The sequence below is a fragment of the Thalassospira sp. genome, from assembly GCF_048059015.1.
GTDB lineage: Bacteria > Pseudomonadota > Alphaproteobacteria > Rhodospirillales > Thalassospiraceae > Thalassospira.
On sequence record NZ_JBLLNT010000006.1, the window covers coordinates 57,672 to 173,014 of the forward strand.

Consider the following 115,343-nt stretch of genomic DNA (forward strand, 5'->3'; position numbering starts at 1 on the left):
ATGGATAGCTATCAGCGGCTTTGTAATTTAATTGACAAATACTGTGATCCCGACGGTGCAGTGCGTACTGCGATTGAACCAGTCGGGATATATCGCGCGACCGGTCCCAGCCTTAAGGTGCCGACGATTTACAAGCCGTGCCTGTGCCTGATCATATCAGGGGCAAAGGAAGTCACGCTGGGTCAGGAAGTCTATCGCTATGAGCCGGGGCAGCTTCTGGCGGCATCGGTTGATCTGCCGCTGGTCGGGCATGTCACGAATGCCAGTATAGAGGTACCTTATCGTAGCCTGTCACTGGATCTGGATGCCAAGATATTAAGCGAGCTTGTCACCAACATGGATCTCAATATCGGGTTGGAGGGGGACAGCACGCGCGGGCTTTTTGTCGAACAAACCACCCAGTCACTGGTCGATGCGGTTTTGCGTGTGGTGGATTTGCTGGATCATCCCGATGAAATCCCCGTCATGTTGCCGCTTTTGATGCGCGAAGTGCATTATCGGCTGCTGCGCACCGGGCAGGGCATCTTTATTGCCCGCCTTGCCATGGGCGGCAGCAACATGCAGCGCATTTCATCAGTATTGCGTTTGATGAAGGATAATTTTGACAAGCCGCTTCGTGTCGATGAGCTGGCCGATCACGCAAATATGAGCCCGTCATCCTTCCATCACCATTTCAAGCAGGTCACCGCCATGAGCCCGCTTCAATATCAAAAGCGGCTGCGCCTTACGACAGCACGTCAGATCATGCTGGCCGAAATGAAGGATGCGGCAAGTGCAGCCTATGCGGTGGGCTATGAAAGCACATCACAGTTCAGCCGTGAATATGCCCGCATGTTTGGCGCACCGCCGATGCGTGATGTCATGGCCATCCTGAGCCAGTCACCAGACGGTGCCGCCAATAGTGGTATCAGTGGCTAACGACGTTTGATCTAATCGTTAGCCCTGCTGCTGATTGCCAAGGGCTGGCAGATGCTGGAACAGCCAAGTTTCACTAAGCGGTGCATCACCACGTTTCAGATACATCCGCAGATCAACCGGGTCTGTGCCCGTTGCCTTAAGATCAAAAGCCGCGCGCCAGATGCGGGTATCCATGATCGGTTCGACCTTGGTGCGGGTAATTTCCCCGCGTGAGGTCGAAACAACAATTTCCGGGAACTCGCCATAGGCAAGGGTGCCCAGAATGTCGCCTTCGAACTCGACAGAAAACTTGATCTCGTCCTTCGGGCGATTGGTGCCGGGCTCACCACCACGGCCCATGCGGGTTGAGGTGGCGGTTGCCAGTTCCTTGACCGGAAACGGGTTATGGGCCTGCCAATGCAGGCGGTATTTGAACTGATAGCTATTCCCTGCCTTGGCCGCTCCATTGGGCACCCAGAAAGCGGCGATATTATCGTGGATTTCATCGTCGGTCGGGATTTCGATCAGCTGAACCGCACCATCATTCCAATCCCCCTGCGGTTCGACCCACAGGCTGGGGCGACGGTGATAGCGCACACCATCAAGATAGTTTTTCACATCGCGGTCACGCTGCATTAATCCAAAGCCGCGCGGGTTGTGATCGCCAAAGGCAGACGCGCGAATGGTTTCCGGGTTATTAAGCTGTCGCCAGATGCGCTCGCCCCCGCCGGTCCAAAGTTCCAGCCCGTCGCTGTCATGCACTTCCGGGCGCCAGTCAAACCGGAATGATTTGTTCTGCTCGGAATACCAGAACATGCTGGTCAGTGGCGCGATGCCAAGGCGTTCGATGTCTTTGCGCAAGAACAGATGTTTTTCAACATCCATCGTCACCCCTTCGCCGCGATAAAGCAGGAATTTATAGGCGCCCGTGATGCTCGGTCCGTCCAGCAGGGCATAGATCGTCACCGGGTCTTCCGGGTTTTTCGCCGGTTCGATAAAGAACTGGCGGAAATCGGGGAATTCTTCGGGAACGGACGTCGCGGTATTCACCGCAATGCCACGTGCAGACAGGCCATATTGGCCTTCATCGCCAATCGCACGGAAATAGGATGCACCAAGGAAAGCTGCCCAATCTTGGGTTTTCCAGTCATCACGCGCGTGATTTTCATGCAGGCGGAACCCGGCAAAGCCACTATTTTCCTGAAGCTTCCGGGCAATGCTGTCTTCGGGCATGTCGAAATAGCTTGGTTTATAGATCACCTCGCGCGCCTGCCCGTTATCAAGCAGATACATATGCACGGGCTTGGCGAAATACATGCCAAGATGGAAAAAGGTCGCAGGATAGGTCCCCGACCCATCGGAAAACGGCGAATGGTCGCGCTTGTAATGAAGCTTTCCATGGGTGTCGTAATCGATCTTGCCGACGATTTCCGGGTTCGGCGCGACAGGTGGCTCGTATGCCTCGGATGCCATCGACTTGACGCGTTCGATCAGACCGGCAAAGTCAAAGGACTGCGGGCTGCCCAGATCAAGACCGGGAACCTCGGCCAATGCCGCCTGATAGATCGACATGCCAGGCAGGATCAAACCGGCAGCAGCGATCGATTTCAAAAAGCGTCTACGTTCCACGGAAGTCGTCATGTGCATCCTGTTCCGAAATTTTTGTCGTCCGGCCAAGCATACCGGGCAGTGTGGAGGTAATCGGGATGAAACATGGCAAATTCAAGGTGCAAACAATTGCGGATTTTGCATGGGCCAATGTCGGAATATCGCTGGTGATGTGGCAATTCCCTTGACCGGTATTTTTGTTTAATCTAACCGTCAGGTGTCGGTATCCAGATTTGGATAAAGGGAATTCGATGTGGGTCGATTGATCGGCCCGTTAACCGAAGCTGCCCCCGCAACTGTAGGCGGTGAGCGTCTTTCTGACCAATGCCACTGGGAGCCAACCCGGGAAGGCCAGAAAACGCAGTGACCCGCGAGCCAGGAGACCTGCCGACATAAGCGACGGACCGGGCGGGGTGCCCCGGAGAATGTTGGCTTGTGTCCGGTTTTTGGCAGAAAAGTGCGCTTTTCACATTAAAACGCCCGGATGCTACCCGCCATTTTCAGACACCTTTGCCAGTCCCTTGACGGTAGTAAAATTAATGTTATGTTATAACATAACATTTGATTGGCTCGCCAGGTCATCCCTTTATGCTGACAGGCGTGCCCGCGAAAGGAAGTCAAAGTGATCTTTACGATCCAATCTTACAAACATGCACTGGCGGTCGGGGTGTTTGCCGCTGGCATGGTTTCAATGTCATCTGCAGTTCTTGCAACCGACTATCCCCTGACGATCAAAAATTGCGGCAATGTGCTGGAATTTGATGCGGCCCCTGAACGGGTTGTGTCGCTTGGTCAAAGCACGACGGAAATTCTGTATTCGCTGGGACTGGGCGACAAGGTCAAGGGGACCGGCGTGTGGTTTGGTCCGGTGCTTGATCAGTTCAAGGATGTGAATGCGACTGTCCCGCGTCTGGCCGATAATGATCCGGGTTTTGAAACCGTTGTTGCCCAGAAACCGCAACTGGTGACCACGCAATATCAGTGGCATGTCGGTCCCAAGGGTATTGTCGGCACGACCGAACAGTTCAACGAACTTTCCATCCCGGTTTACACAGCAGTTGCCGATTGCGTTGGCAAAGATAATACCGGCGGTGGTGATGGTGTGCGCAATCAGGGTTTCTCGATGGATCTGATCTATCAGGAAATCACCGAACTTGCGCAGATCTTTGACATCGAAGATCGCGGCACGGCGCTGATCGCTGATCTCAAAGCGCGCGAAAAGCAATCACTTGATCAGGTTGTTGCGACCGGAAATGACGATGTGTCGGTGGTTTTCTGGTTCTCAAGCTCCGAGATCAAAGCCGATCCTTATGTCGCGGGCAAAAATGGCGCAGCGGGTTATGTCGCGGCCAAGCTTGGTGTCAAAAACATCATTGATAGCGATGAAGAATGGCCGACCGTTGGATGGGAAACCATCGCACGCGCCAATCCTGACATCATTGTCATTGGCAAAATGGGCCGCCGTCGTTTCCCGGCCGATGATTGGGAAGTCAAAATGGACTTCCTGAAAACCGATCCGGTCACAAGCCAGATGAAAGCTGTTCAGAACGGCAATATCGTCGTCATGGATGCGCAATCGATGGACCCGACCATCCGCACGATCGAGGGGATCGAAACCCTTGCCAAGGCGGTCGAAAAGCTTGGTGCGACCCACTAGGCCGATTTGATCATGAATGCGGATATGCCCGGAGAGTTCCATGTTTGAAAAGACGTCCAGTCCCCATAATGCCAATCCCCAACAGGATGGTAGTGGTCTGGTCCGTGCGACTGGCTTTGCCAGCCGGGCATATCTGATGCGTTTGGGTTATGTGATGGGGGCGATTGCACTTTTGATCGCCGTCATCGCCTTTGCTGCGGCCAATGGTGAAACCGCCATTCCGTTTGCCACGGTTCTTCATACCATCGCAAACCACGTCTGGCAGGCGGGCTATGACGTTGATCCGATTGATGCCGGGATCATCTGGAATTACCGGATATCGCGCGCGCTTGTTGCGGCCTGTTGCGGGGCGGCCCTAGCGCTTTCGGGGGCCGTGCTTCAGGCACTTTTGCGCAACAGCTTGGCCGATCCTTATTTGCTGGGCATTTCGGCCGGGGCTTCGACCGGTGCGGTCAGTGTCGCCATTCTGGGCTTTGGTGCTGGCATGGTGTCGTTGTCACTTGGTGCCTTTGTGGGGGCGCTTGTTGCCTTTGGCTTTGTCGCATTGCTTGCCATTCCGGCTGGACGCGGCGCCAGTGCCATCATTCTGGCGGGCATTGCCGGATCGCAGCTTTTTAACGCCCTGACATCCTTTATCGTGACCAAGGCCGCAACGGCGGACGAAGCACGCGGGATCATGTTCTGGTTACTTGGTAACCTTAGTGGGGTGCGCTGGCCCGATGTTTATCTTGCCCTTCCGATTGCGATCATTGGTTTGCTGGTATGCCTTTGGCATGCTCGGGCACTTGATGCCTTTACCTTTGGCGTGGAATCGGCAGCATCCTTTGGTGTGCCGGTCAAACGCGTTTATGTGGTGTTGATTGCAACGGCGGCTTCAATGACGGCGGTGATGGTCAGCCTCGTCGGCTCTATCGGATTTGTCGGACTTGTCATCCCGCATGCGGCACGGTTCTTTGTCGGCACACGTCATGGATTGCTGTTGCCGGTTTCAGCCCTGATTGGTGCGGTGTTCCTTGTTTTGGCTGATGTCGTGTCGCGCATCATTCTTGATGGGCAGGTGCTGCCGATTGGCGTGATCACAGCCCTTGTTGGTGCGCCGATCTTTGCACTTATCTTGTGCCATGGAAGGGTTCTTCGATGAGTTTGGAACTGCGTGACATCAGTTGGTCTGCCGGATTTAAAAAGATCGTCCGTGACATCAGTCTGGCCGTTACGCCGGGTGAATTCCTTGGTCTGATCGGTCCGAACGGATCGGGCAAAACCAGTTTGATGTCGGTGCTGGCCGGTATTCGCGCGCCATCACGCGGGCAGGCAATGCTTGATGGCGCTTTGATGAAAAAGATTGGCCGTCGTGATCTGGCACGCCGGATTGGCTTTGTCGAACAGCAGGCCGATACGATGGAACGGATTTCGGTCCGCGAGGCCGTGTCACTGGGCAGAACACCCTATCTAAGCTTGCTGTCGCCATGGTCAGAGGCTGATGACGCCATCATTGATCAGGCGCTGTCATCTGTTGCCATGGATCACATGAAAGACCGGATGTGGCAGACGCTTTCAGGCGGGGAAAAGCAACGCGTCCATATCGCGCGTGCCTTGGCGCAGCAGCCCGATTACCTTTTGCTTGATGAACCCACCAACCATCTTGATATCCATCATCAGCTTGGTTTGCTCGAACTCGTGCATGACCTGCCGGTAACCGTGGTTGCCGCGTTGCATGACCTGAACCATGCCGCGATGTTCTGTGACCGGATCGCGATGATGGATGGCGGCAAACTGATCGCGATTGGCACCCCGACCGAAATCCTGACCAGCGAAAACCTGCGCACGGTATTTGGTGTTGAAGCCGACATCGAAACCGAAAGTGATGGACGTTGTCATATCCGCTATCGGGTTGGGCAGAAGGTGGAAGCAGAAACAAAAAAAGACCGGGTCGCGTGACCCGGTCTTTCTTATTCTGTTCGAAACGCCTTGGATTACTTCTGTTCGCGGGCAACCGCGCGCCAGCCGATATCGCGGCGGCAGAAGCCACCCTGCCAATCAATCGCATCAACAGCTTCATAGGCGCGCTTCTGCGTTTCGGTGACAGTTGCACCGCGCGCGGTCACACCCAAAACACGGCCGCCGGTTGCGACCAGTTTGTCGTCGTCCATTTTGGTGCCGGCATGCAGGACTTTGACCTTGTCCATGGCATCAGCTGCCGGGACGTTTTTGATCTCGGTGCCTTTTTCGTACGATCCCGGATAGCCCTTGGCAGCCATGACAACAACCATCGCGGTTTCGTCATGCCATTCCGGTTTGACGGTGTTGAGGGTGCCAGTGGCAGCGCCATCAAGAATATCAAGCACGTCTGATTTCAGGCGGGTCATCAGGACCTGACATTCCGGGTCGCCAAAGCGGATGTTGTATTCGATCAGCTTTGGGTTGCCTGCATCGTCAATCATCAGACCGGCAAACAGAACACCCTTGAACGGGTGGCCTTCGTTGGCCATGCCTTTGACGGTCGGAACAATGATCTGTTCCATGACCTTGGCTTCGACCGCATCGGTAAAGACTGGCGCTGGGGAATAGGCACCCATGCCGCCCGTATTCGGGCCGGTATCGCCTTCGCCAACCGCCTTGTGATCTTGGGCAGCAACCAGCGGAATGACATTTTCGCCATCGCAAACAGCGAAAAATGAGGCTTCCTCACCTTTAAGGAATTCTTCAATGACGATTTCAGCACCGGCATCGCCGAACTTCCCGCCCACCATGCATTCTTCGATCGCTGCAAAGGCTTCGTCATTTGTCATACAAATCGTGACACCCTTGCCCGCAGCAAGACCATCGGTTTTGACAACAATCGGCGCACCCTGCTTCTCAACAAAGGCCTTGGCGTCAGCCGGATCGGTGAAACGGCCATAAGCAGCAGTCGGAACACCGAACTTCGCGACCATGTCCTTCATGAAGCCCTTGGATCCTTCAAGCTGGGCAGCGGCCTTGGAGCAGCCAAAGGATCTGATACCCTCGGCATCCAGTGCGTCAACAAGGCCAGCCACCAGCGGGGCTTCCGGGCCGACAACGACCAGATCAACTGCATTGTCCTTGGCGAACTTTACCAGACCAGCAACATCACCATCGGAAATCGCAACGCATTCCGCGCTATCAGCGATCCCGGCATTGCCCGGTGCGCACCAGAGTTTGGAAATGCGCGGGCTTCGCGCAATGGCCCAGCACAATGCGTGTTCACGTCCGCCACCGCCAACGACCAGAACCTTCATGACTTTATCCTTCGACTTGTCCGATTGCTTGATGGTCCATGCGCGATGATCTAGGCTTAGTGCAAAGTTCATCCCGCCATATGATTTAAGCGGGCTTTTAGCATAAAGTGCCCTTGATGACGCAAGATTTGTTCGACCCTTACGCCCCGGTTCCCGAAACCCCTGCAAAATCGGGAAATAGTCCCGAATTTTCGGTTTCCGATCTGTCCAATGCGCTTAAACGGACGGTCGAGGATGCCTTTTCCTTTGTCCGGGTACGCGGCGAGATTTCCGGGTTCAAACGTGCATCCAGCGGGCATATGTATCTGGCACTCAAGGACGAACAAGCGGTCATTGATGGTGTCTGCTGGCGCGGGCAGGCATCCAAGCTTGGTCTGGTGCCCGAAGATGGGATGGAAGTCATCGTCACCGGGCGTCTGACGACATTCCCGGGCCGTTCGAAATACCAGATCGTCATTGAAAGCATGGAAGTCGCCGGTGAAGGCGCGCTTTTAAAGCTTCTGGAAGAACGCAAAAAGAAGCTGGCTGCCGAAGGCCTGTTTGATCCTGATCGCAAAAAGCAGATCCCGTTCCTGCCCAATGTCATTGGTATTGTCACATCGCCGACCGGCGCCGTCATCCGCGATATCATGCATCGTCTGCGCGATCGTTTCCCGCGCCGGGTTTTGTTATGGCCAGTCCTGGTGCAGGGCCAGGGTGCGGCCGAGCAGGTGGCAGAAGCCGTGCGTGGCTTTAACAATCTTTTGCCTTATGGCCAAATCCCGCGCCCGGACGTTTTGATCGTCGCGCGTGGCGGTGGATCGCTTGAAGACCTTTGGTCGTTTAACGAAGAAGTCGTTGCGCGTGCGGTGGCTGAATCCGACATTCCGGTGATTTCGGCCGTCGGGCATGAGACTGACACCACGCTGATTGATTTTGTCTCTGACCTGCGCGCACCGACCCCGACGGGGGCCGCGGAAAAGGCCGTGCCTGTGCGCATGGATTTGATTGGTCAGGTCGAAGAGGATGGCTTGCGCCTGACCCAAGCTGTGCGCCGTCTTGGTTTTGAAAAGAAAACAGCCCTTGAAAGCCTTGCGCGTGGTCTTGGTGATCCTAGGCGGATGCTTGAAGAACGCAGCCAGACACTTGATAACTGGGCCGATCGTTTGCCGCGTTCAGCGGTGAATGTTACCCAGCAAGCCCGTGCACGGTTGAATGAAGCAAGCGCGCGACTGGTCAGCCCGCGTGAGCAGCTTTCAGAAAAACGGGGTCGTTTGGAAAATGCGGCCTTGCGTTTGGATGGGGCGATGAAATCCGCCCTTCAGACGCAGCAAGCCCGCCTTGATCGCGCGGTCGCCGGATTGCGCCCGTCTGATGCCAAACGCGACGTTGCGCGCTCGGAAAAGCAGATCATTGATCTGGGGGCGCGCATGACGGCGGCTGTGAAAAACACCCTGTCGCGTGAGGCAGAAGGATTGGCGCGTTATGACCGGTTGCTGGAAAGCTATTCATACCGCAATGTTCTGAAGCGCGGCTTTGCCGTGGTGCGTGATGGCGCGGGCAATCTGGTGGGTAAATCGGCCGATATCCTTGCCGGGCAGAGCTATGATCTTGAAATGGGGGATGGTGTTACGCGGGTGACGGCGGGCGAAGGTGTTGCCATCTCGCCATCAAGTGTCAATGTGACCCAGCCAACCACGACTGCGACGGATACCGCCACAGCAATGCCCGAAACACCGGCCAAACCAAAACCGGCGAAGAAGAAAAATCCACGTCCCAAGGACGATGACAGGCAAGGGAGCCTTCTGTAATGCGTTTGGCAATCACCACATTTCTGGCGGCCACCGGGATTTTGACAGCAAGCCTGACCGCGCAGGCGGCCGAGCCGACCTATCAGGGACAATTTGTTCAGGGCGGGATCGTCTTCGGGCAAACCGATGCGGGTGCCGAAGTTCTGCTTGATGATGAGGTGATCGATACCATCGCGCCAGACGGACGCTTCATCCTTGGTTTCCCGCGCGATTATGAAGGTCCGGCAAAACTCAGCATCAAGCATGTAGACGGCAGTGTTGAAAGCTTTGCCTATGACATCGGCGATCGTGAATTCAACATTCAGCGGATTGATGGATTGCCGCCAAAAATGGTGACGCCCGATCCTGCCGTGATGGAACGGATCAAGGATGATTCCCGACAGGCCCGCGAAGCGCGCACCGAACGATTTACCGAAAACTTCCTTGAAGACGGCTTTATCTGGCCGGCTCTTGGGCCGATCAGCGGTGTTTACGGGTCACAAAGAATTTTGAATGGTGAACCGCGCGCCCCACATTGGGGAGTAGACATTGCCATGCCAACCGGAACGCCGGTGGTTGCACCAGCTGACGGGATCGTGACGCTGGCGCATCCAGATATGTATTTCTCTGGCGCGACGCTTTTTATTGATCACGGCCTTGGCATGGTGTCGGCCTTTTTGCATCTGTCGGAAATTGATGTGAAAGTTGGCGATGTGGTCCGGCAAGGCGATGTGATCGGTAAGATCGGTGAATCTGGTCGGGCAACGGGACCGCATCTCGATTGGCGGATCAATGTCGGTGCGGCACGGGTGGATGCCCAGTTGCTGGTGCCGCCGATGGAAGAAGCACAAAAGGCGGCAAACGCCAATAATTGATGGGAAACGCATGCCATGAAGACGCACGGAGCCGTTGCTGCCGGACATGATGTCACTGCCCGTGCGGCTGCCCGTGTGCTTGATGAAGGTGGCAATGCCTTTGATGCGGTGATTGCCGCCATGTGGGCGGCCTGTGTGGCAGAACCGGTTCTGGCTTCCCTTGGCGGTGGTGGCTTTGTGATGGCGCGGCCTGCTGGTCAACCGCCGAAGCTTTATGATTTCTTTGTTGAAACTCCGCTTGAAAAACGCCCGCGCGAAGATCTGGAATTTGAAAGCAGGCTTGCGACCTTTGCCGGTGGCGTAACCCAGGAATTCCATGGCGGTTATGGATCGGTGGCGACACCGGGCGTGGTTGCGGGACTTTTCAAAGTCCACGATGACTTGGCCAAGCTTCCCATGGCGCAGCTCGCCGAACCGGCGATCATTGCCGCGCGTGATGGCATCAAACTTGATGCGTTTCAACGCTATGTGATGGGGATTGTTGAGCCGCTTCTGGCGTTTTCGCCCGATAGTCGCGCTGTTTATGGCAAGCCCGGTCAAACGCAAGAAGATTGTTTTGCGTTGCTTGGTGAGGGCGATCTTCATTTACAGCCCGATCTAGCCGAGAGCATTTCCTATTTGGTGCGGACTGGGGCGGATGGATTTTATCACGGTGATCTTGGTCATGCGCTGATCCGCGAATGTCAGGAATTTGGCGGATATCTGACAGCCGAAGATTTGGCTGCCTATCGGGTTTTGGTACGTGATCCGCTACTGGTTGGCGGGCGCAAGGGGCGCTTCATCCTTAACCCGCCACCGGCATCGGGTGGGGTTCTGGTCGGGTTCGGCCTAAAGCTTGCGCGTGAAATGTCGTTGGGGGCATTTGGGTCTGCAAGACATCTTGAGGCCATTTCGCGGATCATTCACGCCACCGGGCTGGTGCGCGGTGAATATGGCGCGACCTCGGCGATTTTGGCCGATGAGCTGTGTGAACGGTATCGGCTGATGATTGGTGAACGTCCACTGAGCCAGAATGGCACCACCCATATTTCCGTTGTTGATGAAGCTGGTAATCTTGCATCTGCGACCATTTCAAACGGGTCATCGTCCGGGCGGATTGTGCCGCAGACCGGGATCATGATGAACAATATGCTGGGCGAAGCCGATCTTTCGCCAGATGGTTTTCATTTATGGCCCTGTGGGGTGCGGATGACGTCGATGATGACGCCCGCCCTTTATCTTGGCGATGATGGGACATCAGTGGCGTTGGGATCGGGGGGATCAAACCGCATTCGATCGACGATGCTTCAGGTGTTTTTGAACATGGATGCGTTTGACATGACGCTTCATGGTGCTGTTGCTGCCCCACGTTTGCATGTTGAGGATAACCTGCTGTCGGTGGAGCCGGGCTTTGACGATGCGTTGCTTGATGGCTTGAGCTTGGACAATCAACAGCGTTGGGAAAGCGAAGACATGTTCTTTGGCGGGGTTCATGCCGCCAAAGTCAGCCGGGATGGTTTGAAGTTTTCAGCGGTTGGTGACGCGCGCCGCAATGGCAATCAAATCATTGGCCAACGTGAAGACGACTAGGCGACGTTCTTATCTGAAGCGCTGAATGACCATGAAGATCAGTGAGAAAATGGCCATCAGGACCAGCACGATGGTGGCAATCAGCAATGCCTGCTTGGTGCGAAGGTCATTGGCGCGTTTGCGTTCCACATGGACAATCACATCGCGGCGCAGCTGATCCATTTCCGGGGCGACGTCCAAGCTTTTCATGTAAAGCTTCGCCCCTGCACGCGCGAGAAGGTCATTAGCGCGGTTCATCTTATCGGTGAAAAGCGCAAAGCGTTCTTCGGTATCAGACAAATCACCGAGAAAGTCTTCTTCATCCGGGCCAGATGTTGCGACGGTGATGGTCGTTTGCGTCAGGTCGGATGCGTCAACTTCAACGCATTCGGAAAGGCTTTTACGTGATTGATCTTCGCCGCATTCAACGGACCGTTCACCAAATTCTTCAAGTGCTTTGCGCAAATGTTCGCGCAATTGCTGATCCAGATCGGCGACCTGAACGCGGATGTCGCGGGCTGATTGCTTGATTTTGTCGTCTTCATGATCAAACGCCATCGTTGGCCAGGCGATGAAGACCGACCCGGCAAGGATAAGGCTTAAAATGATCAGAACGCGGCGCAAGAAAAGGCAGCTCCGGAAAGCGTTTATGATTGTCCGAAACGCGAGTGTGCGCGAACAGGGTTCTTATTCGGTTAATGCCAGTTCGGCCAATTACGGATGGCTTAGTTCGGCCAGCGACGATGGACCCAAAGCCACTGTTCAGGGCGTTCACGGATCCAGGATTCCAGCGTCGCATTCACTTCGGTCATGATCGCCAGAATGTCGTCATGACGGTTCCCGGTCTTTGCAACATCAAGGGCCGGATAAAATGTCATGCGGAAGTTGGCACCCTTGATACGCTCCACACGGACCGGGATAATCGGTGCGTCATATTTGATGGCAAATTGCGCCAATGCCGGTGCGGTCATGGCATCGCGACCAAAGAACGGAACGGCAATGCCATCTGCCATTTTTTGGTCGACCAGCATGCAGGCATGACCACCGTCTTTCATAAAGCGGGTCAGCTTGCGCGCGCCATCGGGGCCCTTGCGGACCAGTTCACCCTTGAAGGTTTTGCGAGCACGCATGAACAGGTTATCGACCCACGGATTATCCGGGGCGCGATAAACACTCATCATATGCATATCAAGGACACTGGCGATGCACATCGACACTTCCCAGTTGCCGATGTGACCGGTGAAGAACAGACCCGGCTTGCCATCGTCCTTGGTGACCAAGGCATGTTCGGCCCCGACAATTTCAATACGCTCGCCGCCCGGTTTCATCTTGTGGATATGGGGAATTTCACCAGCCGACCGACCAAGATTTTCCCACATGCCGGTAATGATCGCATCAATCTCGGTTTCGGATTTTTCCGGGAACGCGCGGACAAGGTTGTTGCGCGCTTTCTTTGACTGGCCAACCTTGGGGCCGATGGTGCGCAAAAGCCAACCGCCAAAGTTTGACGCCATATCGACTGGCATCAAGGCAAAGAGCCAATAGACCAGATACGCCCCAAATCCCTGAAGCGGGTGGGAGATATATTTCTGGCGGGTCTTATAGAGCTGGCTGTTCTTATCCATCGGCAAGTACTGATTTCACAATCTGGGCAAGCTGGTCTGGCGCATCAAACACCAGATGAATGTCGAGACTGCTTATGCCGTCGCGACGATCCGATGGCAAGCGCATCAGGTCTTTTTCCGTGGTTACAAGGGCGGCATCAATGTTGCGCGCGGCAGTACGAAGCTCTGCAAGTTCCTGATCGCTGAACGGATGGTGATCGGCAAAGTCGCGGGTTTGAAGCATATCTGCACCAGTCTGTTTAAGGCTGGCATAAAACTTTTCAGGCCGTCCGATCCCGGCAAAGGCGAAAACACGTTTGCCGGCGAAGTCTGATCCGTTGGTCGCATTCACCTGAGCACGAAGCACAGGCACCGATGCCGGAAGGTTTGCGATGAAATCGGGTGTTTGATCGCCGATCAGGATGATCGCACGGACCTTTTCAAGCCCGGTCATCAGCGGTTCACGCATCGGTCCCGCAGGCATGACGCGGCCATTGCCAATGCCATAGCGACTATCGATCACGGCAAAGCTGCAATCCTTGATCAGGGACGGGTTTTGCAGACCGTCATCAAGAATGATCGCATCAGCACCGGCATCACGCGCCATTTCCGCGCCAAGAGACCGTTCGCGTGAAATCCAGACCGGGCCATGCTTTGCCAGCAAAAGTGGCTCATCGCCGACCTTTTCAGCCGTGTCACGCTTGGCGTCGACCTGATGCGGGCCGATAATCGACCCACCATAACCGCGGCTAACGAAATGCGGTGTTCGGCCAAGGCTTGTCAGAAGATCAAACAGAGCAACAGCCGTCGGGGTTTTGCCGGCACCGCCAACCGTGAAATTGCCGACGCAAAATACCGGGCAGCCGGGATGGCGTGCGGTGGTGGTCAGTGTCCGAACACAGGTTCCGGCACGCCACAACATGGAAAGCGGGCTGAGCAGCTTGGGAACGATCCCGTCTTTGCGCCAGAAGTCCGGATCACGCATCGTCCGCCTCCTTGATATCCTTTGCGGCCATCAGCGGGCGCAGGGCATCAAGGGTGCGATCAAGGACTTCGGCCTTTGAATTGGCATAGGCCAAGCCGGCCTTGGCGATCTTTTGCGTGGTGGCCGGATCGCGCAGAAGGGCCGCGACCTGCCGACCAAGGTCTTCTGCATCGGATGCGGGGCGGCACGCGCCAGCTGCCAGCATTTCCTGACTGATGGTGGCGAAGTTGCTCATATCCGGGCCATGCAGGATCGCGCAGTCAAGACGGGCCGGTTCAAGTGGATTTTGTCCGCCAGTTGCGCACAGGGTTTTGCCCATAAAGCAAATCGGTGCGATGCGATAAAACAGGCCAAGTTCGCCAATCGTGTCGGCCAGATAAATATCGGTTCCCGGCGTGATGTCATGGCCACGACTGCGGCGCGCGATCTGAAGGCCTTGGGCGATCAAATCCGATTTAATGTCATCGGCCCGATTGGGGTGGCGCGGAACGATCAGGGTTAAAAGGCCCGCATGATTAGGGGCCAGTTTACGGTGAATGTCACCGGCAATCCGTTCTTCGCCGTCAAAGGTGCTTGATGCCAACCAGACCGGACGTTCGCCAATTTGGCTACGCAGTTTGGCAAGCTCTGGCTCGTCAGCGGGTAGCGGCGGTGCCGCAAACTTCAGATTGCCAACGGTTTTGACATCATTCGCGCCGAGGCTTTTAAAGCGGTCCAGTTCTTCATCGGTTTGCGTTAGGACAACATCAAAGGCACTGATCACCGGGCGAATGAAGGATGGATAACGGGAATAGCCCTTAAAGCTTTTTTCCGAAATCCGACCGTTCAGAAGGGCCAGCTTGACGCCTGCCTTTTGCGCTTTGGTCAGGATGTTCGGCCAAAGATCGCTTTCAAGCCAAAGCGCAGCATCAGGTTTCCAGTGATGCAGAAAACGCGCAACGCAGACTTGACGGTCAATCGGAATGAACTGATGAATGACCCCTTCGGGCAGGCGGGCATGCATCAATTCAGCCGATGTGACAGTCCCGGTGGTGACCAGGATCGACACAGTCGGATAGCGTTTGCGAAGGGCATCAATCACCGGAAGGGCGGATAGGGATTTACCGACACTCGCCCCATGGATCCAGACAAGGTGGCCTTTTGGGCGTACGGCATTTGGATGGCCAAAACGTTCGCCAATCCGTCCGGCATTTTCCTTGCCGCGTTTTTTACGACGATTGAGATAAAGATGAAGAACCGGGCCAAGCAGGCGGGTTGCCGCGCGATAGGCGTAAAACAGGCTCATTTGCCAGTTTCCCCCGCCGCAGCCATTGCTGAACGTTTTTGTTTGGGCAGCTCATCCGGGCCAGCAGGCGGAATGATTTCCAATCCAAGGGCGCTGTCGGTTTCTTGCGTCAGGCGGGTCAGGGCGTTTTCAAGCTCAAGACGTTTGGCTTCAAGGCCTGCTTCATCGAGTTTGCGATCAACAAAGATCGGATCGCCCCAGTGAAAAACACCGCTGGAAAACGGCAGCGGCAGGACAAAGCGGTCCCAACTGCGAAACACTTTCCGCCGCGAAGACGAGTATGTCAGTGGGAAAATGGGAACACCTGCCATTCGGGCCGCCTGAATGACGCCGTCGGACGCGCGCATGCGCGGACCACGTGGACCATCGGGTGTCATGCCAACAACTTCGCCAGCCTTGAGAGCTTTCAGGATCTGGCGCAGAGCAGCGGCGCCACCTTTGCCTTGGCCTGTTGAACCGGCGATGGTCTTGATCTCAAACTGGGCGACCGTGCGTGAGATAATCTCGCCATCGCGATGTGATGATATCAGCATGTTAAAAGGTCGATCGCCACCTACCGAACGCCATGTATAGGGCATCATCAAAAGGCGTTGATGCCAAAACGCAACGACAAAAGGTTTGCCCTCTGTCAGGTAGTGGGCGGGATGATCACCGCCTTCGGTGCGCCAGCGTCCTGTAACGCGGATTAGGCGCACATAAGTCGCTGCAAGCCAGCACAATGTGCTGCGCATGGTGTCGCTTTTGATGATCCGTTTATGCCACTGCACGCCTGATAATCCCGAAATTGCCCGGATCAGTTTCCGTTTTCTTCAGAGAATTGCAAGTTATAGAGGTTCGCATAAGCCCCTCCAAGTGCAAGCAATTCTTCGTGCTTGCCTTGCTCGGTCACCCGGCCATTGGCAATCACGCAGATTTTGTCTGCATCAACAATCGTCGACAGACGGTGTGCAATCACAAGCGTTGTGCGGCCCTTCATCAGTTCGGTCAGAGCACCCTGAATATGGCGTTCTGATTCCGTATCAAGGGCGGATGTTGCTTCGTCGAGCAGCAGGATCGGTGCGTTTTTAAGCATCGCACGAGCAATCGCAATGCGCTGACGCTGACCACCGGAAAGCTTCACACCATGTTCACCAACGATGGTGTCATAGCCATGTTCAAGCTGACCGATGAATTCATGCGCAGCGGCATTGCGTGCGGCTTCTTCGATCTCTGCATCCGTCGCACCGGCCCGGCCATAGGCGATGTTAGCGCGCACCGTATCGTCAAATAGGGTGATTTCCTGACTGACAAGGGCTGTTGCCTTGCGCAGGCTATCGAGTGTGACGTTGCGGATATCCTGACCGTCAATCGTGATCGCACCGCTATCAATGTCATAGAAACGCGGGATCAGGTTGAGGATCGTTGATTTACCTGCACCCGACGGGCCGACAAGGGCCACGGTTTCACCTGCCGTGATATCAAGGTCGATATCGCGAAGGGCGGCGATTTCCGGGCTATAGGAAAAGGCAACATTGTTGAACTTAACGTTGCCACCCTTGACCGCGAGTTTAGTTGCGTCCGGGGCATCCTTGATTTCCGGCTCAATGTCCAGAACAGTGAATACACGCTGGGAAGACGCAAGACCCTGTTGAAGGGTGATGTTTATGTTTGCCAGACGCTTTACGGGCTCATACGCCAGAAGAAGTGCCGTGATAAAGGCAAAGAAGCTGCCCGGATCACTTGCGCCGTCAATCACGCGGCTGCCGCCATAAATGATGATGGCCGTAATTGCAGCGCCACCCAATGTTTCCATGATGGGGGACGACCGGGCACTGACGGTTTGTGCCTTGAAGCTCAGCTTGAAGACCGTTTCAACAATCCGCCCCATGCGGGAGCATTCATAGGGCTCCATGCCATAGGCTTTGACGTGGCGAATGCCCTGGAAAGTCTGCTCAAGCAGCGTTGCGAATTCGCCAATCTGCTGCTGCGTATTCGCTGATACCTTGCGCATGCGTTTGCCAAGACGCGCAATCGGATAGATTGCAGCCGGGAATACGGTAAAGGCGATGATCGCAAGCAGCCAATCTTTGTAGAACATCACGCCAATCAGAACGGCAGCCGTCAGAAGGTCTTTGCCAAACCCGGTCAGGGAGCTTGAAACCGCGGCACGCATCGCAGTGATGTCGTTTGTAAAGCGGGTGATCAGTTTCCCGGTATTGGTGCTATGGAAGAAGCCGATATCAAGCCGGATCACGTGTTCGTAAAGGCGGTTCTGAATGTCGGCGAGGATACGACCACCGACATAGCTCATCAAAACGGTCTGGCCATAGTTCGCAAAGCCCTTAAGCGCGAAAGAGCCAAGAACCGCAGCACCAACGGGAACAAGCATGTCTTCACGTTTATTGATGAAGACATCGTTGATGATCGGGTCCATCAGCAATGCATACAAACCCGTCGCACCAGCCATCAGGGCCATGCACATCAAAGCAAGTAGGATTTTGCCAAAATAAGGCGCAACCGCATCCTGGACGATACGCTTGACCAATGGCCAGGTAGCCCAATGTTCTGCGGTATGATCCAACGAATTCTTTGGCAATGATCTGATCCCGGCCTTCTTTGCCATTTCCAGATTGTATCGAACTGATACTATCTATATGGATACGGCATCATAATAAGATTTAAAGATACGCGCTGTTGCTAGCACGCTCGGACATGGGCGGCAAGCAACTGACGACGTTTCACGGACACAAAAATGGTCTGCGTCTCAGCAGATTGCCAACTGCGACATATAAGACAAAATAATGAACGAGCAACTGCACGCACTTGTCGAACATACAATAGCCCAGGGCGTTGGCGCGCGCGTCTTTGCGCTGCGCTGGGAAAATCGACGTATCTGGGTGAAGCAGGCCGTTCCGGCAAAGCAGAAAGTCTGGCATCGTCTGCAAAGATTTGGTGCCAACATCACCGGCATTCCAATGCTGCGCCCAACCGTCTCGCCGGGAGGCAAGGAAGGCTTGGAAAGCGAAGCAGCCGTGCTTCGCAAACTCAGTGCATTGGGTATTCTGGTCCCTGATCTGATTGATGTCGGTGAGAACTGGATCGCGATTGGCGATAATGGCGGTATCCTGCAGACCCTAATTGACGAAGACCTTCATAAGGGTGATGAGGGGGCGGTTAAGAACCGCGTGATTGATGCGGGTACCGCGCTGGCCGGTTTGCACGAATCGGGATTGGCGCATGGCGCACCGCTTCTGCGTAACATGACGATCCGTGATGACGGGAAAATCGGCTTTATCGATTTTGAAGAAGACCCCAATGCGCGGATGCCCATTGTTGATGCGCAGGCGCGTGACATTCTGTTGTTTGTCTTTTCAATCCAGCGTGAGTTTAAAAAACGCCCGGAACTTCTGCGCGCGGGCTGGCAGGCATATGTCGCAGCAGCTGGCAACAATGCACCGCAGCTTGTCCCATTGCGCAAGGTCATTCGATTGTTGCGCCCGGTTTACTTGATCCTGCGGCCATTCCGACGCTGGCTCGGCACCGACGCACTAAATGGCCTTTGGGCCTATCGCACGCTGCGTAAAAGCCTATATCAGGCTTGATATTCCCAAGCAGCTGACGCGAGTAAAGCCAACCCGCGCTATTGCGCAGGTTGGCCAACTGGTGCGGTCAGGGCATCATCACTTTCGGCCCCTTCCTCACTGTGCGAGTTTCCGCGGGCGAGCTTTGCCGCACGCGCGGCATCATCAACCGAAATGCGGATCGCCTCAATCCCGTCAAACCCACCGGAAAACGGTGCCAGATTGTGCAGGAACTGATTGGCGGAGTTGCGCCAGCTATATTGTTCGGCAAGGGCGCGGGCATCTTCGCTTTTAAGCTCAAGCGCTGCCATTGCAGCTTCGCGAAGATCGGCATCGATCGCGCCGGCCTTTGTATCGCGCACAATGTCGGCTGGTCCCTGAACCGGGAAGACAGCAACCGGGGTGCCCGATGCCAAGGCTTCTAGGATCACAAGGCCAAAGGTGTCGGTCTTGCTGGGGAAGACAAAGACATCAGCCGCGGCAAAGGCGGTTGCCAATTCTTCGCCGATCTTTTTACCCAGGAACTGGGCATTTGGATATTTGCCTTTAAGCTCGGCCAATTGCGGGCCATCGCCAACCACGAATTTTGTGCCGGGCAAATCAAGATCAAGGAAATGGCCGATATTCTTCTCAACCGCGACCCGGCCAACGAACAACCAGTGCGGTTTTGGAAAATCGCCAAAGCTTGCCTCCGGGCGCGGCCGGAACAGATCAAGATCCACGCCGCGCGACCAGATATGCAGATTGCCAAATCCCCAATCGGACAGCTCCTGACGAAGTGTTTCGGTTGCGACCATGACCGATTGCGATTTGCCGTGGAAATGCTTCATGCCGCGATACAGGATCGAAAGCGGCAGGCGCCAGCGGGCATGGATATATTCCGGGAACCGCGTGTGATAAGCGGTCGAAAATGGAATGCCGCGTTTCAGGCAATAGGCGCGCGCAGCCTGACCCAAAGGCCCCTCGGTCGAGATATGAATTGCAACCGGATGCAGGGCCTCGATCATTTTGGCCATTTTGCGTTTGGCAAACAGGGCCAGCCGGATTTCCGGATAGGTCGGGCAGGGGATGGTTTTAAACTGATCGGGCGAGATGACATGAACGTCATGTCCCATCTCGCCCAGCTCGCCGCGTACGGTTTCAAGGGTACGGACAACACCGTTGACCTGCGGATACCAGGCATCGGTTACGATCAGTATTTTCATGCAGTCTTTCCAATCGGTGCATCATTACGTTTTTTCGACGTGTTCGATGCGGACGTGCCCGAAGCGTGGGCGATACGGAACATGGAAATCAATTTGCCAAGACCAAGCGACGGGGCAGTTGCCGCGTCACGGCCGGCACTGGAATGGGTCATGGCCAACTGGCGCATTTCCGCCCAATGAAGCAGTTCAAGCTTGCCATCTATGTCTTCGACAAGGGCGGTACAGCTTTCAACCCAGTCACCATCATTGCAATAAAGCACGTCACCAATCATGCGCTTTTCGGCATGGTGGATGTGGCCGCAAACAACACCATCCACCTTGCGTTTGGCGGCTTCGTGGGCGACGGCATTTTCAAAATTGCAGATGAACTGAACCGCGTTTTTGACCCGGTTTTTAAGATAGGCCGAAAGCGACCAATACCCGTAACCGAGACGTCGGCGAACGCCGTTATAGTAACGGTTGAGTGCGATCGCGAGGTTGTAGGCCGTATCCCCAAGATAGGCCAGCCACTTGGCATATTTGACAACACCGTCAAATTCATCGCCATGAATGACCAAAAGGCGTTTGCCATCTGCCGTTTCGTGGATGTCATTCATTTTGACTTCCACATGGGCAAAGGTCATCTCGACAAATTCGCGGGCAAATTCATCATGGTTGCCGGGGATAAAGATGACTTTGGCGCCATTCTTGGCCTTATCCATGATTGTCGTGATAACAGCGTGGTGACTTTCCGGCCAATGCCAGCTTTTCTTGAGCCGCCATCCATCGATGATGTCACCGACCAGATAATAGGTGTCTGCTGTTACTTCATTGAGGAAATCCAAAAGAAGATCTGCCTGACATCCACGTGTCCCCAGATGGACGTCTGAAATCCAGACCGTGCGGTAATGCGGTTGCAGCGTCATCGCTGTCATTGCCGCTCCTCCGTATCCTGCCAAAAGGATGGCTGGAACCCGACGGTTATTGGTGCCGGATGCTGTCCCCAACCAGTATCCGTTTAAAATAAAACGCGCGATTATATAACCCGTTCACAGAAATTTCGCGGTTCTGTAAAGCAACTGTTACATGTTTTCTTTCATATGGTAGAGCGCATGAATAATTTATTTCCGTTTTATTTCGGAACTTTGTTTAAATGACCCATACCGATGTGACTGTGATCTTTAATCCGCGCGCGGGGGGCAACAAACAGCGGTTTTTGTCCAAAATTCTGCAACATGCCGGAACCAGGGTGGAATTGTTACAGACCACCCATCCCGGCCATGCCCGCGAACTTGCACGCAAGGTGCGTGCTCATCAGCGCCTGTTTGTTGCCGGTGGTGACGGGTCTCTTAATGAGGCGCTTAACGGGTTGCTTGATGCCCAGATCGACGGGCACGAAGTCCCGCCATTGGGGATTATCCCGCTTGGCACGGCAAATGTCCTTGCGGTCGAAGTCGGGCTTGAAATCAAGGCGCGCGCGATTGCCGCCTATATCAACAACCCCGGCATGGTCTGGGTGCGGCCGGGGCTTGTGAATGGCCGGGCATTTTTCCTGATGGTCGGAATGGGGGCGGATGCCGATACGGTTGCCAATGTGTCCCTGCGTCTGAAGCGCATGATCGGCAAGGGCGCGTACGTTCTTGAAGGGATGCGCAACATCCTGTTCCCGCGCCACCGTGATTTCGAGGTCAATATCGGCCGGGAAAACTACCGGGTTGCCGGGGTGGTTGCGACGCATGCAAAGCATTATGGCGGTGCGTTCGTGATTTCGCCCGACGCAAAACTGACGTCCAACATGCTCGATGTTGTACTGATGCCGGGCAATAGCATTGGCGCGTTGTCGCGCTATGGATTGGCATTGACGTTAAATCGCCTGCATGCGCAAAGCGATGTATCGGTCGTCAGCACCGAACGCCTGACAATCACCAGCCATTGCGGCCCGGCACCGCTTCAGATTGATGGCGAAAGTGCAGGAAAACTGCCCTGTGAGATCAGCCTGTCACCCTATCCGGTGCGTCTGATGGTGCCGCATCTTTATGCTGCACAGTGTAATGGTGCGGATGCGGGTGAAGCGGAGAGCAACAAACCATTGTTGCAACTGACCGCCGAATAAGAAGTACCCCGATGTCGCCTTGGGCTACATCGGGGTGGTTTGATCAGGCTGAAATGATCGCCATACACTCGGCAAAGCATGTCAGGAAAGTTTTGGCATCATCCATGTCAAAGGTGATTGGCGGCTTGATCTTGATCACGTTATCAAGCGGACCATCGGTAGAAAGCAGGATGTTGCGGTCCTTCATCAGATTGACGATCTGACCGGCCTTCGATGTTGCAGGTTCGAGCGTAACTTTATCTTCGACCAGCTCAATGCCGATAAACAACCCAACACCGCGCACTTCACCAATCAGATCAAACTGCGGCGCCATGGCACGCAGTTCGTCCATCATGTAATCGCCGACCAGTTTGGCATTGGACTGCAGGCGTTCATCGCGAATGACATGAAGCACTTCGCGACCAATCGCGCAGGAAACCGGGTTGCCGCCAAAGGTATTGAAATATTCCATACCGGTATGAAACGCATTGGCGACTTCGCGGGTCGTGATCACGGCCCCCAATGGATGACCATTGCCGATCGGTTTGCCTAGCGTGACGATATCGGGCACCACGTCTTGCAGCTCAAAGCCCCACATGTGACTGCCGACACGACCAAAGCCGACCTGAACCTCATCAGCGATGCAAAGCCCGCCAGATGCGCGCACAGCATCGTAAACCTTGGCCAGATAACCATCCGGCAGGACAACCTGCCCGCCGCATCCCAAAACGGACTCTGCAATGAACGCAGCGGGCGGACGACCTTCGGCTTCAAATGCACGGAGTTGCTCAATGGCAAGGTCGGCATATTTCGATCCGCATGCTGGATCACTTGATTTGACCGGTCCTCGGAAGCCATCCGGCATCCGGCAGATTTTGACATGATCCGGGCAGCCTTTGCCGCCCTTGCGATTGAACTTATAAGGGCTGAGGTCGATAAGTGATGTCAGATTGCCGTGATAAGCATGATCAACAATCAACATTTCCCGGCGCCCGCTATTGGCCTGTGCTAACCGAAGTGCCAGATCATTGGCTTCACTGCCGGAATTAACAAAGAAACAAACCGAAAGCGGATCGGGGAAGGTCGCCAGAAGTTCATTGGCGTAATTGACGATATTGTCGTGTAGGTAACGTGTATTGGTGTTGAGCGCGGCCGCCTGCTTGGCTGCAGCTGATACCACACGCGGATGGGAATGGCCGATATGGCAAACATTATTGACCATATCGAGGTACTTTTCCCCGCTATCGGTAAACAAATACTGGCCTTCACCCCGCACCATCTTCAGCGGCTTTTTATAAGACAGACTAAGGTTCGGGCTTAGATGGCGGGTCCGTTCTGATCGGATTTGCACGGGTGCGCGTTCGACAATGTCCTGGCAATCAATCGCCATGCCCAGCATCAGGTTGGGGTTGGGGCAGATGCTGCTCCAGACATTGGATTCGCTTGGTGCTGCAACACCACAGATATCTGCGCCCATTCCGACAAGATCGGTCATGATCTGGAAATGCAGGTGCGGTGCCCAGTTGCCGTTTTCCGGATAGGGGCCGACATACCCCACCAGTTCACCCTTTTTGATCGCTTTACCAACCGGGCTCAGCGGCAGGGACGTGCGGCTGAGATGACCGTATTTGGTGAAGAATTTTTGCCCGTCGTCGGTGACATGTTCAAGGATGATGATCGGGCCATAATCAAAGTCGCGCGCATTGTCGTTTGATATAACGACCGTGCCATCAAGCGGGGTATAGATTGGTGTTTGATCGGGCACAAACAGATCAATGCCAAGATGCAGGCTGCGCCATTCACCCTTGGTAGCGGTTTCGAAGAATGGACCTTGGTAAACTTTGCGGTTCTCAAGGTATTTGCCAACACCGATTTCGGCCCCGGCTTCGGTCATCGAACTGAAAATCGCATCGGTGACAATACCAGCTTCGCGAAGCTTTCCATCCTGATCCAGCGACAAACCATTCAGGTCAACCACATGCAGGTTTTCAGGTGTCATGGGCATGTCCAAAACCGGGCCGATGGCATGCGCATTTGCGGTCAGCCAGTTCACCAGCTTGCGTGATCCCGGGTAGGGCTCCATGCCGCAGGCATCACGGAAGCGATACTGAATGATGGCAGGATTAAACGCCTCCATCCGGTTCAAAAGATCGGTAACGCCCTTCTGACTGATCAGAAGATAGTCATTATCCGGTTCGCGGGCATATTGCTGGGCTGCCATGCACGCACTTTGTGCCAGGCGGCAACGGATCAGGTCATAGAGGATAGCAACCTCATCCTCTTGCAACGGATTGGCGCGGTGATAGGCCGTGATGACATCAATGACGCGTGCGACGGGATCGGGTTGATCCATCATCACATAGGCCAGTGCCACAGCCAGGTTGCAGATCCTGTGCGTGGCAATGAAATCACCAAAATCGATCAAGCCATTGATGGTCAGGTTTTCATCGACCAGAAGGTTATAGTCATTGGCATCGTTGTGAATGACCTGCCGTGGGGTGCGGTCAAGGCGTGGGGCAATGTCGGTTTCAAAATGATCAAGGATGGTGATGGCTTGGGCGCGAAGGGTGTCATCCGTGATCATCAAGGCGAATTCACGATGTTGGGGCGTTTGGGCGATATCCCAGAGAAATTCGCGGTGGGCGGCGGGGTGATCAAAACCAGACAGGCAAAGATCAAGCTGCCCCAACAATGTTCCGATCTGGGCAAAATCAAGATCGTGATCTTCACGCGCCTTGGCCCAAACGGTGCCGTCAATCCAGCTAAGCGCACGTAAAAAACGGATGTTGCCTATCGGGTCCGTCATCGCCGTGGTGGTCTCGCCATCCTTGGCGGGGATCATGGCGGGGACAGGGAAAACCCCCGATCTCGCGATATGGCCCAGAACGGCATCCTGGGCCGCCAACCAGCTTGCATCCGCATTGCTGTCATGGATTTTGAAAACGAACTGTGATCCGTCCTCAGCCTTCATGTGAAAATTCTGATCGCGTTCGCCGGGCAGTTTACTGGCAGTAGCGGTGATCCCGTAATGCTGGGCGAAAAGGTCACTGGCCTGCTGTTCGCTAAAGCTGTGGAAGTTATTTTGGGGCATTGTCTGGCACTCGTTGCGGTGAAGTCTGATGCCAGTTTAGGTTTGTGATTTGGCCAATACTTTCGCCATTATGGCCAAAGATTGGATTTTATGGCGCATGCTGATAATCTGGGGTGATGTGGTCAGTGGGGATTTTGATGCGCCATCTTGATGATACCGATCAGAAAATATTGCAGGTTCTGCGTGCCGATGGCCGCGAGAGTTTAAAGGGCATTGCGGCCAAAACCGGTCTTGCCCGTTCGACCATCCGGTATCGGTTGGAAAAGCTTGAAGCGGATCGTGTCATCACCGGCTATGAGGTCAAAATCAATCCCGGGTCAGAAGCCGGTTTATCGGCCTTTTTGTTTGTGCGCTTAAAGCACACACCAGCCCATGATGTGGTGAAACATCTTTCGGGTTATTCCGAAGTGCGTGGCTGTTTTTCCTTGGCCGGTGATCCCGACATGATTGTCGAAGTTCGGGTTGATAACGCCGAGCGCCTGAATGCGTTGCGCGATGCGGTCGCACTGTTGCCAGCCTGTCTGGAAGTGCGAACATCCATCGTGCTCAAACAGGAAATCTAGGCAAGAAAAGCCCCGGCAGATGTTCTCTGCCGAGGGCATGTTATGTAGCGCAAGAATAACTGGGCTTGCCGTTAAGCCGCCCGCACCGTTGCGATAAAGGCATCAACCTCTTTGCCGAGCTTGTTGGCAGAATGGGCCAGTTCCCGCGCGCTGGTCAGGACCTGTTCAGCGGCGGCACCACCTTCGTTGGCGGCTGTGTTGACTTCGATAATCGCATGGGAAACTTCACTGGTGCCAGCAGCCGCCTGTGCGATGTTTCGTGCGATTTCTCCTGTGGTGGCGTCTTGTTGTTCAACCGCAGATGAGATCGCGGCAGATGTCTGATGGCTTTGTGAAATCACACCACTGATATCGGTAACCGCCGCGACCATGGTTTGCGTTACGGCCTGAATTTTATCGATCTGGCTTGTGATGCTGTCTGTGGCGTTTGCCGTTTGATTGGCAAGGTTTTTAACCTCGGAGGCAACAACGGCAAATCCTTTGCCAGCTTCGCCAGCGCGTGCGGCCTCAATCGTGGCATTAAGCGCCAGAAGGTTTGTCTGTTCGGCGATTTCCTGGATCAGGCCAACAATATTGCCAATTTCCTCGACCGAGGCGGCCAGTCCTTCGGCGGTTTCACGCGTGCTATCGGCATTACGTACGGCATTGTCGGTGATCTCGCCAGCGGTTCTAACCTGCATGCCGATTTCGCGCACCGATGCTGCCATTTCTTCGCAGGCGGTGGCGACGGTTTCGACATTCGCACTGGCTTGTGTTGCCGCGGCCGATACCGTCCCGGCCTGACTGTTGGTTTCCTCAAGCGTTGCGGTCAGGGTTTGGGCCGCAGCTTCAAGTTCGCTTGCGGCGGCGGCAACAACGCGAACGATGGATCCGACCGAACTTTCGAACTGGTCGGCAAGGGCATTCATATGGCTTCGTTTTTCCTCGGCCGCGCGTTGTTCGGCAACTTTGGCTGCAAGTTCCATGTCCTGATTGCGGATCATGTTTTGTTTAAACACCTCCGTCGTTTCGGCAATGTCGCCGATTTCGTCACGACGGCCTGTCCCGAATACATCTGTGGAAAGATTACCCGATGCCAAATCCCCAAGGTTTTTGACAATCTTGTTAATGGGACCTGTGATGGATCGGGCAAACAAAAGGCCCGAACCGACACCAACGCCAACCACGACCAGAACCACGACCAAGGTATGGAGCATCGCATCCTTGACCGGTGCCATGGCTTCGTCCTTGTCGACTTCGCCGATCACGGCCCAGTTGGTGCCAAGGAATTCAAGCGGGCTATAGGCGGAGATGACCGGAATCCCGCGATAATCGAGGATTTCGAGGACGCCATTCTGGCCTTCCAGCGCGCGGCTTGCAGTGTCGGGCGTTACCTTGGTTTTAAGGACAGTGGATTCTTCGGAGAACCGTGATGCACTGCGCATCAAAAGGTCCTTGCCAACGATATAGGTTTCGCCGGTTTCACCCATACCAGCCGATACACGCATCACCTGATTGATACGATCAATCGGCATCTGGAAGGCAAGCACACCTTCGGCCTTGCCATCTTCGCCCATGATCGGGGTGGCAATGAAACTTGCCGGGGCATCATAACTTGGCGCGTAGGGATTGAAGTCGTGGAAGGTCAGGCGTGCGTCACCAGACTCGCCAATCAGGGCTGCCTTATCCATTGCCCCACGAAACGCTTTGCCAAGATCGGTGCTTGCCCACGGGCCATCAATGAAGTCGGTTGCGAAATCCTGTTCCTTGAAAACGCTGTAAATCAGCTTTCCATCGGGCGAAAACAGGAAAATGTCATAGTAGCCGCGCCGTTCCAGCACTTCGCGCAGATAGGGATGATAGGTGCGGTGGGCCTCGCTCCAGACCGATCCATCCCCGGCATCGGTCAGAAGATGCTTTTCACCCAATGGGTTGGGGTTGTCTTCGATATAGCGTTGTTTGAGGGTTTCTGTCTGATCTGTGCCAAGATCATTCCAACCGGCCGAAAACGCTGCCAGTGCTTGATGGGTGAAGGGGCTGTTGGCCAAAAGGACCAAATCTTCGAGAATGGATGTCAGATAATCCGACAGTGCTGCTTCACGGGCTTCTGTCAGCGCAAGAAGCTTTTCCTCAACCGAATGCTTTTGGGTTTGCCAAGCCTGAAAACTGAGTACGCCGCCAATGGCACTTGCGGCCAAAAGCACAAGCAACGTCAGAATAGCGGGTAATTTGAATGCGATCCGAAACACAGGTGTCTCCCTTCCTGACGGCATCACCCAGCGATGTCTAGGTGCGCGGGCTTGCGCGCAAATACACACAGCTGGACGGTAAACTCATTTTACCGACCGCCAGAAACTGGATCGCTCCCACAGTTTATTTTTGTTCTTTAATATAAGGGGCTTCCCTTTTGCTTTTACAAGCAATGATTGTATTAATTTCAGCAATGGACCTTCAAGAAGATCGATCCTTATCGCCATTGGTAACAATCACCAGACCGTAGCCCACTTTTTGGAACGATTTAAGACAACTCCTCCGTCGTAAGGATCGGGAAAGTCAAATAAGTGCTCTTTCGAATAGTTAATGTATATACCTAAATATAATATCAGAATGTTTTGATAAATAAGGATTATAGCCCCTTTAAGAATGCCATATCATAACCACATCATTAAATGGGCTAACACGGGGTACAGGTCGACTTTTAAGGTATGACCATCGTGATTTTGACAGCAGCCCATATTCGTAATCCGTCTGACGATCTGCATTCACTCCCTAAATGGGGATGATGCAGCATTAAGCGAGTGTATAGGATGCGATCCCATACCTTGATGTTTGATCTGATGCGTATTGGAGTGATGTATCATGATGGTTGCAACAGCTGGTGCATCCGGCGATGGCTTTTTGGGCAATCTTCGCGTCCGTACAAAAATCCTTTTGGGTTTTGCCACGGTGCTTACGGTTTTGATCGCCGCACTGGCATTTGCCTATTACAGCTTTGTACAGGTCTCACATGACGTGGATGAATATGCCGTCCATGTCGAAGAGGCAGCTCTGGTTGCCCAGATCGAAAGTCGCTTCCTGCGCTTTAGCGCACATGCGCGCGAATTCGCCAATACGGGTCATCAGGAAGAAGCCGATCGGGTTTTTGAACTCGCATCTGAAATCGCGCCGCTTATGGCCGAAGCGGAAGAACGGTTTCTCTCTGACGACTATCGTGCCCGCATCCACCATATGACCGAAGCATTCGATGCCTATATGACAAGCTTTGCTTCAGCCAAAACGCTTTCGGATCGTTACCATGCGGTGATCCTTGATCGTCTGGAGCCAGACGGGATCAAGGTTGTTGCCGATCTTGATGAGATTGTGCGTCACGCCGAAGAGCGCGGCGATATCGAGATGCTCAAAAAAGCGGTTGCTGCGCGTGAGCATGCTCTTCTGGCACGGCTTTACAGCAATATTCTGATCGGTCGTCAGGATGATAGTTTTGGCGATAAAACGGCAAATGAGTTCGCAAAGCTTGAAACGCTTCTGGCGGACCTTGATTCCTACATGGTGGTTGATGCCGACAAAGACATTCTGAGTGATGCTGTAACCGTATTTAAGGATTATCGAGAAGTCTTTACATCGATCCGTGCCGATGAATTGGCGATTGCCGAAACCATCAACGGGTCCATGAAGCAGGCCGGGGCCGAAATCACGGCTGATGCCGAGGCGCTTCGTGCTGAATTGACCACGATCGAACACAGCATCTTTGAAAAGGTCATTGGCGAAATCCTACTGGCCGAAAAAGAAATCCTGATCGCGTCACTTGCGGGTGTGATTATGGGGATGTTCATCGCCTGGATGCTGGGCAGCCGCCTGTCCAAACCGATCATCGCGATTTCGGTGGTAATGCGCAAACTGGCTGATCATGATCTTAGTGTTGATGTGCCGGGCCGCGGCCGTGGGGATGAAATCGGCGAAATGGCATCTGCGGTCGAGGTGTTCAAAGCCAATGCCATTCGCAATGACCAGCTTGAAGAAGAAGCCCGTCTGCAGGAAATCCGCACCAAGGAAGAACAGCGTGCTTTCATGAACCAGACGGCGGACAGCTTTAACGACAATGTTGGCAAGATTATCGAAGCGGTAGCAGCCGCCGCCGTCGAGTTGCAGGCAACCGCAAACGGCATGTCACAAATTGCCCAAGCCGCGTCCGAGCAAACCACGGCTGTCGCGTCGGCAACCGAACAGGCCAGTGGGAATGTGCATTCGGTGGCGTCCGCGACCGAGGAGCTGAATATCTCGATCGAGGAGATTAACCGACAGGTTGTCTTCTCGACCGAGGTTGCGAAAACTGCTGTCCAGCAGGCCAAGGACACCTTTGTCAGCATGCAGGAACTGATCGAATCATCCAACAACATCGATCATGTTCTGAAACTGATTTCCGACATTTCCGATCAGACCAATATGCTGGCCCTGAATGCCACGATTGAGGCATCCCGTGCAGGGGCTGCTGGTGCCGGTTTTGCCGTTGTCGCCAACGAGGTCAAAAATCTTTCGGCTCAGACGGCGAAGGCAACGAACGAAATCCGTGCCCAGGTCGAAAATGTGCAGCAACGAACCGGTTCGGCTGCGGCCCAGATCGAGAGCATCAGCAAGACCATCAATCAGATGGAAGGTATTGTTGCTGCGATCTCCTCAGCCGTTGAAGAACAATCCGCTGCAACCCGTGAAATTGCGTTCAACATCGAACAGGCGGCAACCGGCACCACGGTGGTCAGTTCCAACATCGTGACCGTTTCGCATGCGGTAAGCGAGGCGGGGACAGCATCAAATGACGTCCTAAGTGCTGTTGGCATGCTGTCAAAGAACTTCACCACCCTTAAAGGGGCGACCGACAACTTTGTCAGCACGATCCGTGCAGCCTGATCAAGCTTGCTGAGCCTTTGGGCTCAGTAGGACCACGAGCAAACAAGAAGACGCCCGGTTTAACAAAACCGGGCGTCTTTGAATATCAGGCATCGACAATCTGGCGGTGTTACTGCCCGGCTAGTGTCAGGCCATCAATGCGAATGGTTGGTGCGTTCGTACCATATTTGAAGGTCAGGTCATTGGCCGGAACGGCTGTTTTGAACATGTCCTTCAGATTGCCAGCCACCGTGATCTCCGAGACCGGATAGGCAAGCTCACCATTTTCAATCCAGTAGCCCGACGCACCGCGCGAATAGTCACCGGTGACGCCATTAACACTGCTGCCGATCATTTCGGTGATATAGAGACCCGATTTGATGTCCTTGATCATGTCTTCGGGCGAAATGGTGCCCGGTTCCATGTAAAGGTTGGTGGTCGAGGGACCCGGCAGGCTTCCGGCACCACGCGATGCGTTGCCGGTTGATTTCAGACCCAGCTGACGGGCTGAACGCAGATCCATGATCCAGGTTTTCAAAACGCCGTTTTCAATCAGATAGCGCTTTTCATTGGCGACACCTTCGGCATCAAACGGCTTGGAACGAAGCCCGCGTTTGCGGTGCGGGTCATCAACAATATTGATATGCGGGGCAAAGATTTCCTTGCCCATCGCATCGATCAGGAAGCTGGTGCCGCGCGCAATGCCCGATCCGTTGATCGCACCGGAAAGATGGCCAACCAGGGATGCGGAAACGCGTGGATCATAGATCACCGGAACTTGCGTGCTTTTGACCTTGCGCGGGTTCAGGCGACGCAGCGTTTTTTCTGCGGCTTTCTTACCGATATCAACCGGATCGCGCAGGTCGGTCGAAAAGACCGCACTGTCGTAATCATAGTCGCGTTCCATTGCCGTGCCGGTACCAGCCAGAACCGAGACCGAAATGTGGCTTCCGGACCCGGCATAGGAATTGGCAAAACCGTTGGTCGCGGCAAGCGTGATCTGATGGCGGCCCCAACCGGCTTCCGATCCCTCGGAATTGGTGATGCCTTCGACAGAGCGCGCAGCTTCTTCACACGCGCTGGCCCATTCGATCAGTTTGTCTTGATCAACTTCGCCCGGTTCGCACAGTTCAAGCGCTTCAACGTTAAATGTCTCGGCAAGTTCGGACGGATCAGCAATGCCGCAATAAGGATCTTCGGGCGCGTTTTTCGCCATGGCGACAGCGCGTTCGACCAACTCGTTAAGGGCTGCGTCACTGGTGTCAGATGATGAAACAACAGCCTGTTGCTTGCCGATCAGAACACGCAGGCCAAGATCGGCCCCTTCGGAACGTTCAAGCTTTTCCATTTTGCCAAGACGCTGGGCAACCGAAAGCGATGTACCTTCGACATAGACGGCATCTGCGTCATCCGCACCAGCCTTTTTCGCACGTGTCAGCAGATCATTGATGCGATCAAGTGTCATGTCGGTCTTGGGCATGGAAGCTCCCTTTTCTCGGAATTGTTTATCCTTACGTTATAGGCAGGTGTGGCCGGTTTCGCAAAGGGTGCAAACGATCTGGAAACACAAAAAGCCGCGTGGGCACTTGCCGCGCGGCTTTTAAGTTTTTTGTGATGACAGGATTAGCCGACCAGCGGGATCCAGATTTCGACAAACCCGCTGCCGGTTTCCGGATTGAAGTCCGGACTGTAGCGTTCGAAATCCGGGGCAGGTGCGACGCTATGCCCTGATTCCGGAAGCCATTTGTTCCAGATGGTGTAACAGGTGGCCCGAATGCCCGAAATATGTCCCTCGTGACGGAAAACGGCGTATTTTCCTGCCCGCAACTTTACGGTTTTAAACTCCGATGGCAGGTCTGCCGATGCGGCGATGGCAACGGCGCACATATAGTCAAAGCTGCCTTCATTGTCGCCGTTATAGCAAACGCCATAGGTTTCTCCGCCAATCTGGCCGGGGACCTCGCCGATATAGGGAATGAAGCGCTGCCAAAGGGCCGGGATGGTTGAATTGGTTTCAAAAGTAAAGCGTGCTGAAAGTCCGGCGACTTCAAGCGCATCATGAGTTTCGATGCGCGGTGCTTTAAGATCAATGATCAAATCATCTGACACAGTTATGGCCTCCTGAAGATCAAGCTTTTCGATGCATTTTTGTGTCCGCACAGCTTCGGGTGTGATCCCGAACTGCGTGCGAAATGCCCGGGTGAAGGCTTCGTGCGAATTATACCCGGCATCGAGTGCCAGGCTCAGGATACCGTGGTTTTGATCGGTGCCATTACACAGCCGTTTAGCCGCCTCGCTCAAGCGGCGTTTACGGACGTAACGGATTACGGAAAGCCCGGTGCTGGTGCCAAAGGCCCGAACAAGATGATGGCGCGATACGCCGCTATGATTGGCGATCCGGCCAAGTTCAAGCTCGGGCTCGGTTTCCAGCATACTTTCAATAAACCAGATGGCGCGGCCGACGGGTGACTTCACAATTCCATCCTGTATTCGCATAAGCTGATCGCAGGGATATCGCCAAATGCAGGTTGGTGTTTGATCGGGATTGATCTTTTGCCGAATTGTGCTTTGTTGCTGCTACTATTCTGATCTGTTTGGGACCAAAGGAAAAGCGCGATGGGACGGAAAATCTGGCAAGCATTGGCAATGAGCTGTGCGCTTTTCATAGCCACACAGCCCGGCAATCCTGCCTTTGCAGATGACGCCCCGACCGAGACCGCGCCAAATGAGGATGGCGTTTGGGAGCTTAATGCCGATGGCAAACCCGATCCGGTTTCCAGTGCGCAGCTTTATACCGAGATGCGCTTTCAGGGCGGCCAATATGCGCGCAATTACCGCCATCAGATGCTGACCGGGGATTTTACCTGTGATGATGTGGTGGACCGGATCGCAGGCTGGGTGGATCTCGACAGCCCCGGGGGACCGCAATTTGCTTTGTTGTTTGTGACCAATCATGGCGGCAAGGCGCAAAGCGAAATCCGCTACATTCCGTTCAAACAGTCCGAACAATATGCGCTGTGCATCTATGACGAAACCGCACCGCCTGTCATGAGTTGGCAGGAAAACAGCATCGAATTCATGGATGAAATCATCGGCGACAAGGATATGTGCAACTTTGCCATCCGCATTGATGACTTCATGTGTGACGCGCCGCAATTCTTCTATTCCGAAAAGCCCGCCGAGAATGGCGATCACTGGATGTTTTTCAGAAACTGATCTGAATGTAGCGGTCAAAAGAAAAGGCGGGTTTGAAACCCGCCTGTGTCATTTTAATCCCGCCAGATTTTCTTGCCCGATCCGGGCAGGCCATAGCGATCCCATTTTTGATCAACACGGTCGATGATGTCATCGTCCATATAGATTTTCTCACCCCATTCGCGGTTGGTTTCGCCCGGGAATTTGTTGGTGGCATCAAGGCCAAGCTTGCCGCCAAGGCCGGAAACCGGGGAGGCGAAATCAAGGTAGTCAATCGGCGTGTCCGTCACCGTGGTGATATCGCGCACCGGGTCCATCCGGGTCGAGATCGCCCACATGACATCCTTCCAGTCGCGCACATCGATGTCGTCATCCACGACGATGACGAATTTGGTGTACATGAACTGGCGCAGGAACGACCAGACACCCATCATCACGCGCTTGGCATGCCCGGCATAAGCCTTCTTCATCGACACCACCGCGATGCGATAGCTGCATCCTTCGGGTGGCAGCCAGAAATCAACGATTTCCGGGAATTGCTGCTGTAGAAGCGGGACGAATACGTCGTTCAGTGCTTCGCCAAGAACCGATGGCTCATCTGGCGGACGGCCGGTAAAGGTCGACAGGTAAATCGGGTCTTTGCGCATGGTGATCGCGGTGACGTTAAAGACCGGGAAGTCTTCGACCGAGTTATAATAGCCGGTGTGATCGCCATACGGCCCTTCGGGCGCGTATTCATCAAGCGATACATAGCCTTCCAGCACGATCTCGGCCGTGGCCGGGACTTTCAGCGGAACGGTTTTGCAGTCAACCAGCTCGACCTTTTCACCGCGCAGAAGACCAGCAAACTGATATTCCGAAAGCGTGTCGGGAACCGGGGTCACAGCGGCCAGGATCGTTCCCGGATCAGCGCCGAGAACGATGGCGGCTGGCAACGGATCACGTTTTTCCTGTTTCCAGCGCGCATGATGCTGCGCACCGCCACGGTGTTTGAGCCAGCGCATGATGGTCTTGTTTTTGCCCAGCACCTGCATGCGATAGATACCAAGGTTAAACACATCACGCTTGTCACCGCCTTTTTCACCAGCGGTCGGACCTTGTGTCACCACCAGCGGCCAGGTGATCAGTGGCGCCGGTTCACCCGGCCAGCAGGACTGAACCGGAATCTTGGTCAGGTCAATATCATCGCCTTGAAGGACAATTTCCTGACACGGTGCCTTTGAAACCGTTATGGGTTTCATCGCCATGACGGTCTTGGCAAGCGGGAGCATCGAAAATGCTTCGCGGATGCTGGCCGGTGGTTCTGGCTGTTTTAAGAACGCCAGCGTTTCGCCAACTTCACGCAGTTCTTCGGGTTTGCGGTTCATGCCCGCGGCAACGCGGTCCACGGTGCCAAACAGGTTCACAAGAACCGGCATGTCGTATTTCTTGCCGTCATCGCCCACAACATTTTCAAACAGAACCGCCGGGCCACCTTCGGCCAGAAGGCGGGTCTGAATTTCCGTCATTTCAAGATTGGGGGAGACCGGTTCTGTGACACGGACAAGACGGCCGGTTTTTTCCAGCGCATCCATGAAGTCACGAAGGGATTGATAGGGCATGGCACCTGTCATCTAAAGCTTTGAAACCTGATTGTCTTCATACGCGCGCAGGCGGGCTTGGACAACCTTGCTGTTGTCAAATACGCTATTTGTAACTGGATCGATTGCTTCCTACATGAAACCGGGATGCTGCGTTGCATAATTTTGCGGTTTTGGTTGACGCATCATTTGGTTATACATGGGCTAGAATTGAGTCGCGTGGCCCACAACACGCGGCATGGCAACTCACCAAAAGCATGAAGGACGCACAGATGGCCAAATATTGGGTTATCGGGGGCACCTATCAGGATACCGGTTTCGACAAGCCGATCGGCGAAGAAACCAAAGTTGGTCCGTTTGGCAGCTTCGAAGACGCGGAACAGGAATGGTCGAAAATGGCCTGGCAGTCGGTTGATGACGCGAACTCGCGCTATCGCATCGAACGCCTTGAAGAATACTGGGTTGTTGGTGGCGAATATGAAAGCACCGAATTTGAAAACCCGGTTGGCGGTTCCGAAGAACGTCATGGCCCGTTCGCCACGTTCGGTGATGCTGAAAAAGCATGGTCGAAGCTGGCATGGCAGCATGTTGACGACTGCAACTACCGTTACCGTGTCGTTGAAGGCTAAGCCGGAACGATCTGAACATGTTTTCGATTTCTGAGGCGCATGGCATCACGGATCCCGTGTTGCGCGAACAGATCGAACAGCATCCACGCGCGCAGGACCTCCTGCGCGCGTTTTTGTATCCCTACGCCGCACCTGATCACGACTTTCGCTTTCGTGCCGGGCGGGTTGAGGCGATATCAACCGATGATCTTGACTCTGCTTTGATCGGTCGCACACCGGTTCTGGCAGTGGGATCAAATCGCGCGCCGGTGCAGCTGACACGTAAATTCACCCACCAAAATTTGGCTGATGACATACCGGTTACGCTTGGATGGATGTCGCATCATGACATCGTCTATTCAGCGCATATGGCCAGTTATGGCGCAATCCCGGCGACCCTTGCACCGTCGCCGGGCACACGGGTCAGGATTGCCGTGACTTGGCTGACGCCACAACAGCTAAGCCATATGCATGTCACGGAATCTGTTCCGGCCCATTATAGCTATGTGCAGATGCATGGACGCGATATCGCGCTTGATTGCGGCCTAAGCCCGGAACATGTCGGGATGTATCAATCCGCGTGCGGTCATACATATGCCAAAGGCGATATCTTTGCACTTGCCGCGATACGGGGCGAAGGGCGGCGTTATCCGATCAAAACCCAATTGGAAATGATCGCGCAATTCATGCGTGAAGCAGGGCTGGTTTTTAAACCGGAACTATTGCTCCGCGCCATTGATGACGCAGCATTTCGGTCATCCTTACGTGTAGATGGTACGCAAAAAAAGGGGTGACCCTGTAAACTGGTTTCTACAACCCCATATATACTTACGAAGAATTTTATAACACTTTTTCTTGTGCGAAGCTGACAAGTAAGTTTTTAAATATCAAAGGCTTATTGTGATGTCGGCGCCCCGCCGTAAGAGCGGGCTGATCAGCAAAGTCATTTTGGAATGACTGGTTGGTCGCGGCAAGCACAAGGTGCTCGGGGTACGAGACGAGCATCAAACTATGGGTAAATACTTGGGAGAGTCCGGCGGCGCATGCTTCATGCGTCGAACGCGCGCGTGCGTTTTTCACGCTTCATGGTTCAGGGAGACTACCATGTTTGGCTCAGGTTCGGACGACAGCCATATCATCAAGGCGATCAAGCAATCGCAGGGGACGATTGAGTTTTCGCTGGATGGCAAGATTATTGATGCAAACAAGAATTTTCTGGATTTGATGGGCTATGGGCTTTCAGAAGTTCGCGGACAACATCACAGCATGTTTGTTGACCCGGAATTTACCAGAAGTGACGAATACCGAAAGTTTTGGGAACGCCTGAAGGCAGGTGAGTCCTTTACCGCCGAATTCCAGCGGTTTGCCAAAGGTGGCAAGGAGATCTGGATTCAGGCGACCTATAATTCGGTCCTGAATGGCAGTGGCAAACCCTATAAGGTCTTCAAGGTTGCCAGTGACATCACAGCTCAGAAGCTTCAGGCAGCGGATCACGCCGGTCAGATAGAGGCGATCAGCAAGGCACAGGCAGTGATCGAATTCGAGCTTGATGGGACAATCATCAGTGCCAACGAGAACTTCCTTGGTGCAATGGGCTATTCGCTGGGCGAAATCAAAGGCAAGCATCACCGTATGTTTGTTGCGCCGGATTACGCCAAAAGCGAGGAATATCGAAAATTCTGGCAGGATTTGGCATCCGGTAAGCATCTGGCAGCCGAGTATCAGCGCTTTGGCAAGAACGGCAAGGAAGTCTGGATTCAGGCAAGCTACAACCCGATCATGGATATGGCCGGGCGTCCGTTCAAGGTCGTGAAATATGCGACCGACATTACCGCCCAGAAGCTTCAGGCAGCGAACTTTGCGGGTCAGATCGAAGCCATTCACAAATCCCAAGCCGTCATTTCATTTGAAATGGATGGTACCATCCGCAATGCGAACCCCAATTTCCTTGGCGCTATGGGGTACAAATTTGATGAAGTTGTCGGCAAACATCACAGCATCTTTGTCGATCCCGAGGAAGCCAAGGGACCGGCATATGCCGAATTCTGGGAATCTCTTCGCCGGGGTGAACACAAGGTGGCCGAATTCCGCCGCTTTGGCAAAGGCGGCAAGGAAGTCTGGATTCAGGCAAGCTACAATCCGGTAATGGATATGAATGGACGCCCGATCAAGGTCGTCAAATATGCCACGGACATCACCCGGCAAATTCAGGCCCGGCGTAAAGCCAAGGGATTGGCCGAAACGTCAAGCACCAGTGCCGAAGCAGTCGCCAGCGCGTCCGAGGAAATGCTGGCAGCCATTCAGGAAATCAGCGAAAGCATGCATCGTTCGCAGGCCGCGATGAACGAGATCGTCGGCAAAACCGAAGAAGCAAACGAGGTCAGAGCTGACCTTGAAGCCACATCGGAATCGATGGCGGGTGTCGTTCAGATCATCCGTGATCTGGCCGAACAGGTAAACCTCTTGGCCTTGAATGCCACGATCGAAGCCGCACGTGCGGGTGAAGCAGGCAAAGGCTTTGCTGTGGTGGCGGGCGAGGTCAAAAACCTTGCCAATCAGACCGCCAAGGCAACTGACGAAATTGAAACCCAGATCGAAGCGATGATGAGCATCACCAAACGTGTTGTCACCTCGACCGAGGGGATTTCATCATCTGCTGAAGCGGTCAGTGGCTATGTTGACTCAATTGCCTCCGCCGTCGAAGAACAGACCAGCGTGACGCAGGATATTTCCAAGAATATTCAATATGTCTTCAACGGAATTTCCGAATTGAATGACTGCGTGAAAAGCATTGCAAGCTGATCATCTGACCCAAGTTACTCCGGTCTGATATTGTCCTCAGACCGGAATGATTTCTTCCAGCACCATCCAAATAATTTCGTACATTCGCATTTGCCTCCACATATGGGGATATGGTCGAATATTGGTATCGCATAACTATACGAACGTATCTTGCGGTTGCGTATGGTTCTGTGAAGTGTTGGGCATGTTTTATCGCTGACTGGCGAAGCCCGTTCTGTCTCTGACACACCTCATGTCGCCTGACGAGAGATCGCTCAAAGCAAGGATCTGCAAGCAAAGTTCATTCGTTTGTACGCGGGTCATCTCAGGTGCTCTAGGAGACATCACTAAATGTTCAGCTTCGGATCTGGCGACGCACATATCGTAAATGCCATCAAGCTTTCGCAGGCCACCATCGAATTTACTCTTGAAGGGCAGATTCTTGACGCCAACTTCAACTTCCTCAACCTGATGGGCTATGAGCTTGAAGAAGTGAAGGGCATGCATCACAGCATCTTCGTCGATCCGGAAGAAATCAAAACACGTGAATATGGACGGTTCTGGGCGCGGCTGAAGGCCGGTGAGTATTTCTCGGCCGAGTTCCGCCGCTTTGCCAAAGATGGTCGGGAAATATGGATTCAGGCGACTTATAATCCGATCCTGAACGCACGTGGCAAACCATACAAAGTCTTCAAGGTGGCAACCGATATCACCGACAAGAAGCTCGCAGCAGCGGATCATGCCGGTCAGATTGCAGCCATCGGCAAATCCCTTGCGGTGGTCGAGTTCAAACTGGATGGCACGATCATCAATGCCAACGACAACTTCCAGCGCGTGATGGGATATGACCTCAATGAGCTGAAGGGCAAAAACCATCGGATGTTCATTGATGATGCCTTTGCCGAAACCGAAGGATACAAAACCTTCTGGTCACGCCTGAGCGCTGGCGAGGCCTTTGTCGATGAGTTCCGCCGCATCAATAAATTTGGCCGGGAAGTCTGGATACAAGCCAGTTACAACCCGATCCTTGATATGTCGGGCAAACCGTTCAAGGTCGTGAAATACGCGACCGATATCACCACCCAGAAACGACAGGCAGCCGATTACGAAGGTCAGATCGCTGCAATCCGCAAATCACAGGCCGTGATTGCGTTCAAGATGGATGGGACGATCCTTGATGCCAATGACAATTTCCTGAGCGCCATGGGCTATAGCTTGGCGGATATCATCGGCAAGCCGCACAGCATGTTCGTCGATTTCAATTATTCGACAAGTGCTGAATACAAGGAATTCTGGGAAGAGTTACGGCGCGGTGAATACAAGGTTGCCGAGTTCAAACGGTTTGGCAAAGACGGTAAGGAAGTCTGGATTCAGGCGAGCTACAACCCGGTATTTGATGTCGATGGCCGACCGTTCAAGGTTGTCAAATATGCAACCGACATCACCAAACAGGTCGTCGCACGCGAAAAGGCCAAGATCCTTGCCGAAGATTTAAACATGAGTGCCGAAGCCGTCGCAAGCGCGTCCGAAGAAATGCTGACCGCCATTCGCGAAATCAGCGAAAGTATGAACCGGTCCCAGGTCGCGATGGGTGACATCATTACCAAGACTGCCGATGCGCGTCGGGTGAGGGGCGACCTTGAAGCGACATCTGAATCAATGGCGGGTGTTGTCGAAATCATCCGCGATCTGGCCGAGCAGGTTAACCTTCTGGCGTTGAATGCGACCATCGAAGCCGCCCGTGCCGGTGCCGCGGGCAAGGGATTTGCGGTTGTCGCCAACGAGGTCAAAAACCTTGCAAACCAGACGGCCAAAGCCACCAACGATATCGAAACGCAGATCAATGCGATGATGGATATCACAAAGACCGTGGTGACATCGATTGATGGTGTTGCCCTGTCAGCCGATAGCGTGAATGGCTATGTCGATGCGGTCGCATCTGCGGTCGAAGAACAAACCGCTGTGACCCAGGAAATCTCGAAGAACATCGAATATGTCTTTAACGGGATTTCCGAACTGAATGACTGCATCCGCAGTATTGCAAGCTAAGCACACGCCTAACCATTGGTCGCCCGATCTGGCAGCAATTGCCAGATCCGGGTGAACTTGGTTTCTGCATCCTCAACCGCGACATCGACGGGCACGTCATACGTTTCAAGCTCGTCAATGTTATGGGTCGGGGCATAGGTTCGGCCCGGATCGGCCAGAATAACCCGCGTGCCCAAACGTGCTTCGGCCATCAACCATTGCAGAACCGCATTTGCCATGTCCTGCTGATAACAAACGTCACCGGCAAAAATCACATCCCAACGCTTTTCCGGCGCGGACGTGCCGACAAAGTTCTCGGTCGTTGTCGCAAATGACACACCGTTATGTTTGGCATTCAGGCGCGTTGCGGTGATTGCGACCGGATCAATGTCATTGGCAAGAATTTCGGCGGCTTCGGCCTGAACACAGGCAATCGCCTGCATGCCGCCCCCACAGGCGAAGTCCAGCACCCGTTTGCCACGCACCAGTTCAGGATGATCAAGGATATAGCGCGTAATTGCCTGACCACCTGGCCATGCAAAGGCCCAATAGGGCGGCGGGATATCAAGCACGCCCAAGATATCTTCGGTCGCCTGCCAAAGCGGGGTGATGTGGGTTGCCAGATACATCTCGATCTCGGGTGCCAGTGGCACGCGTGCAGGCACGGTAAATGTCTCGATCAGATCAGCGAATTGTGGATCATCGACATCTGGAACCAAGGCGTCTGCAAAGATGTTGTCGGTCATGGTGTTTGGTGTGCTCTGGTAGTGGATATCTGCGGGGCTTATCTGCTTTGCGAGGCGTCGGCAAGCGGTTCTTTACGATCCGTATTCAGGATCACTCAGACCCAGATACAAAATCACGTCCTTTGCCTTGGCTTTGGGGATTTCCGATCCGATGAAAAGCTGATTGCCGCGCACCAGTGCAAGGATGGTCGGGACTTCGTCGTGAAGGGCCGTGAAGTCATCCCAGCCAAAACTGTCGGTAAAACGCGTCTGACGCACCGAAACGCCGCTTCGATAATCGTAGCGGATGTCATCGGTGGTCAGTGGCTTGGAACATAGCGGCAAACCGCCCAGCGTCTGACTGGCATTGTGGCGACTGCGATCTTCTGATCCACGGTGGATGCCGGTCTGGAATACCGAACGGCGGCCAAATTCCGGCGCGAAGTCCGTGCAGACCAGCGTGTTATAGGCATCATTGTCGGTTGCTGCGATCAGTTTGCCAAGTGCGCTGGTATCAAGGTGATGTTCAAATACCTCGGACAGGACTTCGCCGTAAAAAGTGGTCAGGCCAGCTTCACGCGCGGTGCGCAGCGCATGCCAGCGCGAGTCCGTAATCACGACCGGTATTTCAAGTTCATTCAGACGCAGGGCCAAATCGGTGGTCCATTGATGCGCACCGACAATCAACACACCGGGCGGACCATTGACCGCCAGATCAAGATAACGCGCCATCGGCCGGATCGAAAAGCCGTGCAGAACAACGGTCGTAAACACCATGGCAAAGGCAAGCGGGATCAAAAGGGCGCCATCGGCATAACCAAGATGGACAAGTTCTGTGCCAAACAGGCCGGACACCGCGACCGCGACAATGCCGCGCGGCGCAATCCAGCCGACCAAAAGCCGTTCGCGCCATTCGATCTTGGAAAAGCTAAGCGCGCCCATGATCGAAACCGGACGGACAACAAACAACATCGCGGCAACAAACAGGCCATGGCCCCAAGTGAGTTCTTCAACCATCGACCATTTCAGTGTCGCGGTCAGAATGATAAAGACGCTTGAAACCAAAATGACCGTGAGGGTCTCCTTGAAACGGCGAATTTCATCAATTGCCATCAGATGTGCGTTGCCAATAACAAGACCAAGCACGGTGACGGCCAAAAGACCGGTTTCTTCCTGAACGATATTGGCCCCGGCAAAGCAGGTCAGCAATACGCCCAAAACCAAGGGTGCCTTGAGGAATTCCGGGATCCAGCCACGACGGAACACCTGAACCGTGCAGAAACCTAAAATCAGACCGATGGCAAGGGCAACGATGATGTTAAAGGCCAGATGGCCAATCGCACCGCTTAGCCCGTTGCCCAGCTGGCTGGCGACAATGATTTCGTAAACCAGCACGGCAAACAGCGCGCCGATTGGATCATTGACGATGCCTTCCCATTTCAAAAGCGTGCTGGGATGCTTTGACAGACGCGCATGGCGCAAAAGCGGGGCAATGACGGTTGGGCCCGTTACGATCATGATGCCACCAAACAGGGCCGCGACCGGCCAGCTAAGACCGGCAAGGTAATGGGCTGCCCCGGCACCAAGCAGCCAAGCCAGAAGCGGGGCGACAGTGGTCAGGCGTAATATGCCACTAACACTGTGGCGCAGTTCCCGGAAATCAAGCGCAAGGCCGCCTTCAAACAGGATGACGGCAACGGCAACCGCAATAAGGGGCTGAAGCAACGGACCAAAATCGGCCACCGGATCAATCAGGCCGGTGCCCGGTCCCAAGACCAAGCCAAGGGCCGACAGGATCACGATGGCCGGAATGCCTGCGCGCCATGCGAACCATTGGGCACCAACCCCGGCAAGGATCAGGCCAGCAATCATCAAGGCAAGCGGTGCGGTCATGAACGCGCCCTTATTCGTTTCGTGATATCAAACAGATGGTACGTATGGTTCGTGAAACCAGACCAAGGGTCTGATTGTCAGGCAATTGCAATCAGATGCGAGATCACGATAGCCGCCAAAACCAAAAGCCCGTAATCGCGGTTTGACTTAAACCGTTTCAGGCAGTTTGCCGCGTCATCAAGCTTAACCGTGGCAACCTGCCAGCCCAGATGAATGCCCGCCAAGCCCAGGAGTGCGAAATAGGACCAATGCAAATCGGCCAGCATCCCGGCAATGCCAAGCAAAAGCGTGGTAAGGGTATAGAACCCCTTGGCCCATTTGGGCGTCGCATCGCCAAGGCGCAGTGCCAGTGATTTCAGACCGATCTTTTCATCATCATCCTTGTCCTGATGGGCATAGATGGTGTCATAGCCAAGCGTCCAGAAAAAGCCCGCCGCATACATGGCAATGGCGGCCGGTTCAACTGATCCGGTTACGGCGGCCCAACCAACAAGCGCACCCCAGTTAAAGGCCAAGCCAAGGCAAGCCTGCGGCCAATAGGTGATCCGCTTCATGAAGGGGTAGGTGATGATGATCGGAATGGAAAACAGCCCGACAATGATCGCCTCGATGCGGAACTGGACGAGAATGCCCAAACCCAGCAGCATCATGAAGGCAAGGAACAGCAAGGCCTGCCAAACTTTGACCTGACCACTTGGCAGTGGGCGGGTAATGGTGCGTTCGACCTTGCCGTCAAAATTACGGTCGGCCAGATCATTGATCACGCAACCAGCCCCGCGCATGATCAGCGCACCAACGCCAAACAAAGCCATCATGATCACGATCTGCTTGGCGGTAATGCCATCGGTGATGCCGCCCGCCATTGCGGTTGACCACCAGCAGGGCAGAAGCAACAACCAGGTGCCAATCGGGCGATCAAGGCGCAGGAGCTTCAGATAGGGCCGTACCGGCACAGGCATAAACCGATCAATCCAGCCATCAACCGGCATATCGTTTTTGGTATTCTGTATTGGTTGGTTGACCTGTGTCATAATTGGCCTATCTAACGCATTAACTTGTCAAAATCCGATCGGCGAACGGTCGGGACACCATTGGGGACATCCATGACCGCAGACGCCACCCGCGCGCGCCAACGCCTTTTCGTCCATGATCCTATCACGCCCGGTTGCGAGATCGAACTGGCTCCTGAACAGTCTCATTACCTTGAACATGTCATGCGCCTCAAGCCCGGAACGCCGGTAAAATTTTTTAACGGCCTTGATGGGGAATGGCTTGGCACGATCAGCGAGCTTCGCAAAAAGAAGGGGCGGGTTACAGCCGAGCAGCAATTACGCGAGCAAGGTCAGGAACTTGGACCGACTCTTGTCTTTGCGCCGATCAAAAAGCAGCGGCTGGATTTCCTGATTGAAAAGGCGGTCGAGCTTGGTGTTGAAAAACTTCAGCCCATCATCACCCAGCATGGCATTACTGATAAGGTGCGTCTTGATCGGTTGCAGGCACAGGTGATCGAAGCATCCGAGCAGTGCGAACGCCTGACTGTGCCAGAGATTTGCGAACCGATGCGTCTTTTGGACTGGGTCGCAAATGAAGGCAAAAATCACCATGTTCTGTTCTGCGACGAAACCGGTTCCGGGTCACCAATTGGTGAAGTGCTAAGTCAGCTATTGGCAAAGGGCGCTGGCTCGGTTATCGACAATATCAATGTTGTTAACCACGCAATCGTAATTGGACCCGAAGGCGGCTTTAGCGCCGACGAACTTGAACGTATCCGCAAACAGCCTTTTGCAACGCCTGTTAGTCTTGGCCCGCGCATCCTGCGTGCGGAGACGGCAGCGATTGCTGCATTGACTGTGTTTCAGGATCGCATCGGCGATTGGTCTGCCCGACCAGTTACGAGAGATTAGGGGAAGCCCTTATGACTGTCAGCGCCTCCACTGGCGAGAGCCCGGTAATTCAAAGCCGGCGCCAACTCGTCGAATGGTTCGAGTCCGGCTGCAAGCCAAAAGCGGACTGGGCCATCGGTACCGAACACGAAAAATTCGCCTTTACCCGTGAAGACCTTCGCCCCATTCCTTATGAAGGTGAACGCGGTGTAAAGACGCTGCTTACTGCACTTGCTGAACGCTATGATTGGGAACCAATCATTGAAAACGGCAATGTCATTGCCCTGACCAAGGACAAATGTTCTGTCTCGCTCGAACCGGGTGGACAGATCGAATTGTCCGGTGCACCGCTTAAAAACATTCACCAGACCTGTGGTGAAGTGCATACCCATCTGCATGAATTGCGCGAAATCTGCGGTGACCTTGGCATTGATATGCTTGGTGTTGGTCATCAGCCGAAATGGTCGCGCGAAGAAACGCCCTGGATGCCAAAAGGCCGCTACGGGATCATGCGCGAATATATGCCAAAGGTCGGCAAGCTTGGCCTTGATATGATGCTGCGCACCTCGACCATTCAGGTCAATCTGGACTTCAGTTCAGAAGCCGACATGGTCAAGAAGTTCAGAGCGTCTCTGGCTCTGCAGCCGGTTGCGACTGCGCTGTTTGCCGCATCGCCGTTTGTTGATGGCAAACCAAGTGGTTTCTTGTCTTCACGCTCAAACGTCTGGACCGACACCGATCCGGATCGTTGCGGCATGCTGCCGTTCGTGTTCGAAGAAGGTTTCGGCTTTGAACGCTATGTCGACTACATGCTCGATGTGCCGATGTATTTCGTGTATCGCGACGGCAAATACATCAATGCCGCTGGCAAGTCGTTCCGTGATTTCATGGATGGCAAACTTGATGTGGTGCCGGGCGAACGTCCGACCATGAATGACTGGTCTGATCACATGACCACCGCCTTCCCGGAAGTGCGTCTTAAGAAGTTTCTTGAGATGCGCGGTGCGGATGGTGGCCCGTGGAAACGCATCTGTGCATTGCCGGCCCTTTGGGTTGGTCTGCTCTATGATGACGCGGCCCTTGACGCGGCTTGGGATCTGGTCAAGGACATGTCGGTCGAAGAACGCGAAGCGCTTCGCAATGACGTTCCGTGCACGGCCCTTGCCACCAAGTTCAAGAACGGCACGGTACAGGATCTGTCCAAGGACGTTCTGGCCATCGCCAAACAGGGCCTTAAGGCACGTGGGCGCATGGATGGCTATGGTGATGATGAAAGCCACTTCCTGGAAAGCCTGGAAGACGTTGCCGAAAGTGGCCGCACCCTTGCCGAAGAGTTTCTTGATAAATACGAAACCGAATGGAACGGATCCGTTGATCCGGTATTTAAGGAATATGCCTATTAAGGCGTTCCCGACATCGACAGAAAGGGCAGTGTTCGCACTGCCCTTTTTTGTGCGTGAATTTGAATGAAAGAAGGTTCTGGACTATGACCGTTAAAGCCAACCATTGTGAAACCATGACCGATGTCCGCGCCAATGTGGACAGGATCGACAGGCTTCTGGTCGCACTGATGGCCGAACGGCTCAATTACATTGAACAGGCTGCGCGCATCAAACAATCGCGCGATGCCGTACGTGACGAAGACCGCATCGAAGACGTGATCACGAAAGTAAAGGCGCAATGCCGTGCGGATGGATTTGACGAAGACATGGCCGAACGCATGTGGCGCGCAATGATGGAAGATTTCATCGCCCATGAATTCGTGAAATGGGATGGCCTGCGCAGCTAGGTTCTGACTCTAGGCTGCGCAGTCACCTCAGTCAGTCATCACTGTGCAGCCTGACCAAGCCGGGCTTGGGCGGCAAACCAGTTTTCAATGGCTTCGACCTGATCAGGCTGCATCCCGAGGCCAAGCTTGGTTCTGCGCCACAGAACATCGTCTGCACTGCGCGCCCATTCATTGGCCATCAGGTAGTGAAGTTCAGCTTCATAGAGAGTTGGGGCAATCTCGGCACCCAGTTCACTGAGTGATTTGGCCTGTCCCAAAATCTGTTCCAAAGCTGTTCCATAGCACCGTGCAAGACGGCGCGTGAGCGCGCTTGGTACCCAGTCAAAGCGCGCGATGCAAGCATCAAGATAGCGATCAAAATCACCACCGGGAATATCGCCGCCCGGCAAGGTCGCATTGGCCGTCCAATCCGGGGCCGAATTGCCCAGAACCGGGGCCAGTTTTTGCATCGCATGTTCGGCAAGACGACGATACGTCGTGATTTTCCCGCCATAGATCGACAGGATCGCCGGTTCGGTTTCACCCGACCCGGTATCAAGATCAAACACGTAATCGCGCGTGACCGCCGATGCATTGGCGTTCTTGTCATCATAAAGCGGGCGAACACCGGAATAATCCCAGACCACATCATCGCGTGATAGCGGCGTGGCGAGATACCCGTTCACCAGATCCAGCAGATATTCAATTTCCTGATCACTGATTTTGACCTGTGCCGGATCGCCGCCATAGGCAACATCGGTCGTACCGATCAGGGTGTAGTCCTGCTGATAGGGGATCGCAAAGGCAATGCGGCCATCGCCATTCTGAAAGATATAGCAATATTCATGGTCATGAATGCGCGGGACAACAATATGGCTGCCCTTGACCAGTCGAAGGCCAGCCGCCTTATCGCCAAGTCCGGCATTTTCAACCATGCCCGTGACCCATGGGCCGGCAGCATTGACCACAGCACGTGCTTTGACGCCGTAACTTGATCCATCTTCGCGGATCAGTTCTGCGTTCCAGTGTTTATGATGACGCACCAGTGATTTGCATTTCGTGCGTGTGCGGATTTCGGCACCGTGTGCCACGGCATCCTGCGCATTCAGCACCACCAGACGTGCATCATCGACCCAGCAATCGGAATAGGAAAAACCACCGGCGAAATCCGGTTTCAACGGTTCGCCTTCGGCTGTTCCCTTAAACGACACCGCACGCGATCCGGGCAGGCGTTTGCGCTTTGCCAGATGGTCATAGAGGAACAAGCCAGCACGCAGCATCCATTTCGGGCGCAGACCCCGGTGATGGGGCAAAACGAATGTCAAAGGCCAGATGATATGTGGGGCAGCAGCCAACAAAACTTCGCGTTCCTGAAGCGCTTCACGCACCAGTCGGAACTCGTAATGTTCAAGATATCGAAGGCCGCCATGGATGAGTTTGGTCGAGGAAGAAGACGTGGCCGAGGCAAGGTCGCGCTGTTCGACCAAAAGAACAGAAAGCCCGCGACCGGCGGCATCACGTGCAATACCTGCACCATTGATGCCGCCGCCTACGACCAGAAGGTCGTATGTTTTATCCACGTCAGATCACCTTTTTGCGCAGGTAAGCTGAGATTGCTTCGCCAAGGATGACCAGACCAATGATTGCCAGAAGGATCGTGGCAACCGTTTGCCATGCAAAGGTATCAATCGCCCCTTGCAGGATGATGCCGATACCGCCTGCACCGACCAGACCCAGAACCGTACTTTCACGCAGGTTGATGTCCCAACGCAGGATCGATACGGCGAAGAAGGTCGGCATGACTTGCGGGATGACGCCATAGACCAGAATTTTGAAACGCGATGCGCCAACGGATTCCAGTGCCTCGATCGGCGCGCGGTCAATTTCCTCGATCGCTTCGCCCAGCAATTTGCCAAGGAAGCCGATCGATCTGAAAATGATCGCAAGGATACCGGCCAGAACACCCGGCCCGAACACAGCAACAAACAGCAGTGCCCAGATGATGGTGTTGACCGAACGCGACGACACCAGAATGAACCGGCCAAGCCACAGTGTGAAGCTGTTGGGCGTGGTGTTCTGGGCTGCGATCAGGGCTATTGGAAGCGACAGGAAAACGGCAAAGAATGTCGCAATCGTTGCGATATTGACGGTTTCAAGCAGCGTCCAGGCAATGTCTTTCCAGCCTTCAAGAGACGGCGGGAACATGCGGGAAAACAGATCGCCCATCTGTTGGGGTGCATCCCAAAGCCATGGCCAGATGATGTTGATGGTCGAAAGCGACCAGACAACAGCCAGCGCGACCAAGGCCATCAGACCATAACGGCGCCAGCGTTCCTTGGATGTGTAACGTGACCATTCGCGATGGGCGATTGCGTCCGGTCCGGTAGGGGGGGTGGCTACCATAGGTTCCTCCTGATCCGGCCGCTAATCGCTTCACTGACAAGAATGATGCCAATGATGCACAGCGTGATCGCCAGTGCGAAGTCATAGTCGTAACGCCCAAAGGCATTGAGAAGTGTTGATCCGATCCCGCCCGCGCCAACAATGCCGACAATGGCAGATGCGCGCAGGTTACTATCAAGCTGATAGATCGAAAGACCGATCTGACGGGGCATGATTTGCGGGATCACGGCATAAAGCAGGGTGACAAAAGTTGCCCCGCCCGCAGCACGGATGGCTTCAACCTGACCCCAATCGATTTCTTCGATCCGTTCGGCCAGCATTTTGGCAACGAAACCGATGGAATAGATCGTGAGGGTCAGAATGCCTGCCAGCGGACCAAAGCCGACTGCTTTGACAAACAGGATGGCGACAATGACCGGGTGGAAGGAACGGGCAACAATGATCACACCGCGCCCGATGGTATAAAGCCATTTCGGCGCGATGTTTGATGCCGATGCAAAGGCAATCGGAACGCTCAACGCCAGACCAAGCAGGGTCGAAACGATGGCGATCTTGATGCTTTCCATAAAGCCGTCAAACAGGAGCTCACCCCGGATGAAGCTTGGCGGGAAAGCGCCCTTGAAGATGCGGATCGCACGTGGAACACCGTCCTGAATGCGGTCCCAGTCAAATGGCAGGCTGGTGACAGCCCACCATACATAGGTCGCCACAGCAATCAGAAGTCCCCAGCGCAACACAGGGTTGGCGATAAAGGGGGGCTTCTTCCATGTGCGGCCCGTTGTTTGAACGGTGCTGCTCATCTTGAGGCTACCTCGCGCAGGTGATTGCTGCTTTCGGCACCACCGCGTTCTTCGGCCGGAACGCCGGCATAAATTTCGTCCATGGCGTCATTGTTCAGATCGACCGGTTCGCCATCAAAAATGATGCGGCCAAAGCGCATGCCAACGATACGCTGGGTGTATTCCTTGGCTTCATTCACGTTATGAATGTTGATCAGAACCGGCAGGTGTAGCTCGGATGCAAGCGCACGCAGAAGCTCCATGATCTGACGCGATGTTTTCGGATCAAGCGATGCGGTCGGCTCGTCTGCAAGCAGGATTTCAGGTTCCTGCATCAGGGCGCGGACCACGCCAACACGCTGGCGCTCGCCACCGGAAAGCTCATCGGCGCGTTTATCGGCGTAATGAGCGATGCCAACACGCTCCATCAGGTGAAACGCGCGGTCGATGTCTTCTTGTGGGTAATTACGGGTGACGGCACGCCACGCTGGCAGGTAACCCAAGCGGCCCGACTGGACGTTTTCCATCACGGTCAGGCGGTCAATCAGGTTAAAGCCCTGAAACACCATGCCGATCCGGCGACGGGCAAGGCGAAGGGACTTGCCTTCAAGTTTGGTCAGTTCGGTGCCGTTCAGTTCGATGGAGCCGGATGATGGCTCAACCAGACGGTTGATACAGCGCAGAAGGGTACTTTTACCCGCACCGGACGCGCCAATGATCGAAACGACACTTTCGCCAGGCACTTCAAGGTTCAGGTTCTTCAACACTGCCTTTTCATCGCCATAGCGTTTTACAAGTTCTTTGATACGCAGCATTGCGTTACCCCGGAAAAAATGGGTGGCACAGGGCCTGCGATGTGCAGGCCCTGCATTCGTGAGGTCGATTGGGAAATGCGGATTACTTCAGGTTATCCGGGGTGTATTTGACACCGTTGGCAGCCTGAATTTCACGAATAACCGCCCAGTCATCCTGATAGGTGATCGGCAGGAACTTCGAGACGCCTTTGAATTCTTCACCAAGGGCGGTGCCCTTCATGTCAAACGTAAAGAAGGCTTCTTTGATCTTTTCGACCAGTTCCGGTTTCAGGTTATGCGCATAGTTGAACGAAGTGGTCGGGAAACGCTTGCTTTCGTAGATGATCTTGACTTCTTTCGGGTCGTAGAGATCACGCTGAGCCATACGTTCGACAACTTCGGACGCAACCGGGGCTGCATCATAGTCACCGGCGACAACGCCAAGGATCGACTGATCGTGCGAGCCGGAATAGACAACTTCATAATCCTGTTCCGGAACGATGCCCTGACCCGGAAGCAATGCACGCGGTGCAAGGTTGCCCGAGTTCGAGGTCGGCGAAGTATGCGCAACGCGCTTGCCTTTAAGGTCGGCTACTTCGTTGATGCCGCTGTCAACGCGGGTGTAAAGCTGAAGGGTGTAACCAAAACGGTCGTCATCGCCACCCATCAGGGCAAACGGAACGGCACCGGCAAGGTTAACGGCAAACGGGGTCGGGCCGGTCGAGAAGCCAGCAACATGCAGGCGGCCTGAACGCATTGCTTCGACTTCGGCGGAGTTCGACTGAACCGCAAAGAAGTGAACGTCTTTGCCGGTTACTTTTTCAAGATGCTCAAGGAACGGCTCCCAAATGTCAGCATAAACAGCCGGGTCTTCGACCGGGGTGTATGCAAAGACAAGGGTGTCGGGATCGACAAGCTGATCAGCGGCAGGTGCATCAGCAACCAGATCGCCGTCCATGTCGCAATAAATCTGATCAAGATCGCCACGTGCGATGCAATCATCAGCTGCTGCTGCCGGGGTGGCGGTCATGCCAAACATGCCAATTGCGGCAAGCAGGGTGGTGAATTTTAAACTGTCGGTTTTTTTCGGATGTGAAAACACGGCTTTTGAACCTTTTCTTCCCTGTGAACGTTGGCTTTGCGCCATTCTGAATGTGGTTTTGTTGTTCTTTTTGTTGCCTTTAACAACATTATGGTTTCGCAAAAGTTGGAAAATCAACACAAAACTGTAACAAAAGATTTCAGCCAAGATTGATACGATGCCGCTGATCGCTACGAAATCAGCCGTTCTTTGGGGGAATGTGGCTTTGCGTTTGGGAAAAAAAGAAAGACAACAACGCATCTTGCAGGAGTTGCAGGTTCATCCGCATGTGAGAGTTGCCACATTGGCGGAACGATTCGACGTTGCGACCGAAACAATTCGCCGCGATCTGGATGCCCTAAGCAGCGATGGACTGATCAAGCGCGAGTTTGGCGGGGCATCTGCAAGACCGATGGGACATCAGCCCGATCTGGCCGAACGTCAATCAACAGCAGTCGCCGGGTTTGAGCGGATCGGTATGCTGGCCGCTGACATGGTGCGGTCCGGTGATGTTGCTATGATCGATGCCGGATCGACCGTTGCGCAAATTGCCCCGTTCCTTGCTGCGCGCCGCGCAAGTTTGCCGCGCACCTTTCTGACCAATTGCTATGCGGTGGTGCATGGCATGGCTGATCTTGTGGATTACGATGATGTGTTGATGTGTCCGGGGCAGTTTGATCGTCGTGAAAATGCCGTCTATGGCAGTGACACGGTCGAATATTTGCGTCGGTTCCATGCCAATATCGCCTTTATTGGCGCATCGGGCGTGTCGCGGCAGGGCTTTAGCGATGTCAATCGTCGGGCGGTGGCGGTAAAGCGCGCGATGATGGAACGATCTGATGAAACCTGGTTGATGGTCGATCACACCAAGTTTGATCAGCGCTACCTGGAAAATGTCGCCCCGCTTGATGACCTGACCGGGATCATTACCGACCGGCAGCCCGCAGCAGAAATCACATCCCAGCTCGAGCGCGCAGGCATCAAAATCCTTGCCTGGCAGGATCATATGTCCGTGACAGCGTAAGCTTCACAAAGCAATCATAAATGCAAATAAGATTTGTTCGCATTTATGATTGCGAAATACCTGTTTCCAAACCATATTCCTGATCGCAGCTTGAAATGTGACTGCAAACCGGGTTCCCGCCCCGGTCAGCATTGTTTCTGACACGGAGGATAATGATCGTGACCAATCCAGTGACCACCCGTACCGAACAGGACACCATGGGAAGCATCGAGGTTCCCGCAGACCGGTATTGGGGGGCGCAAACCCAGCGATCCAAACAGAATTTCCGGATTGGCGGCGAACGGATGCCAGATGCATTGATCAAGGCATTTGGTGTGCAAAAGCTTGCTGCGGCGCGCGCCAATGCAGCGCTTGGCAATCTTGACGTCGAATTGGCCGAGGCGATCGAGGCCGCTGCGCGTGAAGTTGCCGATGGCAAGCTTCTGGATCATTTTCCGTTGGTGGTCTGGCAAACCGGATCAGGTACACAGACCAACATGAATACCAACGAAGTGATCGCCAACCGCGCGTGTGAAATTCTGGGCAAGCCGATGGGCATGCGTGACCCGGTCCATCCGAACGATCACGTCAATCGCGGGCAATCCTCCAACGATAGCTTTCCGGCGGCCATGCATATCGCGGCCGTGGTCGAGATTGAAAACACTCTGAAGCCAGCACTACGTCATTTGCGAAGCGCACTTGATGCCAAGGTCGAAGCATTTGCCGATATCGTTAAAATCGGCCGCACCCATATGCAGGATGCCGTGCCGCTGACTTTGGGGCAGGAATTTTCGGGTTATGCTGCGCAGGTCGCCCTTGGGCTGGACCGGATTGAGGATGCGCTTAAGCGCCTTCGTAAGCTCGCACAGGGCGGAACGGCACTTGGTACCGGTCTGAATGCGCCAAAGGGCTTTGATGTCGAATTTGCCAAGCAGGTTTCCGAGATCACCGGGCTTGCCTTTGAAACGGCAGAAAACAAGTTCGAAGCACTTGCCGCGCATGATGCCTGCGTTGAAATGTCGGGCGTTATGAATGTTCTGGCGACGTCACTGATGAAAATCGGCAATGACATCCGTTTGCTGGGATCCGGGCCGCGTTGTGGATTGGGTGAGCTTGTCCTGCCCGCCAATGAGCCCGGATCATCGATCATGCCGGGCAAGGTCAACCCGACCCAGGCAGAGGCGCTTACCATGGTCTGCGCGCAGGTGATGGGCAACCATGTGGCCGTGACGGTTGGTGGATCAAATGGTCATCTTGATCTCAATGTATTCAAGCCGGTGATCATTTATAACCTGCTGCAATCGGTGCGCTTGATTGCCGATGCATCGGTCAGCTTTGCCGATAACTGCATCGATGGTCTTGAAGCTGATCAGGAAAAAATCGATCAGTATGTTGAGCAAAGCCTGATGCTGGTTACCGCCTTGGCGCCGCATATTGGTTATGACAATGCCGCGGCCGTCGCCAAAAAGGCGCACAAGGATCGCAGCAGCCTGAAAGAAGCCTGCGTCGCACTTGGTTTCCTTGACGGGGCCAAGTTTGATGAGCTGGTTCAGGCGCGCGACATGATCTGATCGCGATAGTGATCTGAAAATCAAGAAGGCCGGGCTGTGATCAGTCCGGCCTTTGGTTTTTATGCCGCGTAGGCAGAGTTCAGCATCGCGGGCACAATCCGGTTATGGAACGGCATTACGGCGGCCAGATAGGCCTTGCCCAATCGGTTGTTGCGCCGAACCAGCGTGATGCTGCGTACCAAGGTGCGGTCGTGATCAAGCGGTTCGGTTTCAAAAACAATCCGGAAATTCAGATGATGGTCATCAAGCCCAAGCACGACGGAATTTTCGTCCTCGGACACCAGCGGGAAGACACCGACTGTTTTGATCTCTTCATTGCCAACGGTATCAAGGTTTGTCTTAAGGCCCAGTGGTTTGACGATAATGTTGCGCAAGCCAAGAAGGAAGTCGTACCAGCCCGGCGTTGATGCCATGACATGGCGGGCGGCTTCGCGGGCGGTCAGGTTGGGCTGTTCGACGGTGATGACAAATGCATCCCCCCAATCAGCATCTGGCATGGCGGCATGGGGCAGGGCGACGGGACGCATCGAAGCACGGTGGCGCATGTCATTCGTTCCATAATATGAAATCTGCCAGATAGTTAGTCCAAAATCGCATATGCGCAATGATCAATGTCATTGCAGCATGTAATTAATTCGGGCATATCGGTGCCATGCTTTCAACCATACGCCATACCCGCCATTTTGGCGGCCTTTCGGTAGCCCGTGTCGTCCAGACATGGCTGATGGCGTTGGTTATTCTGCTCACGGGTGTGACGCAGTCTGGCGTGATCCCGGCTCTGATGTCAGGGCAGGCAACTGGCATCTCTGGTGCGCAAGCCGCAATACCCGGACCGGGCAGCAACATTCTTCTGATCTGTACACCAGATGGTATCAAACGTGTTGCTGCTGATGGCAGTGAATTGACTGACGATCTGTCGAACACTGATCACAGTGGCCAGATGGCCGGGCATGGGTTCTGTTCGCTTTGTGCGACCCATCATGGGGCGATGGTTTCGGTCGACTTACCCTATGTGGCACCGGTCGAGATTGCCCATATTGTTTCCTACGCCTCAGCCAACGGCATTGCCAGCGGCCATGATATGCCGCGTATTCGTCATTCGCGCGCACCCCCTGCATTCGTCTGATTTCCAATCCCATACAAACCAATTGATGAAATCAGGCCGCCCGATCGGTGGCCAAACGACGGATGAAACCCCATGAAAAAACTGTTTGCTGTTATTGCGACTTTGGCGTCGCTGTTTGTTGCTGGTCAGGCTTTTGCTGCTGATATCGAAATCAAGGATGCCTGGACCAAGGCATCGATTGGCAAGGTGCGCAACGGCGCGGCCTTCTTTACCGTAACCAACAACAGCATGACGGCTGATCGCATTGTGGGCGTGCGCAGTGACCTGGCCGAGAAAACCGAACTTCACACCCACATCATGGAAAACAACGTGATGAAAATGCGTGAAGTTGAAGGCGGCGTTGATGTGCCGATGCATGGCGAAGTCATGTTCAAACCGGGCAGCTACCACGTGATGATGATCGGCCTGAAGGCGCCGCTCAAACAGGGTGAAATGGTTAGCGTCACGCTTGAATTTGAAAAGGCTGGCGATGTTCCGGTCATGATCAATGTCATGGATGCGATGTCCAAAGGCCCGGCTGGCATGGATCACGGAAATATGGAGCACAATGCGCACAAGTCGCATTGATAGCTGCTCCAGCAAGTTCGATATCGGACTGATTTTTCAGGGGGAAGGTTTGCGCCTTTCCCCTTTTTTCGTCATGATAGCGCGTAATAATCGCCGATAGTTACAGGGAGCCCGAACATGTCAGAAAACATCACGATCGACGATCTGATTGAAAAACTTGGGCTGCAACCCCATCCGGAAGGTGGCTATTACGCCGAGACATTTCGCGCCTTTGAAACCTGTAATCCGGGCAACCGGTATCTGGGCGTGCGCAGCACGGGAACGGCGATTTATTATCTTCTGACACCCGATACCTTTTCGGGCATGCATATCCTGACCAGTGACGAGATTTTCCATCATTATCTGGGCGATCCGGTTGAGCAGCTTCAGTTGTTTGACGATGGCACCCATAAACGGGTCGAAATCGGCAAGGACTTGCTGGCCGGGCAAAAGCCGCAAATGGTGGTGCCAAAGAATGTCTGGCAGGGCGCGCGCCTTAAGCCGGGCGGCAAGTTTGCCCTTTTGGGCTGCACGGTTGCGCCGGGTTTTGATTTTGTCGATTTTTCGATGGGCAAGCGCGCGGCACTTACGGCGAAATGGCCCGCAGCATCCGAGATGATTGCGGCATTGACGCGCGACTGATTTTCAGGCGAAATCACCGCGTTACCAACTGGGGATTGGATGCCTGCCACGGCAACACACCCCGATACACAGGAATAGCCCCATGCAGTTCGATACCTGGCTTCTCTTTGCCGGGGCGGCAATCGCGTTGGCGATGGCACCCGGCCCCAATAACCTTCTGGCGATGTTTAATGGCGCACGTTATGGCGTATCGTCTGCGGCGGTGGGCGGTATCGGACGTATTGTGGCTTTTGCCCTGATGATTATGGTCACGGCAACCGGGCTTGGCGTTGTGCTTGCGGCCAGTGAAACAGCCTTCTTTGTCATCAAATGGGTTGGGGCGGTTTATCTGGTCTGGCTTGGCATCAAAAGCTGGTTTGCCAAGGTCAATGACACGGAAGATACCAGTGGTCAGGCCGCACTGATGGTTAATCCGGGCCCGTTTAATCTGGCCAAGACGGAATTCCTGACGGCGATCGGCAATCCCAAGGCGATCCTGATTTTTACTGCCTTCTTCCCGCAGTTTCTGGATCCGGCGGTGGCGTATGGTCCGCAGTTCTCAACGATGGGGGTTACATTCATCGTTATGGAAAGCTGCGTTTTGCTGGCTTATGGGCTGCTGGGTGGTCAGGTGAAGGGCTTTATCAAGTCCGCGCGCCACATGCGTGTGCTTAACCGGGTGTCAGGAACGTTACTTGTGGCAGCTGGTGTGTTGCTTGCTTTCACCGACCGGTCGCGCACGACGGCCTGATTTCTTCAAATAGATATCTTCAGAAATGCGCAGGGGCGCGCTGGTTAAAGCGCGCCCCCTTGCTCCCTTGTCTACCTGGATAAGCTTTAAGCTTTCCGGGTGATCGCCTGTTCTCAGGCGATTTCCTCGACCCGATGACACGCCACTTCGCGGCCTTCGAAACTGCGCAGTTCCGGGCGAACCTTTGCGCATTCCTCGGTCGCGAACGGGCAGCGTTTATGAAACGCACAGCCCGATGGCGGGTTGATCGGTGAAGGCAATTCGCCAGTGAGCGGTTCTGCCTTTACACGATGTGCCGGATCGATCTTTGGTGCCGATGCCAGAAGCGCCCGTGTATAGGGATGCAATGGCTTGGCGAAGATCTCGTCGGTCGGTCCTTTTTCGGCGACGCGACCCAGATACATCACCATGACGTCATCTGCAATATGTCTGACGACAGAAAGATCATGAGAGATGAAAACATATGCGACATTCATCTCTTCCTGAAGGTCCATCATCAGGTTGAGAACCTGAGCCTGGACCGACACATCAAGAGCAGAAACCGGTTCATCGGCGACGATGACTTTCGGTTCCAGAATAAGCGCACGCGCAATGGCGATACGCTGACGCTGACCGCCAGAGAACATATGCGGGTAGCGTTGGAAGAATTCCGGGCGCAGGCCAACCTTGGCCATGGTTTCACGCACGCGTTCTTCTCGTTCCTTGCGACCAAGATGGTCCATATTAAGCTGGACCGGCTCGGCCAGGATCTGACCAACCTTTTTACGCGGGTTGAGCGACCCATAAGGGTTCTGGAAGATCATCTGAACTGTACGACGGAACAGTTTGGCTTCCTTATCCCCCAGATTACCCACCTTGTTGCCATTGATGCGGAGTTCGCCGGCACTTGGTTTCTCAATCAGGGTCAGCTGGCGGCCAAGTGTGGATTTACCACAGCCTGACTCACCAACAACCGCAAGGGTCTTTTGTGCTTCAAGCTTAAACGACACGCCATCAAGCGCCTTGACCGTTGCACCGGGTTTGCCAAAGCCGCGATTGACTTCGTAGTGACGGACAAGGTTGTCGGATTCCAGCAGCGGAACACCGGGTTTGGTATCCAGAAAGCTCATTATACGGTCTCCCCGGTTGTCTGGCCGGTGGTCAGGCCGGTCGGTTGGCCCTGATCATTAAGCGGATAGAAGCAGCGAACATCACGGCCGTTAAAGTCCGTCACATCCGGACGGGCAGAGATGCAGCTTTCATTGGCGTAACGGCAACGCGGTGCCAGCAGGCAGCCCGTCGGGCGGTCATACTGACCCGGAACCACGCCGGGGATGGTGCGCAGGCGGTCATGGCCCTCGGAACGCTCAGGCAGGGCTTCAAGCAATGCCTGGGTATAAGGATGACGCGGTGCTGCAAAGATGCTGTCGGCCGGGCCGCTTTCAAACAGCTGACCGGCATACATGACCTGAATGCGATTGGCAGCTTCTGACACCAGTGCAAGGTCATGGGTGATCAGGATCAGGCCCATGTCACTGTCGTCCTGCAGCTTCAGCAGAAGATCAATGATCTGCGCCTGAATGGTCACGTCGAGTGCCGTGGTCGGCTCATCAGCGATCAGAAGACGCGGTTTGCAGGCAATCGCCATGGCAATGACGATACGCTGGCTCATACCGCCCGACAGCTGATGCGGATAGGCGGTCATGCGCGACTTCGGATCGGGAATACCAACCTGGTTAAGCAGTTCAAGCGTGCGTTCACGACGCTGCTTTTTGCTGCCACCTTCATGGACTTTCAACGCTTCCATGATCTGGGCTTCAACGGTGAAGCACGGATTAAGGGCTGACATCGGATCCTGGAAGATCATGGCGATGTCTTTGCCGGTGATTTCACGACGGCGCTTTGCTGGCATGGTCAAAAGATCCTGACCATCAAAGGTCAGTGAGTCTGCTGTTACACGACCGGGAAAGTCGATCAGGCCCATGACGGCCAGCGAGGAAACCGATTTACCGGAACCCGACTCACCAACGATGCCAAGGACTTCGCCGCGATCGACAGAGTAGCTTACAGAATCAACAGCGCGAAACGGCTTGTCTTCGGAGCCGAACTCGACTGTCAGGTTTTTTACTTCGAGAAGAGCCATGACTTACCGTTTCATCTTGGGATCAAGGGCATCGCGCAGACCATCACCCATCAGGTTGAAGGCAAGCACGGTGACAAGGATGCAAAGGCCGGGGAAAGTGATCACCCACCAGGCCGAACCCACGAATTCGCGAGCTTCGGACAGCATGGTGCCCCATTCCGGCAGCGGCGGCTGTGCACCAAGGCCAAGGAAGCCAAGAGCAGCAGCGTCAAGGATCGCACTCGAAATACCAAGTGTGCCCTGAACGATCAGCGGTGCCATGCAGTTCGGCAGGATATTGACGAACATCTGGCGGATATGACCTGCACCGGCAATCTGCGATGCGATGACATATTCCTTGTTCAGTTCAGAGACGACCGATGCACGGGTCAGGCGCACATAATGCGGCAGCTGAACAATCGCGATGGCCAGCATGGCGTTTTCAAGGCCCGGGCCGAGGATGGCGACAATGGCAAGCGCCATGATCAGGCTTGGCAGGGCCAGCATGATGTCCATCAGACGCATGATGCCGACTTCCACCCAGCCGCGGAAGTAACCAGCGACCATGCCAAGCACGATACCGGCAATCATGGACAGGATCACAACGAACACGCCGATCGAAACCGACAGCTGTGCGCCATGGATCAGACGCGACAGGATGTCACGGCCAACGGCATCGGTACCAAGGATGTAGCGCGGGTCGGCACCTTCCATCCAGATTGGCGGTTTAAGGAACGCGGTACGGTCCTGTGCAATCGGATCATAAGGTGCGATCCATTGTGCGGTCAGGGCCAGGAACAGAATGATCGCAATCACGATCAGACCGACATAGGCACCACGGTTCTTTTTGAAATAGTCCCAAGTCTCACGCAGCGGGCTGGGCGGTGCGCCCATCGGCTCCGATACGGTAGCTGCCGGGGCTGCGGACGGGGTATTGTTCTCGCTCATCTTTCGCAGTCCCCTTAGCGTTTATGACGGATACGGGGGTTAACAATCCCGTATAGAAGGTCGACGATCAGGTTCACGCCCATGACAAGGAAGGCAATCATCAGAATGCCGCCCTGAATGGTCGGGTAATCGCGACGGTTCATTGCTTCGATGATCCACTTGCCGATACCCGGCCAGGAGAAGATCGTCTCGGTCAGGATCGCGCCGGCCAGAAGAACGCCAACCTGAAGGCCGATAACCGTGATGACCGGGATAAGCGCATTACGCAGGGCATGGACCATGACGACACGAAGCGGTGACAGACCCTTGGCACGGGCAACGCGGATATATTCCTCGCCCAGGACTTCCAGCATGGAGGAGCGCGTCATACGCGCAATCACAGCCATTGGAATGGTGCCCAACGCAATTGTTGGCAGGATCATGTGGCGCAGTGCACTAATGAATGCGCCTTTCTCGTCGCTCAGCAATGTGTCGATCAACATGAAGCCTGTGGTCGGCTCGATGTAATACATCACCGACAAGCGCCCGGAAACCGGCGTCCAGCCAAGCGTGGTCGAGAAGAACATAATCAGAAGGAGTGCCCACCAGAAAATCGGCATCGAATAGCCGGTCAGAGAAACTGACATGGTCAGGTGGTCGATCCATTTTCCACGATTGATGGCAGCAAGAACACCAAACGGTACACCCAGAAGTACCGCGAACAGAATGCCGGTCAGGCCCAGTTCAACAGTTGCAGGGAAAAGCACCAGAAACTCGTCAAGGACGGGTTTTTTGGTCACAAACGATTTGCCCAGATCGCCTTGGAATACCCCCATGAGGTAATCGAAATACTGGACGATAATCGGTTGGTCGAAGCCGTATTGTGCCTGAAGTTCTGCGTATCTTGCCGCATCGACACCACGTTCACCAGCCAACATCAAAATCGGGTCGCCGGGAATGAGGCGGATCAGGAAAAATACCAGAAGGGTGACACCGAAGAAGGTCGGGATGATGTCCCCCAAACGGCGAAACAGGAATCCTAGCATGCCATCGGGCCTTTTTATGCATCCACGCGCGGGTAGGACACGGGTGGACGTCTCTCTCTATTACGGAATTGCAAAGAGGCCCGGAATTCCGGGCCTCTTCGACTAGGTTTTACGTCGTCTTATTCTTTGATGTCGACGCCGTAGAAGATGTGACCACCAAACGGATCAATCTTGTAATCAACAACTTCGTTGCGGATCGGTTCGAAAACGATCGAGTGTGCGATGGTTGCCCACGGTGCTTCACGTTTGAAGACCAGCTGAGCTTCTTCGTACAGACGGGTACGCTCAAGAACGTCCGAAGTGGTTTTAGCCTGCTGGATCAGCTGTTCGAATTCGTCGTTGCAGAAACGAGCGCGGTTCGAACCGCCAACACCGTCACAGCCGAGAAGAACTGCGAGGAAGTTGTCGGGATCGCCGTTATCACCGGTCCAACCGAGCATGAAGGTACCCTGTTCACCTTTCTTGGTGCGGTCAAGGTATTCGCCCCACTCGTAGGAAACGATCTCGGCCTGAACACCGATTTTCGCCCAGTCAGCCTGAACGAGTTCAGCCATACGGCGAGCGTTCGGGTTGTAAGGACGCTGAACCGGCATGGCCCAGATGTCGGTGGTGAATCCTTCCGGGTAACCAGCTTCTGCAAGCATTGCTTTTGCTGCTTCCGGATCATACGGATCATCAACGGTGTCGTTGTTGTAAGACCAGATGGTCGGCGGGATCGGGTTCTTGGCAGCAGAACCAGCGCCCTGATAAACACCTTCGATGATGGCGTCTTTGTTGATCGCCATGTTCAGTGCTTTACGCACTTTCGGATCGGTGAACGGCTCTTTCTCGGTGTTGTAACCGAGGTAACCAACGTTCAGACCTTCCTGGCTCATCAGGTTGATCGATGCATCTGCATCCATCTCGGTCAGATCAGCCGGGTTCGGGTACGGCATGACGTGGCATTCGCCGGCTTTCAGCTTCTGATAACGAACAGTGCTGTCCGGGGTAATGGCAAAGATCAGGTTGTCGATTGCCGCTTTGCCTTCCCAATATTCCGGGAATGCCTTGTAACGGATGACCGCATCTTTCTGATACTGAACCAGCTGGAACGGACCGGTGCCGACCGGGTTCAGGTCGACGTTTTCCGGAGTGCCGGCTTCCATCATTTTGTCGGCGTATTCGCCCGACAGTACAGATGCGAAGTCCATTGCCATGTTGGCGATGAACGGAGCTTCCGGACGGTTCAGAACGAATTTAACGGTGTAGTCGTCAACTTTGACGATGTCTTTGATCAGGTCCGGCATGGACATGCCGTTGAAGTACTCGTAAGAGCCGCCTGAAACACCGTGATACGGGTGGTTCTTGTCGAACTGACGCATGAACGTGAAGATCACGTCATCAGCGTTGAAATCACGGGTCGGGGTGAAGTCGTCGGTGGAATGGAACTTCACGCCTTTACGCAGGTTGAAGGTGTATTCCTGACCATCAGCCGAAACGTCCCAGCTGGTCGCAAGACCCGGAACGATGGTGGTGGTGCCACGCTTGAACTGTACCAGACGGTTGAACACCTGACGCGAGGACGCATCGAAGGTGGTACCTGCGGTGTAAAGCGACGGGTTGAAGCCTTCCGGGCTACCTTCCGAGCAATATACCAGGGTTTTTGCCGAAGCGGCGGTCGGAGCAGCAAGTGCGGTCGCTGCGAGCAGGCCTGCACCAATCGCCACTTTGACGAAATTCGCTTTCATTAAAATGCCTCCCTCAAGGCTGGTCCGTACTAATCGATGCTGCCTACCTGATCTTTTACAGGTCACGTTTGACAGCGCCTTAATTGGAACGGACGGGGTTTACCCGATCCAACAGAAAAATATGTTGGCAATCGACGAGGGAAAATAATCAGGGTTTCTACGTATCGTCAACGCTTGCTGCGTGGTTCTACGTAGTTTGATCAGTGGGCTGGAATGATGAATTTAAGTCAAGTGTTTGTTATTTTTATGAAATTTACCCCCACATTTGCGTATGGGAGATGTGCATTTTTTTCGGGGCTCGCAGGGCGGAAGGCGAATATCACGTCTTTGGGATGTGCATTTAAACGATTCATATCCCTTTGAATTTTAATGATTCGTTTGATTCGTTCCCGCCCCGCTGTGTGACTTGACTACCCCAAGGTAGTATTCATTTCGGTGATTTGCCCGATATCCGTGTTCCAGGCCGCGACAAAGCGATAGACATCTTTGCCAAGTGACGGCCATGCATGGAACATCAATCCGGCCGCACGTAGCTTGGCGGCAAGATCGGTATCGAGTTTCACAAACAACTCATTGCCATCAGCAGAATGGGCAAGCTCTGCACCACGCGCCGTCAACAGATCTGAAAGTGCCTGTGCCGCCTGATTGGCGTGACCGGCATTTTTTAGCCAGACATCATTTTTGACGTAGGCCAGAAGTTGGGTCGCAAGGTAGCGGTGCTTGGAATGCAAATGCCCACTGCGTTTGCGGGCCTGTTCAATCCGGCCTTTCAGGCTGGTATCAAACAGTACAATGGCATCAACAGCCATCGCGCCATTTTTCGTTGCCCCGAAGCTAAGCGCATCGACACCGGCCTTCCAGGTGATGTCGGCCGGATGGCAACCAAGATGGGCAACCGCATTGGCAAAGCGCGCGCCATCCATAAACAGGCGCAAGCCACGGTTTTTGCAAACCTCGCCAATCGCGGTAACTTCGGATAGGGCGTAGACGGTGCCAAGCTCGGTCGCCTGCGTGATGGCAACGCATTCCGGGGACACCGAATGTACGCCACGATCCACCTGACCGGCGATGAAAGCATCCAGTTCGGTTGCTTCAAGCTTTGCGGTAGGGCCATCCATCGGCAAAAGCTTTGCGCCGCCAGTGAAGAAAGCAACACCCGTGCTTTCATCCTCATTAATGTGCGCTTCGTGATGGCAGATCACCCCGCCATACGGTGACACCAATGCCGACAGGCTGATGCAGTTCGCAGCTGTTCCGGTCGCAACCGGGATCACGGCGACTTCCTTGTCAAACAGGTCGGAAAAAGCTGCGTCAAGTTGCTGGCTCAGGTCATCACTGCCATAGGCAGGCGCGTTGGATTTGGACTCTTGGGCAAGGGCTTCAAGAACTTCCGGGCAAAAGGGCGATACATTGTCCGAAGCAAAATTCATTATCTCACTCGCAAATAACTGGTGGCGGACGGCCCCTTTTTTGGTTTCGGGCCGTTTGGGCGGGATTGGAATTCTTATCACATGCAAAGGCCGATGATGGCAAACCCGGCTTAGCCGGATATGGCCTTGGGCAAATCAGAAATCAGATCAATCGGGCTGTTCCAGGCGCAGACAAACCGATAGGCATCTGGCCCGATGGAAGCCCATGGGCGAAACACGATACCGGCATCGCGCAGTGATCCTGCCAGATCGTCATTCATGTGAATGAAAAGCTCGTTGCCTTCGGGTGGGAAGGCGGCCTTTGCGCCAAGTGCTTCAAGGCTTTGTTGCAATGCCTTGGCAGCATTGTTGGCGTGCCGTGCGTTACGCAGCCAAAGATCATCTTTGAGATAGGCTAGAAGCTGTGCGGCCAAATAGCGATGCTTGGAAAACAGATGTCCGCCGCGCTTGCGGCTTTTTTCCGTATGACGGCGGAGTTCCGGGTCAAACAGGATGATGGCATCTACCGCCAATGCCCCATTCTTGGTCGCGCCAAAGCTTAAAACGTCGACACCAGCTTTCCAGGTGATATCGGCCGGATGACAATCAAGGGCTGCAACGGCATTGGCAAAGCGCGCACCATCCATAAACAGGCGCATCTTGTGCTTTTGACAGACCCCGCCAATTGCATGGACTTCATCGACAGAATAAAGTGTTCCAAACTCGGTCGTCTGGGTGATGGCGACACATTCCGGGTCAACCGAATGCATCCCATTGGGGCTGTGGGACGCCAGAAACTGATCAAGTGTTGCTGCTTCAAGCTTGGCAGAGGGGCCATCAATCCCCAAAAGCTTCGCCCCACCGCCGTAAAAGGCAACGCCGGTTGATTCCGTTTTATTGATATGGGCGTGGTGATGACACACCACCCCGCCAAACGGTGATACCAGCCCCGAAAGACCAATCAGGTTTGCGGCCGTTCCGGTGGCAACCGGGACAACACACACATCAGTCCCAAACAGTTCAGAAAACGCGCTATCCAGCATCTGGCTTTGACCATCCGCGCCATAGGGCAGGGCAGCCCGATCACTTTCAGCGGCAATGGCAGCAAGGATTTCTGGGCAGATCGGCGTGACATTATCAGATGAGAAATTCATTGGGGCCTCAGCATCGGGGGGATCGAAGATGGTGGCGAAGTTCGCGATCAAGACCGCAATTGGATGAGTTTTCGAACCGATTGTCCAATGTTTTGAGGTAAAACTCCCGTGCGTCCGCGCCTTTATTTATCGGTCGCAAAAAAGACGCCGTCCCAATTCGCTGGCGGTGGGATTTCTCGGAAAACCTCTATGCGGTGCAGATAAAGCTCGTAAAGTTCATACAAAGCGCCGGTGCCTAAAGAAGTCGCTCTGCACTTTGTGATTAGTCGAACAGTTTCGTCCCACTTCTTTTGGCGGTAAGCATCGATCATCGACTTGTGGAGTACCCTAAAGTCACGGAAGTCGGTTGATTGACACAGGACTTTGTCACCGAGCAATGCGTAAATGTGAACGGCTTCGCGCTTGCCTTTCACGGCAATGAGATCAAGTTCAAGAATAGCAAAGTCATTTTCAACACGCTTTGCGACTTCTTCCCCCATTACGATATCAATTCCGTAATTTTTTGACTGTCCTTCCAATCGTGCCGCCAGATTGACGGCGTCTCCGAGTACGGAATAATCAAACCGTTGATCAGAACCAATATTGCCAACAAGGCAATCGCCGCAGTTAATGCCAACGCCGATGTGCAGAGGGAGAAATGGTTCGTCTGCCATTTTGGCTTCGGTGAAACGTTCTGCATTCAGAAGATCAAGTGCAGAACGCATAGCAAGTGCACTGTGACAGGCGTGATGCGCATGGTCTTTAACATCAAGCGGTGCATTCCAGAACGCCATGATGCAGTCACCCATGTATTTGTCGATCGTACCTTTGCGCTCTAATATGCAGTCGGTCAAAGGCGTCAGAAGCCTGTTGATGAGACGGGTCAGCCCTTGCGGGTTGGATTTGAAACCCTCTGATATCACGGTAAAGTCGCGAACATCACAAAACATCAACGTCATGTCTCGTGCTTCAACACCGAGCTGTACACGTTCGGGATGTAGGCAGAGCTCATCGACGAGGGCCGGGGACAGGTAGTTCGCGAAAGCAGACCGAATGAGCCGTCGCTCACCTTCAGTTCGGATAAAGCCAATCGAACTTGTTGAGATATAAACGGCTATGAGGCTGATCACGGGATAAACCGGATCAATCAACAGTAGTTTGCTTTCATAAGCCCACCAAGAAACCATAGACGCACTGATTAAAAGAGTGGCTCCGATGGCTGCGGGCCACACAGCGCCTAACCGTGGGACTGCCAATACAAAGAACAGCCCGATCAAAAGAAGAACGAATGTCTCTGTCTCTGCAGCCCAATAGGGACGCGCCAAAAAGTGCCCAGTCAGCATCTGTTCCAGCATTTCGGCATGGATTTCAACACCGGGCAATACAGGATCAAGCGGGCTTGACCATAAGTCGAGAAGCCCCTCTGCACTAGTGCCAATCAAAACGACTGTATTGCGAAATGTGTCTGCAGGTAGCTGATCATTGATGATATCTGAGGCTGAGATGTAACGCTGTTTCTGGTGACCACTATAGTGCACCCACATGTAGCCGCTGCTATCGGTCGGAATGGTGAGCTCGCCGACCCGTATTGCTTCTATACCCTCGGACTTTGTCCATCGCGCGTCACCACTGGCTCCAGACATGCGAACATTCATCGTTCTTGGCGCATTTTGCAGGACACGCAGCATTTCCATCGACAAGGTGGGATAGATCGGCATGCCGATCGCAGGTAGTTCGTAATCAAGTGCTGCCAACAACGGAACGCGCCGAACGATCCCGTCTTTCTCCGGGGCCACATTCAGAATTGCATTGCCGCTTGCTGCCGCTTCAATCACATCAAGGTTTTTGGCCGCACCCGGAAGCACAGGAATGAAATCGGAAAGGCTGCGACCAGCCTCGCCGGATGCACTAAAATTACCGACCTGCCGTGGGGGGAGTTCAGTCTTCTTGTTGGTAAGTTGAATGGCCGTAACGATTTGCCCTGTTCCAGAAATGAACTGGGCAAGAAGCTCGTCGTGATCAGGCAGTGTTTTCGCAAGTTTCTCAATCTGGTCGGTGGCGCTGCTCCGTGGCCAGTCACCAACAACACGTGCAGGTGAAGTCCTGTCTGGTTCGGCAAACACCACATCGAACCCGACAACCTGTGCTCCTGCCGCACGTAGCTTGTATATCAAGCCCGCGAGTACAGTGCGTGGCCAAGGCCACTGGCCCATCTCTTCAAGGCTTTTTTCATCAATGTCGACAATTCGAACACCAACATCTTTGTATGTGCGTGGCGAAATTTGTTGATAGGTGTCAAACACCGTCATCCGGAATTGATCAACAAACGGGACATTTTGCCAACGCATAAAGATGCAGGTTAGCAAAATGCAGATCGGTACCACGTAGTGCAGTAAGCGTAGTGCGGTTTGTCGGGTTAAACGCATTTATTCACTTGCTTCTGGTTGCTTGCTAAACCCGACCTAATTCAAAGTTGCGCTACCGTCCGTGCCAGACGAATACGTCGTCGTGGAAAGGTTGAACTCTACGTTGTACGCGTCACTAAATGTCGCCGTTGCACTACAACCAAGTGTCGCGCAGTTCGGGTCATAAGTGAAATCGCTGCTCGCGAACTCTACATTGCCGCTCGAACTAGTATAGTCAAAGGTGGTGGGGCTATAGCTGCCATCCAATATCCCAGCCTTGCCGGTAAGACCCGAACCCGTTTGGGTTACGTTTGAAAATTGAATTGCTATGGTTCTGTTTGCGAAATCAATAGTGGAGCTAAAGCTATAATCGACATTTGAGCCATCAACACTGATTGTGCCGGTCGTAGCAGACCCTGTCGAGATTTGACGCAAGCCATCATAGGTAAAGGGATCGTCGGAACTACTCGTTGTGCTATCAACGTTTCCAACAATCTGGGTGATCTCGCTGACACTTGACGACGCATGCGTCGAACCAACTTGAGCCAATGCAACGTCGAGGCTGCCTGCCATGGTAGAGCCGGTCTGGGTATTGGCTTGTTGTGCCTGGCTTGACGAGAGCGTGGTGGTTTGCGGGCTCGTCGTTCCCGTCCCGGTCCCATTAGTATTGGAGCCATCACTGCTGCGTGCTGCTGTACGGACGAGCTTGGTAGAAAAGTCGAATGTCGAGATGTCTTCGGGGAAGCGGGTTGGTGTCGTGACAATGTTGGTGCTTACAAACACGCCAAAATTTTCACCTGTCACGTTTTGGCTGTTACCGAGATTATCGTTCACCGCAAATGCGCCGGGCCGCGACGTTGTATCATTTCGCTGAAGGCCCGGGCCCTGGTTGATTGCCATAAAGACTTGTTGGCTAGCAGCTTCGGGTGTCGATATGTCAAAGGCCCCCGGCACAATTTGATTGGCTTGTTCAGCTGATACCGAACGAATTAATCCGATTGTCCCGCGGATGCCGATTGAACCCACAGGAAGGTTGATGTCCATGCTTGACGGGTTGTTCAGCGGGATTTTACCAGTCACAAAGCGCATAACCCCACGCGCCATATCAGCAACAATGCGTCCATCACCCGTCGCTGGATCGTAGACAAACTCATCAATTGCGATGTCGCTATCAGGGCCAATCGTGAACACCGTCTCATCAAGCAATAAAATCTGCATACCCGAGTTGGGAGAGGTCGTGATGCGATCCCCAAGATACACTGGCATTCCGCTTTCAACCAGAACACCGACTTCGCCGCTTGCCTTCGCAAGCTGAACGTTGCCAGTAACAGCAGCCGAGACGCCAGCCATTTCAGTCGTGACTTCCGCAGTTGCGGGCTGGGCGAATATAATCGTCAGCGCAAAAGCAGCTGCGCCAACAACGTCGCGCATCCGGCGCATCAGTTTAACTTGCGAAGTGGTGGTCGCTACTTGGTTCTGCATCACTAGAACTCCCATCGGCGGGTAAGATAAAATTGCGCCCGCGCATTGTGATATTCGTAGTTGGGAATGTTCGATTTGGTGTTCAGATATTCCCCTGTGATGGACCAATTGATTGGTGCCAAAAGGCTATAAATCTGATCTGCCGTCTTGCTATCCCCAAACACATTCGATGGCAGTAACTGCGAAAGTGGTGCGCCATAGGTCAATCTTGTTCGTGTTGCACGATCCATGCGGTGTTGGGGCTTTGTGCCTGTTACCAAAGAGTCTGGATCACGATAACGATCAATGCCGTGGCGGATGCTTCCGCTTATGTAACTTCCCCCACCAAACAGATAAGCATGGATCAACTCAGTGCTCAAGCTGTCATAACTGTAATAGTTGCGCGCGGCTTCCTTTTTTCCCGCACTGAAGTTGATTGTCGTGCGATTGTTGGGCGTCCAGGTATAGTTTGCGCCAACCCTCGTTCCATATCGCTGGCCAGAATGAAGGCGAAGTGCCGTGGACTCACTTGTATTTTGATATCGCTCATCAGCGTAGCTGACATCACCGTTCAGATTGAAGAAGGGTCTTGGGTTCCAGTCAAGACGAAGATGCCCTGACCTGGATGTCAGATATTTCTCTTTGCTGAGCGATTGTACCGTTTGATTGGCATATGGCGTCAGGACCCAATAGCCGCCGCGGATGCGCGATCCAAGATCGACTGAGAACGATCCCAGATCAAGAGAGTCTAACTGTACCTGATCGCTGCCATAGCCTGTGACACTGGCAAACAGTTCGTGCCCTTCTTGGTAACCAAGGTCATAGCTTACGTCATAACGCAATGCGCCGATGTAGGCTGTGTCGTTCTGCGGTTTGTCAGATGTTGATGTGACCGCCGTCGGTGTGCCAGTCAGGAGTTGTATCTTGTCGTTTGGTGCGGCATTTCGGTTACTATCGATCTGGGTGCCAACAGTGAGTGTTACAGACTGTCTTAGCCTTTCACGACGACGCTCAATCGCTGAGAGATACTTGTCAATGTCTGCAGAGACCTCAGGCGAGGTGCTCATTTGGCTCAAGCGTTCGAACTGAGCACGGGCTTCATCTAGGCTGTCGAGCCGATAGAGCACGATTGCGTAATACAACCGCACCGGCGCCAAATCAGGATCAATTACCAAGATACGTTCAAGGGTTGCTGATGCTCCGCGCACTTCCCCGCGCGCCAGCTGGGCTTTGGCCCACCGGAAATTCAGGACAACATCATCTGGGTTTGCGAGGATGTCTGCGTAGGTGATGTCTCCGCCATCATCAGTACGCAGCAGCAAGTTTGCACGTGCAGTGACGTCTGTTAGCCGGTCAAAATCTTCTGAAAACTGGCGGGCTTCGTCCGTCCGGACATCCACGCTTTGTTGCGCGAAGGCGCTGGGAGCACCCATCACCAGTGCCGCCAACAGGGCAGTTGCTGCCTTGTTGTGCCGCCATCTGCTCGGTTTCAAGCTTATCCCCCAAATGTCGCAGATCATGGCGGTCTTTAGAAACTGGGTTTCAATAGCTGCTCTTTGTCAAAGCGGCGCAGCAGTCCATAATCTGATTGAATCCTATATCAACAGATTATGGACTATCGAGATGCGATGTAAGCCATGCAGTGGGTGGGTAAATAGCCGCAATGACGGATAGGTTTCGTATACTTGAGAATAGATTATCTATTTGAAAATAGTATCGTTTCTATCCCAAAGTTGTATTGTTCTAAACCGCAGTTCCACCAACAGTCAGCCCGTCAATGCGAAGAGTTGGTTGCCCGACGCCAACCGGCACACCCTGACCATCCTTGCCACAAGTGCCAATGCCGTTATCAAGCGCCATGTCATTGCCGATCATGGAAACCTTGGTCAGGCTATCGGGGCCATTGCCGATCAGGGTTGCGCCCTTGACCGGTGCGCCAAGTTTGCCGTTTTCGATCAGGTAAGCTTCTGATGCGGAGAACACGAACTTGCCCGACGTAATGTCGACCTGACCACCGCCAAAGTTGACTGCGTAGATGCCCTTTTTGACCGAAGCCAGCACTTCTTCCGGCTCCTTGTCACCGCCCAGCATATAGGTGTTGGTCATGCGTGGCATCGGGGCATGGGCATAGGATTGACGACGGCCATTGCCGGTCGATTTCACACCGGTCAGACGCGCGTTCAACCGGTCCTGCATAAAGCCCTTCAGGATGCCGTCTTCGATCAGGACGGTTTGCTGTGTCGGCGTGCCTTCGTCATCGATTGAAAGCGACCCGCGGCGATCATTGATCGTGCCATCGTCAACAACCGTGACACCCGGGGATGCAATGCGCTGACCCAAAAGACCGGCAAAGGCCGAGGTGCCTTTGCGGTTAAAGTCGCCCTCAAGCCCGTGACCGATGGCTTCGTGGAGCAAAATGCCCGGCCAACCCGGACCAAGCACCACGGTCATTTCACCAGCTGGTGCCGCAACGGAATCAAGGTTCACAATTGCCTGACGCAGGGATTCATCTACCGCCTTCTTCCAGGTTTTCTCGTCAAAGAAACCGTCATAGCCGATGCGGCCACCTTCACCGTGTGAACCTGTTTCCATGCGATCGCCCTGTTTAACGACGACCGAGACGTTGAAGCGCACCAACGGGCGGATATCGCCAATACGCTGACCACCCGAACGCCAGATTTGAACAGCCTGCCAGTTGCCGGAAATGGATGCGGAAACCTGCACCACGCGCGGATCGCGCGACCGGGCATAAGCATCAATCTGTGCAAGCAAATCGACTTTTGCTTCAAAGGTGGCTTCACCCAGCGGGTTCACATCAGAATAAAGAGAGATGTTGGTGCCAATCGATCCGAGATCGACCTTGCCCGAACGGCCTGATCCAACCGCCTTAACGGTTTCAGCAGCACGCGCGACCGCGTCATTGGAAAGTTCGTTGGAATGCGAAAAGGCGGTTGCTTCATCGGCAACAGCACGCAGGCCAAAGCCCTGAGCAGTATCAAAGTTTGCGCTGCGCAGGCGACCATCATCCCAGACAAGGCTTTCGGACTGGCGGTATTCAAGGAAAAGTTCACCGTCTTCTGCCGCGCCAAGCGCATCATTGACCTGCGTTTCAAGCCGATCGCGATCAAGATCACCCTTGGCGAAAAACAGATTATCGGTGGTGCGAAGATCGGTCATGGAACCTCCTTGAGGGCCGGAAAACTCCGGCCAGAGAAAATGATTTTCCCCGAAAACTTAAAGCAGTTGTGACAGTATTTTCCCTTACGTTTTAAGGGCTTTCTGTCACATTGAACTTTCGTCTATACAGGTACTGTCAGGGTCCGGTCAAAAACCTTCCCTGAGCGTTTTATATAGACCGCAATGGCCAATTATGAAAGCCCGTGGCAATGTTTGTTGAACATCCCCAGCGTGTTGCCCTTCATAACGAAATTCATGCCCGCCCGTTTGGCGGTGTTACCAGCCCGACGCGATGTTCCTGCATCGCCTTTCACGCCGGTGAAGAGCTTGATGATGATGTTCGCGAACATTTCGTCGCCTTCTGCAAACGCTTTAGCCTGACACCCCCTGCACCCGATCAGAAATATTTTGAGGCCGCCTGTGATGGTTTCTCGGTGATTTGGGAGCGCCATGCAGAATTCACGGTCTATGTGTTCAAACGCATGGAGCCGTTTGATAACCCGTTCGAGGATCCGGTGATCAATCTTGTGCCACAGGATTGGCTTTCCGAAACGCCGGGTCAGTTGATGGTTGGCCTTCATATCGTGGTTGAGAAAACGGATCGGACCGAGGATGAAATATCGCGTCTGTTTGATCATAACGGTCTGACGGGCAGCCGAGTTCTGGGCGGTACGGCACAGGTCTGGACCGATTTTCGTCTGCATGGGGATGGTTTTGGCCGCATGCTGGTCAAGGATCAGGGGATGGAGCAGCTTCAAGCTGGCCGTCTGGTGCAGCGTCTCAAGGAAATCGAAGTTTACCGGATGATGGCACTTCTGGCATTTCCGATGGCCCATTGCGCAACGCCAAAGGTGTCCGAGATCGATACGCGTCTGTCGGAAATCACCGCCGAAATGGCAAGCAAGACGCAAACCAATGACGAAGAAACCCTGTCCAAATTAACCGATCTGGCCGCCCAGACCGAAGAAATGGCAGCGTCGCTTAATTACCGGTTCAGTGCCGCGCGCGCCTATTACCGAATTGTTCAGGCCCGCCTGACCGAACTTCGCGAAGAACGTGTCGAAGGCGTTCAAACAATCACGGAGTTCATGGAACGCCGTTTGGCCCCGGCCATGCGGACCTGTCAGAATATCGGTGACCGGTTGGAGGTTTTGTCCAAACGTGTTGCGCGTGCCAATAACCTTCTGCGCACCCGGGTTGATATCCTGCTTGAGGCGCAAAACCGAGATTTGCTTGCCAGTATGGATCGCCGCGTGAAGTTGCAGCTTCGCTTGCAACAAACCGTTGAAGGCCTGTCTGTGGCGGCGATTACGTATTATGCCGTCGGGCTTCTGGGCTACCTGTTTAAGGCGGTGAAGGATGCAGGCGTTCCGATCAATGATCGGGTGGCGACCGGTGTGGCTGTGCCAGTGGTTCTGGCGCTGATCTGGATTGCGACCCATCGGGTCAAAAAGGCCCTGCATAAGGCCGATAATTGATCGGGCGTTTCGGGCAGAAAAAAGGGCAGCGTACGGCTGCCCTTTATCGTTTTAGGCTTTTATCAGCGTTAATTCACGCGGCGCAGTTTGTAGGCGGCGTAGGTCGCTGTCCCAACCAGCACCACAGCACCGGCCTGATGGGCAACACCAAGCGGCAGCCAAATAACGCTCAGAAGGGTTGAGATCCCCAACGCCACCTGAAGGCAGGCCGCAGCCAAAACCAGATGGGTAGCCATGCGCTGCCCCGCACTCAAATCCCATTTGCCAGCCCGCCACCAGAAAAAGATCACGGCAGCAAAGGTAATCTTTGCCAGCCAGCGATGATCCCACTGCACGGTCATATGGTCTTCGAACGGGGCAAGCCAGGTCGGATCAAATACAAACAGGCCATCAGGGATCAGCTGCCCATCCATCAAGGGGAAGGTGTTAAAGGCATAGCCTGCATCAAGCCCGGCGACGAAGCCGCCAGAAAGGGCGGTAAAGACGATCAGGCAAAGCAATTGCCAACTGCGCTTGGATGCGTTGGTGCCAACGGTCCGCGGTGAAAGCTGCTGCAGACCAACCCAAAGCAGGGCGATGAAGATCACGAGTGCCAGGCCAAAATGCGCCGTCAGGCGGTATTGGCTGACATCCGGGCGATCGACCAGGCCGCTCATCACCATGTACCAGCCCATCAGTCCCTGCAGGCCGCCGAGAATGAACAGACCCCAAAGCTTCCACTTGGTCGCGCCATCAATCGACTTCTTGGCAAGGAACCAGACGAATGGGATAAAGAACACAATCCCGATCAGACGCCCCCAAAGACGGTGGATGAATTCAAGCCAGAAGATGGATTTGAAATCCTCGACCGACATCCAGGCATTGACCTTCTGGAATTCGGGATACTGGCTGTATTTCTGATAAAGTTCCATCCAGTGGGCATCTGTCATTGGCGGAATGATCCCGGTAAAGGGACGCCATTCGACGATTGAAAGACCCGACTCTGTCAGGCGGGTAAGACCGCCGATCACCACCATAATGAAAACAAGTGCGGCACAAGAAAACAGCCACATGGCGACATTCTTGTTGGCTTGCGGTTGGCTGGTGAGTTGTTCTGACAGGGTGGCGTGGGCACTGCTGGACATCGGGACGCTCTCTGGTCGTTGTCTTTTGGGGCACGCGGTGTGCTGAAATTTGGCCCAATATAGGGCGATTTTCGAAAAATTGCAGGAAAAGCTTTACGCGCAAACGTGCCAGCGTGGATCACCTCACACTGAAATATAAAACACATAATATTGTGTGGTATAAATATAAAACACATAAAAAATGTATTGAATGTTTTGATTTCCACACTCATAGTCATGGACAACAGAGAGAAACCCGCATTAAAGGATCGACGATGTTTCCCATCAATCTGGACCTGACGCGACTTTCGGTCGCATTGGTCGGGAACGGTCAGGCAACCCTGAACCGTTTGCGCCAGTTTGACGGTGATGGGGCAAGATACGTCACCGTTTATTCAGAACACCCGATACCAGAACTGGTTGATCAGGCCGGTGATCGGCTGCACCGCTATTTGCCGAATTCGGCCGATGTCAATGCGGCATCAATCATGTTCATTGTCGACCTTGGCGAAGAAAAGGCTGCTGAACTGGCCGCCATTGCCAAGGCGGTTGGCACAATCGCCAATGTCGAAGACGTAAAGGAATACTGTGATTTTTTTTCGCCAGCGCGGGTTCTGCGCGGTGACCTGATGATTACGGTATCGACCAACGGCCACAGCCCCCGACTGGCCGGACGTATTCGACGTGCCATTGAAAATTGGCTGGTACCGACCTGGGACAAGCGCCTGCGCGAATTGTCCGATGAGAGAGAAAAATGGAAAGCAGCCGGCGCTGACATGCAGACCCTGCTGCAAAAGACCGACGAGTACATCGATCGGCGGAGATGGTTGCCATGAATGTTATGCGTGAAGAAGACATTCTGACCGGTGGGTCAATGTCTGTCGAAGAAGCGACCGATCGTGCGGCGCGCTTGCTGGACCAGTATGGCCATTTGCAGGGTGTATCGCTGATCGAACCGATGGTGCATGAAGAGTTTAATGGTCGCGTGACCATGACCTCATCCTTCGGGACCGAGGCCGCAGCGCTTTTAGCGCTGGTCGCGGAAGTTGATCCGAACTTGCCGGTGATTTTCCTTGATACCCGCAAGCTGTTTGGTGAAACCCACAAATACCGCGAACAGCTCGTGGATCAGCTGGGTCTGACCAATATCAGGATCATGCGCCCGGACGAGGAAAAGCTTAAGGCCGAAGACCCGAACGGCATGTTGTTTGCGTCCGACACTGCAAAATGCTGCTACCTGCGTAAGGTGGAGCCGCTTCAGCGTGCGCTTGAGGGCTATGACGCCTGGTTGACCGGTCGTAAACGCTTCCACGGTGGTGAACGTGATGCGTTGCCCGTCATTGAACCGGCAGGTACGCGGATCAAGATCAACCCGTTGGCAGGTTATCAGCGTCAGGACATCGAAGACATCTTTGAACACCGTGCATTGCCGCGCCATCCGCTGCAGGCGGAAGGGTTCCTGTCAATTGGCTGCATGCCGTGCACTGACCGCGTTGATCCGAACTCAACCGATGTCCGTGCGGGCCGCTGGGCCGGTCAGGACAAGACCGAGTGCGGCATTCACTACATTATCTAAACGTATCCGCTTTAACGAAAAACCCGGCCTTCAGGCCGGGTTTTTTGCTTAAATCGTAATGCCCTGAAGCTTTCTGAACAGGGTCACGGCATAGCGGTCGGTCATGCCCGAAATGTAATCCATGACCCGCATCAGTCGGCTATACAGATCGGGTGCTTCTGACAGCTTGCCAGACAGAAGCTTGTCAATCCGATCGGCCTGCGGTGGCAGGCGTTTGTCGTGATTTTTATGCTCGTCGATATCAATGGCAGCACGCACAAAGCTATCGAGCAGGCCGTTAATGACCTCGAACCCGGCCATTTCGATCGGCAGGACATGCGGGGCGTTATAGATCTTCTCGACTGCGAGCTTTTTACACGCCTTGGCATGCGGGCCAAGCGGTGTGTTGGCCAGAAGATCACCCTGAAGCGTGCCATCAAGAAGCGCGTCTTCATGTTCGATAAAGGCATCAACAGCGGCCTTGACCAGATTGCCAATCGCCTTGCCGCGCAGGAAGCCGATCCGGTCATTTTCCGATTTCTCGGCATACCAGCCCTCGGACCGTAGATCATTCCAGCGTTGTTCGGCATCACCGGAATATTTGTCCGGATGACGGGCAATCGGGGCCAGTGCGCGTTCGACTTCCTCGAAACTGACGCAGCCCAGTTCCCAGCCATCTTCAAGATCGACAACCGAATAGCAAATGTCATCCGCGGCCTCGACCAGATAGACCAGCGGATGGCGTCGCCATGCGCCATCAAAACCGTCAAGCGGGGAAAGCCCGCAGACCTTGGCGATGGCCTGTGCGATGTCGCGTTCAGCCTGATAATAGCCGGGCTTTTTCAGGCCGGTATATTCCTTGCGACGGGCATCGGGCACCGACGTACTGCGCGGATATTTAATGAAACTTCCAAGTGTGCCATAGGTCAGGTTAAGCCCACCGTCAAAGCGCTTCATTTCAAGCTGGCTGATGATCCGCAGGCCTTGGGCGTTGCCTTCAAAATGGCGCAGGTCTTCAAGCTCCGGGCCGGAAAGGCGTGATGTCAACTCATCCTTGGCAAGGCGTGATGTGGTGAACCATTCATTGATGGCATCTTCGCCGGAATGCCCGAACGGCGGGTTGCCGATATCATGCGCGAGACAGGCCGCCTGAACCATATAGCCGATATCGGCCACGGTGGTTTCAGATCCCGCGGGCAGGTTTTTGACAATATGGGCGCCTGCCATCAGACCCAAAGATTGCCCGACCGAGCCGACCTCGATCGTGTGGGTCAGGCGGGTGTGGACGTGGTCATTTTCGGAAAGCGGATGAACCTGCGTCTTGTTTTGCAGACGACGGAAGGATGATGAAAAAATCACCCGATCCACATCAATCTGAAACGGGCTGCGGCCATCCGAGGTGGGATAGGGGGCACCTTCGGGCAGGCGAACCTTGCCGTCCCTGAATTCAAGTCGATGCGATGAAAGAAGGTTTTCCCAGCGCATTTTATCGCCGGGTTGCGACGCCAATGTCATGGCGGTGCGACTCCCTGTCCGTGTCACTTATTTGTCCTGGGACCGACTTTAACGGGCGAGGGAGTCCGGTGCAATCGGACAAAGTGACTTCGTCCCGATTGCACCGCAATAATCAGCGATTAACCAAAGAACCAGCTGCGCGGATCGTCAATCGGACGACCGTTCAGTGCGCGCAAAAGGCCAATCACATTACGCCCGATAAACCATGCGGTGGTGTAAAGACCCATCAAGCCAACAATCGCCCAGCCCAGAAGCGGGATCCAGCCGATCAGGAAGGTGAACAGGCCCAAAATCATCGCATAGAAGATGCTGATCCAGAATGTCCGGACGATGAAAATATAGTGGCTGTTGGTCCAGTGATTGTCATCTTCGCGCGCGATATAGGCAACGATCAACGCAATCAAACCGGTGGCAAAGGCGGTAAACAGGGTTGCGATCATAAGCCCGTAGCAGACAAGGGCCGTATTGCCGCCACGCTCATCAGCGTAGCGCGGTGCATTGTCAAAAGACGCATCCTGACCGTGAATATGGTCGTTCATAGAGGTATTCCTGTGTCGTTGTCGCAATCCCCATCGCGTCTTTCCATCATATAGCGCGAAAGTTTAGAAAAGCTATCTCAGGTTGGTGAAGTTCTGTGTTTGACGCCGTGATCACGCGAACTCACACGATTTTTACGCCCGACTTGCTTGGTTTTGCCTCGACTTTGGGAATTATCGCCCTACATTTGGCGCCATATCGTCTCAACGAATGAAAATAGGAATATCCGCATGTCGGACTATGATTTTGATCTGTTTGTGATCGGTGCCGGATCGGGCGGCGTGCGTGCCGCGCGTGTGGCATCGGGCTATGGCGCAAAGGTCGCCATCGCCGAAGAAAGTCGCGTTGGCGGTACCTGTGTCATCCGTGGCTGTGTGCCGAAAAAGCTTCTGGTCTATGGCGCGCACTTTGCCGAGGATTTCGAAGACGCATCTGCCTATGGCTGGACGCTTCCGGGCGAACCGAGCTTTAGCTGGAAAACACTGATCGCCAACAAGGATGCCGAGATTGATCGCCTGAACGGTATCTATCACAAGCTTCTGGCAGGCTCGAATGTCGAGCTGTTTGAGCACCGCGCAACATTTAAGGATGCCCACACCGTGATCGTTGGTGATCGCGAAGTGACCGCCGAACGCATCCTGATCGCGGTTGGTGGTCATGCGACCAAGCCCGATATCCCGGGGGCAGAGCACGCCATCACCTCGAACGAGGCGTTTTATCTTGAAGACTTGCCAAAACGCGTTGTCGTTGTTGGCGGTGGTTACATCGCGGTCGAGTTCGCGGGCATCTTTGCCGGTCTTGGTTCACAAGTGACTCAGCTTTATCGCAGCGAGCAAATCCTGCGCGGCTTTGATAACGACATCCGCAACCATTTGGCCGAGGAGATCGTTAAAAAGGGCATCGATCTTCGCGTGAAGACCAATGTCACGGCGATTGAAAAGCTTTCTGACGGCAACCTGTCACTGACCCTGACCGACGGTTCGACCATGGAGGCCGATCAGGTGATGTTTGCCACCGGTCGCGCGCCCAATACGTCGGGACTTGGTTTGGAAAATGCTGGCGTTGAAATTGATGATCGCGGGGCGGTTAAAATCAATCAGGGTCTTCAGACCTCTGCTGAGAACATCTATGCTGTTGGCGATGTGACGGACCGTGTGCAACTGACCCCGGTCGCGATCAAGGAAGGCATGTCCTTTGCCGATAGCATCTATGGTGGCAAGCCGTGGCACATGACCTATCAGGCGATCCCGACCGCCGTCTTCAGCCAGCCGCCGGTTGGTACCGTTGGCCTTTCAGAGGAAGAAGCGCGTGCGAAGGGTGGTGAGGTCGTGATTTACAAATCGACCTTCAAGCCAATGCGCCACACGCTTTCGGGCCGTGATGAAAAAACGCTGATGAAGCTGATTGTCGATAAAACCACCGACGTCGTTCTTGGTGCTCATATGGTCGGCCCGGATGCGGCCGAGATCATTCAGGGCATTGGCATTGCGGTCCGCATGGGCGCGACCAAGGCGCAGTTCGATCAGACCGTGGCGGTGCATCCGTCTGCGGCTGAGGAATTTGTGACGATGCGCTTCCCGACTTGAACTAATGCTGCAAAGCAGAATTTTTTTCGAGGAGCAGTCTCTAATGAGGCTGCTCTTTTTTTGTTGAGACAAGAGTTTGCTGTAGTTTTGAATGTGAAAACCGGAACGATGTGTGTCTTGAGATGAGATGTTATAAGACTTTGCTACAAGGTTATTTTAGGTGGGAAACTGATGGCGATTAGTCAGAAAGATATCAAACTTCTTTGGGGGCGGGCTGGGAGCAAGTGTGCAATTTGCAGGAGGGACTTATGTGCAGATAAGGAGTCTGTGTCCGCATCGTATACGTTAGGTGAGCAAGCTCATATTGTTGGGGAGAAAAAGACAGCTGCTCGCGGAGAAAGTCTTTTAGAAATTGAAGAGCGGAATTGTTACCACAACTTGATCTTACTCTGTCCGACCCATCATACAGAGATTGACGAGAACGAGGAAGATTGGCCGGTTGAGCGTTTGTATCAAACAAAATCGCGCCATGAGTTGTGGGTACGTGAAACTCTCAGTTCTGAAGCAGATTTAATTCATTCTGCTAAGCAAACTGCTGTTACCAGCTTGATTGATGAAGCAGTGATTTTATGTCGGTTGGATAATTGGCAAGACTGGACTAGCTGGGCTTTAGGTCCCGACGCGCTATGGGATAAGGAGGCTCCAAACAATGCCTACAAGTTCTATGAGAAAGTAGAGTCCACGTTGTGGGGCGTTGAGTTTGAGGAACTCCAAATCGCTGCTCGCGTTTTCGCTAACACTCTGAATGCGGCCGCTCAGACATTTTCCGAAAACAGCGAGGAGCGCCATAACGGCCTGCGCCCTATTAAATTTTACAAGGCAAATGGGTTTAACGACAATTATCACGATGATTTGAAACGATACAATAAGTGGGTCGACGAGTGTAATTTATTAGTTGTTCAAGCTACCAAAGCAGCCAACTGGTTTGCAGATGCGGTGCGCGCGGAAGTAAATCCCATGTTTTATGCCGAAAAGGGACGATTCATGCTAACATCTGGACCGAATTTGGAGGGCATTTGTCACAGTCAAGTGCTTCAATATACTGAAGAAGAAAAATGTGACTTACGGCTAGAGTTTAGTTCCGGTAAGTTCGCTAGCTAATTTGCAAAATGGTACGAAAATTGTTGCTGATCTAGCGTCCAGTTTTGCTTTGCCGCAGCTGTACCCTTGCTCGCCAAGAAAAAGAGTATCTGGCAGAAGCCTCGAAGTTCGCTTGTTGTCTGATTTTACAATTTAACTTGGAATCAAATCGGCAATGGCGCGTTATCGACGACTTCCTTCATGACAAAGAAGGTTCGGGTTTGGCGCACGCCGGGCAGGGCGATCAGTTGATCGCCGTGCAGATGATTGAAATCGGCCATGTCGCGCACGCGGATTTTCAGAAAATAGTCGAAGTCACCCGCTACCAGATGGCAATCAAGAATGAACGGCATGGTGCGGCAGTTTGCTTCAAACTCGGCGAAGCTTTCCGGTGTTGAACGATCCAAGACCACACCAACAATCACCAAGGCCCCGCGGTCGACCTTTTCCGGGGCGATCTGCGCGCGGATGTTTTTGACATAGCCTTCTTCAAACAGCTTTTGCGTTCGGCGGTGACAGGTCGCTGCACTGACATTGACCTGTTTGGCGATTTCCGCATTGCCCATGCGGCCATCTTGCTGCAACAGGCGCAAAATCTTGTAGTCGATCTTGTCTGGCTCAAAAGACATGAAAGAACCTTCCGGAAATTTGTCAATAAATGAAATTTTAGATGCCTTGATTTCAGTTTGATGATCTGAGGGCTAAAAATCAATCCGAACTACGAGAGCACCTTTCAAACACTGCGCGCTAGCCTGAATGCGGTTTCCAATCCGTTATCAGGAGAGTGCGATGAATTTGAAAAAGTTTGAAAAGTACCCGCTGACCTTTGGTCCGACCCCGATTGAATCCCTGCCGCGCCTGTCGGCCCATTTGGGCGGCGATGTGGATCTTTATGCCAAGCGCGAAGATTGCAATTCCGGTCTGGCTTTTGGCGGGAACAAGGTTCGCAAGATGGAATATATCATCCCCGATGCGATCAAGTCCGGGGCTGATACGCTGGTCACCATCGGTGGCGTGCAATCCAACCATACCCGTCAGGTCGCAGCAATTGCCGCCAAGATCGGTATGAAATGCCGTTTGGTTCAGGAAAGCTGGGTGCCGTTCAATGATGCGGTTTATGACCGGGTTGGCAACATCCTGATGAGCCGGGTGATGGGCGCACAGATCGAACTGGTTGATGAAGGGTTTGATATTGGTATTCGCGAAAGCTGGGAAGCAGCGCTTGAGGATGTTAAGGCCAATGGCGGCGTGCCCTATGCCATTCCGGCTGGCGCATCGGTACACAAATATGGCGGGCTTGGTTTCGTCGGCTTTGCCGAGGAAGTTCGCGCGCAAGAGGCCGAACTTGGTTTCAAGTTCGACTATGTCGTGGTCTGTACCGTGACCGGCTCAACCCATGCCGGGATGGCGGTTGGTTTTGCCGCTGATGGCCGGGCGGATAAGGTGGTTGGCATTGATGCATCGGCAACGCCGGATCAAACCCGCGCGCAGGTTCTGGCAATTGCCCAAAAAACGGCTGATCTGGTGGAGCTCGAAGGCGGGATATCGGATCGCGATATCACCCTGATCGAAGATTACGCCTATCCGCTTTATGGCGTGCCATCAGAAGAAACCAACGAAGCGATCCGCCTATGTGGTCGCCTTGAGGGCATGATGACCGACCCGGTTTATGAGGGCAAATCCATGCAGGGAATGATTGACCTGGTACGCAAGGGATATTTCCCCAAAGGATCAAAGGTGCTTTACGCCCATCTTGGCGGCGTTCCGGCGATCAATGCCTATAGCTATCTTTATCGGAACGGATAACGGGTTTGGGGTGTCGATACGAAAAGGGCGGAGCCAACTGGCTCCGCCCTTCGGGTTTAGCCCCCGGCGAGGCCCGGGAAGATGATCAGAAGTGCCACGGCCAAAACTTGCAGGCAGATAAAAGGCAGAAGCGACTTGAAGATATCGCCAAGCGATATGTCCGGAGGCGCCACCGATTTCAGATAAAACGCCGCAGGCCCGAATGGCGGAGACAGGAAGCTTACCTGCATGTTCATGGCAAACAGCACACCGAACCAGACCGGATCAAAGCCAAGCTGTTTTACGATCGGTACAAAGATCGGCATGGTCAGAAGGGCAATGCCCACCCAATCAAGGAACATGCCGAGCACAAACAGGATCAGCATCATGAACAGGATGATGGTGGTCGGATCATCGGAAATACCGGTGATCAGGCCCGAGACAAACTTGATCCCGCCCATCAGGTTAAAAACACCAACAAGGGCCGATGCACCAATCCCGATCCAGACAATCATGCCGCAGGTCGACAGCGTCTGAATGGCAGCACCTTTCAGCATGTTGAGCGAAAATTCGCGGCGCAGGATAGTTGATAAGATAACACCTGCAACGCCAACAGCCGATGCCTCGGTGACAGACGCGATCCCGCCATAGATTGATCCAAGAACACAGAACACAACAAGGATCGGCAGGAACAATCCCTTAAGCAGGCGGACTTTTTCGGATGTCGGGATCTTTTCGGTCTGTGGAGGCGGGGCGATGTTTTTGCCGGTGTAGGACCGGAACAAAACATAAGCGACATAAAAGCCCGCCAGCATGAAGCCCGGCAAGAAGGCCGAAGTGAACAGATCACCGATCGATACGTTCGCCGTCAGGCCATAAATGATCAGAACGATCGAGGGCGGCACCATGGTGCCCAGCGACCCACCGGCACAGACAACGCCGATCGCCAGGTTCTTGTCATAGCCCTGACGCAGCATCTGGGGCAGGGCCAAAAGACCCAGCAGAACAATTTCGCCACCAATGATGCCACTCATGGCAGCAAGGATAACGGCAACAAAGATCGTTTGAACCGCGACACCGCCTTTAAGACGTCCGCCAAACAGGCGCATCGCGTCAAACAGATCGCGTGCAATCCCGGATCGGTCAAGGATGGCCGCCATCATGACGAACATCGGGACCGAGACAAAGACAAAGGATGAAACGAATGAATAGACCCGGCTGGTGATCAGCGGAACGGCCATCGGGCCAAACCAGCCAAGGGTAAAGATAAGGGCAATCAACAGCGTCACAAACGCGAGCGGCATGCCGGTCAGAAGAAAACCAAGCAGCATGACGAACATGGCAAGCGTGCCGTATTCAATGCCAAGGGACTGTAAATCAAACATTTGGATTTATCCTGTCGTGCCGCTCAGTTCGACCAAGAGTGGCATCAGGGGTCAAAGGCAATCACTGGTTTTTTGATATCAGCGATGATGTTGCGATGGGGATGCTGCAGATACCCGGTTTACTCTTTCGATGTGTGTGACGCGGGCATGATCGGGGCGCTACGGGCATAGTTGATCGCCTGAACGAGAAACTGCAAAGTCATCACAATCAGTATCAACAACAGGAAAACCTTGAGAGTGCCGGGGTAAGGCGCGTTGAAGGCGCTGCCGGTCGTTTCAAGATGAATTTCACCGCCGGGCGTAAAGGCTGCTCGTTTGACCATCACCCAGGCCGCCCAGGCAAAAAAGCCGGAAGCAATCATACAGACAATGGAAATCGCAACGTCCAGTGTCTTGCGCATTTTGGGGCCGACAATGTCATATAGGATCACGACACGAATATGCTTGTCACGTGCTGCGCAATAAAGCCCGCCAAAGACAAAGCCAACCGCACAGATAAACGTCGTTGTTTCATGCGCCCAAAGGGTTGGGCTGTTGAAAATATGACGCATCATAATTTCATAGATGAGCGTTGCCATCGATAGCAAGAAGCCAAAGGCAAATACGTTTGAGGTCTTTGTGATCCACTTGCCAAGTCGACCTGAAACGGCAAGAGGTTCTTCTTTAACCTCTTCCAATTCGGGGATTGGCGCGGGATGCGGAGCGTCGGACATGCCGAATATTCCTTGTGACAAGGTACAATACAACCCGGCGGCAGGGAGGCCGCCATCCCGAAAACGTCTCGGAAATCGGGGGGTGCCGGGTCGTATTGCATCACAGAGCTGATAGCGCGGGAACGCCGCGCTATCGGCCGGAGACAATCTGACTTAGATCAGGCCCTGAGCCTTCAGATACGCGACAAGGGTATCATAAACGCGCTGTGCATCTTCTGAACGTGCTGCAACAGTTTCCCACTGGCTGGTGGCAATCTGACGGAATTTTGCACGCTCTTCAGCCGACCAGTTGTGAATGGTGACGCCACCTTCCGAACGGGCCTTGGCCACTGCTTCCATGTCTTTCATTGCCAGACGTGCATCCATGTCATGGGCCAGATCACGGACCGACATTTCAAGGATCGCCTGGATATCAGCCGGCATGGAATCCCACTTGGTCTTGTTGATCGATACTTCAAGCATCGGCATGGAGTGGAAACCCGGATAGACCGGATGCTTGGCAACGTCATGCAGACCCATTGCCTGATTGGTCGAGAACACGGTCGCATCCGCAGCGTCGATCACTTTTTTATCAAGTGAGGTAAAGACTTCGGACTGCGGGATGTTCACCGGGGCTGCACCGGCAGCAGCAAACACCTGCTGAACCATGCCTTCCGGAGCACGCATTTTAAGGCCCTTAAGATCTGAAACGCCGTCAAGTGGGACAGACGAAACAAATGCTTCGAGGCCCGGTGTCACAGCACCGATGAACTGCAAGCCACGCGGGTTGAGCAGGCTGTTCATCAGTTCTTTGCCGCCACCATATTCAACAAAGCGCAGCATTTCTGACGGTGCCGACCATGCGCCAACCGGGTTGGCGATCAGGCCAAATGCCGGGTCTTTACCGGTGAAATAGCTGGTGTCGGTAATGTGACCATCAAGAATGCCAGCGGCAATGGCGTCCTGGGTTTCTGCATGCTCGACAATCGAGTTCACCGGCAGCATTTCGACTTCAACACGGCCACCGGTCATGGTGCCAACGCGTTTGGCCCATTCCTGTTCGAGTTCAAAGTTCGGAACGCCAGCAGCGTCACTGGACTGGACTTTAAGCGTAAATTCCTGTGCATTCGCAGCAAACGGTGTCGCTGCGATGAGGGTTGCAATAAAGGTTGCTCCTGCGAGCGATTTAAGGGTTTTGGTCATTTGTCTTCTCCCTGGAGTTCCGGTTTTCCGGCGGTGTTATCTTTGACAACGGAAAAATCGCTGTTTTTATGTGCCGCAAGACGGTCGATTGCCACGGCAACAACGGTTTCAATCGGGGCATCAATCGAGACAGTCACACAGCTCTCGTCCGGCCCCGGCGGTTCAAGATCTGCAAGCTGACTGTCTAGCAATGCGGACGGCATGAAATGACCAACCCGGTTTTCGAGCCGTGTCTGGATCACCTCACGTGTGCCGTCCAAAAACAAAAAAGTGACCGAAGGCAATTTTCGGCACAGATAATCGCGATAGCGTCGCTTGAGCGCAGAACAGGCAATCAACACCATCGGCATTTCGGCCAAATTCGATGAGCCTGCCTCGTCGGTGGTTGTCCTGGCCTTTGCGCCCATTGCAATCGCACCCAACCATGGCCAGCGCATATCGTCATTCAACGGCTGCCCGCGACGCATATGTTCGATGTTCTCAACTGGATGATAATCGTCTGCGTCGAGCCAGTGGCTGCCGGTGGCTTTGGCTATGCGATGTGCGACTTCGGTCTTTCCCGAACCTGAGACACCCATAACCACGACATATTGAACCCGAGACTGCATACAGATATTTCCACCCGAATACTTGTTCAGGGCTGTGTTCCTGCTTTGGAAAGCCCTGTTATTTGTAATGTTAGCGCTAACATAATGTTAGCGCTAACATTATGTCAACAGCCTAGTTCACAAGGCTCTTGTCGGGATCGAAAAGACGTAATAAATGTAACAACATGAGAAAACGCAAAGGGGCCGGGCGGCCAACAATTGCTGATGTTGCCGACAAGGCCGGTGTCAGCACCATCACGGTGTCACGCGCACTGCGCGATCCGTCAAAGGTGTCTGATCGCCTCAGGCGAAAAATCAGTAATGCGGTCGACAAGCTCAATTACGTTCCACATTCCCATGCCAGTGCATTGGCTTCTACCCGGTCCAATATTGTAGGCGTGATTGTTCCGTCGCTGACCAACAACGTTTTCGCCGACAGTTTGCGCGCGATCTATGACGACCTGGAAGAGGGGCCGTTTCAGGTCCAGTTGGGTAACTCCCGATATATCGCTGCGGACGAAGAACGTCTGGTGCGGACCTTCCTTGGTCAGGGCCCGTCGGCTATGATCATCGCCGGTACCGACCAAACCGATGCCGCGCGCGAACTTCTTGAAAATGCGCCTTGCCCGGTCGTTCAGATCATGGAAATCGGCGATGACCCGATTGATATGATGGTTGGCTTTTCACATATCGAAGGCGGCCGCGCGGCAGGCAACCACCTGTATGAGATGGGCTACAGGCATATCGGCTTTCTGGGCGCACGAATGGATCCGCGTTCGCATCGGCGTCTCGAAGGTTTCAAGCAGGCCATGCAATCTGTCGGGTGCTATGACCCGGATTTGATCGTGACAACGACCACGTCTTCAAGTGTCTCACTGGGCGTGGAGTTGATCAGTCAAATTCGCGCACGTCGCCCGGATATCGATGCTATATTCTGCAACAACGATGACCTTGCCCTTGGCGCCTTGTTTGGCTGTCAGAAAGCCGGAATTTCGGTACCCGACGAAATGGGCATCATTGGCTTTAACGACCTTGAAATGATGGCAGCAAGCCATCCTTCGCTGACGTCAATTCGAACGGACCGTTACGCAATTGGCAAACGTGCCGTTGAAATGATCCTTGCCGCCCTTGAGGACGAGGCGCCGGACCAAAAGATCATCGATCTCGGGTTTGAGCTACAACAGCGTGAAAGCACCCAACGTAAAGTGTGATCAGCTCTGATCAGGTGGATGGAAAGCGCTCTTCAAGCTCGCCCAGCAAACCGCGCGGGCCAGAAATCTTGATGCGCGTACCCGCCGTTTCATATTGCCGATCAAGGATAGTGATGCCGTCCTGCCCGCAGGCTTGTTCAAGCGATCCGGCATCTGAAAATCCGGCAAACAGTTCGGCTTCGTCCTGCGGGATATATTCGATGATTTCGGCGACGTCACAAACCGCGTTGGCCGCCCCGCTATAGGCGCGCACCAATCCACCGGTGCCAAGCTTTGTGCCGCCGAAATAGCGGGTCACAATAACTGCAACATTGATCAGATCGCGCCCCTGAAGAACTTTCAGGCACGGGATGCCCGATGTGCCCGACGGTTCACCATCATCCTTGCCATGTTCGATCAGCTGGTCCTCGTCATTGAGGTAGCGATAGGCATTTACGTGATGGTTGGCTTTGGGATGAAGCACACGCAGCTCATCAATCCGTTTGGCCAGATCGTCATGAAAAACGAGTTCAGCCAGAAAACGGGATTTCTTTTCTTCGGTCTCGGCAAAGGCGGGGCGTGCGATGGTTTTCATGAGCGCGTTGATATCAAAACCTGTCAGTGATCACCAGTCAGGATCGGTATCGCTATTGCGTCAAGGAGATGAAGCTGACGGTCTGACCGAATTCTTTGAGCAGGACAGCATTCCAGACGTCATCAATTGCCACAGAATGCTGTTTGCTTGCCGCCGAGAAATCCGGTTTTTCGGGGGCCGGGCTGTTCCAGTTCATGGTCTGCGGATCGATGAATTCAAAGATGCGCTGCATGTCGCCATCGACATAGCGATAAAGTGTCGCGCGGGGTTGATAGAAAACGCGCGCGTTCGGTTGGCCGATATGTTGTTTGATCTTGCGATGGCCGATGACGGTGTAGAACAGTTTTCCGTCGATGTTAAAGCCCTTCAACATGGCCAGATAATCGGATGTTCCGCCCTCAATTCGTTCGCCTTCGTGGTAAAACTTCCAGCCGGTATTGGCAATGCTCCGCCCTGAAAGTGCGCGCATGCACAAAAGTTCAAAGACGTCATTTTCCTTGCTTGCCTTGGCAAGGTCGCTGGCGGACATGATGTTGCGATTGCTGTCGCAGAACTGCATGGCTTGGACATGCATGTGCTTCAAAGTCCGCAAAAACGCATCGATCGCCGTGATGCTTTGGGCATGTGCGGTTTGCGGGGCTGCGGTGGTAAGCCACAGGGTGGTGGCCGCAAAGGCGATCGTGAAAATGCGTGTCATCAAATCAGTATCCAGGCTTTGCGCTGTGCGGGTGTGCTTTGGAATTACTGAACCACTATAGGTTCCATGCGATTGATTGCACGCGCTTTTCGGCCATCTCCCCCGTGCGGGGGATTTGTGATGGCCTTAGTTGGTCATGAATTTCGCAACAAGGATCACGCCAAAAATAATCAGCATGATCAGTACAACCTTGCGGAAGGTTTCGGCATCCATGCGATTGCGCACGGCACTGCCAAGTTTCGTTCCGACGTAAACCGGGATCAGACCACCAAGCGCTATCCACACGGTTTCCATTGTCATCAGTCCCATGCGCGTCAGGCCAAAGGCCATCACGATGCTTGATAGGCTAAAGGAAATATTGATCGCCTGAATGAAGCGTTTCGGATCAAGCCGCATGGATAAAAGGAACGGCAACACGGGCATGACCTGCGATCCGGTGATGCCATTCACAAGGCCCGTGGCAAATCCCGATACCGGGGCAAGACGGCGCGCCAGTTTGTCCGATATTGGTTTGCCATGACGAAACAGCGTGATCGCCCCGTAATTCATCAGGACCAGTCCCAAAACGGCACCAGCCAGAATGCTGTCGACCATCTCAAGCACCGCCAAGCCGATCAGAAGTCCCGGAATGGTCGCCAGAAACATCGGCCAGAACCGGCTGACGGTTTCGCGGAAATGTCCGGCTTGTGCCATGATGATCGAATTGCTGACAAGCGATGGGATGATCACCAATGGCATCCCTGCCTTAAGCCCCAACCCAAGGGCCAGGATCGGTAAGGCCGATGTCGAAAAGCCAAGCCCGGTCGCGCCTTTGACGAACGCAGCCACAAAATAGGCACAGGCGATAATCGCAATTGTTTCGATGGTCATCGGGGATCCGGGCAACTGGTGGTGGGTGCGCGCAGTGTGACCGTAAATGCGCAAATGCGCAAATGGTCTGATGATTGCGCAGGGCCGGATTCGCACTACGTTGTTTGGTATGACTGAATGGTAATGACCGGTGCCATTTGCATAAATTGACGGTTATGGGTGGAATTTTGCGTGATTTTTGGGTGTCTTGGCAAAAATTTGCGAGTTTTTATTGTCCATAAGTCGAGAAGGGGTGGAAATGCGCTGGCAAAACCCGTATCAAGTTTGGCCCGGCCAAATGACCGGATGACAAGGCGGAACACCGCCATAAAACTGGATTTGTGTTATAATGGCGGCATGATGATGAACATGCCGGATTGAGAGGAAGCAAATGAGCAAGAGCTGGAGCATTGATAGCTGGCGCAACCTGCCGATTAAGCAGGTGCCATCTTATCCGGATGCACAGGCCCTCGAGGCCGTAGAGCAAGAGCTCGGCAGCTATCCTCCTTTGGTATTTGCTGGCGAAGCACGCGCACTTAAAGAAAAGCTTGGTGAAGTCGCAGAAGGCAATGCCTTCCTGCTCCAGGGCGGCGACTGCGCAGAAAGCTTTAAGGAATTTCATCCGAACAACATTCGCGACACCTTTAAGGTGATGCTGCAGATGGCGGTTGTCCTGACCTTTGGTGCGTCCTGCCCGGTGGTCAAGGTTGGCCGTATGGCTGGCCAGTTTGCCAAGCCGCGTTCAGCTGATACCGAAACCATCAATGGTGTCGAACTGCCAAGCTACCGCGGTGACGTGGTCAATGGCATCGAGTTCACCGAAGAAGCCCGTATTCCGGACCCGCAGCGTCAGATCCGCGCCTATAACCAGTCGGCTGCGACCCTGAACCTGCTGCGTGCTTTTGCGCAAGGTGGCTTTGCCGATCTGACCAAGATCCATCGTTGGAACCTGTCATTTGTTGACGGCAGCCCGGCGGCCGAGCGTTACAGCAAGCTGACCACGCAGATCGATGAGGCTGTTGCCTTCATGCAGGCATGTGGCATTACCGCAGAAAGCGCGCCGCAGCTTCGCGAGACGGATTTCTATACCTCACACGAGGCACTTCTGCTGGGCTATGAGCAGGCCCTGACCCGTCAGGACAGCCTGACCGGCGAATGGTATGATTGCTCCTCGCACATGCTGTGGATTGGTGATCGTACCCGTCAGGCCGATCATGCCCATGTCGAGTTCCTGCGCGGGGTGAAAAACCCAATCGGCATGAAGTGTGGCCCGACCATGGATGAAGATGATCTGATCCGTCTGATCGACATCCTCAACCCGAAAAACGAAGCCGGTCGTCTGACCCTTATCGCGCGTATGGGGGCGGACAAGGTGTTTGATAACCTGCCGCGTCTGGTCAAGCGTGTTAAGGCCGAAGGCCGCAAGGTTGTCTGGTCTTGTGATCCGATGCATGGCAACACGATCAAGGCATCGACCGGTTACAAAACCCGTCCGTTTGACTCGATCCTGTCTGAAGTTAAAAACTTCTTTGATGTACATAAGGCCGAAGGCACCCATGCCGGTGGCGTTCACTTCGAGATGACCGGTACGGACGTTACCGAATGCATCGGCGGCGCACGTGAAGTCACTGAAGAAGCACTTTCGGATCGTTACCACACCCATTGCGACCCACGCCTGAATGGTGGCCAGGCACTTGAGCTTGCATTCCTGATGGCCGAAATGATCAAAAAAGAACGCGACAGCGTTCGTGCGGAGCAGATGGCTGCTTCTGCTTGATTGTTTTCGCAATTGCGATTAATTTGCAACAAGGCGTCCGGGGAACTGGGCGCCTTGTTTGTTTTGGCATCGCATATGGGGGAACAAGATGACCGCAGCACATAATTCGGTTTCAATCCGCGACAATGGTGTGGATCTGGAATTCAGCTTTGACGATATGCTGCGTTATCACGGTCCGGGGTTCCCCGGCGGTGTTGCACACGCGTTCAAGGTCATGCAGCGCGGCTTGACCGAACTTGCCAAAACCGGCCCGGTTTCGCGCCGTGATCTTCGCGTTGATACAAGTTTCGGTGGTCCCGGCGGTCGTGATGCGTTTGAGTTGGTCACCCGTGGCGTGACCGAAGGGCGCTATAACGTTGATAAAACCCTTGGCGAGCCATTTCGGGATGGCACCCATCGCGAACGTTATTTCTTCCGCTTTGTCGATGGCGATCGCACGGTCGAGATGGTTATTCGCGGTGGTCATGTGCGCGACGAGTTCATCGAACTGGGGGCCAAGGCCGATAAAACGCCAAAAGAAACCGAGCGTCATAATTACCTGAAACAGGAAATGGCGGATCGTCTTTTAGCCCTTCCGGCCGAGGAAATTTACGACATTCTCTGATCGGAATCAGACGCGCGCACCCATAACGGTGCTTGGCGACAAACAATCAACATCTTTGCGTGATGAAACACTTGTGTCTGCCACCTTTGCAGCAGGGCAGGTGGCCTTTGGTATGTAAAGTTGATGCGTTGTTGTAAAAAACCTCTACCAAAGGCGATCAAATATTCTTAAGTATAAACAAATACAGGGCAATCCTGTACACGCACCAAGGATAATGAGGTCGCAACGCGAATGGTGGACGAAGCTGATTTCACCGCATGGCAAAAGAAAGTAGAGGGAACCAACATTTCCTCCACGACGCTTTTGGCGACTGATTACCTGAACCATTTCAACGAGATCGTGATGCTTCTTGAGATGGTTCCAGACATGCCCGACATGATCGAAGACTGTAAGGAATGGGCGCCGAAAACCTATCAGGAGCACTTCCGCGATAGTGCCTTTTCCGACAAGGAACTGGCGATTGAGGCCTATGACCACGTCCCGCCGCGATTCCGTCAGCCGTTCGAAGAAACGATCAATCACCTTAATACCATCGTTGCACACGCCAATACCCAGCTTGAAATGATCATTGCCGATGGCAACGAAGATCTGCTGCGTGAAACGGCCCATGCGATCACGGTGTCACTGCAAAAATTCATGGATGTGGCCAGCGGGATCATTCACGGTTCGGCCAAAACCATGAGCCAGGAAGAAATTGACGCGGCATTGGCGCTTTAAAATCCCCGGTACACATATCGATCTCGCAACCGGATTTTGACCTCAAAAACACCCGCAAATTGCTGCATTGCCCATTCGGCAATTGACAGCGCGCAGGGGCGATCCTATTCCAACATCATGACAAAGAAGCTTGCCATTGCGATTGCCCAGCTCAACCCGATTGTCGGTGATGTCACCGGGAACCGGGACAAGGTTGTGGCTGCCTGGGAATCTGCTGCTGCTCAGGCTGCGGATATTGTGCTCTATTCCGAGCTGGTTCTGTCTGGCTATCCGCCAGAAGATCTGGTGATGAAGCCTGCTTTCATGCGCCATCTGCACGAAGCCGTTTCCCATATTTGCGAACATACCGCCAAACGCGCGAACGGTCCGGCATTGCTGTTGACCACGCCGTGGGAAATTGATGGTGCGCGCTTTAACGCGGTTATTTTGATCGAGAACGGCAAGATCGTTGATGTCCGCGCCAAGCATGATCTTCCGAACTATGGCGTGTTTGATGAAAAACGCGTCTTTGCCGCGGGTCCGATGCCAGAGCCGGTATCGTTCAAAGGCGTGAAGATTGGTGTGCCGATCTGCGAAGATGTCTGGACGCCAGATGTGGTTGCCCATTTGCACAATGCGGGTGCGGAGCTGTTCCTTGTGCCGAACGGATCGCCGTTTGAAGCAGACAAGGGCGATCTGCGCCGCAAACTGATCGAAGATCGCGTGCGTGAAACCAGCGCACCCATGATCTATTGCAACGAAGTTGGCGGTCAGGACGAGCTGGTCTTTGACGGCGGATCGTTTGGTCTGAATGGCGACGGATCGCTTGGTGTCGCATTGCCGGCCTTTGCCGAGGACATTGTCGTGACCCAGTGGGTCAAGGATGATGCAGGCAAATGGGCGTGCGCTTCGGATGCGCCAAAGGCCGCCTATCCGACCGGTCTTGATGCGATTTATCAGACGCTGGTTTTGGGCCTTCGCGATTATGTGAATAAAAACGGTTTCCCCGGCGTCGTGATTGGCATGTCGGGCGGGATCGATAGTGCGCTTTCGGCTGCTGTTGCGGTTGACGCACTTGGATCGGACCGCGTGCGTCTTGTCATGATGCCGTCGCCCTATACGTCCAAGGAAAGCCTTGAGGACGCGGAAATTTGTGCAGACATGCTCAAAGCCGGGATTGAAAGCATCAATATCGGGCCGGCCATGGCCGCGTTCGAACAGATGCTGGCCCCGGCATTCGAAGGTCGCAATCCCGACATCACCGAAGAAAACATTCAGGCCCGTTCGCGCGGGATTATCCTGATGGGGCTTTCAAACAAGTTTGGCCACATGGTCCTGACCACGGGCAACAAGTCCGAAATGTCGGTTGGCTACGCGACACTTTATGGCGATATGTGTGGTGGCTATTCGGTTCTGAAAGACCTTTATAAAACGACCGTGTTCAATCTGTGCCATTGGCGCAATGAACATAAACCCGCCGGTGCGATGGGGCCCGATGGCATGGTGATCCCTGAACGGATCATCACCAAGCCGCCATCTGCCGAACTGCGCCCGGATCAAAAAGACGAAGATAGTCTGCCGCCTTATGACGTCCTTGATGATATTCTTCATCAGATGATTGAAGGTGAGCGGTCTGTTCGCGATATCGTGGATAGCGGTCATGATGAGGCAACCGTACGCCGGGTCTGGCGTTTGCTGGATCGGGCCGAATATAAACGCCGTCAGGCGCCTCCGGGGGTGAAGATTACCCCGCGTGCCTTTGGCCGTGACCGTCGCTATCCGATTACCAATGGTTTCACGAACCTTGTTACGTGATTGAAAAGTTTGAAATGACAAAACCTGTTCTGCGATTTGCCCCCAGCCCGACCGGGCTTCTTCACGTCGGTAACGCCCGTGTGGCCCTGATGAACTGGCTTTATGCCCGTAAATCAGGTGGGAAATTCATCCTGCGCTTTGACGATACCGATCCGGTTCGTTCCAAGGACGAATATGTCGATGCAATCCGCGAGGATCTGGCATGGCTTGGCATTGATTGGGATCAGGAAGAACGTCAAAGCCTGCGTCAGGATAAATATGACGCGGCGATTGGTGATCTTAAAAAGCGCGAACTGCTTTATCCCTGCTACGAAACCGAAGGTGAACTGAACTGGAAGCGTAAAGCCGCCCGTCAGCGCCACCAGCCGTTCATCTATGACCGCAAGGCACTGACCCTGTCAGATGATGAGATCGCAGCACTTGAAGCCGAAGGCCGCAAGCCGCATTGGCGTTTCCTTCTGACCGACGGCATGGTCGAGTGGGATGATCTGACGCGCGGGATTTGCTCGTTCGATACCGAACATGTGTCTGATCCGGTGCTGATCCGCGAAGACGGGTCGCTTCTTTATATGCTGGGTTCGGTCGTTGATGATCTTGAGATGGGTGTTACCCATATCATCCGCGGCGAAGACCATGTGACCAACACGGTTTCGCAGATTTTGCTCTATCTCGCCCTTGGCGGGAAGCCGGGTGCACTGGAATTTGCCCATATGCCGCTTCTGGCTGGCCCGGGTGGTTCGCAGCTTTCCAAACGTCTGGGCAGCTTGTCGCTGCGTGAACTTCGCAATGACGGGTTTGAGGTCGAAGCACTGGTTGGTCTTCTGACCGGCCTTGGTGCGTCTGACAAGATCGAACCGGCAAGCCTTTCCCAGGTGCTTGAGAAATTCGATCTTGATCATTATGGCCGTTCAACGCCGAAATTTGATCCGGCAGAACTGGCCAGCCTGAACGAAAAAGTCATTCACGACATGTCGTTTGATGCTGCCAAGCCAAAGCTTGATGCGGCGGGCATGGCAGATGCCGATGAGATGTTTTGGAATGCCGTACGCGGCAACTGCTGGCGCGTGGCCGAGGCACTGGAATGGTGGGATGTTATCCATCAGACCGTGATCCCGGAAATCGATGCCGAAGATGCCGAGTTCGTCAAACAGGCAGCCGACATGCTGCCAGAAGGTGAGCTTGACGGCACAAGCTGGAAGTCCTGGACGACCGCGCTTAAGGATGCGACGGGCCGCAAGGGCAAACAGCTTTTCATGCCGCTGCGCAAGGCACTGACCGCGCGCGAACATGGTCCGGAAATGTCGACCATGCTTGTTTTGATTGGATCTGAAAAGGCCCGTGATCGGTTGTGTGGCAAGGCGGTCTAAGCATCTGCTTTGATCGCCGGAAAATGCATGCATTTGACCCGATACCACAGCCAAACGGACATTTAAGATGAACAAGACCCTTCGTATTTTCGATACGCTCACCCGCGAAAAGCAGGTGTTTGAGCCGATTGATCCCGATCACGTGCGCCTCTATGTCTGCGGCCCGACGGTTTATGATTATGCCCATGTTGGCAATGCGCGCCCCGTTGTCGTGTTCGACACATTGGTCCGCGTGTTGCGCCACATCTATCCGAAAGTAACCTACGTTCGGAACGTTACCGATGTGGATGACAAGATCAACGCACGTGCAAAGGAAAGCGGCGAGCCGATTTCCGAGATTACCAAGCGTACGCATCAGGCTTATCTTGATGATATGGGCGCGCTTAATGCTGCCAAGCCCGATATCGAACCGCGCGCGACCGAACATATCGCCGAAATGATCGCCATGTGCGAAAGCCTGATCGAACAGGGTTTTGCCTATGCTGCCGAAGGCCATGTGTTGTTCTCGGTCGAGAAGTTCGATGAATATGGCAAACTGTCGCGTCGTGACCGCAAGGAAATGATTGCCGGTGCCCGTGTTGAAGTTGCGCCGTACAAAAAAGACCCGGCGGACTTCGTCCTGTGGAAACCATCGAGCGACGATATCCCGGGTTGGGAAAGTCCATGGGGCCGTGGTCGTCCGGGTTGGCATATCGAATGCTCGGCCATGTCGACCCGTTATCTGGGCGAGAATTTTGACATTCATGGTGGTGGTTCGGATCTGGTGTTCCCGCACCATGAAAACGAACTGGCGCAAAGCTGTTGCGCGAACAAGGGTTCAAGCTACGCCAAATACTGGATGCATAACGGCCATCTGATGGTCGAAGGTGAAAAGATGTCCAAGTCATTGGGCAACTTCGTCACCGTGCATCAGCTTTTGGAGAACTGGCCGGGTGAAGCGATCCGTCTGGCGATGATGGGCACCCATTACCATCAGCCGATCAACTGGACGGAAGACAATCTGCGTCAGGCTAAAGAGGCGCTTGATCGTTTCTATACAGCCCTTCGCCAGAGTTCTGATGTGACCCCGGAAAATATGCCGGTGCCGCGCGCGGTTCTGGAAGCGCTGTGTGATGATCTCAACACGCCGCTTGCGATTTCGGAATTCCATAACCTTGTGACCCGTTTCAACAAGGCGGAAACCAAGTTTGAACGCGCAGAAGCCAAAGGTGAAATCCTGGCTGCCGCCAAACTGCTTGGCATTCTTGAAGGCGATCCCGAAGCTTGGTTCACCGGATCTGCAGATGCTGATGAAGCCGCCGAGATCGAAGGCCTGATTGCCCAGCGTGCTGATGCCAAAAAGAACAAGGATTTCGCGACGGCCGACAAGATCCGTGATGATCTTCTGGCGCGCGGCATCATCCTTGAAGACTTCAAGGAAGGTACGAGCTGGAAACGCGTTTAACGCCCAGCCGATTTGACCTGATCTGAAAATGATAAAAGGCCGCAGTATTCGCTGCGGCCTTTTTCTTTGGCGAAATGACGATCAGGCCGCTTGATCCATTTCATCAAACAGTTCCTGGGCGGCATTCAATCCGTTGATCGCCGCAGGCAGCCCGCCATAGACCGCCATCTGCCAGATCGCTTCGATGATCTCGGTGCGTGATGCACCCGCAGCCAAGCTATGGCGAATATTGACCTTAAGCTGTGGGGCGGTTTGCCCGCCCAAAACGGTCAAGGCCGAGATCGTGCAAAGCTGACGGGTTTTCAAATCAAGTCCCGGTCGCGCGTAATGGCGCCCATAGGCCCATTCAACAAGGCTTTCGGCGAAGTCGGGGACAAGATCGTTGTACTTCTCGGCCAGTTGACCTTCAAGCGGTGGGTTAAGCCGGGCGACAATATCGCGGCCAGCTTCAAGGGCGGATTGTTTGGTGCTCATTTCGGGGCTCCGTGCAGGGGGCGTCCCGTCGTGTCATAACTGGCGATCTTGGCATCAAGCACATCAAGCGTTTCCGATAAGCTTGCGACACGTTTGGCGAGCTCATCACGGTATGTTTGCAGAAGTTCGCGGCGGGCCTCGATTGTGCTGTCACCCTCGGCCCGCATCCGGGCGTAAAGAACCCGGTCGCGGATCGGCATACCGAGATCCTTGAGCCGGCCGAGGAACTCAAGCCAGCGCAAAACATCGCGATCATAAGACCGTCTGCCACCCGCATCGCGGTCCGCTTCGGGTAGAAGGCCGATCTTTTCGTAATACCGAAGGGTGTGGACAGAGAAGCCGCTTTTTTCTGCCACATCGCCAATCATCATGACGGTTACCTTTATGTTGAAATCATTCAGTCCTGCATCAGGCTAGGTGCTTGAGTGTACTCTAGGTCAAGGGCAAATCAGCCACTATCTGCGCGATATTTTCAAAGGTCCTGTATTCTCAAGCCTACCAAAGGTTGCGCATGGGCCGATTTTCGCCCAATTCATGATGGATCATCCAAGATTATTGGTCAGAACCAAACAAAGGTGCTGTGAACAATGTCCGAGTTTGACCGCCGCACATTCTTGAAGGGATCCGCCGCCCTTGGTGCATTTGGGCTGTTGGCTTCGCAAAGCCCAGCATCGGCAACATTGATTAATCCTGCCGATGCGCCAGATATCTTGCGCAAACCAGTCCCGTCCACCGGCGAAGAAATACCGGCAGTTGGATTGGGCAGCTGGATCACGTTTAATGTCGGCAATGACATGGCGTTGCGTGATCAATGTGCCGATGTGGTGTCGGCCTTCTTTAATGCAGGCGGGCGGATGATTGACAGCTCGCCAATGTATGGCTCCGCCCAGGAAGTGATTGGTTACTGCCTTGATAAGCTGGGCGCGCATGACCGGGTGTTTTCAACTGACAAAGTCTGGACATCGGGCAACGGGGCCGACCAGATCGCCGAAACCGAAAAGCGTTGGAACACCAAGAAGTTTGATCTTCTGCAGGTCCATAACCTTCTGGGCATTGATGACAATTTGCCGCTTTTGTTTGACATGAAAAACGAAGGCAAACTGGGTCATGTCGGTGTGACAACGTCACATGGTCGTCGGACCGAGGACCTGATTGCCGTGATGATGAATGAACGGCTTGATTTCGTTCAGGTGACCTATAATCCGGTCGATCGCAAGGTCGAGGAATACTTGCTGCCGCTTGCCTATGATCGCGGGATTGCGGTGATTGTGAACCGGCCGTTTCGTGGGGGGAGCCTGACCCAGCGGTTGGAGGGCGAACCGCTTCCGGAATTTGCTGCCGAGCTTGGCGTGGAAAGCTGGGCGCAGTTGATTTTGAAATATCTGATTGCCCATCCGGCAGTGACCTGTCCGATCCCGGCCACCACAAACCCGGCCCACGCGGCGGAAAACATGCGGGCATGTTTGGGGCCGATGCCAGATGAAAAAATGCGCGAACAGATTGCTGCTGTGATCAGCGTTCTCGTTTAAAACAAGGCAAAACAGGATGAGGACCCCGGTATGAGCGAATGGTGGAGCTACGGACTGGCAGATTTTCTGCTGTTTTCGCCGCGCGTTTATTATCGGTTGTTTGAAACCATGAACAGCGTCTGGTGGCTGGCAGTGATCAGCGCCTTTGTCGCGGGCATGGTTTGCGTCGGACTGGCCCTGCGTCACGGGCATCGTGGAAACCGGGTTATCCTTGTTTTACTTGCCCTGATCTGGAGCTGGATGAGCTACGGCTTCCTTTGGCAGTACTATCAGCCGATTAACTGGATGGTGCCCTATTTGCTGCCATTCTTTGTTGCCCAGATTTTGCTGTTTTGCGTCTTTGCGGCGCGTCCATTGCCACTGCGCTTTGGCTGGCGCGGGGACTTGTCATGCTGGATCGGTATTGGCCTGATCGCTTTTGCCTTTATCGCATATCCGTTTGCCGGACTGACTGAGGGCAGGGAATTGATCCAGGCAGAGTTGTTTGGCAGTGCTGCGGACCCGACAGTGCTGGCGACACTTGGCTTTGTCCTGATGGCGCGTGGCACTTGGCGATGGGTGCTATTACCTGTTCCGTTGGTCTGGTGTGTGATTGCCACTGGAACGCTTTGGGTGATGGATCAGCAGATTGCTGTTGTGATGTTGGTCGCGATCTGGCTGACCGTCTTTTCCGGCTGGCTTGACCTTAAAAACGGTGTCACGACCCGCCGCCTGACCGAGGCGGAAATCACCGATCGTCCGTAAGGACGGTATTGGTTTAGCGAAAAATAGCCTCAACTTCCCCCAAGTGGGCAAATCTACCTTCATTTGGCGCGAATATTCTGGGCCGGATCGCAATTGCTGTGCCACACTGTCTTTAATGTAAATAGGTCTGATGGCTAGCTGCCATCGGTTTGCGCGCGCCACCGCTGCGAAGAAAAGGACGTCCCATGATCAATGTCTTGTCGAGTGTCTGGGCACTCCTGCTTGGTGTAGTGCTGATCATGCTTGGCAATGGCATGCATTCCACCCTGATCGGCCTGCGAGGCGGGCTCGAAGGGTTTTCCGCAGCGGAACTTGCGATTGTTGCATCGGGCTACTTTGCCGGGTTCTTGTCGGGTGCGCGCGTCACCCCGCGCATGATCAAGCGCGTTGGGCATGTCCGCGTGTTTGCCGCCCTGGGCAGTTTCATGTCGGCCGCCCTGATTGCCTTGCCCCTTTTGACAGAACCGTGGGCATGGACGATTTTGCGCGTTCTGGTGGGCTTTTGCATGTCGGGCATCTATGTGACGGCAGAAAGCTGGCTGAATGATGCGTCAACCAACGAGACGCGCGGCAAGGTTCTTTCGGCCTACATGATTGCCCAGACCCTTGGCATCATTGGCGCGCAGGGGTTGCTGACACTGGGGGACGCATCGACTTCGGCCCTTTTCATTGGCGCATCGATCCTTGTTTCCATTTCCTTTGCGCCGATCCTGCTGTCGGTATCGACTGTTCCGGTTACAGAAGCCGCCCGGCCGATGCCGCTTTTGCAACTGTTTAAGGACGCGCCACTTAGCACTGTGGGCATTTTCCTGCTGGGCTGTGTTTACGCGACGCAATCGGGTATGGGGGCGGTGTTTGGGTCGCTGATTGGATTGTCCGCCAATGAAATTGCGATGTTTGTCGCGATTATGTTCGGCGGTGCATTGATCTTTCAATATCCCATCGGCTGGCTTTCCGACCGGATTGATCGACGCAAAGTGATTTGCTCTGCCGCATTGATCGGGGCTGTGGCCTGCGGTCTTGGCTGGATGGCCAGTGAAAGTAACCAATATTGGATGTTGATGGGGGCGGCCTTCTTTGCAGGTGGGGTGACTGCGCCGCTTTATGCGCTGTTTCTGGCCTATGCCAATGATTTCCTGTCGCTTGAAGATATGCCTGCCGCATCCGGTGGCCTTGTCATGACGTTCGGGATTGGTGCAATTCTTGGCCCGCTTCTGGCCGGTTGGGCGATGGAGCAATCAGGTGCGCCGACCTTCTGGCTGGTGATGGGGGTTACGTTTGTCGGTATTGCTGTCTATGCCGCCTATCGCATGACACGCCGTGCCGCGATCCCGGCAGATGAAACCGAAAGCTATCTGGGCGTTCTTCCGACAGCATCACCGGCTACGGTTGAAACCGCCGGTGTCTGGGTTGCCGAGCAGGCAGAAGCCGAGGCAGAGGCCGCTGCCGAGGAAGAGGCAGCACAACAGGCAGAAGCAGAAAGCGCCGAAACAAAGAACCCGTCCTGATCGTTCAGGACGGGCTTTGATTTTTCGGTGTGATCCAACAGACTAGCGGTTCACCAGAAGGCGCAAACCAACCACGGCAAAGAACACACCCAACACGCCATTGATCCAGTTCGCAGCCCGGCGATAGATCGAGATCGCCGGTGCGGTGGAAAAGGCGGTGGCATAAAGCAGATGTATGCCGGTCGACAGCAAGCCACAGCCAATCACGATGGCAGCCCCCACCCAAAGCGGCGCACCTTCACTAAACCCTATTGAGATGATGGCAATCCAGGTCAGGATGGCTTTCGGGTTGGTCAGATGGAGTGCCAGGCCGCGCAGATAATATCCGCGACCTGTGATTTGCTTTGTGGCTTCCGAAACGGTTTCGCTATTGGCAACCGGTGCCTTGTGAAATGCGGTGCGGAATGCGCGATACGACATCCACAGCAAATAAAGCCCGCCAAAAATACGAATGGCGGTCATGGCATCTGCATAGGTGGCAAGAACGGCTGAAAGCCCGGTCAGGGTCAAAAGGCCGATGGAAAATGATCCGGTGCCGATGCCAAGGGCAAAGCGCTGGCCTGCATGGCGACCGCGGTCAAGCGAGACACCCATCAATCCCAAAAGTGCAGGGCCAGGGCTGATAAGACCGACCAAAAGGGCGGCGTAGGATAGCAATATACCGGGCAGATACTGCCCGATTCTGAAAGGCTGATCATGGGGCGATTTCCTTTATCTAGTGGCGAAATCAGCCTAGATCAGCAATGGCAAGGTGTCGAGACATACAAAAATCCCCGGTCCATGAAGGCACCGGGGATTTTGAAATCTGGATACAGACGTTTGATCAGACAGGTGTGTCTTCTGACTTTGCTTCGGCTTCGGCCAGGATCTCATCACCCTGACGGGCGATTTCAGAGAGTGCCTGCTCGAACACTTCTGGCGGATGACCGCCGGAAATGGCGAATTTGCCATTCACGACATAGGTCGGGACCGAGCTAATGCCGGCATCGCCAAATTCGTCTTCTTCTGCGCGGACTTCCTTGGCGAATTCGTCGCTGGCAAGGATTTCGGCCGCGCGTTCCGCTGAAAGACCAACTTCTTCGGCGGCGCGTTTCAGAACGCTGTGATCAGACGGGTTGTCGCCACCCTGAAAATAGGCGGCAAACAGATTGAGTTTCAGTGCGGTCTGCTGGCCATATTCACCTTCCTTGCCCGCCCAATAAAGCAAACGGTGGGCATCAAAGGTGTTATAGATGCGGGAATCTGATCCGAAATGGATCGGGAAGCCGACATTCTCACCCATCATGGTGATGCGTGCGCGGTTGTCAGCACTCTGGTCGGCAGTAAGACCGTATTTCTCGTTGATATGCTCGGCGAGGTCCTGGCCTTCTGGCGGCATGTCACGGTTCAGTTCGAACGGATGCCAGCGCAGTTTGACCTCGATCTCGCCATCAAGACGGCTGATTGCCTCTTCGAGGTTTTTATACCCGATGATGCACCACGGGCAGACCACGTCCGAGACAATGTCGATCTGCATGGGAATGGCGTTCGTCATTAGATTGCCTTGCGTTATGTAACTTTGTGATGCCCCATCACATAATAGGTATGACCACAAACGCAAGAACAGATCGCTTCAATCTGCGATAAACCACGGATCATCGTTAACGCTTGGCGAACCAGGCGGGCAAAGCAGTGATCTGATTTTGAAAGTCAGGTGGAAACAGTTAATGCGCGATATCAGATGGTTTGCGGCGCGCGTGGTCAACCATGTATTCGGCAAATGTTTCAAGGATCGGGCAGGACCAGTCCGCGCGTTTACTCGCGCCATCGCGTTCCCATTCGCCATACCATCGCTGATCGATGTCACGGAAAATGGTGTAATTGGCAAATCGATCGGACGCAGTCCAACAATCCTTGCCTGTACGTTCCCAAGTCAATCCGGCAAGCATCAAGATATCAACGCTGGTGGCGGCTTCCTGTGCCATCGTTCGTGTCCTTAAAGACAGCGGCATGATTACCCGGCAAAGAGCCTCAATGTGAACGAAAACGAGTAATGCTCTTTACAATGTAAAGTAGAGTTAAGCACTGATAGGTGGGGGTTACAATCATTCAAGGGGACAGGTTCACTATCCTTAAGGTGGGTGCAGGTGCGAAAAGGAGTGGAAATTGCCGCCTTTTATGCATTTTGCGTAATGCTGTTGCGCTATTGGCACTTTTACGGCAATTTGCCAGACCCGTTTGCGGGCGAAAAAACGCCCGCCTGGCCTGATGCCTCAGGCCAAAGAGAGAATATCGATCAGTTGGAATGAATAATGTCAGACAAGCGCGTCTATCTTTATGACAGTACCTTGCGTGATGGGCAGCAGACCCAGGGCGTGGATTTTTCGGCCGCGGACAAGACCGCGATTGCCAAGGCACTGGACGAACTGTCGATTGACTATATTGAAGGCGGCTGGCCCGGCGCAAACCCGACCGATGATGCATTCTTTGCCAATCCGCCGAAGCTTAAAAACTCCAAACTGACCGCTTTTGGCATGACCCGTCGCGCGGGTCGTTCGGCATCAAATGATCCGGGCTTGGCAAGTCTTGCGCAAAATGCACCAATTGTTTGCATGGTCGGTAAAAGCTGGGACTTTCAGGTAACCGAGGCGCTCGGGATCGAGCTTGATGAAAATCTTGCGATGATTTCGGATTCAATTGCCCATCTGAAAACCAAAGTTTCTGAAGTCATGTTCGATGCCGAGCATTTCTTTGATGGCTATAAGGCCAACCGCGACTATGCGCTCTCAGCGATCAAGGCGGCCTATGAAGCGGGCGCACGCTGGGTTGTTCTGTGTGACACCAATGGCGGCACGCTTCCCGACGAGATTTTTGACATTGTGACTGATGTCTGCACCCAGATCCCGGGTGGAAATGTTGGCATTCACTGCCACAATGATACGGAAAACGCGGTTGCAAACTCGCTTGCGGCGGTCCGTGCCGGTGCGCGTCAGATCCAGGGAACTCTCAATGGTTTGGGGGAGCGCTGCGGCAATGCCAACCTGATTTCGATCATCCCGACCCTGATGCTCAAGATGGGCTATGACGTGGGCATCTCCCATGAACAGCTGACCCATTTGCGCCGGATTTCGCATATCCTTGACGAACGTCTGAACCGCGAACCGCTGCGTCAGGCGGCCTATGTCGGTGACAGCGCCTTTGCTCATAAGGGGGGGCTTCATGTTTCGGCTGTGGAAAAGAACCCGGCCTGTTACGAGCATGTCGCACCGGAACTGGTTGGTAACCAGCGCCATATCCTTGTGTCCGATCAGGCCGGCCGTTCCAATATCCTGGCACGCTTCCGCGAGATCGGGGTCGAGGTCGATCCGAAATCCGAAGCGGTCGGCAAACTGGTTGAAACCGTCAAGCAGCGCGAATTTGATGGCTACGCCTATGATGGTGCCGAAGCAAGCTTTGAGCTTCTGGCGCGCAAGGCCATGGGCGAGCTTGATCGTTATTTCCGTGTGACATCGTTCCGCGTCATCGATGAACGCCGCTGGGTGGATGAGCAGGACGAACAGGTCATCACCATGTCCGAAGCGACCGTGAAGGTCGTGGTCGGCGAAGACCAGTTCATGTCGGTGGCCGAGGGGAATGGCCCGGTCAACGCCCTTGATGCTGCCCTTCGCAAGGTTTTGGTCACGGTTCCGGAATATCGCGAAGCGGTCGAACAGATTGAGCTGATCGATTATAAGGTCCGCATCATAACCCGTGGCGACGGCACGCGTGCTGTGACCCGCGTTATGATCGAAAGCCGCGACAAGGATGGCAATCACTGGGCCACGGTCGGTGTTTCCACCAACATTATCGAGGCGTCCTATAACGCACTTCGCGATTCCATAACCTATAAACTGTTCAAATCGGGTGTGCGCAGCCAGCACGGCTAAGCTGCGACCAAGATAAACAGAAATTACCAAGCAGCCGGGATCATCTTTGACCCGGCTGTTTTCGTATCAAAGCCATGACACGCTTTGCGACAGGACAAGGAGACTGGCGCGAGCGGTTGGCTTTTGCTAAAGAAGCGCCAATATTGACGGGCACGGCCCGTGACAACCCCATGTGAAAGACCGGAGAAACCCGCGATGAGCGAGCCCGTCGGCACCGCGAAACCTGAAACAGGTGGCATTGCCAATCCGCCCGTAATCATTCTGATCGAACCGCAGCTTGGCGATAATATCGGTAAGGCCGCGCGCGCGATGCTCAATTGTGGTCTGGTGGATTTGCGTCTGGTGCGGCCGCGTGATGGTTGGCCAAATGAACGGGCAACCGCCAATGCATCGGGTGCCGATATCGTCATCGACAACACCAAGGTGTTTGAGCGCGAAGAAGATGCACTGGCCGATCTGAACCGGGTTTACGTCACAACGGCACGCACCCGTGATGCCATCAAGCCGGTCTTTACCCCCAAGGGGCTGGCACCGGAAATGCGCGCTGTGATCGGGCGTGGTGAAAAGGTCGGCGTGATGTTTGGCCCGGAACGCACCGGTGTTCGCAATGAACATGTCGCCATGGGGGACGCGGTCGTGACTGTGCCATTGAACCCGGGCTTTACGTCGCTGAACCTGGCGCAGGCAGTTTTGCTGATCGGGTATGAATGGTGGCAGGCGGGTGTGGATGTGCCTGACTATCAGATGATGATGAACGACACTTTCCCGGCGACCAAGGATGATATGGAACGCCTGTTTGTCCATCTTGAAGAAGAACTTGATGCATCGGGTTTCTTCCGGGTTGAAGAAAAACGCCCGAACATGGCGCGCAATATCCGCAACATCTTTAACCGCGCGAACCTGACCCATCAGGAAGTTCAGACACTGCGGGGCATGATCGTTGCCATGCGCGGCGGAAAGTTCAAAGCCAAGGACTGATCGTTCTCCGTATATCCAATGTAAAAACACCCGGCCTACATGGCCGGGTGTTGTCTTTTGCGGGCATCCGGGTTGAGACGCTATCAGCCCGGCAAAAGAACGGTGTCCACCACGTGGATCACGCCGTTCGACTGCATGACATTGGCGATGGTGATCTGTGACCACTGGCCTTTGTCATCGACGACATAAAGATTGCCGTCCTTCATTTCAGCGGTGATGGTGCCGCCCGATGCGGTGGTCATTTCATACATACCACCCATTGCCTTGGTTTTTTCCATCAGATCGGCCGCGGTCAGAGTGCCAGGCACAACGTGATAGGTCAGAACCTGTGTCAGGGTCGCCTTGTTTTCAGGTTTCAGCAGGGTATCAACCGTGCCATCGGGCAGTTTGCCAAAGGCGGCATTGGTGGGCGCAAAGACGGTAAACGGGCCCGGGCTTGCCAGGGTGTCGACCAGACCGGCTGCCTGAACGGCTGCAACAAGGGTGGTGTGGTCTTCGGAATTAACCGCATTCTGGACGATATTCTTGGACGGATACATCGGTGCACCGCCAACCATTACGGTTTTCTCGCCCGACATTGCGCTATCAGAATTCATATTGCCGGCACAGGCGCCAAGGCTCAGTGCGACGGCAGATGCTGCGATGACCATCATGGAACTCTTAAACATGTAAAACGTGTCCTTGTCAGTGTTGCCTCCGTGGCGTTCGTTGTTTTTGCGCGTGCTTCCGCCACGTAAAATAGGGTTTTCGGTCATTCCCAAGAGCCGACTTTGTCATCGGTTTTGCCTGTTTGAGCACGCATTTCAGGCGAAGCTACGCAAGGACACTCATGCGGGTTTCAAATTTTGTGATGTTTTTTGCCAATGGGTTATCGGGGCGATCAACTGCCATTGCGCAAAATCGGGCGATATGGGAAAAACAGATCAGAGATCAAACCAGCCCAAGGCGGCAGAAATGCAGGGCTTGCATGCGTCGATTAATGTTTGACTCTTGATCAATCATCTCTATATTGCGCCTCACTTCCGAGAAAGTGGGTCGAAACAGGTGTTTTCGTCCCCGTTCCGCATGTCCGTTATTCGGGCGGTTGGAAACTATCGGGACAATAAGTGATCTTTAAAAAAAGAGAGTTACAAAATGTCGAAACGTATTGCTGCAAAGCATAAGATTGACCGTCGCCTTGGCGTTAACCTTTGGGGCCGTGCAAAGTCGCCGCTGAACAAGCGCGAATACGCACCGGGCATGCACGGCGCGACCCGCCGTAAGAAGCCGACCGACTATGGTACCCAGCTGTTCGCTAAACAGCAGCTCAAAGGCTACTACGGCTCGATCTCTGAAAAACAGTTCCTGCGCTACTTCAAAGAAGCATCGCGTCGTCCGGGTGATACCTCGGAAACCCTCGTTGGTATTCTTGAGCAGCGTCTTGATGCGGTTATTTACCGCATGAAATTCGTTCCGACCGTTTTCGCTGCACGTCAGTTCGTTAACCACGGCCACATTCTTGTCAACGGCAAGAAAGTAACCATTCCTTCTTTCCTCGTTAAAGAAGGCGATGTTGTCGAAGTTAAAGCTGCTTCGCGCGAAATCCCGATGGTTATGGAAGCTGCAACCCTCGCAGAACGTGACGTTCCGGAATATCTCGACGTTGACGCGAAAGCCTTCAAAGGCACCTTCGTTCGCGTTCCGAAATTCGCAGAAATTCCGTACCCGGTTCAGATGCAGCCGAACCTGGTCGTCGAATTCTACTCGCGTTAATCCTTACGGATTTCGCGACGATACGATACAAAAACGCCCGCTGGAAACAGCGGGCGTTTTTGTTTGTGCGCTATGTGGCTGTTGGTTTGCACGAAAGCGTACTCTTTAAATCGCGCTTAACAGAGGATACATGAAACTGGTCATATTCTGATGTAGCATTCGCTTTCCAATTCTGTGGTTCGAAAGGCTATCGTTTCTATGGATCTTGCCCGAAATTGCCGCCCGTTGCTTGCAGCCGTCACAGGGATGATGGCTGCTTTGTTTTTTGCAGTCGGTGCAAGCGGGCAAACTGTTGTGAATGTAGCATTGCCAACAGGTCAGCCGCCGATGGTCATTGAAAAGTCGGCAAAGCGTGGCTTGGTCTTTGATGTGGTCGATGCGCTTAACAGCATGCAGGGCGAGTTCAGGTTTCAGGTTGACGATTACCCGGCAGAACGCCTGATGGTCAGTTACGACGAGATGGATGTACATATCATCGCCTATAGCGATGCCAAATGGGGATGGGGTGACCGCGGTGCGCGGCCCAGCCTTAATCTTACCAATGGCCGTGACCTGTTTTTCACGCTTGGGGGATATGAACGCGATCCGTCCGTCACCGAAGAAATAGCCGCAGTGCGCGGTTTTCACTACGCATTTGCCAATTATGATAGCGATCTGCTCAGTCAGATGCCCAATGTGACCCTTGTCAGTGACGAAGAAAGCGTGCTTCGCCTGGTAGAAAACAAGCGGGTTGATAAGGGCATCGTTAGCGAGGCCTTCTTACAGTGGATTGCGCTTTCCAAACCGGAAGTATATTCAAGGCTCAAGATTGACTTTGACCGGCCCGATCATAGCTATAACCGGCAAATTCTGGTGCTACCGAATTCGCCGGTCAGTGTTGACCAGATTAATGATCTGATCTGGAAAATGATCGCGTCTGGCAGGCTTCAATCGCTATATGCCCGATACGGGTTGCATGTACCGGACGCCTTGAACAAAAGCAGGTCCAATACTCTTGATCCGGTGCGCTATTTTTCAAGTCTGATTACCTTGGGCGCTGCTGCTCAAGGAAATGCGTGGTGATACCGTTCAACGCCATCACCACGCATTTGTTAAAGTCAACCCAACATGCCCCAAATCCACTCAGGCAGGCGGCTTGTTCAATTGCTCGGACGCCTGTTGGGCCGCGGCGGCAACGGCTTCCTGTTTCTGTTCGTGCGTTGCATCGGCTGGCACATCGACCTTGACGTTGCGCGATGCCATCTGAATGCCGTTTTCCTTGAACATCGCCAGAACGCTTTGATAGACGGTCTTGCGGATGGTGAATTGCTCGCCGGGTTTTGACGTATATTTAAGCCCGATCACCATGTTGAATTCTTCCATCCGGCGAACGCCCTGGGATTTAAGCGGCTCGATAAAGCTATCCCCGATCAGCGGGTCATCGAGGAGTTGTGCCGCAAGCTTTTTGACCAGTTTCTTGATCTTGTTGACGTCAGTCTCAAACGGCACGCGGAATTCCAGTTTGACGATCACCCAATCGCGGCTGTGGTTCACAATCGATTTAATCTCGCCAAACGGCACGGTCTGAAGCGGGCCACGATGATGGCGGAGCTGCATGGATCGTATGGAAATGTTTTCGACCCGGCCGCGCAGATTATCGACCTCGATATATTCCCCAAGCCGAAACGCATCATCAAGCAGGAAAAACACACCTGCCACCACGTCACGCACCAGGGCCTGACTGCCAAAGCCAATCGCCAGACCAACCACACCAGCACCAGCGATCAGTGGCCCGATATCAACGCCAAGCGATGACAGGGTCAGCATGGTGACCATGATGATAATCACGGTCAGGGCAAAGTTCTTAAGCAACGGCAGCAGCGTTTCAATCCGTGACAGGCCCGTTCCGCCGCCTTCATCGCCAGCATTGCCCTGATTGGTATTGCTCATGCGTTCATCAAGGTAAGTCCGGATCAGCGACCAGACGAGGTCGGCAATCAGCAGAACCATGATGATCTCGGTCGAAGCATCAATGATCCGGGCAAAAATCCCGGCATCGGTCGACAATGCCAATCGATCCAAGCCCCAGATGCGCCACATGCTGGCCAGAACAAACACAAGGGCCAGAAGACGTACGGCACGCTTTAGCACGCTGGTAAAGACTGGCATTTTGGGTTGGACTGGCTCGAATTCTTCTTCGGCCTCCATTGCGGCGGCCTCGGCCGCGATATTTTGTTCTTCGGCCAGTTGTTCGGCGATCTGGGCCTTTTTGCGATGCTGGCTTTCGATGATGTTGCGCAAGATCACATCAAACAGGCAGGCAAAGCCGATTGCCAAAAGCGCCTTAAGCCCGCGTTCCGCCCCGATGATGGCAATTGCACCCGTGACAATCAGCCAGGCACAGACGATGGCTGGCCAAAGCCGCGCGATAGAAGTCGGAAGGGCAATGGCTTCAACCTGATCACCGGACGTATGGGTGGCAAAGAACCGGCCAAGCGACAGACTGGCGATACAGAACGACACCACCGTGATGATGACAGCCATATCAAACAGGATGATGTCGCTTGCCACCATGGTTTCAGCCGCGCTGAAAACACCGGCAAGCCCGAACGCAAACAGCGAGATGGCAGCGGCAATCGCAATGGTCTTGGTCAGGGTTTTGGCGGCCAGCGGATCAAGATTGATCATGCGAAGCCCATCTGCCTGCGGGGCAAACAGGAACTGCAGGGCGATCATAAGAATGCGGAGCATGAAGAACGCCATCAAAAGCGACATCAGCGCCTTCTTCATGATCTCGGTCCAGTCGAAGATCATGAAGGTCCCGATTGATCCGATGGCAAAGACGGTCAAGGACAGCAGCGACAGGATCGATAGAACTGCAATCTGTTTGAGCTTATTGACGAACAGGGTCGGGGTCTGTGCTTCGACAAAGGCGCACATCGGCGCGGTTGCCCGGCGATAGATCAGTTCGGAAATGATCCCGACACCGACAAAGATCATGGTAAACATGATCAGGCGCATCAGGCCTTGTGATCCGACATCGGTTGAGAGGAACGCTGCGGTCGCATCCCATTCCGCGCCAAAGCTTTCAAGCCCGGCCTGCGTTTGGGCAATGCGTTCCTGGGTGCGTGCGACCCCTTCGTCGAGGAACTCGTAATAGCTAAATGTGTCGGCAGCGACGTCGCTGGCAACGGTTGGCGGGGTATCGGTACTATCAGTGCTGCCTGACATGGCGGCAAGGGCGGCGGCCTGTGCCAAAGCTGGTGTGCTTGGCACCGTCATACCGGCCGCAAAGACCAATAGTGCCAGACAGGCAATTGATTTGATTGCGTGTTTCATCCCCGAAGATCCCCTGTGACGCGATCGGATCGCATCCCTCAAAGATGGGGAAGAGTATGAAATGCATCAAGGAATAGTTTTGCGACGAGTAACTTATGAACGTCAAAGGAGTGAGGGTAAGGAAAGCAATCAGGCACAAAAAAAACGCGCCTGGCGATAACACCAAGCGCGTTTTTGATCAGGGTTGTTTGCGCGCCTTAGGCTGCGACAGCAACGCCTTTGTCTTTAAGGTGCTGGGCCAGTTCGCCCGAAGCAAACATCTCACGAACGATGTCGCAACCACCAACAAACTCGCCTTTGACATAAAGCTGCGGAATGGTCGGCCAGTTGGAGAAGTCCTTGATGCCCTGACGGATTGCCGGGTCAACCAGAACGTTGATGTCTTTGAACTGAACGCCCAGTTCAGCCATGACCTGAACCACAGCAGCAGAGAAACCACACTGCGGGAACATCGCAGTACCCTTCATGAACAGAACGATGTCGTTATCGTCGATGTCCTTCTGGATGCGCTCGAATACCGGATTGTCGGTCATAATGATTGTCCTTGGCTTGTGCGGTGATCTCTCGACCGCGAATACGGGTTAAACTTTTATGGCCGAAGATATGGCTGGAACCTGCGGTTCTGTCAACTCTTGGCACGATTTTGCCGATCATGGCAGATGGGATCAAAAATCAGATCAGCCCAATCAGGCGAGCGCATCTTTTTCACGTGCGGCCTTCTTGGCCCGTCCACGGGTCTTGATATTGTCCCAGGTAAAGATGCCAAGGCCAAACCAAACAAGGCCATAGGTCACCATATGGGCAGACGTAAACGTTTCGCCAAAGATCATTACAGCGACAAAGAATTGCAGGGTCGGGTTCAGATATTGCATCAAACCCAGCACCGAAAATTTCATATGACGCGCGGCAAAGGCAAACAGCACCAGCGGAACCGTCGTGCAAACGCCAAGCCCGATCAAAAGCAAATCATTGGTCAATGTCGTGTGACCAAATGCCATCGCGCCCTGACTGTTCAGCCAGATCATATAGCCCAGCGCAATTGGCGTAATCAGCGCACATTCAACAAACAGCCCGGCAATCGGATCGGCCGGGACAAATTTGCGGATCACACCATAGAAGCCAAACAGCATCGAAAGACTAAGCGCGATCCAGGGAAGCTGGCCGTAAAACACCAGAAGGTTCAAGACACCGAGCGCACAAATACCCACTGACAGGATCTGAACCCGGTTAAGTTTCTCGCCAAAGAAGATGCGCGCCAGGATCAACATGATCAGCGGCATGATGTAATAGCCAAGGCTTGCCTCAAGCGCATGGCCGCCATTAACCGCCCAGATATAGACCACCCAGTTCCCGGCAATCAGCAGGCTGCTTAAAAACAAAAGCCCGATGGTTTTGGCAGATGAAATCAAAACCCAAAGCTGCTTGCGGCGGCCCAGCGCAAAGATCAGGATAAAGGTCAAAACCGCCGACCACACAATCCGGTGCGACAGGATTTCAACAGCCCCGGCAAAGGAGACCATTTTGAAATACAGGCCAAAAATGCCCCAGATGGTAAAGGCGGCAAGGCCTGCGAGTGGTCCGGCACCGATCAGTGCGGGCTTATCCTGAGATGACATATTGATGAGCCGTGGTCAGTTAGTGGGGCTGAATTCAGGCAGTCACGCATGGCCGTCTGAAAGGTCTTTGATTTTAACGAAGACGGGCGTCGAATGTTCTCCGACGCCCGTGAAATCTGTTCAAAGCGCTTGGCTGGTGGCAGTGCGCTTTGTCTTGGATGGTCTTCTTATTCCGGTGCAGAGGTCTGCAGGGCAAGGGCATGCAGCTCGCCGCCCATTTTGCCTTTCAGGGCTGAATAAACCATCTGATGCTGAACCACGCGGGTTTTGCCGCGGAAGGACTTAGACACAACAATTGCAGCATAATGATCGCCATCACCGCGCAGGTCTTCGATGCGAACCTGTGCATCGGGCAGCGCTTCCTTGATCATGCTTTCGATTTCATAGGCTTCCATGGCCATGGCGTTTATTCCTTATAATTGATCGATGGCCTGCATCAGGCCCCGATTAAACCTGTTTTATCTGGTATATGTTGTTGTCACGGGGGCTGTCAATTTCTGCGCAAAGGCGAATGTATGATTGGTTGATCCTGTGCCGATGCTTGCCATGGGCAACATATTAAGCTAATTACCCAGCCTTGGGTTGCGCACACCCGCCGTCCGCAAGGTTTGACCTTTGG

Annotated in this window: 102 protein-coding genes and 1 riboswitch; of the genes, 46 read left to right on the top strand and 56 right to left on the bottom strand. The window is 54.0% G+C overall.

Annotation, left to right across the window (positions count from 1 at the left end; genetic code table 11):
* Positions 1-918 carry an AraC family transcriptional regulator N-terminal domain-containing protein gene (locus ACMZ66_RS09605; protein WP_416936774.1) on the top strand — a complete coding sequence of 306 codons (918 nt, stop codon included), beginning with the start codon at positions 1-3 and terminating at the stop codon, positions 916-918.
* 18 nt (positions 919-936) lie between these two features.
* On the opposite strand, the gene ACMZ66_RS09610 is transcribed toward ACMZ66_RS09605, so the two are convergent.
* Complete coding sequence (locus ACMZ66_RS09610) at positions 937-2,538, bottom strand: glucan biosynthesis protein (RefSeq protein ID WP_416936776.1); 1,602 nt, start codon at positions 2,536-2,538, stop codon at positions 937-939.
* Between the two features lie 171 nt (positions 2,539-2,709).
* A riboswitch (cobalamin riboswitch) is annotated at positions 2,710-2,912 on the top strand.
* 215 nt (positions 2,913-3,127) lie between these two features.
* Between ACMZ66_RS09610 and ACMZ66_RS09615 the strand changes: the two genes are divergently transcribed.
* From ACMZ66_RS09615 to ACMZ66_RS09625, 3 genes are all read left to right on the top strand, one after another.
* On the top strand, positions 3,128-4,162 hold the full coding sequence (locus ACMZ66_RS09615) for an ABC transporter substrate-binding protein (RefSeq protein ID WP_416936778.1): 1,035 nt from the start codon (positions 3,128-3,130) through the stop codon (positions 4,160-4,162).
* A 136-nt stretch (positions 4,163-4,298) separates the two neighbouring features.
* On the top strand, positions 4,299-5,303 hold the full coding sequence (locus ACMZ66_RS09620) for a FecCD family ABC transporter permease (RefSeq protein ID WP_416937209.1): 1,005 nt from the start codon (positions 4,299-4,301) through the stop codon (positions 5,301-5,303).
* On the top strand, positions 5,300-6,100 hold the full coding sequence (locus ACMZ66_RS09625; protein WP_416936780.1) for an ABC transporter ATP-binding protein: 801 nt from the start codon (positions 5,300-5,302) through the stop codon (positions 6,098-6,100). The genes ACMZ66_RS09620 and ACMZ66_RS09625 overlap by 4 nt, the downstream gene beginning before the upstream one ends.
* A 35-nt stretch (positions 6,101-6,135) precedes the next feature.
* Here the strand turns inward: ACMZ66_RS09625 and purD are convergent, their stop codons facing one another.
* Positions 6,136-7,419 carry a phosphoribosylamine--glycine ligase gene (purD, locus tag ACMZ66_RS09630; RefSeq protein ID WP_416936782.1) on the bottom strand — a complete coding sequence of 428 codons (1,284 nt, stop codon included), beginning with the start codon at positions 7,417-7,419 and terminating at the stop codon, positions 6,136-6,138.
* A gap of 116 nt (positions 7,420-7,535) precedes the next feature.
* On the opposite strand from purD, the gene xseA reads away from it, so the two are divergent.
* Genes xseA through ACMZ66_RS09645 form a run of 3 tightly spaced genes read left to right on the top strand, consistent with a single transcriptional unit; the run spans position 7,536 to position 11,632 of the window.
* Complete coding sequence (gene xseA, locus ACMZ66_RS09635; protein WP_416936784.1) at positions 7,536-9,209, top strand: exodeoxyribonuclease VII large subunit; 1,674 nt, start codon at positions 7,536-7,538, stop codon at positions 9,207-9,209.
* Positions 9,209-10,063, top strand: a complete 855-nt coding sequence (locus ACMZ66_RS09640) for a M23 family metallopeptidase (RefSeq protein WP_416936786.1) — start codon at positions 9,209-9,211, stop codon at positions 10,061-10,063. The genes xseA and ACMZ66_RS09640 overlap by 1 nt, the downstream gene beginning before the upstream one ends.
* A 15-nt stretch (positions 10,064-10,078) precedes the next feature.
* Positions 10,079-11,632, top strand: a complete 1,554-nt coding sequence (locus tag ACMZ66_RS09645; protein WP_416936788.1) for a gamma-glutamyltransferase family protein — start codon at positions 10,079-10,081, stop codon at positions 11,630-11,632.
* A gap of 9 nt (positions 11,633-11,641) precedes the next feature.
* On the opposite strand, the gene ACMZ66_RS09650 is transcribed toward ACMZ66_RS09645, so the two are convergent.
* The 6 genes from ACMZ66_RS09650 to ACMZ66_RS09675 form a co-directional block, all read right to left on the bottom strand.
* Entirely contained in the window at positions 11,642-12,235 is a 594-nt protein-coding gene (locus tag ACMZ66_RS09650) for a hypothetical protein (RefSeq protein ID WP_416936790.1), read from the bottom strand.
* Positions 12,236-12,336: 101 nt separating this feature from the next.
* On the bottom strand, positions 12,337-13,236 hold the full coding sequence (locus tag ACMZ66_RS09655; protein WP_416936792.1) for a lauroyl acyltransferase: 900 nt from the start codon (positions 13,234-13,236) through the stop codon (positions 12,337-12,339).
* Complete coding sequence (lpxK, locus tag ACMZ66_RS09660) at positions 13,229-14,200, bottom strand: tetraacyldisaccharide 4'-kinase (protein ID WP_416936794.1); 972 nt, start codon at positions 14,198-14,200, stop codon at positions 13,229-13,231. The genes ACMZ66_RS09655 and lpxK overlap by 8 nt, the downstream gene beginning before the upstream one ends.
* Positions 14,193-15,485, bottom strand: coding sequence for a 3-deoxy-D-manno-octulosonic acid transferase (locus ACMZ66_RS09665; RefSeq protein WP_416936796.1), 1,293 nt, complete (start codon positions 15,483-15,485; stop codon positions 14,193-14,195). Before ACMZ66_RS09665 ends, lpxK begins: the two co-directional genes overlap by 8 nt.
* On the bottom strand, positions 15,482-16,252 hold the full coding sequence (locus ACMZ66_RS09670) for a lysophospholipid acyltransferase family protein (RefSeq protein ID WP_416936798.1): 771 nt from the start codon (positions 16,250-16,252) through the stop codon (positions 15,482-15,484). The genes ACMZ66_RS09665 and ACMZ66_RS09670 overlap by 4 nt, the downstream gene beginning before the upstream one ends.
* Positions 16,253-16,278: 26 nt before the next feature.
* Positions 16,279-18,087 (bottom strand): ABC transporter ATP-binding protein, encoded by a 1,809-nt coding sequence (locus tag ACMZ66_RS09675; RefSeq protein WP_416936800.1) that lies wholly within the window; start codon positions 18,085-18,087, stop codon positions 16,279-16,281.
* A 178-nt stretch (positions 18,088-18,265) separates the two neighbouring features.
* On the opposite strand from ACMZ66_RS09675, the gene ACMZ66_RS09680 reads away from it, so the two are divergent.
* Entirely contained in the window at positions 18,266-19,066 is an 801-nt protein-coding gene (locus ACMZ66_RS09680) for a hypothetical protein (RefSeq protein WP_416936802.1), read from the top strand.
* A gap of 38 nt (positions 19,067-19,104) precedes the next feature.
* On the opposite strand, the gene ACMZ66_RS09685 is transcribed toward ACMZ66_RS09680, so the two are convergent.
* Positions 19,105-20,250 (bottom strand): glycosyltransferase family 4 protein, encoded by a 1,146-nt coding sequence (locus tag ACMZ66_RS09685; RefSeq protein ID WP_416936804.1) that lies wholly within the window; start codon positions 20,248-20,250, stop codon positions 19,105-19,107.
* Positions 20,247-21,164 carry a UDP-2,3-diacylglucosamine diphosphatase gene (locus ACMZ66_RS09690; protein WP_416936806.1) on the bottom strand — a complete coding sequence of 306 codons (918 nt, stop codon included), beginning with the start codon at positions 21,162-21,164 and terminating at the stop codon, positions 20,247-20,249. The genes ACMZ66_RS09685 and ACMZ66_RS09690 overlap by 4 nt, the downstream gene beginning before the upstream one ends.
* 218 nt (positions 21,165-21,382) lie before the next feature.
* On the opposite strand from ACMZ66_RS09690, the gene ACMZ66_RS09695 reads away from it, so the two are divergent.
* The gene (locus ACMZ66_RS09695; RefSeq protein WP_416936808.1) at positions 21,383-22,342 is read left to right on the top strand and encodes a diacylglycerol/lipid kinase family protein; all 960 of its coding nucleotides are present in this window, start codon (positions 21,383-21,385) and stop codon (positions 22,340-22,342) included.
* 43 nt (positions 22,343-22,385) lie between these two features.
* Here the strand turns inward: ACMZ66_RS09695 and ACMZ66_RS09700 are convergent, their stop codons facing one another.
* Positions 22,386-25,412: an aminotransferase class III-fold pyridoxal phosphate-dependent enzyme gene (locus tag ACMZ66_RS09700; RefSeq protein ID WP_416936809.1), complete on the bottom strand. Its 3,027-nt coding sequence runs from the start codon at positions 25,410-25,412 to the stop codon at positions 22,386-22,388.
* A 137-nt stretch (positions 25,413-25,549) separates the two neighbouring features.
* On the opposite strand from ACMZ66_RS09700, the gene ACMZ66_RS09705 reads away from it, so the two are divergent.
* Positions 25,550-25,975, top strand: a complete 426-nt coding sequence (locus ACMZ66_RS09705; protein ID WP_416936811.1) for an Lrp/AsnC family transcriptional regulator — start codon at positions 25,550-25,552, stop codon at positions 25,973-25,975.
* Between the two features lie 71 nt (positions 25,976-26,046).
* Here ACMZ66_RS09705 and ACMZ66_RS09710 read toward each other — a convergent pair whose 3' ends face one another.
* Complete coding sequence (locus tag ACMZ66_RS09710) at positions 26,047-28,203, bottom strand: methyl-accepting chemotaxis protein (protein WP_416936812.1); 2,157 nt, start codon at positions 28,201-28,203, stop codon at positions 26,047-26,049.
* A 610-nt stretch (positions 28,204-28,813) separates the two neighbouring features.
* On the opposite strand from ACMZ66_RS09710, the gene ACMZ66_RS09715 reads away from it, so the two are divergent.
* Entirely contained in the window at positions 28,814-30,859 is a 2,046-nt protein-coding gene (locus ACMZ66_RS09715; RefSeq protein ID WP_416936814.1) for a methyl-accepting chemotaxis protein, read from the top strand.
* 109 nt (positions 30,860-30,968) lie between these two features.
* Here the strand turns inward: ACMZ66_RS09715 and ACMZ66_RS09720 are convergent, their stop codons facing one another.
* Both ACMZ66_RS09720 and ACMZ66_RS09725 read right to left on the bottom strand, forming a co-directional pair.
* Complete coding sequence (locus tag ACMZ66_RS09720; protein ID WP_416936816.1) at positions 30,969-32,318, bottom strand: TldD/PmbA family protein; 1,350 nt, start codon at positions 32,316-32,318, stop codon at positions 30,969-30,971.
* A 143-nt stretch (positions 32,319-32,461) separates the two neighbouring features.
* On the bottom strand, positions 32,462-33,313 hold the full coding sequence (locus ACMZ66_RS09725) for an AraC family transcriptional regulator (RefSeq protein ID WP_416936818.1): 852 nt from the start codon (positions 33,311-33,313) through the stop codon (positions 32,462-32,464).
* A gap of 141 nt (positions 33,314-33,454) precedes the next feature.
* Between ACMZ66_RS09725 and ACMZ66_RS09730 the strand changes: the two genes are divergently transcribed.
* On the top strand, positions 33,455-34,054 hold the full coding sequence (locus ACMZ66_RS09730) for a hypothetical protein (RefSeq protein WP_416936819.1): 600 nt from the start codon (positions 33,455-33,457) through the stop codon (positions 34,052-34,054).
* A 53-nt stretch (positions 34,055-34,107) separates the two neighbouring features.
* Here the strand turns inward: ACMZ66_RS09730 and ACMZ66_RS09735 are convergent, their stop codons facing one another.
* Positions 34,108-35,634: a UbiD family decarboxylase gene (locus ACMZ66_RS09735; RefSeq protein ID WP_416936821.1), complete on the bottom strand. Its 1,527-nt coding sequence runs from the start codon at positions 35,632-35,634 to the stop codon at positions 34,108-34,110.
* Positions 35,635-35,885: 251 nt separating this feature from the next.
* On the opposite strand from ACMZ66_RS09735, the gene ACMZ66_RS09740 reads away from it, so the two are divergent.
* The 4 genes from ACMZ66_RS09740 to ACMZ66_RS09755 all read left to right on the top strand — a co-directional run bounded on the left by ACMZ66_RS09740 (position 35,886) and on the right by ACMZ66_RS09755 (position 41,051).
* Positions 35,886-36,242: a DUF4170 domain-containing protein gene (locus ACMZ66_RS09740; RefSeq protein ID WP_416936823.1), complete on the top strand. Its 357-nt coding sequence runs from the start codon at positions 35,886-35,888 to the stop codon at positions 36,240-36,242.
* 17 nt (positions 36,243-36,259) lie between these two features.
* Positions 36,260-37,015, top strand: coding sequence for a hypothetical protein (locus ACMZ66_RS09745; protein WP_416936825.1), 756 nt, complete (start codon positions 36,260-36,262; stop codon positions 37,013-37,015).
* Between the two features lie 310 nt (positions 37,016-37,325).
* A complete protein-coding gene (locus ACMZ66_RS09750) occupies positions 37,326-39,023 on the top strand; it encodes a PAS domain-containing protein (RefSeq protein ID WP_416936827.1) in 1,698 nt (565 codons plus the stop codon).
* A gap of 330 nt (positions 39,024-39,353) precedes the next feature.
* Positions 39,354-41,051, top strand: a complete 1,698-nt coding sequence (locus ACMZ66_RS09755) for a PAS domain S-box protein (RefSeq protein WP_416936829.1) — start codon at positions 39,354-39,356, stop codon at positions 41,049-41,051.
* 8 nt (positions 41,052-41,059) lie between these two features.
* Here ACMZ66_RS09755 and ACMZ66_RS09760 read toward each other — a convergent pair whose 3' ends face one another.
* The 3 genes from ACMZ66_RS09760 to ubiA all read right to left on the bottom strand — a co-directional run bounded on the left by ACMZ66_RS09760 (position 41,060) and on the right by ubiA (position 44,679).
* Positions 41,060-41,776: a class I SAM-dependent methyltransferase gene (locus tag ACMZ66_RS09760; protein ID WP_416936831.1), complete on the bottom strand. Its 717-nt coding sequence runs from the start codon at positions 41,774-41,776 to the stop codon at positions 41,060-41,062.
* A 72-nt stretch (positions 41,777-41,848) separates the two neighbouring features.
* Entirely contained in the window at positions 41,849-43,648 is a 1,800-nt protein-coding gene (locus tag ACMZ66_RS09765) for a cation:proton antiporter (protein WP_416936833.1), read from the bottom strand.
* A gap of 77 nt (positions 43,649-43,725) precedes the next feature.
* Positions 43,726-44,679 (bottom strand): 4-hydroxybenzoate octaprenyltransferase, encoded by a 954-nt coding sequence (ubiA, locus tag ACMZ66_RS09770; RefSeq protein ID WP_416936835.1) that lies wholly within the window; start codon positions 44,677-44,679, stop codon positions 43,726-43,728.
* Between the two features lie 72 nt (positions 44,680-44,751).
* Between ubiA and ACMZ66_RS09775 the strand changes: the two genes are divergently transcribed.
* From ACMZ66_RS09775 to ACMZ66_RS09785, 3 genes are all read left to right on the top strand, one after another.
* Positions 44,752-45,552, top strand: coding sequence for a 16S rRNA (uracil(1498)-N(3))-methyltransferase (locus tag ACMZ66_RS09775; RefSeq protein ID WP_416936837.1), 801 nt, complete (start codon positions 44,752-44,754; stop codon positions 45,550-45,552).
* A gap of 11 nt (positions 45,553-45,563) precedes the next feature.
* Positions 45,564-46,934 carry a glutamate--cysteine ligase gene (locus tag ACMZ66_RS09780; RefSeq protein ID WP_416936840.1) on the top strand — a complete coding sequence of 457 codons (1,371 nt, stop codon included), beginning with the start codon at positions 45,564-45,566 and terminating at the stop codon, positions 46,932-46,934.
* Between the two features lie 83 nt (positions 46,935-47,017).
* Positions 47,018-47,320, top strand: a complete 303-nt coding sequence (locus tag ACMZ66_RS09785; RefSeq protein WP_416936842.1) for a chorismate mutase — start codon at positions 47,018-47,020, stop codon at positions 47,318-47,320.
* Positions 47,321-47,358: 38 nt separating this feature from the next.
* Here ACMZ66_RS09785 and glpD read toward each other — a convergent pair whose 3' ends face one another.
* The 5 genes from glpD to phnD form a co-directional block, all read right to left on the bottom strand.
* On the bottom strand, positions 47,359-48,879 hold the full coding sequence (glpD, locus tag ACMZ66_RS09790) for a glycerol-3-phosphate dehydrogenase (protein WP_416936844.1): 1,521 nt from the start codon (positions 48,877-48,879) through the stop codon (positions 47,359-47,361).
* A gap of 1 nt (position 48,880) precedes the next feature.
* Positions 48,881-49,702 (bottom strand): phosphonate ABC transporter, permease protein PhnE, encoded by an 822-nt coding sequence (gene phnE / locus ACMZ66_RS09795; protein ID WP_416936846.1) that lies wholly within the window; start codon positions 49,700-49,702, stop codon positions 48,881-48,883.
* Positions 49,696-50,502: a phosphonate ABC transporter, permease protein PhnE gene (gene phnE, locus ACMZ66_RS09800; protein WP_416936848.1), complete on the bottom strand. Its 807-nt coding sequence runs from the start codon at positions 50,500-50,502 to the stop codon at positions 49,696-49,698. The genes phnE (ACMZ66_RS09795) and phnE (ACMZ66_RS09800) overlap by 7 nt, the downstream gene beginning before the upstream one ends.
* Entirely contained in the window at positions 50,499-51,296 is a 798-nt protein-coding gene (gene phnC, locus ACMZ66_RS09805) for a phosphonate ABC transporter ATP-binding protein (RefSeq protein WP_416936850.1), read from the bottom strand. The genes phnE (ACMZ66_RS09800) and phnC overlap by 4 nt, the downstream gene beginning before the upstream one ends.
* Before the next feature lie 82 nt (positions 51,297-51,378).
* Positions 51,379-52,377, bottom strand: a complete 999-nt coding sequence (phnD, locus tag ACMZ66_RS09810; protein WP_416936852.1) for a phosphate/phosphite/phosphonate ABC transporter substrate-binding protein — start codon at positions 52,375-52,377, stop codon at positions 51,379-51,381.
* A gap of 157 nt (positions 52,378-52,534) precedes the next feature.
* Here phnD and ACMZ66_RS09815 point away from each other — a divergent pair, with 157 nt between their 5' ends.
* Positions 52,535-53,380 carry a DeoR/GlpR family DNA-binding transcription regulator gene (locus ACMZ66_RS09815; protein WP_416936854.1) on the top strand — a complete coding sequence of 282 codons (846 nt, stop codon included), beginning with the start codon at positions 52,535-52,537 and terminating at the stop codon, positions 53,378-53,380.
* 152 nt (positions 53,381-53,532) lie between these two features.
* A complete protein-coding gene (gene fumC, locus ACMZ66_RS09820; RefSeq protein ID WP_416936856.1) occupies positions 53,533-54,930 on the top strand; it encodes a class II fumarate hydratase in 1,398 nt (465 codons plus the stop codon).
* Between the two features lie 59 nt (positions 54,931-54,989).
* Here the strand turns inward: fumC and ACMZ66_RS09825 are convergent, their stop codons facing one another.
* Positions 54,990-55,475, bottom strand: coding sequence for a DUF2867 domain-containing protein (locus ACMZ66_RS09825; RefSeq protein WP_416936858.1), 486 nt, complete (start codon positions 55,473-55,475; stop codon positions 54,990-54,992).
* Positions 55,476-55,582: 107 nt separating this feature from the next.
* On the opposite strand from ACMZ66_RS09825, the gene ACMZ66_RS09830 reads away from it, so the two are divergent.
* The 4 genes from ACMZ66_RS09830 (at position 55,583) to ACMZ66_RS09845 (ending at position 57,974) form a co-directional block, all read left to right on the top strand.
* Positions 55,583-56,056, top strand: a complete 474-nt coding sequence (locus ACMZ66_RS09830) for a DUF2946 family protein (protein WP_416936860.1) — start codon at positions 55,583-55,585, stop codon at positions 56,054-56,056.
* 72 nt (positions 56,057-56,128) lie between these two features.
* The gene (locus ACMZ66_RS09835; protein ID WP_416936862.1) at positions 56,129-56,623 is read left to right on the top strand and encodes a copper chaperone PCu(A)C; all 495 of its coding nucleotides are present in this window, start codon (positions 56,129-56,131) and stop codon (positions 56,621-56,623) included.
* A gap of 117 nt (positions 56,624-56,740) precedes the next feature.
* Positions 56,741-57,244 carry a cupin domain-containing protein gene (locus ACMZ66_RS09840; RefSeq protein WP_416936864.1) on the top strand — a complete coding sequence of 168 codons (504 nt, stop codon included), beginning with the start codon at positions 56,741-56,743 and terminating at the stop codon, positions 57,242-57,244.
* 82 nt (positions 57,245-57,326) lie between these two features.
* Positions 57,327-57,974, top strand: a complete 648-nt coding sequence (locus ACMZ66_RS09845) for a LysE family translocator (protein ID WP_416936866.1) — start codon at positions 57,327-57,329, stop codon at positions 57,972-57,974.
* Between the two features lie 113 nt (positions 57,975-58,087).
* On the opposite strand, the gene ACMZ66_RS09850 is transcribed toward ACMZ66_RS09845, so the two are convergent.
* From ACMZ66_RS09850 to tldD, 11 genes are all read right to left on the bottom strand, one after another.
* On the bottom strand, positions 58,088-59,083 hold the full coding sequence (locus ACMZ66_RS09850; protein ID WP_416936868.1) for a dipeptide ABC transporter ATP-binding protein: 996 nt from the start codon (positions 59,081-59,083) through the stop codon (positions 58,088-58,090).
* Positions 59,083-60,096 carry a dipeptide ABC transporter ATP-binding protein gene (gene dppD / locus ACMZ66_RS09855; RefSeq protein WP_416936870.1) on the bottom strand — a complete coding sequence of 338 codons (1,014 nt, stop codon included), beginning with the start codon at positions 60,094-60,096 and terminating at the stop codon, positions 59,083-59,085. The genes ACMZ66_RS09850 and dppD overlap by 1 nt, the downstream gene beginning before the upstream one ends.
* 3 nt (positions 60,097-60,099) lie before the next feature.
* Positions 60,100-61,023, bottom strand: a complete 924-nt coding sequence (locus ACMZ66_RS09860) for an ABC transporter permease subunit (RefSeq protein ID WP_416936872.1) — start codon at positions 61,021-61,023, stop codon at positions 60,100-60,102.
* 14 nt (positions 61,024-61,037) lie between these two features.
* A complete protein-coding gene (locus ACMZ66_RS09865; protein WP_416936874.1) occupies positions 61,038-62,048 on the bottom strand; it encodes an ABC transporter permease subunit in 1,011 nt (336 codons plus the stop codon).
* 119 nt (positions 62,049-62,167) lie between these two features.
* Positions 62,168-63,775, bottom strand: coding sequence for an ABC transporter substrate-binding protein (locus tag ACMZ66_RS09870; RefSeq protein WP_416936876.1), 1,608 nt, complete (start codon positions 63,773-63,775; stop codon positions 62,168-62,170).
* A 410-nt stretch (positions 63,776-64,185) separates the two neighbouring features.
* Positions 64,186-65,205 carry a threonine aldolase family protein gene (locus tag ACMZ66_RS09875; RefSeq protein WP_416936878.1) on the bottom strand — a complete coding sequence of 340 codons (1,020 nt, stop codon included), beginning with the start codon at positions 65,203-65,205 and terminating at the stop codon, positions 64,186-64,188.
* A 110-nt stretch (positions 65,206-65,315) separates the two neighbouring features.
* Positions 65,316-66,338: a threonine aldolase family protein gene (locus ACMZ66_RS09880; RefSeq protein ID WP_416936880.1), complete on the bottom strand. Its 1,023-nt coding sequence runs from the start codon at positions 66,336-66,338 to the stop codon at positions 65,316-65,318.
* 122 nt (positions 66,339-66,460) lie between these two features.
* Positions 66,461-68,743, bottom strand: coding sequence for a CHASE2 domain-containing protein (locus ACMZ66_RS09885; RefSeq protein ID WP_416936882.1), 2,283 nt, complete (start codon positions 68,741-68,743; stop codon positions 66,461-66,463).
* Positions 68,744-68,779: 36 nt separating this feature from the next.
* On the bottom strand, positions 68,780-70,204 hold the full coding sequence (locus ACMZ66_RS09890) for a FecR family protein (protein ID WP_416936884.1): 1,425 nt from the start codon (positions 70,202-70,204) through the stop codon (positions 68,780-68,782).
* Positions 70,205-70,206: 2 nt separating this feature from the next.
* Positions 70,207-71,703 (bottom strand): tetratricopeptide repeat protein, encoded by a 1,497-nt coding sequence (locus ACMZ66_RS09895; protein ID WP_416936886.1) that lies wholly within the window; start codon positions 71,701-71,703, stop codon positions 70,207-70,209.
* Between the two features lie 223 nt (positions 71,704-71,926).
* Positions 71,927-73,360, bottom strand: coding sequence for a metalloprotease TldD (gene tldD / locus ACMZ66_RS09900; protein WP_416936888.1), 1,434 nt, complete (start codon positions 73,358-73,360; stop codon positions 71,927-71,929).
* Positions 73,361-73,569: 209 nt separating this feature from the next.
* Between tldD and ACMZ66_RS09905 the strand changes: the two genes are divergently transcribed.
* Positions 73,570-74,838: a DUF3422 family protein gene (locus tag ACMZ66_RS09905; protein ID WP_416937210.1), complete on the top strand. Its 1,269-nt coding sequence runs from the start codon at positions 73,570-73,572 to the stop codon at positions 74,836-74,838.
* 68 nt (positions 74,839-74,906) lie between these two features.
* On the opposite strand, the gene ACMZ66_RS09910 is transcribed toward ACMZ66_RS09905, so the two are convergent.
* A complete protein-coding gene (locus tag ACMZ66_RS09910) occupies positions 74,907-75,962 on the bottom strand; it encodes a COX15/CtaA family protein (protein WP_416936890.1) in 1,056 nt (351 codons plus the stop codon).
* Positions 75,963-76,075: 113 nt separating this feature from the next.
* Here ACMZ66_RS09910 and ACMZ66_RS09915 point away from each other — a divergent pair, with 113 nt between their 5' ends.
* Both ACMZ66_RS09915 and ACMZ66_RS09920 read left to right on the top strand, forming a co-directional pair.
* Complete coding sequence (locus ACMZ66_RS09915; RefSeq protein ID WP_416936892.1) at positions 76,076-76,777, top strand: precorrin-2 dehydrogenase/sirohydrochlorin ferrochelatase family protein; 702 nt, start codon at positions 76,076-76,078, stop codon at positions 76,775-76,777.
* Positions 76,774-77,517, top strand: a complete 744-nt coding sequence (locus ACMZ66_RS09920; RefSeq protein ID WP_416936894.1) for a phosphoadenylyl-sulfate reductase — start codon at positions 76,774-76,776, stop codon at positions 77,515-77,517. Before ACMZ66_RS09915 ends, ACMZ66_RS09920 begins: the two co-directional genes overlap by 4 nt.
* 48 nt (positions 77,518-77,565) lie before the next feature.
* On the opposite strand, the gene ACMZ66_RS09925 is transcribed toward ACMZ66_RS09920, so the two are convergent.
* Complete coding sequence (locus ACMZ66_RS09925) at positions 77,566-79,038, bottom strand: deoxyguanosinetriphosphate triphosphohydrolase (protein ID WP_416936896.1); 1,473 nt, start codon at positions 79,036-79,038, stop codon at positions 77,566-77,568.
* A 92-nt stretch (positions 79,039-79,130) separates the two neighbouring features.
* The gene (locus tag ACMZ66_RS09930; RefSeq protein ID WP_416936898.1) at positions 79,131-79,550 is read right to left on the bottom strand and encodes a DUF4870 family protein; all 420 of its coding nucleotides are present in this window, start codon (positions 79,548-79,550) and stop codon (positions 79,131-79,133) included.
* A gap of 228 nt (positions 79,551-79,778) precedes the next feature.
* Between ACMZ66_RS09930 and gor the strand changes: the two genes are divergently transcribed.
* Together gor and ACMZ66_RS09940 are read left to right on the top strand one after the other, a co-directional pair.
* Complete coding sequence (gor, locus tag ACMZ66_RS09935) at positions 79,779-81,134, top strand: glutathione-disulfide reductase (RefSeq protein ID WP_416936899.1); 1,356 nt, start codon at positions 79,779-79,781, stop codon at positions 81,132-81,134.
* 171 nt (positions 81,135-81,305) lie between these two features.
* Positions 81,306-82,235, top strand: coding sequence for an HNH endonuclease (locus ACMZ66_RS09940; protein ID WP_416936901.1), 930 nt, complete (start codon positions 81,306-81,308; stop codon positions 82,233-82,235).
* 143 nt (positions 82,236-82,378) lie between these two features.
* Here ACMZ66_RS09940 and ACMZ66_RS09945 read toward each other — a convergent pair whose 3' ends face one another.
* Positions 82,379-82,843, bottom strand: a complete 465-nt coding sequence (locus tag ACMZ66_RS09945) for an Lrp/AsnC family transcriptional regulator (RefSeq protein ID WP_416936903.1) — start codon at positions 82,841-82,843, stop codon at positions 82,379-82,381.
* Positions 82,844-83,003: 160 nt separating this feature from the next.
* Here ACMZ66_RS09945 and ACMZ66_RS09950 point away from each other — a divergent pair, with 160 nt between their 5' ends.
* Entirely contained in the window at positions 83,004-84,020 is a 1,017-nt protein-coding gene (locus ACMZ66_RS09950; RefSeq protein ID WP_416936905.1) for a 1-aminocyclopropane-1-carboxylate deaminase, read from the top strand.
* Positions 84,021-84,076: 56 nt separating this feature from the next.
* Here ACMZ66_RS09950 and ACMZ66_RS09955 read toward each other — a convergent pair whose 3' ends face one another.
* The 4 genes from ACMZ66_RS09955 to ACMZ66_RS09970 all read right to left on the bottom strand — a co-directional run bounded on the left by ACMZ66_RS09955 (position 84,077) and on the right by ACMZ66_RS09970 (position 87,887).
* On the bottom strand, positions 84,077-85,384 hold the full coding sequence (locus ACMZ66_RS09955; protein WP_416936907.1) for a TRAP transporter large permease: 1,308 nt from the start codon (positions 85,382-85,384) through the stop codon (positions 84,077-84,079).
* A 119-nt stretch (positions 85,385-85,503) separates the two neighbouring features.
* On the bottom strand, positions 85,504-86,244 hold the full coding sequence (locus tag ACMZ66_RS09960) for a TRAP transporter small permease subunit (RefSeq protein WP_416936909.1): 741 nt from the start codon (positions 86,242-86,244) through the stop codon (positions 85,504-85,506).
* A gap of 6 nt (positions 86,245-86,250) precedes the next feature.
* On the bottom strand, positions 86,251-87,279 hold the full coding sequence (locus tag ACMZ66_RS09965; RefSeq protein ID WP_416936911.1) for a TRAP transporter substrate-binding protein: 1,029 nt from the start codon (positions 87,277-87,279) through the stop codon (positions 86,251-86,253).
* Entirely contained in the window at positions 87,276-87,887 is a 612-nt protein-coding gene (locus ACMZ66_RS09970; RefSeq protein ID WP_416936913.1) for a gluconokinase, read from the bottom strand. The genes ACMZ66_RS09965 and ACMZ66_RS09970 overlap by 4 nt, the downstream gene beginning before the upstream one ends.
* 164 nt (positions 87,888-88,051) lie before the next feature.
* On the opposite strand from ACMZ66_RS09970, the gene ACMZ66_RS09975 reads away from it, so the two are divergent.
* The gene (locus ACMZ66_RS09975; protein WP_416936915.1) at positions 88,052-89,077 is read left to right on the top strand and encodes a LacI family DNA-binding transcriptional regulator; all 1,026 of its coding nucleotides are present in this window, start codon (positions 88,052-88,054) and stop codon (positions 89,075-89,077) included.
* A 10-nt stretch (positions 89,078-89,087) separates the two neighbouring features.
* Here the strand turns inward: ACMZ66_RS09975 and ACMZ66_RS09980 are convergent, their stop codons facing one another.
* The 3 genes from ACMZ66_RS09980 to ACMZ66_RS09990 all read right to left on the bottom strand — a co-directional run bounded on the left by ACMZ66_RS09980 (position 89,088) and on the right by ACMZ66_RS09990 (position 91,218).
* Positions 89,088-89,651 (bottom strand): IMPACT family protein, encoded by a 564-nt coding sequence (locus tag ACMZ66_RS09980; protein ID WP_416936917.1) that lies wholly within the window; start codon positions 89,649-89,651, stop codon positions 89,088-89,090.
* A gap of 52 nt (positions 89,652-89,703) precedes the next feature.
* Positions 89,704-90,348 carry a hypothetical protein gene (locus ACMZ66_RS09985; RefSeq protein ID WP_416936919.1) on the bottom strand — a complete coding sequence of 215 codons (645 nt, stop codon included), beginning with the start codon at positions 90,346-90,348 and terminating at the stop codon, positions 89,704-89,706.
* 126 nt (positions 90,349-90,474) lie between these two features.
* On the bottom strand, positions 90,475-91,218 hold the full coding sequence (locus ACMZ66_RS09990) for a sulfite exporter TauE/SafE family protein (protein WP_416936921.1): 744 nt from the start codon (positions 91,216-91,218) through the stop codon (positions 90,475-90,477).
* 370 nt (positions 91,219-91,588) lie between these two features.
* On the opposite strand from ACMZ66_RS09990, the gene ACMZ66_RS09995 reads away from it, so the two are divergent.
* The 6 genes from ACMZ66_RS09995 to cysS all read left to right on the top strand — a co-directional run bounded on the left by ACMZ66_RS09995 (position 91,589) and on the right by cysS (position 98,900).
* Positions 91,589-92,974: a class II 3-deoxy-7-phosphoheptulonate synthase gene (locus tag ACMZ66_RS09995; protein ID WP_416936923.1), complete on the top strand. Its 1,386-nt coding sequence runs from the start codon at positions 91,589-91,591 to the stop codon at positions 92,972-92,974.
* An 88-nt stretch (positions 92,975-93,062) separates the two neighbouring features.
* Positions 93,063-93,578: a hypothetical protein gene (locus ACMZ66_RS10000; protein WP_416936925.1), complete on the top strand. Its 516-nt coding sequence runs from the start codon at positions 93,063-93,065 to the stop codon at positions 93,576-93,578.
* Between the two features lie 231 nt (positions 93,579-93,809).
* Positions 93,810-94,295, top strand: a complete 486-nt coding sequence (locus ACMZ66_RS10005; RefSeq protein WP_416936927.1) for a hypothetical protein — start codon at positions 93,810-93,812, stop codon at positions 94,293-94,295.
* Between the two features lie 117 nt (positions 94,296-94,412).
* Entirely contained in the window at positions 94,413-96,089 is a 1,677-nt protein-coding gene (locus tag ACMZ66_RS10010) for an NAD+ synthase (RefSeq protein ID WP_416936929.1), read from the top strand.
* A 14-nt stretch (positions 96,090-96,103) separates the two neighbouring features.
* A complete protein-coding gene (gene gltX / locus ACMZ66_RS10015) occupies positions 96,104-97,456 on the top strand; it encodes a glutamate--tRNA ligase (RefSeq protein ID WP_416936931.1) in 1,353 nt (450 codons plus the stop codon).
* Between the two features lie 67 nt (positions 97,457-97,523).
* Positions 97,524-98,900, top strand: coding sequence for a cysteine--tRNA ligase (gene cysS, locus ACMZ66_RS10020; RefSeq protein ID WP_416936933.1), 1,377 nt, complete (start codon positions 97,524-97,526; stop codon positions 98,898-98,900).
* Between the two features lie 81 nt (positions 98,901-98,981).
* Here cysS and ACMZ66_RS10025 read toward each other — a convergent pair whose 3' ends face one another.
* Together ACMZ66_RS10025 and ACMZ66_RS10030 are read right to left on the bottom strand one after the other, a co-directional pair.
* Positions 98,982-99,374, bottom strand: coding sequence for a carboxymuconolactone decarboxylase family protein (locus tag ACMZ66_RS10025; RefSeq protein WP_416936935.1), 393 nt, complete (start codon positions 99,372-99,374; stop codon positions 98,982-98,984).
* Positions 99,371-99,745 (bottom strand): MerR family transcriptional regulator, encoded by a 375-nt coding sequence (locus ACMZ66_RS10030; protein ID WP_416936937.1) that lies wholly within the window; start codon positions 99,743-99,745, stop codon positions 99,371-99,373. The genes ACMZ66_RS10025 and ACMZ66_RS10030 overlap by 4 nt, the downstream gene beginning before the upstream one ends.
* A gap of 216 nt (positions 99,746-99,961) precedes the next feature.
* Between ACMZ66_RS10030 and ACMZ66_RS10035 the strand changes: the two genes are divergently transcribed.
* The 3 genes from ACMZ66_RS10035 to ACMZ66_RS10045 all read left to right on the top strand — a co-directional run bounded on the left by ACMZ66_RS10035 (position 99,962) and on the right by ACMZ66_RS10045 (position 103,155).
* Positions 99,962-100,903: an aldo/keto reductase gene (locus ACMZ66_RS10035; protein WP_416936939.1), complete on the top strand. Its 942-nt coding sequence runs from the start codon at positions 99,962-99,964 to the stop codon at positions 100,901-100,903.
* Positions 100,904-100,933: 30 nt separating this feature from the next.
* Complete coding sequence (locus ACMZ66_RS10040; protein ID WP_416936941.1) at positions 100,934-101,647, top strand: DUF6064 family protein; 714 nt, start codon at positions 100,934-100,936, stop codon at positions 101,645-101,647.
* A gap of 185 nt (positions 101,648-101,832) precedes the next feature.
* Positions 101,833-103,155: an MFS transporter gene (locus ACMZ66_RS10045; protein ID WP_416936943.1), complete on the top strand. Its 1,323-nt coding sequence runs from the start codon at positions 101,833-101,835 to the stop codon at positions 103,153-103,155.
* A gap of 42 nt (positions 103,156-103,197) precedes the next feature.
* Here the strand turns inward: ACMZ66_RS10045 and ACMZ66_RS10050 are convergent, their stop codons facing one another.
* From ACMZ66_RS10050 to ACMZ66_RS10060, 3 genes are all read right to left on the bottom strand, one after another.
* Complete coding sequence (locus tag ACMZ66_RS10050; RefSeq protein WP_416936945.1) at positions 103,198-103,812, bottom strand: LysE family translocator; 615 nt, start codon at positions 103,810-103,812, stop codon at positions 103,198-103,200.
* Between the two features lie 166 nt (positions 103,813-103,978).
* Positions 103,979-104,689, bottom strand: coding sequence for a DsbA family oxidoreductase (locus ACMZ66_RS10055; protein WP_416936947.1), 711 nt, complete (start codon positions 104,687-104,689; stop codon positions 103,979-103,981).
* Between the two features lie 169 nt (positions 104,690-104,858).
* Positions 104,859-105,119 carry a hypothetical protein gene (locus ACMZ66_RS10060; RefSeq protein ID WP_416936948.1) on the bottom strand — a complete coding sequence of 87 codons (261 nt, stop codon included), beginning with the start codon at positions 105,117-105,119 and terminating at the stop codon, positions 104,859-104,861.
* Positions 105,120-105,293: 174 nt separating this feature from the next.
* Here ACMZ66_RS10060 and ACMZ66_RS10065 point away from each other — a divergent pair, with 174 nt between their 5' ends.
* The 3 genes from ACMZ66_RS10065 (at position 105,294) to ACMZ66_RS10075 (ending at position 108,038) form a co-directional block, all read left to right on the top strand.
* Positions 105,294-105,443 (top strand): hypothetical protein, encoded by a 150-nt coding sequence (locus ACMZ66_RS10065; protein WP_416936950.1) that lies wholly within the window; start codon positions 105,294-105,296, stop codon positions 105,441-105,443.
* Between the two features lie 3 nt (positions 105,444-105,446).
* Positions 105,447-107,060: a citramalate synthase gene (gene cimA / locus ACMZ66_RS10070; protein ID WP_416936952.1), complete on the top strand. Its 1,614-nt coding sequence runs from the start codon at positions 105,447-105,449 to the stop codon at positions 107,058-107,060.
* 195 nt (positions 107,061-107,255) lie between these two features.
* On the top strand, positions 107,256-108,038 hold the full coding sequence (locus ACMZ66_RS10075; RefSeq protein WP_416936954.1) for an RNA methyltransferase: 783 nt from the start codon (positions 107,256-107,258) through the stop codon (positions 108,036-108,038).
* Positions 108,039-108,121: 83 nt separating this feature from the next.
* Here the strand turns inward: ACMZ66_RS10075 and ACMZ66_RS10080 are convergent, their stop codons facing one another.
* Complete coding sequence (locus ACMZ66_RS10080; RefSeq protein WP_416936956.1) at positions 108,122-108,706, bottom strand: fasciclin domain-containing protein; 585 nt, start codon at positions 108,704-108,706, stop codon at positions 108,122-108,124.
* Positions 108,707-109,172: 466 nt separating this feature from the next.
* Between ACMZ66_RS10080 and rpsD the strand changes: the two genes are divergently transcribed.
* The gene (gene rpsD, locus ACMZ66_RS10085) at positions 109,173-109,790 is read left to right on the top strand and encodes a 30S ribosomal protein S4 (RefSeq protein ID WP_416936958.1); all 618 of its coding nucleotides are present in this window, start codon (positions 109,173-109,175) and stop codon (positions 109,788-109,790) included.
* A gap of 198 nt (positions 109,791-109,988) precedes the next feature.
* On the top strand, positions 109,989-110,852 hold the full coding sequence (locus tag ACMZ66_RS10090; protein WP_416936960.1) for an ABC transporter substrate-binding protein: 864 nt from the start codon (positions 109,989-109,991) through the stop codon (positions 110,850-110,852).
* A gap of 60 nt (positions 110,853-110,912) precedes the next feature.
* Here the strand turns inward: ACMZ66_RS10090 and ACMZ66_RS10095 are convergent, their stop codons facing one another.
* From ACMZ66_RS10095 to ACMZ66_RS10110, 4 genes are all read right to left on the bottom strand, one after another.
* The gene (locus ACMZ66_RS10095) at positions 110,913-113,108 is read right to left on the bottom strand and encodes a mechanosensitive ion channel family protein (RefSeq protein ID WP_416936962.1); all 2,196 of its coding nucleotides are present in this window, start codon (positions 113,106-113,108) and stop codon (positions 110,913-110,915) included.
* A gap of 197 nt (positions 113,109-113,305) precedes the next feature.
* Entirely contained in the window at positions 113,306-113,641 is a 336-nt protein-coding gene (gene grxD, locus ACMZ66_RS10100; protein ID WP_416936964.1) for a Grx4 family monothiol glutaredoxin, read from the bottom strand.
* Positions 113,642-113,794: 153 nt separating this feature from the next.
* Positions 113,795-114,724: an EamA family transporter RarD gene (rarD, locus tag ACMZ66_RS10105; RefSeq protein ID WP_416936966.1), complete on the bottom strand. Its 930-nt coding sequence runs from the start codon at positions 114,722-114,724 to the stop codon at positions 113,795-113,797.
* A 167-nt stretch (positions 114,725-114,891) separates the two neighbouring features.
* Positions 114,892-115,125, bottom strand: coding sequence for a BolA family protein (locus ACMZ66_RS10110; protein WP_416936968.1), 234 nt, complete (start codon positions 115,123-115,125; stop codon positions 114,892-114,894).
* Positions 115,126-115,343: the final 218 nt, after the last annotated feature.

Coding starts and splice junctions, on each gene's coding strand:
- ACMZ66_RS09605 (WP_416936774.1), top strand. CDS start 1: ATGGATAGCTATCAGCGGCTTTGTAATTTAATTGACAAATACTGTGAT.
- ACMZ66_RS09610 (WP_416936776.1), bottom strand. CDS start 2,538: ATGACGACTTCCGTGGAACGTAGACGCTTTTTGAAATCGATCGCTGCT.
- ACMZ66_RS09620 (WP_416937209.1), top strand. CDS start 4,299: ATGCGTTTGGGTTATGTGATGGGGGCGATTGCACTTTTGATCGCCGTC.
- ACMZ66_RS09625 (WP_416936780.1), top strand. CDS start 5,300: ATGAGTTTGGAACTGCGTGACATCAGTTGGTCTGCCGGATTTAAAAAG.
- purD (WP_416936782.1), bottom strand. CDS start 7,419: ATGAAGGTTCTGGTCGTTGGCGGTGGCGGACGTGAACACGCATTGTGC.
- xseA (WP_416936784.1), top strand. CDS start 7,536: ATGACGCAAGATTTGTTCGACCCTTACGCCCCGGTTCCCGAAACCCCT.
- ACMZ66_RS09640 (WP_416936786.1), top strand. CDS start 9,209: ATGCGTTTGGCAATCACCACATTTCTGGCGGCCACCGGGATTTTGACA.
- ACMZ66_RS09645 (WP_416936788.1), top strand. CDS start 10,079: ATGAAGACGCACGGAGCCGTTGCTGCCGGACATGATGTCACTGCCCGT.
- ACMZ66_RS09655 (WP_416936792.1), bottom strand. CDS start 13,236: ATGGATAAGAACAGCCAGCTCTATAAGACCCGCCAGAAATATATCTCC.
- lpxK (WP_416936794.1), bottom strand. CDS start 14,200: ATGCGTGATCCGGACTTCTGGCGCAAAGACGGGATCGTTCCCAAGCTG.
- ACMZ66_RS09665 (WP_416936796.1), bottom strand. CDS start 15,485: ATGAGCCTGTTTTACGCCTATCGCGCGGCAACCCGCCTGCTTGGCCCG.
- ACMZ66_RS09675 (WP_416936800.1), bottom strand. CDS start 18,087: ATGGCAAAGAAGGCCGGGATCAGATCATTGCCAAAGAATTCGTTGGAT.
- ACMZ66_RS09680 (WP_416936802.1), top strand. CDS start 18,266: ATGAACGAGCAACTGCACGCACTTGTCGAACATACAATAGCCCAGGGC.
- ACMZ66_RS09685 (WP_416936804.1), bottom strand. CDS start 20,250: ATGAAAATACTGATCGTAACCGATGCCTGGTATCCGCAGGTCAACGGT.
- ACMZ66_RS09690 (WP_416936806.1), bottom strand. CDS start 21,164: ATGACAGCGATGACGCTGCAACCGCATTACCGCACGGTCTGGATTTCA.
- ACMZ66_RS09695 (WP_416936808.1), top strand. CDS start 21,383: ATGACCCATACCGATGTGACTGTGATCTTTAATCCGCGCGCGGGGGGC.
- ACMZ66_RS09700 (WP_416936809.1), bottom strand. CDS start 25,412: ATGCCCCAAAATAACTTCCACAGCTTTAGCGAACAGCAGGCCAGTGAC.
- ACMZ66_RS09705 (WP_416936811.1), top strand. CDS start 25,550: ATGCGCCATCTTGATGATACCGATCAGAAAATATTGCAGGTTCTGCGT.
- ACMZ66_RS09715 (WP_416936814.1), top strand. CDS start 28,814: ATGATGGTTGCAACAGCTGGTGCATCCGGCGATGGCTTTTTGGGCAAT.
- ACMZ66_RS09720 (WP_416936816.1), bottom strand. CDS start 32,318: ATGCCCAAGACCGACATGACACTTGATCGCATCAATGATCTGCTGACA.
- ACMZ66_RS09730 (WP_416936819.1), top strand. CDS start 33,455: ATGGGACGGAAAATCTGGCAAGCATTGGCAATGAGCTGTGCGCTTTTC.
- ACMZ66_RS09735 (WP_416936821.1), bottom strand. CDS start 35,634: ATGCCCTATCAATCCCTTCGTGACTTCATGGATGCGCTGGAAAAAACC.
- ACMZ66_RS09740 (WP_416936823.1), top strand. CDS start 35,886: ATGGCCAAATATTGGGTTATCGGGGGCACCTATCAGGATACCGGTTTC.
- ACMZ66_RS09745 (WP_416936825.1), top strand. CDS start 36,260: ATGTTTTCGATTTCTGAGGCGCATGGCATCACGGATCCCGTGTTGCGC.
- ACMZ66_RS09750 (WP_416936827.1), top strand. CDS start 37,326: ATGTTTGGCTCAGGTTCGGACGACAGCCATATCATCAAGGCGATCAAG.
- ACMZ66_RS09755 (WP_416936829.1), top strand. CDS start 39,354: ATGTTCAGCTTCGGATCTGGCGACGCACATATCGTAAATGCCATCAAG.
- ACMZ66_RS09760 (WP_416936831.1), bottom strand. CDS start 41,776: ATGACCGACAACATCTTTGCAGACGCCTTGGTTCCAGATGTCGATGAT.
- ACMZ66_RS09765 (WP_416936833.1), bottom strand. CDS start 43,648: ATGACCGCACCGCTTGCCTTGATGATTGCTGGCCTGATCCTTGCCGGG.
- ubiA (WP_416936835.1), bottom strand. CDS start 44,679: ATGACACAGGTCAACCAACCAATACAGAATACCAAAAACGATATGCCG.
- ACMZ66_RS09775 (WP_416936837.1), top strand. CDS start 44,752: ATGACCGCAGACGCCACCCGCGCGCGCCAACGCCTTTTCGTCCATGAT.
- ACMZ66_RS09780 (WP_416936840.1), top strand. CDS start 45,564: ATGACTGTCAGCGCCTCCACTGGCGAGAGCCCGGTAATTCAAAGCCGG.
- ACMZ66_RS09785 (WP_416936842.1), top strand. CDS start 47,018: ATGACCGTTAAAGCCAACCATTGTGAAACCATGACCGATGTCCGCGCC.
- phnE (WP_416936846.1), bottom strand. CDS start 49,702: ATGGTAGCCACCCCCCCTACCGGACCGGACGCAATCGCCCATCGCGAA.
- phnE (WP_416936848.1), bottom strand. CDS start 50,502: ATGAGCAGCACCGTTCAAACAACGGGCCGCACATGGAAGAAGCCCCCC.
- phnC (WP_416936850.1), bottom strand. CDS start 51,296: ATGCTGCGTATCAAAGAACTTGTAAAACGCTATGGCGATGAAAAGGCA.
- ACMZ66_RS09815 (WP_416936854.1), top strand. CDS start 52,535: ATGCCGCTGATCGCTACGAAATCAGCCGTTCTTTGGGGGAATGTGGCT.
- fumC (WP_416936856.1), top strand. CDS start 53,533: ATGATCGTGACCAATCCAGTGACCACCCGTACCGAACAGGACACCATG.
- ACMZ66_RS09825 (WP_416936858.1), bottom strand. CDS start 55,475: ATGCGCCACCGTGCTTCGATGCGTCCCGTCGCCCTGCCCCATGCCGCC.
- ACMZ66_RS09830 (WP_416936860.1), top strand. CDS start 55,583: ATGCTTTCAACCATACGCCATACCCGCCATTTTGGCGGCCTTTCGGTA.
- ACMZ66_RS09835 (WP_416936862.1), top strand. CDS start 56,129: ATGAAAAAACTGTTTGCTGTTATTGCGACTTTGGCGTCGCTGTTTGTT.
- ACMZ66_RS09840 (WP_416936864.1), top strand. CDS start 56,741: ATGTCAGAAAACATCACGATCGACGATCTGATTGAAAAACTTGGGCTG.
- ACMZ66_RS09845 (WP_416936866.1), top strand. CDS start 57,327: ATGCAGTTCGATACCTGGCTTCTCTTTGCCGGGGCGGCAATCGCGTTG.
- ACMZ66_RS09850 (WP_416936868.1), bottom strand. CDS start 59,083: ATGAGCTTTCTGGATACCAAACCCGGTGTTCCGCTGCTGGAATCCGAC.
- dppD (WP_416936870.1), bottom strand. CDS start 60,096: ATGGCTCTTCTCGAAGTAAAAAACCTGACAGTCGAGTTCGGCTCCGAA.
- ACMZ66_RS09860 (WP_416936872.1), bottom strand. CDS start 61,023: ATGAGCGAGAACAATACCCCGTCCGCAGCCCCGGCAGCTACCGTATCG.
- ACMZ66_RS09865 (WP_416936874.1), bottom strand. CDS start 62,048: ATGCTAGGATTCCTGTTTCGCCGTTTGGGGGACATCATCCCGACCTTC.
- ACMZ66_RS09870 (WP_416936876.1), bottom strand. CDS start 63,775: ATGAAAGCGAATTTCGTCAAAGTGGCGATTGGTGCAGGCCTGCTCGCA.
- ACMZ66_RS09875 (WP_416936878.1), bottom strand. CDS start 65,205: ATGAATTTTGCTTCGGACAATGTATCGCCCTTTTGCCCGGAAGTTCTT.
- ACMZ66_RS09880 (WP_416936880.1), bottom strand. CDS start 66,338: ATGAATTTCTCATCTGATAATGTCACGCCGATCTGCCCAGAAATCCTT.
- ACMZ66_RS09885 (WP_416936882.1), bottom strand. CDS start 68,743: ATGCGTTTAACCCGACAAACCGCACTACGCTTACTGCACTACGTGGTA.
- ACMZ66_RS09890 (WP_416936884.1), bottom strand. CDS start 70,204: ATGCAGAACCAAGTAGCGACCACCACTTCGCAAGTTAAACTGATGCGC.
- ACMZ66_RS09895 (WP_416936886.1), bottom strand. CDS start 71,703: ATGATCTGCGACATTTGGGGGATAAGCTTGAAACCGAGCAGATGGCGG.
- tldD (WP_416936888.1), bottom strand. CDS start 73,360: ATGACCGATCTTCGCACCACCGATAATCTGTTTTTCGCCAAGGGTGAT.
- ACMZ66_RS09905 (WP_416937210.1), top strand. CDS start 73,570: ATGTTTGTTGAACATCCCCAGCGTGTTGCCCTTCATAACGAAATTCAT.
- ACMZ66_RS09910 (WP_416936890.1), bottom strand. CDS start 75,962: ATGTCCAGCAGTGCCCACGCCACCCTGTCAGAACAACTCACCAGCCAA.
- ACMZ66_RS09920 (WP_416936894.1), top strand. CDS start 76,774: ATGAATGTTATGCGTGAAGAAGACATTCTGACCGGTGGGTCAATGTCT.
- ACMZ66_RS09930 (WP_416936898.1), bottom strand. CDS start 79,550: ATGAACGACCATATTCACGGTCAGGATGCGTCTTTTGACAATGCACCG.
- gor (WP_416936899.1), top strand. CDS start 79,779: ATGTCGGACTATGATTTTGATCTGTTTGTGATCGGTGCCGGATCGGGC.
- ACMZ66_RS09940 (WP_416936901.1), top strand. CDS start 81,306: ATGGCGATTAGTCAGAAAGATATCAAACTTCTTTGGGGGCGGGCTGGG.
- ACMZ66_RS09945 (WP_416936903.1), bottom strand. CDS start 82,843: ATGTCTTTTGAGCCAGACAAGATCGACTACAAGATTTTGCGCCTGTTG.
- ACMZ66_RS09950 (WP_416936905.1), top strand. CDS start 83,004: ATGAATTTGAAAAAGTTTGAAAAGTACCCGCTGACCTTTGGTCCGACC.
- ACMZ66_RS09955 (WP_416936907.1), bottom strand. CDS start 85,384: ATGTTTGATTTACAGTCCCTTGGCATTGAATACGGCACGCTTGCCATG.
- ACMZ66_RS09965 (WP_416936911.1), bottom strand. CDS start 87,279: ATGACCAAAACCCTTAAATCGCTCGCAGGAGCAACCTTTATTGCAACC.
- ACMZ66_RS09970 (WP_416936913.1), bottom strand. CDS start 87,887: ATGCAGTCTCGGGTTCAATATGTCGTGGTTATGGGTGTCTCAGGTTCG.
- ACMZ66_RS09975 (WP_416936915.1), top strand. CDS start 88,052: ATGAGAAAACGCAAAGGGGCCGGGCGGCCAACAATTGCTGATGTTGCC.
- ACMZ66_RS09980 (WP_416936917.1), bottom strand. CDS start 89,651: ATGAAAACCATCGCACGCCCCGCCTTTGCCGAGACCGAAGAAAAGAAA.
- ACMZ66_RS09985 (WP_416936919.1), bottom strand. CDS start 90,348: ATGACACGCATTTTCACGATCGCCTTTGCGGCCACCACCCTGTGGCTT.
- ACMZ66_RS09990 (WP_416936921.1), bottom strand. CDS start 91,218: ATGACCATCGAAACAATTGCGATTATCGCCTGTGCCTATTTTGTGGCT.
- ACMZ66_RS09995 (WP_416936923.1), top strand. CDS start 91,589: ATGAGCAAGAGCTGGAGCATTGATAGCTGGCGCAACCTGCCGATTAAG.
- ACMZ66_RS10000 (WP_416936925.1), top strand. CDS start 93,063: ATGACCGCAGCACATAATTCGGTTTCAATCCGCGACAATGGTGTGGAT.
- ACMZ66_RS10005 (WP_416936927.1), top strand. CDS start 93,810: ATGGTGGACGAAGCTGATTTCACCGCATGGCAAAAGAAAGTAGAGGGA.
- ACMZ66_RS10010 (WP_416936929.1), top strand. CDS start 94,413: ATGACAAAGAAGCTTGCCATTGCGATTGCCCAGCTCAACCCGATTGTC.
- gltX (WP_416936931.1), top strand. CDS start 96,104: ATGACAAAACCTGTTCTGCGATTTGCCCCCAGCCCGACCGGGCTTCTT.
- cysS (WP_416936933.1), top strand. CDS start 97,524: ATGAACAAGACCCTTCGTATTTTCGATACGCTCACCCGCGAAAAGCAG.
- ACMZ66_RS10025 (WP_416936935.1), bottom strand. CDS start 99,374: ATGAGCACCAAACAATCCGCCCTTGAAGCTGGCCGCGATATTGTCGCC.
- ACMZ66_RS10030 (WP_416936937.1), bottom strand. CDS start 99,745: ATGATGATTGGCGATGTGGCAGAAAAAAGCGGCTTCTCTGTCCACACC.
- ACMZ66_RS10035 (WP_416936939.1), top strand. CDS start 99,962: ATGTCCGAGTTTGACCGCCGCACATTCTTGAAGGGATCCGCCGCCCTT.
- ACMZ66_RS10040 (WP_416936941.1), top strand. CDS start 100,934: ATGAGCGAATGGTGGAGCTACGGACTGGCAGATTTTCTGCTGTTTTCG.
- ACMZ66_RS10045 (WP_416936943.1), top strand. CDS start 101,833: ATGATCAATGTCTTGTCGAGTGTCTGGGCACTCCTGCTTGGTGTAGTG.
- ACMZ66_RS10055 (WP_416936947.1), bottom strand. CDS start 104,689: ATGACGAACGCCATTCCCATGCAGATCGACATTGTCTCGGACGTGGTC.
- ACMZ66_RS10060 (WP_416936948.1), bottom strand. CDS start 105,119: ATGGCACAGGAAGCCGCCACCAGCGTTGATATCTTGATGCTTGCCGGA.
- cimA (WP_416936952.1), top strand. CDS start 105,447: ATGTCAGACAAGCGCGTCTATCTTTATGACAGTACCTTGCGTGATGGG.
- ACMZ66_RS10075 (WP_416936954.1), top strand. CDS start 107,256: ATGAGCGAGCCCGTCGGCACCGCGAAACCTGAAACAGGTGGCATTGCC.
- ACMZ66_RS10080 (WP_416936956.1), bottom strand. CDS start 108,706: ATGTTTAAGAGTTCCATGATGGTCATCGCAGCATCTGCCGTCGCACTG.
- rpsD (WP_416936958.1), top strand. CDS start 109,173: ATGTCGAAACGTATTGCTGCAAAGCATAAGATTGACCGTCGCCTTGGC.
- ACMZ66_RS10090 (WP_416936960.1), top strand. CDS start 109,989: ATGGATCTTGCCCGAAATTGCCGCCCGTTGCTTGCAGCCGTCACAGGG.
- ACMZ66_RS10095 (WP_416936962.1), bottom strand. CDS start 113,108: ATGAAACACGCAATCAAATCAATTGCCTGTCTGGCACTATTGGTCTTT.
- grxD (WP_416936964.1), bottom strand. CDS start 113,641: ATGACCGACAATCCGGTATTCGAGCGCATCCAGAAGGACATCGACGAT.
- rarD (WP_416936966.1), bottom strand. CDS start 114,724: ATGTCATCTCAGGATAAGCCCGCACTGATCGGTGCCGGACCACTCGCA.
- ACMZ66_RS10110 (WP_416936968.1), bottom strand. CDS start 115,125: ATGGCCATGGAAGCCTATGAAATCGAAAGCATGATCAAGGAAGCGCTG.